The organism is Paraburkholderia dipogonis (assembly GCF_042680985.1).
GTDB classification, from domain to species: Bacteria; Pseudomonadota; Gammaproteobacteria; order Burkholderiales; family Burkholderiaceae; genus Paraburkholderia; species Paraburkholderia phytofirmans.
The window spans coordinates 1-115,343 of the sequence record NZ_JBHUFR010000050.1 but is presented as its reverse complement, the minus strand read 5'-3'; the positions used below and the strand labels follow the sequence as shown (position 1 = coordinate 115,343).

At 63.0% G+C, this 115,343-nt stretch carries 97 protein-coding genes and 2 pseudogenes (1 of these 99 running past the window's edge); 71 read left to right on the top strand and 28 right to left on the bottom strand.

Annotated features, from left to right (window positions below; genetic code table 11):
* The 12 genes from ACFSNN_RS41000 to ACFSNN_RS40945 form a co-directional block, all read left to right on the top strand.
* Window positions 1–1,893, top strand: partial view of a tetratricopeptide repeat protein gene (locus ACFSNN_RS41000; protein WP_134456509.1) — the final stretch only. 2,103 nt of this gene lie to the left of the window's left edge; the window shows 1,893 of its 3,996 coding nt (coding positions 2,104–3,996); the start codon falls outside the window, past its left edge; its stop codon occupies window positions 1,891–1,893.
* A 37-nt stretch (window positions 1,894–1,930) separates the two neighbouring features.
* Window positions 1,931–2,482, top strand: coding sequence for a hypothetical protein (locus tag ACFSNN_RS40995; protein ID WP_012432521.1), 552 nt, complete (start codon window positions 1,931–1,933; stop codon window positions 2,480–2,482).
* 90 nt (window positions 2,483–2,572) lie between these two features.
* On the top strand, window positions 2,573–4,000 hold the full coding sequence (locus tag ACFSNN_RS40990) for a PelD GGDEF domain-containing protein (protein WP_134456508.1): 1,428 nt from the start codon (window positions 2,573–2,575) through the stop codon (window positions 3,998–4,000).
* Window positions 3,993–5,003, top strand: coding sequence for a tetratricopeptide repeat protein (locus tag ACFSNN_RS40985; RefSeq protein WP_134456507.1), 1,011 nt, complete (start codon window positions 3,993–3,995; stop codon window positions 5,001–5,003). The genes ACFSNN_RS40990 and ACFSNN_RS40985 overlap by 8 nt, the downstream gene beginning before the upstream one ends.
* Window positions 5,000–6,652: a GT4 family glycosyltransferase PelF gene (gene pelF / locus ACFSNN_RS40980; protein ID WP_134456506.1), complete on the top strand. Its 1,653-nt coding sequence runs from the start codon at window positions 5,000–5,002 to the stop codon at window positions 6,650–6,652. Before ACFSNN_RS40985 ends, pelF begins: the two co-directional genes overlap by 4 nt.
* Entirely contained in the window at window positions 6,652–8,025 is a 1,374-nt protein-coding gene (gene pelG, locus ACFSNN_RS40975) for an exopolysaccharide Pel transporter PelG (protein ID WP_134456505.1), read from the top strand. Before pelF ends, pelG begins: the two co-directional genes overlap by 1 nt.
* Before the next feature lie 136 nt (window positions 8,026–8,161).
* Window positions 8,162–9,337 (top strand): endo alpha-1,4 polygalactosaminidase, encoded by a 1,176-nt coding sequence (locus ACFSNN_RS40970; protein WP_134456504.1) that lies wholly within the window; start codon window positions 8,162–8,164, stop codon window positions 9,335–9,337.
* Between the two features lie 56 nt (window positions 9,338–9,393).
* Complete coding sequence (locus ACFSNN_RS40965; RefSeq protein WP_341868429.1) at window positions 9,394–10,314, top strand: endo alpha-1,4 polygalactosaminidase; 921 nt, start codon at window positions 9,394–9,396, stop codon at window positions 10,312–10,314.
* 34 nt (window positions 10,315–10,348) lie between these two features.
* A complete protein-coding gene (gene galE / locus ACFSNN_RS40960) occupies window positions 10,349–11,371 on the top strand; it encodes a UDP-glucose 4-epimerase GalE (RefSeq protein WP_134456502.1) in 1,023 nt (340 codons plus the stop codon).
* 73 nt (window positions 11,372–11,444) lie between these two features.
* Window positions 11,445–13,262 carry a glutamine--fructose-6-phosphate transaminase (isomerizing) gene (gene glmS / locus ACFSNN_RS40955; RefSeq protein WP_134456501.1) on the top strand — a complete coding sequence of 606 codons (1,818 nt, stop codon included), beginning with the start codon at window positions 11,445–11,447 and terminating at the stop codon, window positions 13,260–13,262.
* Between the two features lie 381 nt (window positions 13,263–13,643).
* Window positions 13,644–13,994, top strand: a complete 351-nt coding sequence (locus ACFSNN_RS40950) for a hypothetical protein (RefSeq protein ID WP_244322753.1) — start codon at window positions 13,644–13,646, stop codon at window positions 13,992–13,994.
* Window positions 13,994–14,212 (top strand): hypothetical protein, encoded by a 219-nt coding sequence (locus tag ACFSNN_RS40945; protein WP_012432531.1) that lies wholly within the window; start codon window positions 13,994–13,996, stop codon window positions 14,210–14,212. Before ACFSNN_RS40950 ends, ACFSNN_RS40945 begins: the two co-directional genes overlap by 1 nt.
* A 294-nt stretch (window positions 14,213–14,506) precedes the next feature.
* Here the strand turns inward: ACFSNN_RS40945 and ACFSNN_RS40940 are convergent, their stop codons facing one another.
* Window positions 14,507–15,298 (bottom strand): alpha/beta fold hydrolase, encoded by a 792-nt coding sequence (locus tag ACFSNN_RS40940; RefSeq protein ID WP_134456500.1) that lies wholly within the window; start codon window positions 15,296–15,298, stop codon window positions 14,507–14,509.
* Between the two features lie 149 nt (window positions 15,299–15,447).
* Between ACFSNN_RS40940 and ACFSNN_RS40935 the strand changes: the two genes are divergently transcribed.
* The gene (locus ACFSNN_RS40935; RefSeq protein ID WP_166799236.1) at window positions 15,448–16,923 is read left to right on the top strand and encodes an HD domain-containing phosphohydrolase; all 1,476 of its coding nucleotides are present in this window, start codon (window positions 15,448–15,450) and stop codon (window positions 16,921–16,923) included.
* A 105-nt stretch (window positions 16,924–17,028) separates the two neighbouring features.
* Here the strand turns inward: ACFSNN_RS40935 and ACFSNN_RS40930 are convergent, their stop codons facing one another.
* Entirely contained in the window at window positions 17,029–17,646 is a 618-nt protein-coding gene (locus ACFSNN_RS40930) for a LysE/ArgO family amino acid transporter (RefSeq protein WP_134456498.1), read from the bottom strand.
* Window positions 17,647–17,743: 97 nt separating this feature from the next.
* Between ACFSNN_RS40930 and ACFSNN_RS40925 the strand changes: the two genes are divergently transcribed.
* Entirely contained in the window at window positions 17,744–18,637 is an 894-nt protein-coding gene (locus ACFSNN_RS40925; RefSeq protein ID WP_134456497.1) for a LysR family transcriptional regulator ArgP, read from the top strand.
* Window positions 18,638–18,774: 137 nt separating this feature from the next.
* Here ACFSNN_RS40925 and ACFSNN_RS40920 read toward each other — a convergent pair whose 3' ends face one another.
* From ACFSNN_RS40920 to ACFSNN_RS40900, 5 genes are all read right to left on the bottom strand, one after another.
* Window positions 18,775–19,401 (bottom strand): carbonic anhydrase, encoded by a 627-nt coding sequence (locus tag ACFSNN_RS40920; protein ID WP_134456496.1) that lies wholly within the window; start codon window positions 19,399–19,401, stop codon window positions 18,775–18,777.
* A gap of 282 nt (window positions 19,402–19,683) precedes the next feature.
* Complete coding sequence (locus ACFSNN_RS40915; RefSeq protein ID WP_134456495.1) at window positions 19,684–21,099, bottom strand: heavy metal sensor histidine kinase; 1,416 nt, start codon at window positions 21,097–21,099, stop codon at window positions 19,684–19,686.
* The gene (gene irlR / locus ACFSNN_RS40910; RefSeq protein WP_134456494.1) at window positions 21,096–21,779 is read right to left on the bottom strand and encodes a heavy metal response regulator transcription factor IrlR; all 684 of its coding nucleotides are present in this window, start codon (window positions 21,777–21,779) and stop codon (window positions 21,096–21,098) included. The genes ACFSNN_RS40915 and irlR overlap by 4 nt, the downstream gene beginning before the upstream one ends.
* Before the next feature lie 23 nt (window positions 21,780–21,802).
* Window positions 21,803–22,156, bottom strand: coding sequence for a hypothetical protein (locus tag ACFSNN_RS40905; RefSeq protein ID WP_244322752.1), 354 nt, complete (start codon window positions 22,154–22,156; stop codon window positions 21,803–21,805).
* Between the two features lie 451 nt (window positions 22,157–22,607).
* Window positions 22,608–23,936 (bottom strand): NAD(P)/FAD-dependent oxidoreductase, encoded by a 1,329-nt coding sequence (locus ACFSNN_RS40900; RefSeq protein WP_377689093.1) that lies wholly within the window; start codon window positions 23,934–23,936, stop codon window positions 22,608–22,610.
* 226 nt (window positions 23,937–24,162) lie between these two features.
* Here ACFSNN_RS40900 and ACFSNN_RS40895 point away from each other — a divergent pair, with 226 nt between their 5' ends.
* From ACFSNN_RS40895 to ACFSNN_RS40885, 3 genes are all read left to right on the top strand, one after another.
* A complete protein-coding gene (locus tag ACFSNN_RS40895; protein WP_134456492.1) occupies window positions 24,163–25,143 on the top strand; it encodes a LysR family transcriptional regulator in 981 nt (326 codons plus the stop codon).
* A 280-nt stretch (window positions 25,144–25,423) separates the two neighbouring features.
* Window positions 25,424–27,010 (top strand): purine-cytosine permease family protein, encoded by a 1,587-nt coding sequence (locus ACFSNN_RS40890; protein WP_134456491.1) that lies wholly within the window; start codon window positions 25,424–25,426, stop codon window positions 27,008–27,010.
* A gap of 68 nt (window positions 27,011–27,078) precedes the next feature.
* On the top strand, window positions 27,079–28,470 hold the full coding sequence (locus ACFSNN_RS40885) for an NAD(P)/FAD-dependent oxidoreductase (RefSeq protein ID WP_134456490.1): 1,392 nt from the start codon (window positions 27,079–27,081) through the stop codon (window positions 28,468–28,470).
* Between the two features lie 113 nt (window positions 28,471–28,583).
* On the opposite strand, the gene ACFSNN_RS40880 is transcribed toward ACFSNN_RS40885, so the two are convergent.
* A complete protein-coding gene (locus ACFSNN_RS40880) occupies window positions 28,584–28,955 on the bottom strand; it encodes a cupin domain-containing protein (RefSeq protein ID WP_012432544.1) in 372 nt (123 codons plus the stop codon).
* 213 nt (window positions 28,956–29,168) lie between these two features.
* Here ACFSNN_RS40880 and ACFSNN_RS40875 point away from each other — a divergent pair, with 213 nt between their 5' ends.
* A complete protein-coding gene (locus ACFSNN_RS40875; RefSeq protein ID WP_134456489.1) occupies window positions 29,169–30,605 on the top strand; it encodes an aldehyde dehydrogenase family protein in 1,437 nt (478 codons plus the stop codon).
* Window positions 30,606–30,628: 23 nt separating this feature from the next.
* Here ACFSNN_RS40875 and ACFSNN_RS40870 read toward each other — a convergent pair whose 3' ends face one another.
* Complete coding sequence (locus tag ACFSNN_RS40870) at window positions 30,629–31,579, bottom strand: LysR substrate-binding domain-containing protein (RefSeq protein WP_134456488.1); 951 nt, start codon at window positions 31,577–31,579, stop codon at window positions 30,629–30,631.
* A gap of 117 nt (window positions 31,580–31,696) precedes the next feature.
* Between ACFSNN_RS40870 and ACFSNN_RS40865 the strand changes: the two genes are divergently transcribed.
* On the top strand, window positions 31,697–32,869 hold the full coding sequence (locus ACFSNN_RS40865) for a M20 aminoacylase family protein (protein WP_134456487.1): 1,173 nt from the start codon (window positions 31,697–31,699) through the stop codon (window positions 32,867–32,869).
* 67 nt (window positions 32,870–32,936) lie between these two features.
* Window positions 32,937–34,298 (top strand): MFS transporter, encoded by a 1,362-nt coding sequence (locus ACFSNN_RS40860; protein WP_208949473.1) that lies wholly within the window; start codon window positions 32,937–32,939, stop codon window positions 34,296–34,298.
* Between the two features lie 848 nt (window positions 34,299–35,146).
* Here ACFSNN_RS40860 and ACFSNN_RS40855 read toward each other — a convergent pair.
* Window positions 35,147–36,400 carry an MFS transporter gene (locus ACFSNN_RS40855; protein ID WP_134456486.1) on the bottom strand — a complete coding sequence of 418 codons (1,254 nt, stop codon included), beginning with the start codon at window positions 36,398–36,400 and terminating at the stop codon, window positions 35,147–35,149.
* The gene (locus ACFSNN_RS40850) at window positions 36,397–37,359 is read right to left on the bottom strand and encodes a PRC-barrel domain-containing protein (RefSeq protein ID WP_134456485.1); all 963 of its coding nucleotides are present in this window, start codon (window positions 37,357–37,359) and stop codon (window positions 36,397–36,399) included. Before ACFSNN_RS40850 ends, ACFSNN_RS40855 begins: the two co-directional genes overlap by 4 nt.
* 454 nt (window positions 37,360–37,813) lie before the next feature.
* Between ACFSNN_RS40850 and ACFSNN_RS40845 the strand changes: the two genes are divergently transcribed.
* From ACFSNN_RS40845 to ACFSNN_RS40830, 4 genes are all read left to right on the top strand, one after another.
* The gene (locus ACFSNN_RS40845) at window positions 37,814–39,196 is read left to right on the top strand and encodes an NCS2 family permease (RefSeq protein WP_134456484.1); all 1,383 of its coding nucleotides are present in this window, start codon (window positions 37,814–37,816) and stop codon (window positions 39,194–39,196) included.
* A 278-nt stretch (window positions 39,197–39,474) separates the two neighbouring features.
* A complete protein-coding gene (locus ACFSNN_RS40840; RefSeq protein ID WP_041758365.1) occupies window positions 39,475–39,900 on the top strand; it encodes an ArsR/SmtB family transcription factor in 426 nt (141 codons plus the stop codon).
* Entirely contained in the window at window positions 39,807–40,235 is a 429-nt protein-coding gene (locus ACFSNN_RS40835) for an SRPBCC family protein (RefSeq protein WP_134456483.1), read from the top strand. The genes ACFSNN_RS40840 and ACFSNN_RS40835 overlap by 94 nt, the downstream gene beginning before the upstream one ends.
* Before the next feature lie 47 nt (window positions 40,236–40,282).
* Window positions 40,283–41,020 carry a DUF899 domain-containing protein gene (locus ACFSNN_RS40830; protein ID WP_134456482.1) on the top strand — a complete coding sequence of 246 codons (738 nt, stop codon included), beginning with the start codon at window positions 40,283–40,285 and terminating at the stop codon, window positions 41,018–41,020.
* A gap of 99 nt (window positions 41,021–41,119) precedes the next feature.
* Here the strand turns inward: ACFSNN_RS40830 and ACFSNN_RS40825 are convergent, their stop codons facing one another.
* Both ACFSNN_RS40825 and ACFSNN_RS40820 read right to left on the bottom strand, forming a co-directional pair.
* Entirely contained in the window at window positions 41,120–41,302 is a 183-nt protein-coding gene (locus ACFSNN_RS40825) for a hypothetical protein (RefSeq protein WP_012432554.1), read from the bottom strand.
* A 191-nt stretch (window positions 41,303–41,493) separates the two neighbouring features.
* Window positions 41,494–42,417: an NAD-dependent epimerase/dehydratase family protein gene (locus ACFSNN_RS40820; protein WP_134456481.1), complete on the bottom strand. Its 924-nt coding sequence runs from the start codon at window positions 42,415–42,417 to the stop codon at window positions 41,494–41,496.
* A gap of 106 nt (window positions 42,418–42,523) precedes the next feature.
* Between ACFSNN_RS40820 and ACFSNN_RS40815 the strand changes: the two genes are divergently transcribed.
* The 8 genes from ACFSNN_RS40815 to hutG all read left to right on the top strand — a co-directional run bounded on the left by ACFSNN_RS40815 (window position 42,524) and on the right by hutG (window position 52,059).
* Window positions 42,524–43,420, top strand: a complete 897-nt coding sequence (locus ACFSNN_RS40815; RefSeq protein ID WP_012432556.1) for a LysR family transcriptional regulator — start codon at window positions 42,524–42,526, stop codon at window positions 43,418–43,420.
* Between the two features lie 384 nt (window positions 43,421–43,804).
* Window positions 43,805–45,328 (top strand): histidine ammonia-lyase, encoded by a 1,524-nt coding sequence (gene hutH, locus ACFSNN_RS40810; protein ID WP_134456480.1) that lies wholly within the window; start codon window positions 43,805–43,807, stop codon window positions 45,326–45,328.
* Window positions 45,329–45,353: 25 nt separating this feature from the next.
* A complete protein-coding gene (gene hutC / locus ACFSNN_RS40805; RefSeq protein WP_012432558.1) occupies window positions 45,354–46,049 on the top strand; it encodes a histidine utilization repressor in 696 nt (231 codons plus the stop codon).
* A gap of 62 nt (window positions 46,050–46,111) precedes the next feature.
* Window positions 46,112–47,800, top strand: coding sequence for a urocanate hydratase (gene hutU, locus ACFSNN_RS40800; RefSeq protein ID WP_134456479.1), 1,689 nt, complete (start codon window positions 46,112–46,114; stop codon window positions 47,798–47,800).
* Between the two features lie 17 nt (window positions 47,801–47,817).
* On the top strand, window positions 47,818–48,444 hold the full coding sequence (locus tag ACFSNN_RS40795; protein WP_134456478.1) for a HutD/Ves family protein: 627 nt from the start codon (window positions 47,818–47,820) through the stop codon (window positions 48,442–48,444).
* An 85-nt stretch (window positions 48,445–48,529) separates the two neighbouring features.
* A complete protein-coding gene (hutI, locus tag ACFSNN_RS40790) occupies window positions 48,530–49,753 on the top strand; it encodes an imidazolonepropionase (protein WP_134456477.1) in 1,224 nt (407 codons plus the stop codon).
* A gap of 8 nt (window positions 49,754–49,761) precedes the next feature.
* Complete coding sequence (locus ACFSNN_RS40785) at window positions 49,762–51,168, top strand: formimidoylglutamate deiminase (RefSeq protein ID WP_134456476.1); 1,407 nt, start codon at window positions 49,762–49,764, stop codon at window positions 51,166–51,168.
* Between the two features lie 75 nt (window positions 51,169–51,243).
* A complete protein-coding gene (hutG, locus tag ACFSNN_RS40780) occupies window positions 51,244–52,059 on the top strand; it encodes an N-formylglutamate deformylase (RefSeq protein WP_134456475.1) in 816 nt (271 codons plus the stop codon).
* A gap of 251 nt (window positions 52,060–52,310) precedes the next feature.
* On the opposite strand, the gene ACFSNN_RS40775 is transcribed toward hutG, so the two are convergent.
* Window positions 52,311–52,448: a hypothetical protein gene (locus ACFSNN_RS40775; protein WP_166799235.1), complete on the bottom strand. Its 138-nt coding sequence runs from the start codon at window positions 52,446–52,448 to the stop codon at window positions 52,311–52,313.
* Window positions 52,449–52,781: 333 nt separating this feature from the next.
* On the opposite strand from ACFSNN_RS40775, the gene ACFSNN_RS40770 reads away from it, so the two are divergent.
* Both ACFSNN_RS40770 and ACFSNN_RS40765 read left to right on the top strand, forming a co-directional pair.
* Window positions 52,782–53,447 carry a hypothetical protein gene (locus tag ACFSNN_RS40770; protein ID WP_012432564.1) on the top strand — a complete coding sequence of 222 codons (666 nt, stop codon included), beginning with the start codon at window positions 52,782–52,784 and terminating at the stop codon, window positions 53,445–53,447.
* Window positions 53,448–53,586: 139 nt separating this feature from the next.
* Window positions 53,587–55,500, top strand: coding sequence for a DUF3857 domain-containing transglutaminase family protein (locus ACFSNN_RS40765; RefSeq protein WP_134458913.1), 1,914 nt, complete (start codon window positions 53,587–53,589; stop codon window positions 55,498–55,500).
* Window positions 55,501–55,561: 61 nt separating this feature from the next.
* Here ACFSNN_RS40765 and ACFSNN_RS40760 read toward each other — a convergent pair whose 3' ends face one another.
* The 3 genes from ACFSNN_RS40760 to ACFSNN_RS40750 all read right to left on the bottom strand — a co-directional run bounded on the left by ACFSNN_RS40760 (window position 55,562) and on the right by ACFSNN_RS40750 (window position 58,686).
* The gene (locus ACFSNN_RS40760; protein WP_134456474.1) at window positions 55,562–56,713 is read right to left on the bottom strand and encodes a branched-chain amino acid ABC transporter substrate-binding protein; all 1,152 of its coding nucleotides are present in this window, start codon (window positions 56,711–56,713) and stop codon (window positions 55,562–55,564) included.
* 1,169 nt (window positions 56,714–57,882) lie between these two features.
* Complete coding sequence (locus tag ACFSNN_RS40755; protein WP_166799234.1) at window positions 57,883–58,335, bottom strand: hypothetical protein; 453 nt, start codon at window positions 58,333–58,335, stop codon at window positions 57,883–57,885.
* A 189-nt stretch (window positions 58,336–58,524) separates the two neighbouring features.
* Window positions 58,525–58,686 carry a hypothetical protein gene (locus ACFSNN_RS40750; RefSeq protein ID WP_166799233.1) on the bottom strand — a complete coding sequence of 54 codons (162 nt, stop codon included), beginning with the start codon at window positions 58,684–58,686 and terminating at the stop codon, window positions 58,525–58,527.
* Between the two features lie 9 nt (window positions 58,687–58,695).
* Here ACFSNN_RS40750 and ACFSNN_RS40745 point away from each other — a divergent pair, with 9 nt between their 5' ends.
* The 7 genes from ACFSNN_RS40745 to ACFSNN_RS40715 all read left to right on the top strand — a co-directional run bounded on the left by ACFSNN_RS40745 (window position 58,696) and on the right by ACFSNN_RS40715 (window position 68,679).
* Window positions 58,696–60,060 carry an iron-containing redox enzyme family protein gene (locus ACFSNN_RS40745; RefSeq protein ID WP_377689389.1) on the top strand — a complete coding sequence of 455 codons (1,365 nt, stop codon included), beginning with the start codon at window positions 58,696–58,698 and terminating at the stop codon, window positions 60,058–60,060.
* A gap of 38 nt (window positions 60,061–60,098) precedes the next feature.
* Window positions 60,099–61,940: a carbamoyltransferase family protein gene (locus ACFSNN_RS40740; RefSeq protein ID WP_208949472.1), complete on the top strand. Its 1,842-nt coding sequence runs from the start codon at window positions 60,099–60,101 to the stop codon at window positions 61,938–61,940.
* Between the two features lie 289 nt (window positions 61,941–62,229).
* Entirely contained in the window at window positions 62,230–63,324 is a 1,095-nt protein-coding gene (locus ACFSNN_RS40735) for an SGNH/GDSL hydrolase family protein (RefSeq protein ID WP_134456471.1), read from the top strand.
* 266 nt (window positions 63,325–63,590) lie between these two features.
* Window positions 63,591–65,144: a carbamoyltransferase C-terminal domain-containing protein gene (locus ACFSNN_RS40730; protein WP_134458912.1), complete on the top strand. Its 1,554-nt coding sequence runs from the start codon at window positions 63,591–63,593 to the stop codon at window positions 65,142–65,144.
* Window positions 65,145–65,222: 78 nt separating this feature from the next.
* Window positions 65,223–66,599 carry an ATP-grasp domain-containing protein gene (locus ACFSNN_RS40725; RefSeq protein WP_134456470.1) on the top strand — a complete coding sequence of 459 codons (1,377 nt, stop codon included), beginning with the start codon at window positions 65,223–65,225 and terminating at the stop codon, window positions 66,597–66,599.
* A complete protein-coding gene (locus ACFSNN_RS40720; RefSeq protein WP_134456469.1) occupies window positions 66,596–67,798 on the top strand; it encodes an MFS transporter in 1,203 nt (400 codons plus the stop codon). Before ACFSNN_RS40725 ends, ACFSNN_RS40720 begins: the two co-directional genes overlap by 4 nt.
* A gap of 62 nt (window positions 67,799–67,860) precedes the next feature.
* Window positions 67,861–68,679 (top strand): alpha/beta fold hydrolase, encoded by an 819-nt coding sequence (locus ACFSNN_RS40715; RefSeq protein WP_134456468.1) that lies wholly within the window; start codon window positions 67,861–67,863, stop codon window positions 68,677–68,679.
* A gap of 84 nt (window positions 68,680–68,763) precedes the next feature.
* On the opposite strand, the gene ACFSNN_RS40710 is transcribed toward ACFSNN_RS40715, so the two are convergent.
* From ACFSNN_RS40710 to glgC, 4 genes are all read right to left on the bottom strand, one after another.
* The gene (locus ACFSNN_RS40710) at window positions 68,764–69,225 is read right to left on the bottom strand and encodes a hypothetical protein (protein ID WP_134456467.1); all 462 of its coding nucleotides are present in this window, start codon (window positions 69,223–69,225) and stop codon (window positions 68,764–68,766) included.
* 218 nt (window positions 69,226–69,443) lie between these two features.
* Window positions 69,444–70,310: a pyridoxal kinase PdxY gene (gene pdxY / locus ACFSNN_RS40705; RefSeq protein WP_134456466.1), complete on the bottom strand. Its 867-nt coding sequence runs from the start codon at window positions 70,308–70,310 to the stop codon at window positions 69,444–69,446.
* 281 nt (window positions 70,311–70,591) lie between these two features.
* Window positions 70,592–72,052, bottom strand: coding sequence for a glycogen synthase GlgA (gene glgA, locus ACFSNN_RS40700; protein WP_134456465.1), 1,461 nt, complete (start codon window positions 72,050–72,052; stop codon window positions 70,592–70,594).
* Between the two features lie 63 nt (window positions 72,053–72,115).
* On the bottom strand, window positions 72,116–73,378 hold the full coding sequence (gene glgC / locus ACFSNN_RS40695; RefSeq protein ID WP_134456464.1) for a glucose-1-phosphate adenylyltransferase: 1,263 nt from the start codon (window positions 73,376–73,378) through the stop codon (window positions 72,116–72,118).
* A gap of 405 nt (window positions 73,379–73,783) precedes the next feature.
* Between glgC and ACFSNN_RS40690 the strand changes: the two genes are divergently transcribed.
* Complete coding sequence (locus ACFSNN_RS40690) at window positions 73,784–74,917, top strand: alpha/beta fold hydrolase (protein ID WP_134456463.1); 1,134 nt, start codon at window positions 73,784–73,786, stop codon at window positions 74,915–74,917.
* 88 nt (window positions 74,918–75,005) lie between these two features.
* Here ACFSNN_RS40690 and ACFSNN_RS40685 read toward each other — a convergent pair whose 3' ends face one another.
* A complete protein-coding gene (locus ACFSNN_RS40685) occupies window positions 75,006–76,001 on the bottom strand; it encodes an LLM class flavin-dependent oxidoreductase (protein ID WP_134456462.1) in 996 nt (331 codons plus the stop codon).
* 318 nt (window positions 76,002–76,319) lie between these two features.
* On the opposite strand from ACFSNN_RS40685, the pseudogene ACFSNN_RS40680 reads away from it, so the two are divergent.
* The 4 genes and pseudogenes from ACFSNN_RS40680 (at window position 76,320) to ACFSNN_RS40665 (ending at window position 80,102) form a co-directional block, all read left to right on the top strand.
* A pseudogene (locus ACFSNN_RS40680) lies at window positions 76,320–77,399 on the top strand (LLM class flavin-dependent oxidoreductase).
* A gap of 11 nt (window positions 77,400–77,410) precedes the next feature.
* Window positions 77,411–77,753: pseudogene (locus tag ACFSNN_RS40675) on the top strand (class II aldolase/adducin family protein); the annotation flags it as partial.
* A gap of 142 nt (window positions 77,754–77,895) precedes the next feature.
* Complete coding sequence (locus ACFSNN_RS40670) at window positions 77,896–78,504, top strand: cysteine dioxygenase family protein (RefSeq protein ID WP_134456461.1); 609 nt, start codon at window positions 77,896–77,898, stop codon at window positions 78,502–78,504.
* On the top strand, window positions 78,501–80,102 hold the full coding sequence (locus tag ACFSNN_RS40665) for a rhodanese-related sulfurtransferase (protein WP_134456460.1): 1,602 nt from the start codon (window positions 78,501–78,503) through the stop codon (window positions 80,100–80,102). The genes ACFSNN_RS40670 and ACFSNN_RS40665 overlap by 4 nt, the downstream gene beginning before the upstream one ends.
* A gap of 5 nt (window positions 80,103–80,107) precedes the next feature.
* Here ACFSNN_RS40665 and ACFSNN_RS40660 read toward each other — a convergent pair whose 3' ends face one another.
* Entirely contained in the window at window positions 80,108–80,476 is a 369-nt protein-coding gene (locus tag ACFSNN_RS40660; protein ID WP_377689398.1) for a hypothetical protein, read from the bottom strand.
* Between ACFSNN_RS40660 and ACFSNN_RS40655 the strand changes: the two genes are divergently transcribed.
* The 13 genes from ACFSNN_RS40655 to astE all read left to right on the top strand — a co-directional run bounded on the left by ACFSNN_RS40655 (window position 80,421) and on the right by astE (window position 94,472).
* Window positions 80,421–81,368, top strand: coding sequence for an ABC transporter substrate-binding protein (locus ACFSNN_RS40655; RefSeq protein WP_134456459.1), 948 nt, complete (start codon window positions 80,421–80,423; stop codon window positions 81,366–81,368). The genes ACFSNN_RS40660 and ACFSNN_RS40655 overlap by 56 nt on opposite strands.
* Before the next feature lie 559 nt (window positions 81,369–81,927).
* A complete protein-coding gene (locus ACFSNN_RS40650) occupies window positions 81,928–82,479 on the top strand; it encodes a hypothetical protein (protein ID WP_106312383.1) in 552 nt (183 codons plus the stop codon).
* Window positions 82,480–82,514: 35 nt separating this feature from the next.
* Complete coding sequence (locus ACFSNN_RS40645) at window positions 82,515–83,468, top strand: patatin-like phospholipase family protein (RefSeq protein ID WP_134456458.1); 954 nt, start codon at window positions 82,515–82,517, stop codon at window positions 83,466–83,468.
* A gap of 281 nt (window positions 83,469–83,749) precedes the next feature.
* Window positions 83,750–84,439 carry an ABC transporter permease gene (locus ACFSNN_RS40640; RefSeq protein ID WP_012432581.1) on the top strand — a complete coding sequence of 230 codons (690 nt, stop codon included), beginning with the start codon at window positions 83,750–83,752 and terminating at the stop codon, window positions 84,437–84,439.
* A 4-nt stretch (window positions 84,440–84,443) separates the two neighbouring features.
* Window positions 84,444–85,157 (top strand): ABC transporter permease, encoded by a 714-nt coding sequence (locus ACFSNN_RS40635; RefSeq protein ID WP_134456457.1) that lies wholly within the window; start codon window positions 84,444–84,446, stop codon window positions 85,155–85,157.
* Window positions 85,158–85,238: 81 nt separating this feature from the next.
* Entirely contained in the window at window positions 85,239–86,030 is a 792-nt protein-coding gene (locus tag ACFSNN_RS40630) for an ABC transporter ATP-binding protein (protein ID WP_134456456.1), read from the top strand.
* 25 nt (window positions 86,031–86,055) lie between these two features.
* Window positions 86,056–87,105: a GlxA family transcriptional regulator gene (locus ACFSNN_RS40625; RefSeq protein ID WP_134456455.1), complete on the top strand. Its 1,050-nt coding sequence runs from the start codon at window positions 86,056–86,058 to the stop codon at window positions 87,103–87,105.
* 142 nt (window positions 87,106–87,247) lie between these two features.
* The gene (locus ACFSNN_RS40620) at window positions 87,248–88,483 is read left to right on the top strand and encodes an aspartate aminotransferase family protein (RefSeq protein ID WP_134456454.1); all 1,236 of its coding nucleotides are present in this window, start codon (window positions 87,248–87,250) and stop codon (window positions 88,481–88,483) included.
* Window positions 88,484–88,524: 41 nt separating this feature from the next.
* Window positions 88,525–89,583, top strand: coding sequence for an arginine/ornithine succinyltransferase subunit alpha (aruF, locus tag ACFSNN_RS40615; protein WP_134458910.1), 1,059 nt, complete (start codon window positions 88,525–88,527; stop codon window positions 89,581–89,583).
* Window positions 89,580–90,620, top strand: a complete 1,041-nt coding sequence (astA, locus tag ACFSNN_RS40610; protein WP_134456453.1) for an arginine N-succinyltransferase — start codon at window positions 89,580–89,582, stop codon at window positions 90,618–90,620. Before aruF ends, astA begins: the two co-directional genes overlap by 4 nt.
* 2 nt (window positions 90,621–90,622) lie before the next feature.
* The gene (astD, locus tag ACFSNN_RS40605) at window positions 90,623–92,086 is read left to right on the top strand and encodes a succinylglutamate-semialdehyde dehydrogenase (protein WP_134456452.1); all 1,464 of its coding nucleotides are present in this window, start codon (window positions 90,623–90,625) and stop codon (window positions 92,084–92,086) included.
* 9 nt (window positions 92,087–92,095) lie between these two features.
* Window positions 92,096–93,436, top strand: a complete 1,341-nt coding sequence (gene astB, locus ACFSNN_RS40600) for an N-succinylarginine dihydrolase (protein ID WP_134456451.1) — start codon at window positions 92,096–92,098, stop codon at window positions 93,434–93,436.
* Complete coding sequence (astE, locus tag ACFSNN_RS40595; RefSeq protein ID WP_244322750.1) at window positions 93,420–94,472, top strand: succinylglutamate desuccinylase; 1,053 nt, start codon at window positions 93,420–93,422, stop codon at window positions 94,470–94,472. Before astB ends, astE begins: the two co-directional genes overlap by 17 nt.
* A gap of 67 nt (window positions 94,473–94,539) precedes the next feature.
* Here the strand turns inward: astE and gstA are convergent, their stop codons facing one another.
* Window positions 94,540–95,160 carry a glutathione transferase GstA gene (gene gstA, locus ACFSNN_RS40590; RefSeq protein WP_134456450.1) on the bottom strand — a complete coding sequence of 207 codons (621 nt, stop codon included), beginning with the start codon at window positions 95,158–95,160 and terminating at the stop codon, window positions 94,540–94,542.
* A gap of 125 nt (window positions 95,161–95,285) precedes the next feature.
* Between gstA and ACFSNN_RS40585 the strand changes: the two genes are divergently transcribed.
* Entirely contained in the window at window positions 95,286–96,194 is a 909-nt protein-coding gene (locus ACFSNN_RS40585) for a LysR family transcriptional regulator (RefSeq protein ID WP_134456449.1), read from the top strand.
* A gap of 246 nt (window positions 96,195–96,440) precedes the next feature.
* Window positions 96,441–97,235, top strand: coding sequence for an ABC transporter substrate-binding protein (locus ACFSNN_RS40580; RefSeq protein WP_134456448.1), 795 nt, complete (start codon window positions 96,441–96,443; stop codon window positions 97,233–97,235).
* A gap of 120 nt (window positions 97,236–97,355) precedes the next feature.
* Here the strand turns inward: ACFSNN_RS40580 and ACFSNN_RS40575 are convergent, their stop codons facing one another.
* A complete protein-coding gene (locus ACFSNN_RS40575; protein WP_134456447.1) occupies window positions 97,356–98,114 on the bottom strand; it encodes an acetoacetate decarboxylase in 759 nt (252 codons plus the stop codon).
* Window positions 98,115–98,377: 263 nt separating this feature from the next.
* Between ACFSNN_RS40575 and ACFSNN_RS40570 the strand changes: the two genes are divergently transcribed.
* On the top strand, window positions 98,378–99,748 hold the full coding sequence (locus ACFSNN_RS40570; RefSeq protein ID WP_134456446.1) for an EAL and HDOD domain-containing protein: 1,371 nt from the start codon (window positions 98,378–98,380) through the stop codon (window positions 99,746–99,748).
* A gap of 136 nt (window positions 99,749–99,884) precedes the next feature.
* Here ACFSNN_RS40570 and ACFSNN_RS40565 read toward each other — a convergent pair whose 3' ends face one another.
* Window positions 99,885–101,342: an HDOD domain-containing protein gene (locus ACFSNN_RS40565; protein WP_134456445.1), complete on the bottom strand. Its 1,458-nt coding sequence runs from the start codon at window positions 101,340–101,342 to the stop codon at window positions 99,885–99,887.
* A gap of 103 nt (window positions 101,343–101,445) precedes the next feature.
* Window positions 101,446–103,260 carry a putative bifunctional diguanylate cyclase/phosphodiesterase gene (locus ACFSNN_RS40560; RefSeq protein ID WP_134456444.1) on the bottom strand — a complete coding sequence of 605 codons (1,815 nt, stop codon included), beginning with the start codon at window positions 103,258–103,260 and terminating at the stop codon, window positions 101,446–101,448.
* Here ACFSNN_RS40560 and ACFSNN_RS40555 point away from each other — a divergent pair.
* The 4 genes from ACFSNN_RS40555 to ACFSNN_RS40540 all read left to right on the top strand — a co-directional run bounded on the left by ACFSNN_RS40555 (window position 103,208) and on the right by ACFSNN_RS40540 (window position 106,247).
* Window positions 103,208–103,459, top strand: coding sequence for a hypothetical protein (locus ACFSNN_RS40555; protein WP_166799200.1), 252 nt, complete (start codon window positions 103,208–103,210; stop codon window positions 103,457–103,459). The genes ACFSNN_RS40560 and ACFSNN_RS40555 overlap by 53 nt on opposite strands.
* 101 nt (window positions 103,460–103,560) lie before the next feature.
* Complete coding sequence (locus ACFSNN_RS40550; RefSeq protein ID WP_134456443.1) at window positions 103,561–104,898, top strand: EAL and HDOD domain-containing protein; 1,338 nt, start codon at window positions 103,561–103,563, stop codon at window positions 104,896–104,898.
* 200 nt (window positions 104,899–105,098) lie between these two features.
* On the top strand, window positions 105,099–105,662 hold the full coding sequence (locus tag ACFSNN_RS40545) for a peroxiredoxin (RefSeq protein WP_134456442.1): 564 nt from the start codon (window positions 105,099–105,101) through the stop codon (window positions 105,660–105,662).
* A 120-nt stretch (window positions 105,663–105,782) separates the two neighbouring features.
* The gene (locus tag ACFSNN_RS40540; RefSeq protein WP_377689408.1) at window positions 105,783–106,247 is read left to right on the top strand and encodes a hypothetical protein; all 465 of its coding nucleotides are present in this window, start codon (window positions 105,783–105,785) and stop codon (window positions 106,245–106,247) included.
* Between the two features lie 56 nt (window positions 106,248–106,303).
* Here ACFSNN_RS40540 and ACFSNN_RS40535 read toward each other — a convergent pair whose 3' ends face one another.
* On the bottom strand, window positions 106,304–106,747 hold the full coding sequence (locus ACFSNN_RS40535) for a DUF3592 domain-containing protein (protein WP_134456441.1): 444 nt from the start codon (window positions 106,745–106,747) through the stop codon (window positions 106,304–106,306).
* 1,352 nt (window positions 106,748–108,099) lie between these two features.
* Between ACFSNN_RS40535 and ACFSNN_RS40530 the strand changes: the two genes are divergently transcribed.
* The 5 genes from ACFSNN_RS40530 (at window position 108,100) to ACFSNN_RS40510 (ending at window position 115,023) form a co-directional block, all read left to right on the top strand.
* A complete protein-coding gene (locus ACFSNN_RS40530; protein ID WP_134456440.1) occupies window positions 108,100–108,465 on the top strand; it encodes a hypothetical protein in 366 nt (121 codons plus the stop codon).
* Between the two features lie 112 nt (window positions 108,466–108,577).
* The gene (locus ACFSNN_RS40525; RefSeq protein ID WP_134456439.1) at window positions 108,578–109,879 is read left to right on the top strand and encodes a TolC family protein; all 1,302 of its coding nucleotides are present in this window, start codon (window positions 108,578–108,580) and stop codon (window positions 109,877–109,879) included.
* A gap of 10 nt (window positions 109,880–109,889) precedes the next feature.
* Complete coding sequence (locus ACFSNN_RS40520) at window positions 109,890–111,458, top strand: efflux RND transporter periplasmic adaptor subunit (protein WP_134456438.1); 1,569 nt, start codon at window positions 109,890–109,892, stop codon at window positions 111,456–111,458.
* Entirely contained in the window at window positions 111,455–114,673 is a 3,219-nt protein-coding gene (locus ACFSNN_RS40515; protein ID WP_134456437.1) for an efflux RND transporter permease subunit, read from the top strand. The genes ACFSNN_RS40520 and ACFSNN_RS40515 overlap by 4 nt, the downstream gene beginning before the upstream one ends.
* Window positions 114,674–114,747: 74 nt before the next feature.
* Entirely contained in the window at window positions 114,748–115,023 is a 276-nt protein-coding gene (locus tag ACFSNN_RS40510; RefSeq protein ID WP_341868428.1) for a copper-binding protein, read from the top strand.
* The last annotated feature ends 320 nt before the right edge of the window (window positions 115,024–115,343 follow it).

Below are 115,343 nucleotides of genomic sequence, written 5' to 3'. Positions count from 1 at the left end.
TTGCACGATTTGCGGCACGCGGTGTCGCTGCCCGGCGCGACGCTAGACTTGCGCGCCGCGCTGCTTTGGACGCTGGTGGACTACGGCAGCGAAGCGCAATTGCGCGAGGCAGTCGCCGAATGGCGCGATGCGCCTGCCCAAGCGCCGGCTTTGTGGGGGCCGCTGGCCGCCGCGCAGATGCGTTTGAACCGCCCGGAAGCGGCGCTCAGGTATCTGCGCCTGCAGTCGGCGTCGATGTCGCGCGATCCGTTATGGCAACTCGCCTACGCCGAAGCGCAGGAAATGGCGGGGCGCAGCGATCTCGCCTGGTCGATCCGCCGCAATGTCTGGCGTCAGATGCAGCAGGAAGAGGCCGAGGTTCGCGCCAACAGCGCGCAAGGCCAGATCGTGCTGCGCACGCGCGCCTCGCAGGGTGGCGAAGTGCATGAGCAGATGCTCGGCCGTCGCGTCACGCTCGCGTCGATCTTCGAAAACGCGGACGTGTCGAAGGCTTTCCTGATCGATCTGCTCGCGAGCGACGCGGGCCGCAACGACAACGCCGATGCGCGCCGCACGCTGCTCGGCGACGCGGCCGGCCTGCCGCCCGCGCAACCGGTGAAGGCACCCGCAGCGGCGAAGTCGCCGGATCAGGCGCTGTTGACTTCGTCGGTGGCGCGGGACGTGGCGCTCGCCTGGGCGATGTCGCATGAAGCGAGTCCGCTGGCGAAGCGCTGGCTGGCGCGCCAGTACGCCAACGTGCTGGTGCAGCCGTCCGAGCAGCTGATCGCAATCGCGCTCGCCGAAAACGACAAGCCCGCGATGGAGCGTCTGCTCGACCAGCAAGGTGCACGCTTGCCGCTCTACAACCGTATCGATGCTTCGATCGCGGTGGATCGTCCGGGAGCGGCGGAAAACCTCGCGTTTCAGGGCCTGGAAGGCGCGCCCTACGATTCGGAGCTGCACAGCCGGCTGGAGCAAACCGCGCTGACATGGCCGCAATCACTCGACGCGACCGTGACCAGCTTCGTCGAACATCCGCTCGACTATATTGAGCAGACGCTGGCGGGCAGCATCAAGGTCGCCGATCTCTACATGGTCGGCGTGAACGGTGTCCAACGCTTTCAGCACTCGACGGACGAGTCGCAACTGACCAACGTGCCTTCGGTGGATCGTTCGGTGGAGTTTTACGCGCGCCGTCAAACCTACGACACCGCTTTCATGGTGACCGCCGGCCGCCGCGAAGCGCTCGACAGTTTCTATAGCGTGTCGGTGGGCGCGGAGTGGGGCAGGAACTCGCCGCTGTCGATCGCGCTGAAAGCGGGCCGCAATCAGACAGCACGCGAATCGCAGGCATTGCTGGTCGGCGGCATGAAGGACAACGTGGTCGGCACGATCACGTACCGCGCGACGCAGCATCTGTATGCGACGGGCACCGTCGAAGCCGATCGTTTCTATAGCCAGGCGCGCAATTACCTCGGCAGCGGCGTGCTCTCGACGGGTGAGATCGGCTATCGGATCCGCACGAACTATCCGGACTACACGGTGCGCCTGATCGGCGCGCATGGCGACTACGGCGCGAGCGGCTCCGCGGACGGCCTGATTTCGCGGCTGATTCCGGCAAGCGCCGGGCCGGTCGCCGCATCGACCTTCGTTCCGCAAACCTATTCGCAATACGGGCTGTTCTTCGGTTTCGGCAACGATCTGATCGACCAGTACACGCGCGCATGGCGCCCGTTCCTCGACGTGGGCGTGTTGCACGACTCGTTCCAGGGCTGGGGGCCGTCGATCAGTCTGGGTCTCGCGGGCACGGTGTTCGGCGGCGATCACGCGGCACTCTTTTTCTCGCATCAGCGCGTCTCGCGTCTCGGCACGCCAGTGACCCAGATCGGCGCGCGCTATAGCTGGTTTTATTGAACCGGATTTCGCATAGTTATCCCAAGGAGAATTCTTCATGTACGGCATTAAACGATTGGCTCGTACGAGCGCCTGGTGTGTCGCGGCAGCCGCGCTGGCCCTGATGGTGAGCGCGTGCGGCACGGTGCGCCAGACCTCCGGTCCGGCGCTCGCGCGCGGCGACAAGGTGGCGGTGGTGTCGATCGCCAACTACACTGAAACGCCGGATGCCGGTCACAGCGCGGAGTCGATCGCGGCCAACACGCTGCGCGCGGGCGGGATCGCCGATGTGCGCATCGCGCCTGCCGATTCGAACCGCAACTCGCTATTCGACACGACGCAGCGCGCCGACAGCGACAAAGCGCTGGAATGGGCGCGTTCGCAGAACGCCCGCTATGTGCTGTCGGGCGCGGTTGAAGAATGGCGCTACAAAACAGGCGTGGACGGCGAGCCGGTGGTCGGCGTGACGTTCGAACTGATCGACGTGTCGAACGGCGCCGTGGTGTGGAGCGCGACGGGCACGCGTACGGGCTGGAGCCGCTCGGGTCTGTCGAGCGTGGCGACCTCGCTGATCGCCAAGGTTCTGTCGCCGTTGCAAGCGCGTCAGTAAAAGCATCGATAAGCATATCCCCAAGGTTGCGTGTTTGTGCCCGAAGTGCGGGCCGCCGGCCGCAACCCGACATGTAAAAAGGAAATGGCCGTGAATACCGCAGCCGTGGAAAACAACCCAGGCGCCTCGAAGCCGCGCCATGCGCATCCGTTCGGCAATCTCGGACGCGTGCGCCGCCTGCTGGCGCCCGCGGTGGCGCGGCCGTTCGCGATCGTGGAGACCGTCGTGCTCGTGCTGGTCGTACTGGCCGTGGCGCTCTGGCTTCATCCTGAAGACCCGTTGCTGCTGCACAATGGTTTTCCGTGGCTGTGGCTGGCGTCGCTGCTAGTGGCCTTGCGCTACGGCAGCCTGCTCGGTCTGCTGAGCGGAGCGTTGATGCTCGGGGCATGGGCGCTCTTTTATCCGAATGGCGGCCCGTTCCCCACGCTGTATTTCGCGGGCGGTCTGATCCAGACGATTCTCGCCGGGCACTTCGGCGATACGTGGGGCAGCCGCGCCGAGCGCGCGTCCTCGTTGAACGATTACCTGAACGACCGCCTCGTCGCGTTGACCAACAGTCACTATCTGATGCGGCTCTCGCACGAGCGGCTCGAAAAGGATTTGTTGTCGCGCCCGACCACGTTGCGCGATTCGATTACCGAGCTGCGCCGTCTGTCGGTCGCCACGGATACGGCGCTTGCCGTGCCGGCAACGGGCAAGGAAAACGATGCGCCGGGCGGCGATCCGCTGGGCGGCGCGAGCGGTCTGCTCGAATTTGTCGCGCAAGCCTGCCAGATTGAAGTCGCGGCGCTGTATCCGGTGCATCACGGCAAGCTCGGCACGCAGGCCATCGCGCAGATCGGCGATCCGTTCGAACTCGCCGCGCACGACGAACTCGTCACGCATGCGTTGAACACGCTGAGCGTCGCGCATCTGAAGAACGAAGACACCGTCGTGCCGGTCAGCCAATACCTGGTGTGCGCGCCGCTCGTATCGGCGGACGGCGAACTGCGCGCGCTGCTCGTCGTCAAGCGCATGCCGTTCCTGTCGCTCAACTTCGACAACCTGCAATTGCTGCTGGTGCTTCTCGGCTATTACGCGGACGGCGTCGAGCATTCCGCATTCGTACAGCGCATTCTCGACCGCGTGCCGAACTGCCCGTATGAATTCGCGCTCGACCTGAGCCGCCTCACGCGTCTTCAGCAGAAGGCGGGCGTGGCGTCGTCGCTCGTCGCGCTGGCGTTTCCGCGCGATGAAGAGGGCGACTCGCTGTTCGAGCACGTCATGCGCCGCCGCCGTTCGCTCGACGTGATGTGGCCGGTGCAGACCGCGAAGCAGTCGGTGTTGGTGAATCTGATGCCGGCCACCGACACGACCGGTATCGACGGTTATCTCGCGCGGATCGAAGCCAGCCTGACGGCCCAGTTCAACACCGACCTGGAACGCGCGCGCGTCGGCGTTCATACGCTCCACCTCGAGGGCGGCGAGCCGGGCGCGGCGCTGATGCGCCTTCTCAAACGAAGCGGCCTCGATGTCTAAGACCCTTTCTCTCATCGTCGGCGCGCTCGCGGCCGTGGTGGCCGTGATCGTGCAATATCTGGCGATCGCGAGCCTGCTGCAACCGGCCGGCGCGATCGATCCGCTGCTGCGCTTTTTCGCGTGGCAGGCGTTGGCGGGACTCGCCGAGGCGGTCGCGTTCCGCTCATGGCTGCCGCTGAATTACCGCGAGCCGCGCGCGGTTTCGCTGTTGTTCCTGTGGCTCGCCTGTACGTTCGTGCCGCTGTTCGGCGGCCTCGTCGTGCTGATCAGTTGCATCTGGGCGGCGCTCTTTCCGGGAGCCAAGGAAAGCGATCAACTTGCCGATGTGCCGCGCCCGGAATTCGTCACCTACCTGGTGTCGCGCGTGTCGCACGGCGGCGGCGCGCGTTTGCAGGCGCGCCTCGCCAACACTCAGGTGTCGCCCACCGACCGGCTGTCCGCGCTGGTGGCGATCCAGAGCATGCCGACCCGCACCACGGGCACGTTGCTGCGCGAGTTGCTTGCCGATCCGCTCGAAGACATTCGCCTGATCGCTTACGGTACGCTGGATCACGCTGAAAACGAGATCATGCAGAAGATCTTCCGCACCAGCAAAGCGCTGGAAGCGACGGACAACGACGTTGAGCGCCGCGCGCTGAACCGCCTGCTCGCCGAGTTGTACTTCGAACTCGTGTACCAGAACCTGGTGCAAGGCGCGGTTTACCGCCATACGCTGCAACAGGCCGACCGCTACGCCCAGGCGGCGCTCGAAACCGATCCGGGCGATGCCGCGCTGTGGCTGATTCGCGGCCGTCTCGCGCTGGCGAACGGCTTGCCCAATGCCGCGCATGAATACATCGGCCAGGCGCTCGCACTCGGTTTTCCGCGCGAACGGCTGGTGCCGTGGCTGGCGGAAGCCGACTTTCTGCGCGGCGACTACGCTCGCGTCAAGCAGCTTCTCGCATCGCTGGGCAATGCCGCCGCGTTGCCCACACTCAAACCGGTTGTGAAGTACTGGTCATGATGAAAGAACTCCCGATCCGCCGTGCCGCCGATGCCGATGTCTGCCTGTTGCTCGAAGGCACGTTCCCGTTCGTGCGTGGCGGCGTGTCGAGCTGGGTCAATGAAATGATCCGCTCCTACCCGGAGACCCGCTTCGCGATTGTGTTCATCGGCAGCCGGGAACAGGACTACAACGGCGCCGCGTATGCGTTGCCGGACAACGTGGTGCATATCGAAACGCACTTCCTGTACGAACAGGTCGTGGCGGATTTTCAGCCGCGCGCCGTCGCCGGCGACGCCGCGGCGTTCGCGCGCTCGCAGAAATTGCACGACGCCTTGCGCGATCCGCGCAGCGGGCTGGATGTCGGCGGTCTGATGGCGAGCATGATTCCGATGCTCGGGGCGAATGGCGCGCTGAACGAGCAACAGTTCCTGTCGAGCCGCGCGGCGTGGGACACGATCGTCGATCAGTATCAGAAGTACTGTACCGATCCGTCGTTCACGGATTATTTCTGGACCGTGCGCATCATGCACAAGCCGCTGTGGCAACTCGCGCGCGTCGCGGAGAAGCTGTTGCCGGCGAAGGTCTATCACACCGTATCGACGGGATACGGCGGCTTTCTCGGCGCGTTGATGCATTACCGCACCGGCCGCCCGCTGCTCATCTCCGAGCACGGCATCTACACGAAAGAACGCAAGATCGACCTGCTGCAAAGCCAGTGGATTCGCGACAACCGCGGCGTGTTCGAACGCGATATCTCGCGCGTCAGCTATTTCCGCGAACTGTGGGTGCGTTTCTTCGAAGCGATCGGCAAGCTCGCGTACGACGCCGCTGACGATATCGTCGCGTTGTACGAGGCGAACCGCCAGCGTCAGATCACGGACGGCGCGCGCGCCGAGCGTACGCAATGCATTCCGAACGGCATCGACGTCGACGCGCTCGGGCCGCTGGTGGCGCAACGCAAGCCGCGTTCGCACCGCGTGGTCGCGCTGATCGGCCGCGTGGTGCCGATCAAGGACATCAAGACCTTCATTCGCGCGATCTTCATTGCGTCGCGCACCATGCCGGATCTCGAAGGCTGGATCATCGGACCGGAAGAGGAAGATCCCGCTTACGCGCTCGAATGCCGCGCGCTGGTGGAGAGTCTCGGCCTGAGCCGCAATGTGAAATTCCTCGGCTTCCAGCGCATCGACGACATGATGCCGCAGATCGACGTGATCGCGCTGACCTCGATCAGCGAGGCGCTGCCGCTGGTGGTGCTGGAAGGTTTCGCCGCTGGCGTGCCGGCCATCACGACCGACGTGGGCTCGTGCCGTCAACTGATCGAAGGCGTGGATGCGGAAGATCGCGCGCTCGGCTCCGCGGGCGCGGTGGTCCAGCTCGCGGACCCGGCGGCCTTCGCCCAGGCGGTGCTGGCGCTGCTCGCCGACGAAACCCGCTGGCAGGCCGCGCAGCAGGCCGGCCTCGCGCGCGTGCGCCGCTACTACACCAAGAAGCAGATGATCGACCGCTATCGCGAGCTGTATGAGCGTCTCGCCGCGATGCCGGATCGCGAGCGCAACTATTCGGCCGCCGATGCGGCGCGCTGCCCGATGCATCACGGCACTCAATCAAAGGCGGAGCCGCACGCGAGTCCGGCGCAGCCCGTTCAATCGCAGGAGACACGCTGATGGCGGGTATCGGCTTCGAATTACGCAAGATCATGCGCCGCGACACGCTGACCGGCGTGGCGCGCGCCTATGCCTACGCGGGCCTGATCAGTTCCGGTCCGCTGATCCTGTCGATCTTCGGCATCCTGATCATTGGCCTGATCAGTCTCACTTCGGTGATTCCGACTTTCGCGATCGTGCAGTTCCAGGTGTCGGTCACCTATCTGATCGCGCTCAGTCTGATTCTGACCGGGCCGCTGCAACTGTCGTTCACGCGTTTCATCTCCGACCGGCTGTTCGAAAAGCGCGACGACCTCGTGCTGTCGAACTACAACGGCGTGGTGCTGGTGTCGTCGGTGTTGGCCAGCGTGGTCGCTGTGGTCGCGATGCTGGTGGGCTTTCGCGAGGAGCCGCTGATCTACCGCTTGCTGATGATTACGGGCTTCGTGGTGGTCAGCAACATCTGGATCGCCGTGATCTTCCTGTCGAGCGTGAAGCAGTACCGGCAGATCCTGATGGTATTCGCCGTCGGCTATGCGTGCGTGGTGTGTCTCGCGCTCGCGTTGAACGGCTATGGACTGGTCGGTCTGCTCGGCGGCTTCGTGGCGGGGCACATCGTGCTGCTCGCCGGTCTGTCGGGTCTGATTTACCGTAACTACCGCAGCGAGCGTTTCGTGTCGTTCGAAGTGTTCGAGCGACGCTTCGCCTATCCGAGCCTCGCGCTGGTCGGCCTGCTGTTCAATATCGGCGTGTGGCTCGACAAGTTCATGTTCTGGTATGCGCCGGGCACGGGCACGCGCGTGATCGGGCCGCTGCATGCATCGGTGATTTACGACATTCCGATTTTTATCGCCTACGTGTGCGTGATGCCCGGCATGGCGACGTTCCTCGTGCGCATCGAGGCGGATTTCGTCGAGTACTACGACGCCTTTTACGACGCCGTGCGCAGCGGCGCGACGCTGCGCCATATCAACGAAATGCGCGACATGATGGTGGGCAGCGTGCGGGCCGGCCTGTATGAAATCATCAAGGTGCAGGCGGTCGTGCTGCTGCTGATCGTCGCCTTCGGCGAGCGCGTGCTGGGCTCGCTCGGCATTTCGCCGCTGTATATGCCGCTGCTTGTGGTCGACGTGGTGTCGGCGAGTCTGCAGGTGTTGCTGCTGGGTCTGCTCAATGTGTTCTTCTATCTCGACGGGCGGCGTATGGTGCTGCGGCTCACTGGCGCGTTCGTCGTGCTGAATGGACTCTTCACCGGCATCACGCTCAGGCTCGGGCCGGATTTCTACGGTTATGGATTTGCGCTGGCGTTGCTGGTCGTGGTGGTGGCAGCCGTGAAGGTGCTCGATCGTAAATTCATGTCTTTGGAATACGAAACGTATATGTTGCGGGGTTGATCCAGGGCGGCGCCGTTCCGGCTCGAGATCGCGTTCATGCTGCCGTTCCAGAAGCGGTGAGGGCAGTGCGGGCTCGACGAGACGAACCGGCGCGCCGGCACCTTTGGCCTCACACCGTTCGACTTCGGATTCCACCATGCATCAAGCTGATTTTGGCCCGCTTCGGCGGGCCGCTCGCGCGCGCCTTGCCGCCGGTGTTCATCACCGTCGCGGAGCCGTCCAATGCTGGCTCAGTGCAGCCGTGATCGTCGTGGCGTGCAGTCTGTTGGCCGGCTGCGGAGGTGGTGGCAGCGGCACGGGCGGTCCGAATGGATCGACGGCGGCTGTGGCGACTCCGGCGAGCGCAAGCGCCGGTAACTCTAGTAACTCGACTGGTTCGCCGAACTCGACCGGTTCGGGCAATTCGTCGAACAACACGAATTCCGGCTCGACTACCGCGCCCACGATCTCGACGGCCCGCGCCTTGCCGGCATCGCCGGTGTGGACGGCCTATTACGGCCGGGGCAGCGCGCTCGACCTCGCTCAGGCGGCGGCCACGTTCAACGTGATCGTGATCGACGCGGATCCGGGCAACGGCACGCCTGCCTTCTCGGCCGCGCAAATCGCCGCGTTGAAGGCGAACGGCGCGAAAGTGCTCAGCTACCTGAATTTTGGCGCCTGCGAAAAATCGCGGACTTACTGGAACACGGTGCCGTCCGGCTTCGTGTCGTGCGGCGCGAATACCGCGGCGCAAATCAGCAGATATTCGGGCTTCCAGGAATACTGGATGAATCCCGCCAACGCCGACTATCAGAACCTGATTGTCAACTACATCGCACCGCGTCTCGCGGCAACCGGTGTCGACGGCTTCATGCTGGACAACTTCGAAATCGTCGGACACGGCGCCAATGCGTCGAGTGCGCCGTGCAATGCAAGCTGCGCCCAGGGCGGTCTCGATCTCGTCAAGCAACTGCGTGACCGCTTTCCAGATCTGTCGATGGTGCCAAACGCCGCGCCGGTATCGGCCATCGGCGCAACGACGGGCGGTGTATCGTTTCCGTGGCTGATCGACGGCGTGATCGCGGAGCAGGTCTTCTTGCCGTCCACTAGCATGTCGCTCGTGCAGCAGCTGAAGTCGTGGCAAAGCATAGAGCAGAATCTCGGCCGCAGCGCTTTCCTCGTCGGCTCGCTCGACTACACGTCGTCATGCACGGCGAGTTCGGCCGCGCAAACCGCATGGACGGCTGCGCAACAGGCGGGCTTCAGTCCGTCGATCTCGACGGTATCGCTCGATAGTATTTGCTGGTGGCCGTTCCTGCCTGTGGGTAGCTAGAAACGACGGCGTCAAGCGGGCGGCGTTGCCCGAACAACATGAGAGAGGAGCCGGATTTGTCCGAGCACGATCACGATCAGGACCGACGCTTCAGCTTGCGCGCGCTGCTGCGCCGTGTCAGCCGGTTCGCGCGTATGGCCGCGCTCGGCGCGCTGGCTTCGGTTGCGCACGCGCAGGGCGCGGCGAACGCGCCGGCGGGACCGTCGGTGGCGTTGTACTACGGCATGAATCCGCCTGTCGATGAACTGGCCGGATTCGATGTCGTGGTGGTCGATCCCGACGCGCACTTCGATCCGCGCGCACACCGGCAGAGCCATCCGGCGTGGTTCGCGTATGTGAGCGTGGGCGAGGTGAACCCGCATCGCGCGTATTACAGCGCGATGCCGCGCGCGTGGCTGCCGGGCGTCAACGAGGCGTGGGCCTCGCATGTGATCGATCAGACGGCCGCTGAATGGCCGGCGTTTTTCGTCGACAAGGTGATCGCGCCGTTATGGAAAAAAGGCTATCGCGGCTTCTTTCTCGACACGCTCGATTCCTACCACCTGATCGCCAAAACCGACGCCGCGCGCGCCGCGCAGGAAGCGGGGCTGGTGCGGGTCATCCGCGCGATCAAGAGGCGTTATCCGAACGCCAGGCTGATCTTCAATCGCGGTTTCGAGGTCCTGCCGCAGGTCCATGATCTCGCCTACATGGTGGCGTTCGAATCGCTGTACCGCGGTTGGGATGCCGGCAAGCAGCGTTACACCGAAGTGCCGCAAGCGGATCGCGACTGGCTGCTGATGCAGGCGGCGACGATCCGCGATCAATACAGGTTGCCGGTGCTGTCCATCGACTATTGCCCGCCCGCCGCCGACGACACATGCGCGGCCGCCACTGCGGCGCGGATCACGGAAGCCGGCTTCGTGCCCTACGTTACCGACGGCGGACTCGCGACCGTCGGCGTGGGCGCGGCTGGAACCGGCAATGCACAACCGTGACAAGCGGATTGAATCAATACCAAAGGAATTTCGCATGGACTTGAAAGGCACGATTCTGGTCACCGGCGGCGCGGGCTTTATCGGCTCGCATACCTGTGTCGAATTGCTGAACGGTGGCTACGACGTGGTCGTGGTCGATAGCCTCGTCAACAGCAACCGCGAGTCGCTCAAACGCGTCGAGCAGATCACGGGCAAGCGCGTCGCGTTCCATGAAACGGATTCACGCGATGAAGCCGCGCTGCAACGCATTTTCGACGCGCATCCGGTGAGCGGCGCGATTCACTTCGCGGCGCTCAAGGCGGTGGGCGAATCGGTCTCGAAGCCGATCGAGTACTACGACAACAACCTCGGCAGTCTGCTCACACTGCTTTCGGTGATGCGCGCGCGCAACGTGAAGCAGTTCGTGTTCAGTTCGTCGGCCACGGTGTACGGCGTGCCGAAAACTTCGCCGATCGACGAATCGTTTCCGCTCTCCGCCACCAATCCGTACGGGCAGACCAAGCTGATCGCCGAACAGATCCTGCGCGATCTGGAAGCGTCGGATCCGTCGTGGCGCATCGCCACGCTGCGTTATTTCAATCCGGTCGGCGCGCACGAAAGTGGCCTGATCGGCGAAGACCCGGGCGGTGTGCCGAACAACCTCATGCCGTATGTCGCGCAAGTCGCGGTCGGCAAGCTGGAGAAACTGCGCGTGTTCGGCGGCGATTACGACACGCCGGACGGCACCGGGGTGCGTGATTACATCCACGTGGTCGATCTGGCGCGCGGACACCTGGCCGCGCTCGACGCGCTGGTTGCGCGCGATGCGAGCTTCGTGGTGAACCTCGGCACCGGCCAGGGCTATAGCGTGCTGGACGTGGTGCGCTCGTTCGAAAAGGCTTCGGGCAAGCCGGTGCCTTATGAAATCGTGGCGCGCCGTCCGGGCGACGTGGCGTCCTGTTTCGCCGCTCCGGCCGCGGCGGAAAAGCTGCTGGGCTGGCGCGCGCAGTACGGCATCGAACGCATGTGCGCGGACCATTGGCGCTGGCAGTCGGCCAATCCGGCCGGCTACGCCTGAGGCTCGATCCGATTCGATCCGATTCGGGGCGGCTCGCCCCATCCGATACAACATCACGTGGGAAAGCAAGTTTATGTGTGGCATTGTCGGCGCGGTAGCGCAACGTAACATCGTCCCGGTTCTGATCGAAGGACTGCGGCGTCTCGAGTATCGCGGCTACGACTCGTGCGGCGTCGCCGTGCTGGCCGCCGCCGGTCCGCGCCGCGCGCGCAGCACGGCGCGCGTCGCCGACCTCGACGCGCAGGCGCGCGAGACGCATCTGGAAGGCGGCACGGGCGTCGCGCACACGCGTTGGGCGACGCATGGCGCGCCGGTCACGGACAACGCGCATCCGATTTTTTCGAAGGATGAATTGGCGCTGGTGCATAACGGCATCATCGAAAACTACGAGCCGTTGCGCGAGATGCTGCGCGCAAAGGGCTACGTGTTCGTTTCGCAAACCGACACGGAAGTGGTCGCGCACCTGGTGCACAGCCTGTATTGCGGCGATCTGTTCGAGGCGGTTCGCGAGGCGGTGAAGCAACTGGGCGGCGCATACGCGATCGCGGTCGAGCATAAGGCTCATCCGCATCTCGTGGTGGGCGCGCGGCAGGGTTCGCCGCTCGTCGTCGGTATCGGCGAAGGCGAGAATTTCCTCGCGTCCGATGCGCTCGCTTTGGCCGGCGAGACCGAACGCTTCATCTTCCTGGAAGAGGGCGACGTGTGCGAGTTGACGCTCGAGCGCGTGCGCGTGGTGAGCCGCGATGGCATCGACATAGAGCGCGAAGTGCGCACGGTGGCTGCGTATGGCGGCGGCGTGGAGCTCGGCCCGTACCGGCATTTCATGCAGAAGGAAATCTTCGAGCAACCGCGCGCGATTGCCGATACGGTACCGCAAGGCGAATCGCTCGATGCGTCGTTGTTCGGTGAGGAGGCTGCGGCCGTGTTCGCCGATATCGACAGTCTGTTGATTCTCGCGTGCGGCACCAGCTATTATTCGGGACTGACGGCCAAGTACTGGCTCGAATCGATTGCGAAGATTCCCACCCAGGTCGAAATCGCCAGTGAGTACCGTTATCGCGATTCGGTGCCGAATCCGAAAGCGCTGGTGGTCGTGATTTCCCAATCGGGCGAAACGGCCGACACGCTCGCTGCGTTGAAGCATGCGCAGTCGCTCGGACACAAGCACACGCTGTCGGTCTGCAACGTGGCGACGAGCGCGATGGTGCGCTTGACGTCACTATCGTTCCACACGCACGCGGGCCGCGAGATCGGCGTGGCGTCGACCAAGGCGTTCACCACGCAGCTGGTCGGACTGTTCGTGCTTGCGGCGACGCTCGGCAAAATTCGCGGCACGGTGAGCCCGGAACAGGAGGCCGACTATGTGCGCCAGTTGCGCCATCTGCCGGCCGCGTTAAACGCGGTGCTGGCGCTGGAGCCGCAGATCATCGCGTGGTCGGAGAAGTTTTCGGGCAAGGAAAGCGCGCTGTTTCTCGGACGCGGCTCGCACTATCCGATCGCACTCGAAGGCGCGCTCAAGCTCAAGGAGATTTCTTATATTCACGCGGAGGCGTATCCCGCCGGCGAGTTGAAGCATGGCCCGCTGGCGCTCGTCACCGATGCGATGCCGGTGGTGACGATCGCGCCGAACGACGCGCTGCTCGAGAAGCTGAAGTCGAATCTTCAGGAAGTGAAGGCGCGTGGCGGCGAGCTTTATGTGTTTGCCGATACGGATACGCGGATTGGGAGTGAGCCCGGGATTCATGTGATCAGAATGCCGGAGCACTATGGGCCGTTGTCGCCGCTTCTGCATGTGGTGCCGTTGCAGTTGCTGGCTTATCACACGGCGTGTGCGCGTGGGACCGATGTGGATAAGCCGAGGAACCTGGCGAAGTCCGTGACGGTGGAGTAAGGGGGTAGCGGCGGTTTCGCCGCACTTGATGTTGATGGGTTGCGGATTCAGGCTCTTGACCGTGCAGCGAATACCGCAACCAACCCGAAAACGCTTTCAAACCACCATGTGGTAGTTTTTTAGTTCGACTGCTGCTCCCGACAATCCGCGTCGGGCTTCTGGCCCGCCAAAGCTCATTCAGAGTTTTGACCACCGCTCGCAAACCGCGCGGCGGCTATGTTCTCATCCTCGTTACGCATTGGCGTCATGCCCGGAGCGCAAGCTGCTGCGCGACGATCATTGGATTGCGCAAAGACCTGTATGGATGTACAGTATCCTGCATGGAATCTTGCGGCGCGGCTGTAGTTGCGGCGGCGCGAGCGACGGAGCATAGGAGAGAACATGTTTCGATTGTTGGGCTTGGGCATCATGCTGTTCGCATCGGCTTCGACGGCAATGGCCGGCGGGCACTATGTCGAGGTCTGGAACCCGCCGGAAGCGCGACTCGGCAAGCCGCATTGCGCGGTCGTTGCCCGTCGGGCTGCCGGGAGCCGTCACATCGTTCCCCATGCCGTGAAAGCTCGCGCGCGGCCTGCACCGGCGCCGGTTGCACGACTCGTCGCGAAATCGGATAAGCGGGAAAGCGCGCCTGCACACGCACCGGACATGTCCGAAATTCCGCGGCAGATCACGCCCGAGGGCAACGTGTTGCGGGTGGATTTTCGCGGCGTCTCGCCCGGGGTGACACGCTGATGGAGTCCCAGACTTATCACGGCTACACCGTCTGGGGGCACGCCATCTTGCAGCAGGAGGACATCTTGCAGCCCGAGCGGTACGGCGCTAGCGGGACCATCACGCTTGCCGGCAAGCTGGTCGAAGCGTCGGGCATTCTCGCCTGCTTCGATACTGAGGACGAAGCGCAACGAGCGGGTCTCGAGTGGGCGCGTGCCTGGATCGACAGTCACGGGTGAGCGGCGCGAAACCGCTGCGTGGACGTCTGACTCATTGCGCGCGGCTCGCGATGTCAGGCTAATGGGCAAAAAGAAGCCGGCGATGGCCGGCTTGAAGGGTTCTGGTTTTCCGAGGCTTCCAGAACCTGAGAGACGATGAGCGCTGCGTCTAACGTTCACGGAAAACACATCCCGGCTGCACGACGCACGCTCAGGCCAGCATCCTACTGCTGCCGGCTTAACAGATCCTTAAGCATGCGTGCAGCGGCTGCCCGCACGTTGATTTCTCCGGAACATTCCGGCAGCCTCCAACCCTCACTTCGCCGCCCGAGCCGCCGTGATGATTGCTGCCGCGACTTCAGTCGGCTGCGACATCATCGCAACGTGGCTCGTATTGACCTTGACCACCGTCGCGCCGATCTGTTGCGCCATTGCGGCCTGCAAGGGCGGCGGGATCATGCGGTCCTTCTGCGCCAGCACGTACCACGACGGCTTGCTGTGCCACGCGGCGGTGGCGAGCTTGTCGTCCGCGCAGCCGGCGAACCACGGGCCTTGCGTCGCGGCTACGACACGGGCTTCGGCCGGCGGCAGGTCTTGCGCGAAGTCCTTCATGATCGCATCGGTCGAGAGTGTCAGATAGCCGGCGGAGTCCTTCTGCAATGCCGCCATCCAGGCAGGCGCGGGCTTGCCTTTGAAGAGGTCGTTGATCGACTGGCCGTTATCCGGTGCGAACGCCGCGACGTAGACGAGGGCCTTGACCTTGTCGCTGTTGCCTGCCTGAGAGATCACGGCGCCGCCCCACGAGTGGCCGACCAGAACGACGGGCCCGTTCTGTTGTTCGATGACGCGTTGCGTTGCCGCGGCATCGTCGTCGAGTGACTTGAGGGAATTCTGCACCGCGACCACGTGCAGGCCTTTTGCTTCCAGCAGCGGAATCACCTTGTTCCACCCCGAACCGTCGGCGAACGCGCCGTGCACCAGCACGACGTTCTTTCCCTTGAGACCGTCGTTCGGCGCGGCGGCGCTCGCCGGGGTGAAGGCGGCCTGCGACACCAGGCCGCCCAGCATCAACGTCGCAGCCAGACACTTTTTCAACAGGGTATTCATAATGTTCATCCTCTTCGTCAACTTGGTTGGGTGAGAAACAGTTCGAGGATTGGAGAATGCGCTGTCTGGCCGGTTTGCTGTATCGGTCGAATGACCGAGCCGATCCGGTTTCACTGGACAAGCGGGTGCTGACAACAAGGTCGAAAGCTATGCATGACGTTTCTGCAATCCGGGTACTGGACGCCGTCAAGGCTCTGGCGTTCATTGGCGACCTCAGCATGGGGCAGCCCACCGATCATTCGCCCCGCACAGGCCGGCTGGCGGCGCGGCTCGCGGCAGAGGCCGGTCTGGACGACGCCCAGTGCGACGTCGTCAAAGAGGTGTCCCTCCTGCGGTGGTCGGGCTGCACGGCCAACGCAACCAGTTTTTCCGACTGGTTCGGCGACGACGTCGGCGGCCGCGCGGCCATGCTCGCCATGCGGCCTGACTGGACCGGGACCGGCAAAACGCCCGCGCAAGTGGGCGCCGCGATCACCTCGCTCGCCCAGATACACTGCGAGGTCTCGGGCGAGGTGGCGCATATGCTGGGCCTCGCCCAGGCGACGCAGGAAGCGCTTCGACGCATTTTCGACAGTTGGGACGGCGCCGGTTTGCCGGACCATCGGCTGGGCCGCGATGTGCCCGCGGCGGTGTTCATCGTCGGCGTGGCCGGGGATCTCGAGATTCTGAGCCGGGTCTACGGTCTCGAGCGCGCGCAGACGCTGATCGCGCAGAAGGCCGGCCGGCAATATCCGCTGGAACTCGCGCGACTCGCCTCAGCGCGTGCTGCCGCATGGCTCGCTGAACTCGACGATCCGGCCGCGCAGCGCCATGCCGAGCCCGCCTGCACGGCCGCGATGCAGCTTGCCAGCGCGCCGGAGATTGTTGCCGACGTGATCGATCTGAAGCTGCCGTGGATGACCGGCTATTCGCGCCAGGTAGCCGAGACGGCCGGCACCTGCTGCGCGCGTCTGGGCATGAACGATGAGGCGCGGCGGCGCACCTACACGGCGGGGCTGCTCCATGGCATGGGACGCATGGCGGTCCCGAATGCCATCTGGAACACACCCGGCGAGCTTTCTCCGGCCGCATGGGAAAAAGTGCGGCTCGTGCCTTACTGGACCGCGCGTGCAGGCAAGCAGATCGAGGGCCTCGCTCGCGAGTCGGAGATCGCTTCGTTCGCGTACGAACGTCTCGACGGTTCAGGCTATTTCCGCGGCAGCGGCGGCGATGCAATGGGACGCGAAGCGCGTGTACTCGCGGTTGCCGCCGCGTGGGTGGCGTTGCGCTCGGCGCGTCCCTGGCGGGCAGCATTTTCACCGGAACAGGCCGCGGCTCTGCTCGACGAGCAGGCGCGGGCGGGGCGTTTCGATGCGGAAGTGGTCGAGGCAATCGTCTCTTCTGAACTCGGCGACTTGCCGGCCTCCGGCGAGCGTGGGCGGACGCCGAAAGCCGGCTTGCTGTCGCCGCGAGAAGCGGAGGTGCTAAAACACATCAGCCTGGGCGCCAGCAACAAGGAGGTTGCCCGCATTCTCGAACTGAGCCCGAGTACCGTGCGCACGCATGTGGAGAGCGTGTTTCGCAAGCTCGAATGTTCTACCCGTGCCGCGGCCACGTTGAAGGCGTCCGCGCTCGGGTGCATTTAGTTGGGGCGTTGCGTACGGTTTTGCCGTGGTGCGGGCGCCCGTGCTTTCTGAAAATCGCGGTTTGCTGCTGTCAACAGCGTCCAATTACAACCGCGCTGGCGGCGCTCACCGCAACTGCGTCACCGCGAGCAGCAGCACCATGCTGCCGATCGCGCCATCCAGCACACGCCACGCCGTTGCCCGCTTGAAGAGCGGCGCGAGGGCGCGCGCACCGTAACCCAGACCAATAAACCAGATCCCGCTGACCGCCATCGCGCCCAGCGCGAAGGCGACCCGCGCGCCTTCGGGTTCGCGCGCGCCGGCCGTGCCGATCAGCAGGAATGTGTCGAGGTACACGTGCGGATTGAGCCACGTGAAGGCGAGCGTCATCAGAATGATCGGCACGGCGCGCTGCACGGGCGCCGCGCTGAGTTTCTCGCCATCCATCACCGCATGCTCCGGCCGCACCGCGCGGCGCAACGCGTTGATCCCGAACCACGCCAGATAGGCGAGCCCGACGTACAGCATCGCGTGGACGAACGCGGGATAACGCTCGACCAGCACCGCTGCGCCGCCGACGCCCGCACCGATCAGAATGAAGTCCGACAACGCGCACAGCGCAACGATCTTGCCGACATGCGAGCGCATGATGCCCTGGCGCAGCACGAAGGCATTTTGCGCGCCGATCGTCACGATCAGGGATGCGCACAAGGCGGCGCCGTGGGAAAAAGATAGCCAATTCACAATCGATCCAGTAGACGGGAGCAGCGAACGAGGCTAGTCTGCGGGTTTGCCGATCATAAGAGAAGCTAATTCACTTAACGCCGATTAAGGAACGCTAATGCTCGACTATGCGTTGCTCGACGCACTCGCCGCCGTGGTGCGCCACGGCTCGTTCGACCGTGCCGCCGGCGAACTGAATGTGACGCCGTCCGCCGTGTCGCAACGGGTCAAACTGCTGGAAGAGCGCGTGGGCAGCGTGCTGGTCAAGCGCGGCCAGCCGTGCGTCGCGACCACCTCGGGCGCGCTGCTGTGCCGCCACACCGAACGCGTGCAGTTACTCGAAGCGGAGCTGACCGGCCGCCTGCCGGCGCTGCCCGGCACGCTGGTCGAACCGTGGCCGGCGCTGCGCATCGCGGTCAACGACGACAGCGTGGGCACCTGGTTCATCGACGCGGTCGCGCAGTTTTGCGTCGAGCGGGAGATGCTGCTCGATCTGGTGATCGACGATCAGGACCACACCGCGCAGCGAATTCGCGACGGCAGTGTGCAAGGCGCGGTCACCACGCAGGCTGAGCCGGTTCAGGGTTGCCGCTCCACGCGTCTCGGGCGCATGCGTTATCTGGCGGTCTGTTCACCAGCGTTTCTCGCGCGTCACTTTGCCGGCGGCGTGACACGCGAGAGTTTGCGGCGCACGCCGTGCGTCGACTTCAATCCGAAGGACCAGTTGCAAAAGCGCTTCATGCGCCGCATCACGCGCGCGGACCTCGATCCGCCGTTGCACTGGATTCCGCACGTCGCCGGGTTTTTGCGTGCCTGCGTCACGGGGCTCGGCTGGGGCATGTGCCCGGAGCGCATGATCGCGTCGCATCTGGCCAGCGGCGAACTGGTGGAGATCGCGCCCGGCAAGCATATCGACGTCGATCTCTACTGGCAGAGCTGGCGGCTGTCGATCGGCTGGCTCGACGACTTCGGCGCGATGCTGCGCAAGCGGGCAACGGAGTTTCTGGACTGACAGACAGTTTGTAACGCGTCGTCAGCTTGCCGGCCGGCGCGGGTACTCCCATTCGCACAACACCGCGGCGAGCGGCACTGTCGATCATGGCGAGTCGGTCTCCTCGCAGCGATGCCGGCGGGTTGACACAGAGGCAATCAGCCCGCTGCGGCCTCGGCGGTCACGTTGTAGTCCGCGGTCCACGGCGCGCCGGTCAATGCCTTCAAACGCCCTTCGTGCATCGAGAAAATCCAGCCGTGAATCTGCACCGGGCGCTGTGCGCGCTGAATCAACGGCATGGCTTGCAGCGCCTGCACCTGAGCCAGCACATTGAGCTCGGCGAGTCGATCCGCGCGCGCCTCGAAGCTTGGCAGCTCGCGCAGTTCGGCGCTGTGCAGCGCACTCAGCCGGCGAATTCCTCCAATGCGGCGATTGACGTTCGGCAATTCGGGCGCGGGCGGCCGCAACGCCGCCTGCACGCCGCCACAGCAGTGATGCCCGCAGACGATCACATGTTCCACCTGCAGTACCGTGACCGCGTATTCGAGCACGCTCGCCAGGCTCTCGTCGTTATCGGCGACGAGATTCGCGATATTGCGATGCACGAAAACCTCGCCGGGCATCGCCCGCGTAATGGCTTCCGGCACGCGGCTGTCGGAGCAGCCGATCCACAGCACGTTTGGTTGCTGATTGCTGGCGAGGCGCCGGAAATAGGCGGGATCGCGGTTGTTGATTTCGTCGGACCAGGCGAGGTTTTCGACGAGCATGCGTTTCGGGTATGTCATGAACGGGCTTCCCTTGATGCGATGATCGCGTTGGTAAGTGCAGCGGTGTCTGTCGCCGAACGGGCGTCAGGGGTTCTCGCTGTCGCTTGCCATGGCCGCGTTGGCGAGTGTGTCGGGAATCGGGGCGGCGAGTGCGGTTGCGTAGTGTTTCATCGAGTCCTCCGCAGGTTGATCTGGATGACTGAACAATATCGATCAGGCAGGGACATTGTGCGGGACAGGGGATGAGGCCGTGGTGATCGCCGCATGATAGTTTTGTCATCGTGCGGGCGCGTGCTGCGCCTAACTGATCGGCGGATGCTTCGGAAAGCGCAGGCTGAAGGTGGTGCGCACGTGCGGCACGCTTTCCACGCTGCATTCGCCGTGATGTTCGTCCATGATCGACTTGACGATGGCAAGTCCGAGGCCCGTGCCGCTCGCCGAGTTATGCCGCGACGGATCGACCCGGTAGAAGCGGTCGAAGATGCGCTCCAGATGCGGTCTCGCAATGCCGGCGCCCGTGTCCGACACCGATACATGCGCATGGCGCCGGTGTTCCGCGCACCGCACGTCGACCACGCTGCCGCGCGGCGCGTGGGTCAACGCGTTCGAAATCAGGTTGCTGAGCGCGCGCTGCACCATCAGCACATCGCCGTCGAAGCGCGCGCTGCCTGAGACGACGATCTCCACGCCGGCATCGGCGGCCATGATTTCGTAATAGCCGGCAATGCGCAGCGCCTCACTGCGCGCGTCGACATACTGCAGCGTCAGCCGGTGGCGAATGCTGTCCGCGCGCGCGAGAAACAGCATGCTGTCGATCAGCCGCGCGAGGCGCTGGCATTCATCCACGCTCGATTCGATCACGCTGCGATATTCATCGGCGGAACGGGGTTGTGAGAGCGCCACTTGCGCTTCCGCCAGCAGATTGGTGAGCGGAGTGCGCATGTCGTGCGCGAGGTCGGACGAAAATTGCGTGAGACGCGTGAAAGAGTCGTGCAGGCGCGCGAGCATCCGGTTGAAGGCACGGCTGAGTTCCTTCAGTTCGCCGGGCATGTCGTGCTCGGGCAACGGTTCCGCAAGATGGCGGCTGGAGATCTGCTCGGCGCGCGCCGTCAAACGGGCCAGCGGCCGCAATCCGAAACGGCCGATCGACCATGCGAGCAGCGCATTCACCAGCGTCCCCGTTACGATGACGACCAGAACATTGAGCGCATACGCGCGCAGCAGCGCGCGCTCGCCGCTCGCGTCGTATTGGACGACCACGCGCACCTGGCTGCCGGCGAGATCGCCGAGCGGCGCCATCGCCACCAGAAACCGCAACGGCAGTTTGTCGAGCGACACGCGCACCGGCGCGAGGGCGGTGCGAACGGCCATCGTCTCCGCATTCGGCCGGTAGCCGTTGGTGCGAACGAGCGGTGCGCTGTGCGCATCGAACAGCGCGATGTCGAGGTTCTGATGACCGTATAACTGGTTGTACCACGTCTCACGATCCGCGCTGATCGCCTGAATGCTGGGCATGGTGTGCAGGCGCAGTTGCAGCGCGGCGAGGGTCGTGGTCATCTCGCGGGCCGACGCCGCTTCGATACGCGTTTTCAGGCCGTGATACAGCAGCACTCCGTTGAATATGAGTAGCAGCGAGGTCGAAAGCGCGAAGAGGATCGACAGCCTCGCGCGCAAAGTGCGCGGCACGAGCAGCGCCGCGAGCAGACGTCGAATCATGACTGCGATGGGCCGCGCTCTTCCAATACGTAGCCCATGCCGCGCACGGTGTGGATCAGCTTGGGTTCGTAGTTGTCGTCGACTTTCGCGCGCAGGCGGCGGATCGCGGCGTCGACGACATTCGTGTCGCTGTCGAAGTTCATGTCCCACACCTGGGAAGCAATCGTCGAACGCGGCAGGATTTCGCCCTGGCGGCGCATCAGCAGCCATAGCAACGCGAATTCCTTGGCGGTGAGCAGGATCATGTCGCCGTGCCGCGTGGCGTTGCGGCGCGTCAGGTCGAGCACCAGATTCGCTACTTGCAGCGAGGCGGCGTCGCGGGTTTGGCCCCGTCGCAGAATCGAGCGCACACGGGCCAGCAGTTCGGCGAAGTCGAACGGCTTGACGAGATAGTCGTCGCCGCCCATGTTGAGCCCACGCACCTTGTCGTCCACTTCGTCGCGCGCGGTGAGCAGCAGGACCGACGTGGAATGGGTGCGGCGCAGGTTTTTCAGCACCGTCCAGCCATCCTGGCCGGGCAGCATGACGTCGAGCACGATCAGATCGTAGTCCTCCGTTAAGGCGCGATGCTGGCCGGTCACGCCGTCTTCCACCCAGTCGACGATAAAGCCCGCTTCGGTCAGGCCTTTGCGAAGATATGTGCCGGTTTTGATCTCGTCCTCGACGATCAGGATGCGCATGATTTTTCTCTCACTGCTGTGGGTCAGCGGCCGATGCGTGTGGGCGCGCATGACGCCGACGCATTGGATGCATCGAGGTCGTGATGGGCTGCGGACGGCGAACCGGAGGGCTGCGACATGGTGCGAGTCATCGCGGAAAACACTTCGAGCGAAAGCAGGCCTCGCTCGAAGAACGGCTCGTGCAGGACACGCGGCTTCCCATATGCGGAGGAACAGGATGGCTCTCCGCCGTTGAACAGCCCGTCAGGTTGATTCCACCAGAACGCCAGCGAACTGAGTGCGATGACGAGCAGCGCGGCCCCGAGTGAAACTGGGTGATGAATACGGAGCTGCGCCCAGCGCACTGGGACGGTTGCGCCGAAATGCGTGATTCGCATCGTCAGGCTTCGCATTCGTTGAAAGTGAAGCATACGGTTCAATGTGAGGATGGGACGCGACCATCGTACAGATACCATAGTTGCCCGATGCGGGCATGAGAGCGAGATGACAATTCCGTCATAAATCTCGTGCGCATCTTTTGTTGCGCTGCATCGTCTGGACGACGGGAACTGTCATGTCGCGCTCACGTTTAGCGAGTGTCTCCGGTCTGGCATAAGGACCCGGTCAAACGGAAACGGAGAATGGATCGTGTGGAATGCGAGGTGATTTGCGGGAGCCGTCGCAAGGAAAAACCAGCGAGGACGTGCAGCGTGAGTTGGCCGTGGCGCGCGAGTCAAGGCTGCATGCACATGATAGACGCGTTTCAAATGCGGCAGATTGAAGCAGACGGCAGGGCGCTCACTTGCCGACCCGATCGCATGGGTCGGCAAGTGAGCAGCAAGGTTTTGTCTAGTGCAAACGGATCAGCGGATGCACGCGTCTGCGCAACCAGTGGCTCGCCGAATCGAGCGCCATGCGCGCGAAGCCGGTCAGCGTCATCACGTGTCGCCGATAGATCAGCTTGTAGACCGCGGTGGCCAGCCATCCGTCGACGAACACGGGCTGCTTCAGCAAGCTATTGCTGAGGCTCCCAATGGTGCCTTCACGCCCGAAGCCGACCAGCGTGCCCGCGTCGCGATACACGAACTCGGGCAGCGCTTCGCCCGCTATGCGGCACTTCAGCGTACGCGCAAGAAACAGCGCCTGCTGATGCGCGACCTGCGCGCGCGGCGCGAGGAACGCGCCGGCGTCGTCGGCGGGACAGGCCGCGCAATCGCCGAGGCCGAATACGTTTGCGTCGTTCGTGCACTGCAAGGTGCGATTCACCTGAATCTGTGCGTTGCGATTCACCGCGATGCCGTCCAGCGTGCGCAAGACAGGCGGTCCCGAGATGCCCGCCGTCCAGATTGCGATGTCGCTGGCGAGCGGAGCGCCGCCGTCGGTCAACACGGCGTCGGCACGCACTTCGGTGACGCGTGTCGAGCTCAATACGTCCACGGCGAGACTGGCGAGCATCCGTTGCGCGCGCGCTGAAATCGTTTCGGACAAAGCGGGCAGCACACGCCCGCTGCTTTCGATCAAGCGAATGCGAAAGTCACGTACCGGATCGAGCGAGAACGGCGTGTAGCGATTCAGCAAACGTACTGTGTCGCGCACCGCGGCGGCGAGTTCGACACCCGTTGCGCCCGCACCGATGATGTTGATCGACACCGGCGTGTCCGCCTGCGCGGTCCGCGCCCGGCGTGCGTGATTCGCGCGCAGACAGGCATCGAGCAGCTTGCGGCGGAATGCTTCGGCGTGCGCGACCGATTCGAGCGGCAACGCATGTTCGGCGGCACCTGGCACGCCGAAGTATTGCGTCACGCTGCCCATGGCCAGCACCAGCGTATCGAAAGCGATCTGCCGGGACGGTAGAATTTCGCGGCCGTCGGCGTCATGCAATGCGCTCAGGGTGATATGCCGCTCCGCGCGATCGAGTGCGGTGAGTTCGCCCTGTTCGAATTCGAAGCCATGCCGTTGGGCCTGCACCGCATATTGAAGTTGATGGGTCGCGGGATCGAGTTGGCCTGAAGCGGCTTCGTGCAGCAGCGGCTTCCAGAAATGCGTGGGCCAGCGGTCGACCAGCACGATCTGCGCGAGACCCGCACGCCCGAGGGATTCGGACAGACGCGTGGCCAACCCAAGTCCACCCACGCCGCCACCGACGATCACGACCCGATGCGCCGCATTATTGTCCATGCGTTGCGCGGGTTGCGCGTGGTGCGCCCGTTGCGTTGTCGTGCCTGCCTGCTGATCGATTGCGGCCATGATCGCTATCCTCCTGAGGTTGTTCGTGCCGGGCCGGTGCCGGCGCCGCGCGAAGCGCGATTCCAGGCATTCGCCGGCTCATCTGTCAGGCCAGTATAGAATCAGCGAAAACCGCAGCACAATTTAATGTTCATACGGGACATATAGGTTTTCACTTATGTTAAAAGCCGCGACGTTTCGTCAGTTGAAGACCTTGCATACGATTGCGACGCTCGGCAGCGTGTCACGCGCGGCCGAGGAATTGCGGCTCACGCAACCCGCTGTGTCGCTACAGGTGCGTCTGCTGGAAGAGGCCGCGGGCGCACCGCTCCTGCAGCGCGTGGGCCGTGGCGTGCAGTTGACCGCGGCCGGTGAGATTCTCGCCCGCTATGCGCTGGAGATCCTCGACCTGTGGAACGGCGCGGCAGACGATCTGGCCGCGTTACACGGCGAGCAGGGCGGCACGCTGCGTATCGGCGCGATCACCACGGCCGAGTATCTGATCCCGCCGTTTCTGGTGCGTTTCACGGAATCGCGTCCGCAAGTGAAGGTGCAATTCAAGGTCGGCAATCGCGCCGACATCGTCCGTATGCTGGCAACGCATGAAATCGATCTCGCGGTGATGGGCAGCGCGCCGCGCGAATTGCGCACGGCGGCAACCGCATTCGCCAAACATCCGATGGCGTTCGTCGCCTCGCCCGCGCATGCACTGATGAAGAAAAAGCGTTTGTCACTCGACGATCTGCAAAGCGCGAATCTGTTCGTGCGGGAACGCGGTTCGGGCACGCGTTCTACTGTCGAGAATCTGTTTCGTCTGGCGGGCCTCAAGCTTCACATCGGCTCTGAACTGTCGAGCAATGAGGCGATCAAGCAGCTGGTCGAAGCGGGGTTGGGTATCGCTTTCCTGTCGCTGCACGCCTGTTCGCTCGAGTTTCAGGCGGGCCTGCTCGCGCTGTTGCCCATGCCCGCCAACCCGATCGAGCGCGACTGGTATGTCATGCATGTGTCGGATAAGCGCCTGCCGCATGTGGCCGGTTTGTTCCGCGATTTTCTGATCGAGCACGGTATGTCGGGCGCGGTGCCGGTGCCGCTGCCTGCCGTCGCTGCCGCGAAAAAACGCCGCCAGACGCGCGAGGCGGGCGGCGCGGACGCGGTGTAGGGCCAGCAAAGTGGCGTGGGGATTCTCGCGATTCGCTTCGACGTTTGTGCTTCGTGAGCGCTGCGGGAAGTCCCTATACGGCCTTTCAGTTGGCCACTGAGCCTTGCCGGACGGGACTTACGGGTTACATCGCCGGAGATCGAAGTAAAGGTTGGGCAGACGATATTTTTGCCCGCGCCGATTGTCTTTACAGTGGCGTCCAGACATCTGAGAAAAGTGGACGCCGCATCCCCGTGGCGAGCCATTGTGATTGACCTGGCCGTTACAGGAGTCGGAGACAATGAGCAGCAACAGCATCACTCAAGTCGAAACATTCGGTTTCGAACGCATTCCGGATCGCTCGCGCTATGCGCGGCCGATCGATCTGTTCCGCTTGCTGTTCGGCGGGTGCAATACCTTTTCCACTTCCGTGCTCGGCAGTTTCCCGGTGCTGCTCGGTTTGTCGTTCAAGGCGGGCGTCTGGTCGATCGTGCTCGGCGTGCTGATCGGCTCGTGCATTCTCGCGCCGATGAGCCTGTTCGGTCCGCGTAACGGCACCAGCGACCCGGTTTCGTCGGGCGCGCATTTCGGCATTCACGGGCGGATCGTCGGCTCGTTTCTCGCGGTGCTGACAGCAGTCGCGTTTTTCTCGCTGGCGGTGTGGAGTTCCGGCGACGCGCTCGTGGGCGGCGCGAATCATCTGCTCGGCTTGCCGGTCAACTGGATGACGCTGAGCTTCGCCTACGGTCTGTTCGCGGTGCTGGTGCTGACCGTGTGCGTGTACGGTTTCCGCTTCATGCTGTGGGTCAACAAGATCGCGGTGTGGGCGGCGAGCATTCTGTTCGTGGTGGGTCTGTTCGCGTTCACCAAGTCGTTCGACGGCGCATACGCCGGTAAGGTCGCTCTCGGCTCGGTGGGTTTCTGGCCCGCGTTCGTGAGTGCCGTGCTGGTCGCGATGAGCAATCCCGTCTCGTTCGCCTGCACGCTCGGCGATTGGGCCCGCTATATTCCGGAGAACACGCCGAGAAAGCGCACGATCCTCGCGGTGATGCTCGCGCAACTGGCCACGTTCGTGCCGTTCTTTTTCGGCCTCGCCACGGCGACGATCATCGCCAGCAAGGCGCCGGATTTCATCGCGTCGAACAACTACGTGGGCGGTTTGCTGGCCATCTCGCCGAACTGGTTCTTCCTGCCGGTGTGCCTGATCGCGATCATCGGCGGCATGTCCACGGGCACGACCGCGCTGTACGGCACCGGCCTCGATATGTCGAGCATGTTTCCGAAGTTCCTGAACCGCGTGCGCGCCACGTTGCTGATCGGCAGCCTCGCCATCGGCTTCATTTTCCTCGGCCGCTTCGCGTTCAACCTGGTCGAAAGCGTGTCGACGTTCTCGGTGCTGATCAACGTCTGCAGCTGTCCGTGGATGGTGATCATGATCATCGGCTTCGTCACGCGGCGCGGTTTCTATCTGTCCGACGACTTGCAGGTGTTCAATCGCGGCGGCCGCGGCGGTCACTACTGGTTCACGCACGGCTGGAACTGGCGCGCGATGGGCGCATGGATTCCGAGCGCGGCGATCAGCCTGTGCTTCGTCAATCTGCCGGATCAGTTCGTCGGCCCGCTCGGCCAGCTCGCCGGCGGTCTCGACATCAGCATGCCGGTTTCGCTGACGCTGGCGGCCGCGCTGTATATCGCTTTGCTGCAGTGCTTTCCGGAACCGGACGGCGTGTATGGAGCGCAAGGCCGGCGTTGGCTGCGTGGCGGTTCGCAACACAATGTGACCGTGCATCCCGTGGTGCCGGCGACTAAGCTTAAGGTAGCCACGCAGCCGCGAGTGCGTGCGGAACGCGAGCGTGAGGCGGAGTTGGACACGCAGGACGCGGGTTGAAGCGCACAGCAATGTGCGCGGCTTCGTGCAGTACAGGCAATGGCATTTAAATTGAGTAGGCAAACAGGATGAGCGAGTCAGTAAAGCGCGCGTTTGAAGGGGTAAAACTGTTTCCGTTCTGGCTGGACAATCCGCGCGCGCCGGTTGTCGAACGGGAATTGATCGGTCCGACCACCGCCGATCTGGTCGTGGTGGGCGGCGGCTTCACCGGCCTGTGGGCCGCGATTCAGGCGAAAGAAGCCGATCCGTCACTCGACGTCGTGCTGGTAGAAGCAGGCAAGGTCGCGTACGGCGCTTCGGGCCGTCCTGGCGGCATCATCTCGACTTCGGTCATGCACGGTCTGCCGAATGCGACGCGCGTCTTTCCGCAAGACCTCGACGTGCTCGAAAAGCTGGGGCAGGAGAATCTCGACGGCTTCAAGGAATCGTTGACGCGCTACGGCATCGAGGCGGACGTGGAATGGAACGGCGAAATGACGGTCGCAGTCGATCCGGGCCATCTCGGTCATCTGAAGGGCGATTACGAGTTGCATGTCGCGCATGGACACGACGTGGTCTTGCTCGACAGCAAGGGCGCACGCGAGCAACTCGATTCGCCGCTTTTTGCCGGGGCAATGTGGTCACGCAATCGCAGCGGCACGATTCACCCGGCGAAACTCGCGTGGGGTTTGAAGGCCGCCGCGCTGAAACTCGGCGTGCGTCTGCATGAGCATTCACCGATCACGCGTCTCGAAGATTGCGGCGCGAAGATTATCGTACACACCCAGGCGGGCCGCATCGAAACGCCGCGCGTGCTGCTCGGCACGGGCACCGCGGACGTCGGCGTGACTGACATCAAGCGCCGCGTGATGCAGGTGCGCGATCACATCATCGCGACAGCACCGTTGAGCGACGAGCAGATGGCGCGTATCGGCTGGAAGAATCGCCAGGGCATTTACGACACCCGCACGCAGCTCAATTATTTCCGGCTGACCAAGGACAACCGCATCATCTTTGGCGGACGGGTGAGCTATCACTTCGGCGGCAATCCGAATCCCGCGGAAGATCGCGACGAGAGTACCTATTACAAGCTCGCCGAAGCGTTCTATCGCACCTTCCCGCAACTCGACGACGTGCGTTTCACGCATGCATGGGGCGGCCCGATCGATTACTGCTCGCGCGGCGCGGTGTTCGCGCGCCGCTATCACGGTGGCAAGAGCGTGTTCGTCGCCGGCTATACGGGCTTCGGCGTGGCGGGCAGCCGCTTCGGCGCGAAGATGGGCCTCGACATGCTGTGGCATCGCGATACGGTGATCACGTCGCTCGATATTTCGCGCAAGGGGCCGTCGTATATTCCGCCGGAACCGGTGCGCTGGATCGCCGCGAAGATCACCTTCAACGCTTTCGACGGCGCGGATGATCGCGGCGGTTGGCGTCGTCTGTGGATCAATTCGATCAAGGCGCTGGGTTTTCCGATGTAACGCGAAGGCGTCCGCGCAAAGTGCGCGGACGCGGCTTTTTTCACCGGCATAAAAAAACCGCACCATGAAAGATGCGGTTTCCAGTGAAGCAGCAGCGCAATGCAGTACTTGAATCAACCGCAGTACACGATGCTGTACTTCTTGGTCGCCACCGGCATATGCCACGTGCCCGAGAAGCCTTTGTGCAGGATGAAGGCGTCGCCGGCGGCATAGCGTTCGCTGCGGCCGTCGTCGCTGGTGATCACGACTTCGCCTTCGATCAGCACGCACACTTCGTGAATCGGCAGGTCGGCCAGCTTCAGTGTGCCCGCATCGCATTGCCACACGCCGGCTGAGAGCATGTTGGTGGCGTCGGAGTAAGCGTTGAGGGCGTGCGGTGCCTTGGCGCCGTCGAGAATGACGTCGGCCGGATCGTGCAGGGCCGGGTTCAGACCGGAAGCGCCAGGGCCTTTAGCGTCGATGCGGGTGAAAGTGATGTTGCTCATGTGTCTCTCCTGGTTGATTGGATCGAAATCGCACTCGTTGAGTCGAGGCGAAAAATGGATTCGAAGCCGGAGTCTGAGCCAAAGCTGCGTAGCGATGAATTTCGATTTGAAGACATTCAGATCGAACGGCGTCGATGTAAAGCAGGCGATGCCGCCGCGGGTGCGATTTGCCCCGCGTCTGACCTGACAACTTTCATATAGAGGACAAGCCTCATGCAACACGCCAAACAGTTTTATATCGACGGTCAGTGGGTCGACCCGGCCGAGCAGACCAACGCGGCCACACTCGATGTAATCGACCCGTCCACCGCCACCGCGTTCGCGCAGATTTCGCTCGGCAGCGCGGCGGATGTCGATCGCGCGGTCGCCGCCGCGAAGCGCGCGTTTCCTGCCTACAGCGAGACGACGATCGCGCAACGCATCGACTTGCTGCAAGCGATCCTCGACGTCTATCGCAAGCGCTATGACGACATGGTGCATGCAATCAGCCGCGAGATGGGCGCGCCGCTGCAGTACGCGAACGATGCGCAGGCATGGACCGGTGTCGCACATCTGGAGACCATGATCCGCACGCTCGACACCTTCGAGTTCGAGTACGTGAAGAGCGGCATTCTGATCCGCAAGGAAGCGGTCGGCGTGTGCGGGCTGATTACGCCGTGGAACTGGCCGGCCTTGCAGATCACCACCAAGGTCGCGCCCGCGCTCGCGGCCGGTTGCACGATGGTGCTCAAGCCTTCGGAACTGGCGCCGTTGTCCGCCATCGTCTTCGCCGAGATTCTCGACGAAGCGGGCGTGCCGGCCGGCGTGTTCAACCTCGTGAACGGCGAAGGCCGCACCGTGGGCGAAGCGATGTCGTCGCATCCGGACATCGACATGATGTCGTTTACCGGTTCGACGCGAGCGGGCGTGCAGGTCGCGAAGGCCGCGGCGGATACGGTCAAGCGCGTGCATCAGGAACTCGGCGGCAAATCGGCCAACCTGATTCTCGAAGACGCCGATCTGAAAGAAGCCGTGATGCGCGGCGCGCGTGCCTGTTTCGACAACAGCGGCCAGTCGTGCGATGCGCCCACGCGCATGTTCGTGCCGCGTGCGCGCGAAGCCGAAGCGCTGGCGTATGCGAAGGAAGCCGCGCAAGCATTGAACGTCGGTCCCGCGAATGCGAAGGGCACGGACCTTGGCCCCGTGATCAGCGAACAGCAGTTCGACAAGATCCAGCGGCTGATCGGCGTGGGCATCGAAGAGGGCGCGACGCTGGTGGCCGGCGGCGCGGGCCGCCCCGAAGGATTGAAGGACGGCTACTTCGTGCGGCCGACGGTATTCGGCAAGGTCACGCCGGACATGACGATCGCGCGCGAGGAAATCTTCGGCCCGGTCCTGTCGATCCTCGCCTACGACTCCGAAGACGAAGCGATCGCGATGGCCAACGACAGTCTCTACGGTCTCGCGGGCTACATTCAGTCCGGCTCGATCGAACACGCGCGTGCGGTGGCGAAGCACCTGCGCACCGGCACCATCTATCTGAACTACGCGGACTACAACCCCGAGGCGCCGTTCGGCGGTTTCAAGCAATCGGGCAATGGACGCGAGTACGGTGAGTTCGGTCTGGAGGACTTTCTGGAGATCAAGGGCGTGGTCGGTTACGAGGGTTGAATCTCTACCACGCGGCGAAATAACTAAAGCAGCAACTCGATCGAATGAAACAGCCGGCGCTGCTCGGGATCTTGCGAGCGCGCCCCTTCGTCGATCACTTCACGCAGGCATTCTAGAAAGCACGCGGCTGCCGGACTCGTCGGCGCGCCGCGGCGTGAAGTGATGCTGACGATGGTTTCATCCACCGTCTCGCGCAGCGGCAACGCCCACAACTGCTCCTTCGCGAGCGTCACTTCCACGAGCGGCCACGGAAAAATGCTGAGCATGTCCGTGTGTGCAAGCAAACCCAGCACGACCGCCAGCGAGTGCGCGAGCAGAATAGTGTGCGGCACCTGCATGCCGCGCTTGCGGAACACATTGTCCGAGATCGACTCGCGACTCGCCGGGTCCCAGTTCAAGATCCACTCCGCGTCTTCCAGTTCGAGCAGCGTGCGGCAGCCGGCCTTAGGATGATCGCGCCGCGCGACCACGGCCGAATGCGTGGAAAACAGCGGCACGTTGTGAAACTCCGATTGCGGCGAAGCGGGCGGCGGACGACCGATCGAGAAATCGAGGCTGCCGTCGCGCAAACGCGGCTGCACGACCGCGAGCAAGCCCTCGAAGAACTCCAGTTGCACTTCAGGCATGCGCTGCCGGAAGCGCTGCACTGCGGGCGGCAGAAACGTCAACGCGACCCACGGCGTGACGCCGATCGACAGCTTGCCGGCCGCCGCGCCGCGAAGCGCTTCGATCTCGGCTTGCGCCCGATGCAGTTGCCCCAACACCAGACGCGCATGCACGACCAGCGCGCGGCCGAACTCCGTAAACGCGACGCCGCTCGCGCTGCGCACCACCAGCGGCGCTTGCAGATCGGCTTCCAGTTCGCGCATCGCCTTGGTCACGGCGGCCGGCGACAAGTCCAGCGTACGGGCCGCGGCCCGGATACTTCCAGTATCGGCGATGGCCGCTAAGGTGCTGAGCTGATGAAGTTTCATCTGACAGGATGGCAAGAGGGTGGCAACCACGGGTTGCTGCCGCAACGATTTTACGCCTGCCGCTGGAAAATCGGCGTCGTTATGCTGGGTTCACGCTTTCAATGACGGAGACACGACGTGAACACCATGGCCATTCCGGCGGGCATCGCCGAACTCGAAGACGAAATGATCGCGCTGCGCCGCCAGATCCACGCGCATCCCGAACTGGCTTACGAAGAGTTCGCCACCGGCGACCTGGTCACCGAGCGCCTGCAGGAGTGGGGCTACACCGTGCATCGCGGGCTGGGTCAGACGGGCGTCGTCGGTCAATTGAAAGTCGGCAATGGCACACGCAAGCTCGGGCTGCGCGCGGACATGGACGCGCTGCCGATTCATGAAACCACCGGCCTGCCGTACGCGAGCAAGCTGCCCGGCAAGATGCACGCATGCGGTCACGACGGCCACACGGCCATGCTGCTCGCCGCCGCCAAACATCTGGCGCAGGAAAAATGCTTCGACGGCACGTTGAATCTGATTTTCCAGCCCGCCGAAGAGGGCCTGGCCGGCGCGAAAAAAATGCTCGAAGACGGCCTGTTCGACAAGTTTCCATGCGACGCGGCGTTCGCGATGCACAACATGCCGGGCTATCCGGCCGGCAAGTTCGGTTTCCTGCCGGGCTCGTTCATGGCTTCGTCGGATACGGTGATCATCAAGGTGACCGGGCGCGGCGGTCATGGCGCGGTGCCGCATAAGGCCGTCGATCCGGTGGTGGTGTGCGCGCAGATCGTGCTCGCGTTGCAGTCCATCGTGTCGCGCAATATCGCGCCGCTCGACATGGCGATCATCACCGTGGGCGCCATTCACGCGGGCGAAGCGCCGAACGTGATTCCCGAGACCGCCGAGATGCGCCTCTCGGTGCGCGCATTGAAACCTGAGGTTCGCGATTATCTGCAGGAGCGCATCACGGCGGTGGCGTGCGGGCAGGCGGCCGTGTTCGGCGCGCGTGCGGACGTGGACTATCAGCGTCGCTATCCGGTGCTCGTCAACGATGCGGCCATGACCGGGCTCGCGCGGCAAGTCGCGCTCGACTGGCTCGGCGATGACGGCCTGATTGCCGACATGCAACCGCTCACCGGCAGCGAAGACTTCGCGTTCCTGCTCGAGCGTTGCGCCGGCAGCTACCTGATCATCGGCAATGGCGACGGCGAGGGCGGTTGCATGGTCCACAACCCGGGCTACGATTTCAACGACGATTGCCTTGCCACCGGCGCCGCCTACTGGGTGAGACTTGCGCAGACGTTTCTGGCCTGACGCCACAGCGTTTGCATAAGCGGGCAAAACCGCCGCGCATCAGCAGGAAGACATCACGGAGACACAGATGGACTATTCCGCCACACCGCAACCCGCAGGCACCGACGCGTTGAGCATGCAGAGCACGCCGGCCGCGCAGCCTGCCGAACGCACGAGCCACGCCAAGGCGATTGCCGCGATCACGCTGGGCAACGGCCTTGAGTTTTTCGACTTCACGATCTACAGCTTCTTTGCGACGATCATCGGCAAGCTGTATTTCCCGGTGGAGGGGCAACTCGCACAATTGATGCTGGCGGTCGGCACGTTCGGCGTCGGTTTCATCATGCGGCCGGTGGGCGGCATCGTGCTTGGCGCGTATGCGGACCGCGCGGGTCGCAAGGCCGCGATGAGCCTCACGCTGTGGCTGATGACGCTGGGCTCCGCGATCATCGCGTTTGCGCCGACGTATGCGGCGATCGGGGTTGCCGCGCCGTTGCTCGTGATTCTCGCGCGCTTGATTCAGGGTTTTGCTTTGGGCGGTGAGGTCGGCGCGTCGACGTCGTTGTTGCTGGAGTATGGAAGCAATAAGACGCGTGGGTTCTACGGCAGTTGGCAGTTCGTGAGCCAGGGGTTGAATACGGTGTGCGGGTCATTGCTGGGCGTCGCGCTGGCGGCGGCGCTCTCGACTGCGGCGCTGGAGAGTTGGGGGTGGCGCGTGCCGTTTGTGATCGGCATGGCGATGGGGCCGATTGGGATTTATATTCGGCGGCATTTGAATGAGACGCTGCCTGGTGTGGAAGATGGCGCGGCGGGTTTGCAGGCGGGGTTGCAGCCTGTCTCGCAGCCGGTGCGTAAGTTGTTTCGCGAGCATTCGCGCGTGATCACGACGGGTGTGTTGACGACGATCGGTGGGACGGCGGCTAACTACATCGTGCTGTTTTATCTGTCCACTTACGCGATCAGGATCTTGCATTTGCCGATGTCGTCGGCGCTCTGGGCTGCGTGGACTGCTGCCGTGGTGACGGTGATCTGTTCGCCGTTTGCCGGCGCGTTGTCCGATCGCGTCGGGCGTAAGCATGTGTTGTGGGTTTCGCGCGTGTTGCTGATTGCGGCCGTGTATCCGGCGTTCATGGTGATCAATGCTTCGCCGACGGTGCCGGTTTTGCTGGCGGTGGTCGCTGGTTTGGCCGTGCTTGTTGCGTTTACCGCTGTGCCTAATATCGTCATGTTGCCGGAGATGTTTCCTCGCGAGATTCGTGCTACTGGGATGTCGATTGTTTATTGTCTCGGGGTTTCTATCTTTGGCGGGTTTGCGCAGTTTTTCGCTACTTGGTTGATTCAGGTTTCTGGTAGCAACCTCGCGCCGGCCTGGTATCTGATTGGGTGCGGGGTCGTTTCTTTGTTGCCGTTGCCGTTTATGCGGGAGACTGCGGGGCGGGATATTGGGTAGGTTTTTTGCCGGCGTGGCGGGTTGGGGTGTGTGCTCGCGGGTGTTGGCCTTTCCTTGTTTTGTTAGCGGTCTATTAGCGTTGCCCCTGTGCGGGGCGGCACTTACTTCTCTTTGCCGCCGCAAAGAGAAGTAAGCAAGAGAAAGCGGCTCAAACCGCTAATTCTTAAGCGGGTTCCTCGCGCAGCCGCGGTAGTGGTGCATCTGGAATCTGTGATCTCGCACACTCCGCGTGAATGACACAGCAGTCATTCTTCCGGCGGCGCTGCGCGCGCCGTCGCGGTCGTTCAGCTGCGCAGCGCTCGAGGTTGGTCGACTGTTGTCCGGTCGGCGCGGTGTTTGCATCCGATGACGCGTGATCGGTTTGTATGGATTCCTGCATTGTCCGCGCACGGCTGCCGGTGCCACGTTGGAAGAGTAGATGACGTGGCAAGAACGGCAGTTTGAAGGATCACCCACAAAAATGCGGACAGGTTCCCGCGCGCCTACGAGCCGCCCGCGAGAAAACTGCCAACGTCTCGACGAGACGCTCAAGCGCAAAGCCGTCAACGGTACTGAACGACCGCAACGGCGCGCGCAGCGCCGCCGGAAGAATGACTGCTGTGTCATTCACGCGGAGTGTGCGAGAACACAGATTCCAGATGCACCACTACCGCGACTGCGCGGGGGACCCGCTTATGAGCTAGCGGTGTGAGCCGCTTTCTCTTGCTTACTTCTCTTTGCGGCGGCAAAGAGAAGTAAGTGCCGCCCCGCACAGGGGCAACACTAATAGACCACTAACAAATCAAGGAAAGGCCAACACCCACGAGAACACCAGCACCCCGCCACGCCGTCAAAACCCCCACTCCAAATCACCGCACCGCCGACTCCCCCCCATCCGCCACCGGCGCCTCATCCTCAGCCGCCGCATCGCGCGTTTCGGGCATCGCCGCCCACACCAGCAAAACAGCCAACGCCCCAGCCGCAGCCAATCCAAAAAAGCTAACCGCATTGCCAAACCGATCGGCAACAAATCCAGCAGCGGTAGTACTCAACGTAGCCCCAACCCCAGCCGCCAAGCCAAACAACCCAATACAGAGGTTATAACGCCCCTTACCGCCGGCCACATCGGCGGCAATCAACGGCAGCATCACCCCGAACACAGCGGCACTCAACCCGTCGAGCATCTGCACCGGCACCAGCAAATAAGGGCTGCTGATTCCAGCAAACAACAACGCCCGTATCGGCAAAGCCGAAAACCCGAGCAGCAAAATAGGCCGACGCCCCCATCGCTCGGCCGAGCGCCCGACCCACGGCGACATCATCGCCACGATCGCCTGCGGCACGATGATGCACGCCGCAATCACGAGCTGCACGTTGTCGCCCATGCCGGCCGTCACTTCGCCGGCGGCGAGATTCAGCATCGCCGCATTCGACAAATGGAACAGCACGATGCACGCCGCGAACAACAGCATCCGCTTGTCGCGCAGCAACTCGCGCAGGCTCTCGCGACGCTCGATCTGCTGCGGCGTCGGTCCGGCTTTAGGAAGCTCGACGGTGTCGGTGCGCTGGATTATCGTCAACGCGAACAGCGCGGGCACGGCGAGCGCGGCGGTCAGCCAGAACACCGCGCGCGGCGAATAGTACTCGCCGAACACGCCCATCAGCCCAGCCGCGACCGCGCTGCCGATCGACGCCCAGCGCGCGTTGCGCCCCAGCCGGTCACCGAGATTCGCGCGTCCCACCAGCGCGAACGAGATCGCGGCGAGCGCCGGTGTCAGCATGCAGCTCGCGAAGCCGTGAAAGACCTCGGCGGCGATCACCGGCAGCACCGTCGGACTCACGGCCAGCAGCACCGCGCTCAGGATGATCGCGAAGATCGCCCAGGCCGCGGCGCCTTTCTTGTTGCGCAGGGCATCGACAGCGGCGCCGCCGGGCACCTGGCTCACCATCGCGCTGATGGTGCCCACGGAGAGCGCCATGCCGATCTCGCCCTGCGTCCATTTATGCGAGGCCAGATAGGACGCGATGAACGGTCCAAAACCCGTTTGCACGTTGGCGACGAAAAAATTCAGCCAATCGAGCGCGCGCAGGCTGCGCGCCGTTACCAGAGTGCGGCCTGTCATCGGGCCGCCCGTGCGTTGGATACCGCCGTGGACGTGGCCGCGGCGGCGGGCGCGGAAGCAGGAGCGGGCGCCGCTGGCGGCGCCGGCGACACCGCGCGTATCGGTTTGTCGCTTGCGTAAGGCGGCGTCGCGTTGATCTGCGCATCGCTCAGATCGATGAGCGGATGCAACTCCTTATCTTTCGTGACGAAACGCAGCGCCGACCAGTTGGCGGCAATCGTGCGCCGTTCCGTGCTGACCATGCCGTTAACGTCGAGTACGACCGCCTGCGGCTGCGCATTGGCATCGATCAACACGTCGATCACGCGGCCGACCTTGGCGCCGTTCGAACGCTCGACGGTGGCGTCGATCAGCGGCAATTGCACGGCAGCCGCGGCGGCCTTGGCCGCGTTCGCCGGAATCGCCGCGGCATTGAGCGTGATGGGCGCAGCCTTCGCGGCCGGCGTGAAGCGGAACGCGCTCCACGGGAAGTTCACCTTGCGGTCGCCCACGCCCAGGAAGCCTTGCAAATTCACGACCATCTCACGCGGCTTGCCGCCAGCGTCGGCGATCAGATCGACCGCACGTCCGACCACCTTGCCGTCGGGCTTCTGCACTTCGCTATCGAGCAGCGCGTGCGCCTCCTTGCGCTCGATGGTGCGCAGCACGATCAGCGGCGGAGGCGGCGGCGGAGGCGGCGGAGGCGCCGTGACAACAGGCGGCGGAGGCTCGACCTTGTGCGGCTTGACGACCGGCTTCCTCGGCTTTTTCGATTGCTCGGGTTCGGCCGCTTCGGTCTCGACCGGTTCGGGCGCGGAGGCGGCCACGGGCGCGCTGGCCGGCTCGACGGGCATCACCGTGGCGTCGACGATCGGCGCCTGCTGCGGGCCCCACAGCAGACTGCAACCGGACAGCGCGAACAGCGCGAACACAGCAAGAAGCAAGAGACGCCAGGCAGGACGCGAAAAACCGCCGCTCATCAAGAAGGACTCCATGGGCCGGTGCGGACGGGCGCAGTGGGCCGCCGCAGTTAAGACATGTACGGGCCAGAGTGTAACCCGCGAGGTCGGGCGGCCCCGGTTTTGCAGGCGATCTGACAGGCTGGCGATAGCACGGTTCATGCCGCGCCCGGCCGATTCAGCAGATCGTCGAACTCCGTTTTCAACCGTGAAAGCCCTCAAAACCCTTTCATATCCATGTGACAAACCGTAGGTGTAAACGCGCGGGCGGCGCAGCTACTTTGGCTTCCCCTAAAGGATATAAGCATCGCGACATGTCAGGCATGCCATCCATGCGATGGGAGATATATTTGTGTTGCCCTACATTTCGAGACAGCAAAAAGACCCCACCCACATTAAACCAACGCAACGAGACGACCCTGATGGCGACCGCACCGGCGGCCGCTTCAGCACGCTGATAAAGGAGGCACTCATCATGATGGAACCCCACGCCCAACCGATTTCTGAAGTCGGCGCCGAATCATTCGACGGAAAGGGCTTTTTCGACCGCTATTTCGAAATCTCCTCGCGCGGCAGTTCGCAGCGTCAGGAAATCGTCGCGGGTATCACGACCTTCCTCGCGATGGTCTATTCCGTGTTCGTCGTGCCAGGCATGTTCGGCAAGGCGGGCTTCGACACCAGCGCGGTGTTCGTCGCCGTGTGTCTGACCACGGCGTTCGGCTCGCTGCTGATGGGCGTGTGGGCACGCCTGCCGATCGCGATCGGCTGCGCGATTTCGCTGACGGCGTTCACCGCGTTCGGCCTCGTGCTCGGCAAAGGTCTGCATCCGAACGTCGCGCTCGGCGCGGTGTTTCTGATGGGCGTGGTGTTCACCGCGATTTCGGTGACGGGCGTGCGTTCGTGGATTCTGCGCAATCTGCCGACGGGCATCGCGCACGGCACGGGCATCGGCATCGGCCTGTTCCTGCTGCTGATCGCCGCCAACGACGTGGGCCTCGTCGTCAAGAATCCGGGCGCGGGTCTGCCGGTCGCGCTCGGCAACATCACGGCGTTGCCGGCCATCATGTCGGTGGCGGGTCTCGCGGCCATCTTCGGTCTGGTGCGCCGCCGCGTGCCGGGCTCGATCCTGCTCGTGATCGTGACGATTTCGGCGATTGCGTTCGTGATCGATCCGGCCATGTCGTTCCACGGCGTGTTCGCGGTGCCGTCGCTCAGCGCGCCGGGTCACGCTTCGCTGATCGGTGCGATGGACATCAAGGGCGCGTTGTCGATGGCGGTGCTGCCTAGCGTGCTGGCTCTGGTGATGACCGCGGTGTTCGACGCCACCGGCACGATCCGCGCCGTCGCGGGACAAGCGGGGCAACTCGATGAAAACGGCCGCATCATCAACGGTGGCCGCGCCTTGACGGCCGACTCGCTGAGCTCGATTTTCTCGGGCCTGCTCGGCGGCGCGCCGGCTGCTGCGTATATCGAATCGACGGTCGGCGTGGCGGCAGGCGCGAAGACCGGCATGGCCGCGGCGGTGGTCGGTCTGCTGTTCCTCGTGGTGATGTTCTTCTCGCCGCTTGCGGCCCTCGTGCCTTCGTATGCAACGGCGCCCGCGCTGATGTACGTGGGTCTGCTGATGCTCTCGAACGTCAGCAAGCTGCATATGGACGACATGGTCGACTCGATGTCGGGCCTGATGTGCGCGGTGTTCATCGTGCTGACCGCCAACATCGTGACGGGCATCATGCTCGGCTTCGCGACGCTGGTGATCGGCCGCGTGGTCAGCGGCGAATATCGCAAGCTGAACGTGGGCACGGTTGTCATCGCGGTCGTGCTGGTCGGTTTCTATCTCGGCGGCTGGGCGATCTGATCGTTAGGTCATGACCTCGGGCGCTGCCCGGGTCTTGCCGGGTTGCAGTATCGATCTGTTGAATCTGTGCTGGAAAGCGAGAGCAGGGCGGTGCGTTTCTGGCTGCTTTGCTTGAGCCTGTAGTCGTTTGTTCTCCACCTTTGACGCGGCGCGTTGCAGGCTCGATCTGCAGCACGCCGCGTATCTTTTTGCCGTGCTTCCCACTTTACGTTCCGCGCGTTTTACGAAAACGCGTACCTGTCCTTGACTTTAGCTGCTTCGTTTCTATACTTAACCTCATGGTTAAGTTTAACGAAGCACTACTCGATCGCACTTTTGCGGCGCTCTCCGACCCGACGCGCCGTGCGTTGCTCGCGCGTCTATCGTCGAAAGATCTGTCGGTCAGCGAACTCGCCGAGCCGTTTGCGATGTCTTTGCCCGCTGTGATGAAACACCTCGACGTGTTGAGCGAGGCGGGTCTCATCACGCGCAGCAAAACCGGCCGCACGGTGGCGTGCCGCCTGTCCGCCGGGCCGATGGAAGAAGCCATGGAATGGCTTGGCCGCTATCAGCGCTTCTGGTCCGAATCACTCGATCGTCTTGCCGCTTTCGTCGAAGAGGAACAAGCGCCATGTCCACCCAGCCCAGCCTCACCCTCCAGCGGCGTCTCAACGCCGCGCCCGCCAAAGTCTTCCGCGCCTGGACGGAACCGGCGCAATTCATGACGTGGATGCATCCGGGCGGCGCGGACGTGGTGCGCGTGGAAATGGATGTGCGCGTCGACGGACGTTACGCGATCGTTTATCGCAAGCCGGACGGCAACGAGGTCGAGGTCGGCGGTCAGTATCTGGAGGTGGTCCCCGACCGCAAGCTCGTCTTCACATGGGTGTGGCGCTACAGCCCCGAACATGAATCGCAGGTCACGCTGCTGCTGGAACCGGACGGCGACGCCACATGGCTCACGCTCACGCACGAACGTCTCGCCGACGAAGCGCAGTGCGAGGATCATCGCCGCGGCTGGACCGATGGGATCGATTCGCTGGAACGCTACGTGGCGTGAGTTCGTTTGTTTTCGTTAGTCTGCTCGATGCAGGGAAGGAGACGCATATGGAACCGCAACACCGTACGGGATCGAGAGAGGAGTGGCTGGCCGCCAGCAAGGCATTGTTAGCCGAAGAAAAAGCGCACATGCGCGCCGGCGACGAACTCGCGCGCAAACGTCGCGAGCTGCCTTGGGTCAGGGTGGATAAGACTTATACCTTCGATACACCGCAGGGCCGCAAGACGCTGGCCGATCTGTTCGATGGACGCAGCCAGTTGATCGTCTATCACTTCATGCTCGGCGCGGATTGGGAAGAAGGCTGCGTCGGCTGCTCGTTCCTGTCGGATCATATGACGGGGATCGTCACGCATCTCGAGCATCACGACGTATCGTACGTGACGGTGTCACATGCGCCGCTCGCGAAGATCGAGGGTTTCAAAAAGCGCATGGGCTGGACGTTTCCGTGGGTGTCATCGGCCGGCAGCGATTTCAATTTCGACTACCACGTGTCGTTCACGCCCGAACAGTTGGAGAGCAAGAAGGCGTTCTACAACTTCACCGAGCAGGACGTCGGCATCGACGAGCAACACGGCCATAGCGTGTTCTACAAGGACGAGAAGGGCGACGTGTATCACACGTATTCCGTCTACGGACGCGGCGACGAGCGCTTCATCAACACCTACGCGCATCTGGACGTCACGCCGAAGGGCCGCAATGAAGACCGCAGTCTGACCGATTGGGTCAGACATCACGACCGCTATGAAGAGAACCCGCAAGGTGGTTGCGCCGCTTGTGGTTCCTGATGGTGGCAGCGCTAACCCGGATCTGCGCGGCTAGATGGGGACGTCATGCACTTTGGCGTCCCGCTTCGTAAAACAGCGCGAAGATCAACGCGCTCGTGTTCAGAGCGACATGTCGAAGGCGGGCCTGAGGAACAGTTCGATCGCCATCACGACGAGTCCCATCGCGGCCGCTGACAACGTCAGCGTGCCGTATTCGTCGTAGCGTGCATCGTAAAGACACGCCACGACGAAGAGAATCGCCAGCAGATTAGTCAGCCAATCGAAATTCAGCGCCAAAGTCATCGATCAAATCCGGGCTCATGTGCGGCTCGGATTGTCGAATCGCACGGTCAGGTGAGCGCGATTCTATCGAGTCGAGCTTACGGATTCGCAACGACAACGCTTACACTAATTACGCTTTGGGATGCGCCATCAGCGCCCGGAAGAGCCTCTTGCGGGGCACTTCCGGACGCCTGAATGGAAATCCCCTTGGCTTAAGCCACGGACGGCGTCTGCTGCGCAGACATCATGTCGTGCTCGATCCAGTCGATCACCGACGTGCGGCTCGGTTGCCATCCAAGCAGCTTGCGGGCGCGGTCACCGCGCACGCGGCTGTTCGAGCCGAGCCCGTACGAGGCCATTTCGTAGCCCCATTCCTTTTGCGCGTCTTCGAGCGGCCAGTCTTGCGGCTCGCCGAGCTTCATCGCGCGCGCAATCGCGGCGCTCATGTCGCGGAACGACGCCTCGCCGCTTTCGACGAAGTAGAAGGTGCCCGCCGGCGTCTTGTCCAACGCGAGGCGATACAGTTCGGCGACGTCGTCGATAAACACGTTCGACCAGATGTTGCCGCCGCTGCCCACATGACGCACCACGCCGTTCTTCTGCGCCTGACGCACGAGGCGCGGCAATTGCACGCTCGCGCTGCCCGGCACCGCACCGTGGCCGTAGATCAGCGTGTTGCACAGCACGGCCGAGCGGATATTCAGCTTGGCCGAATTGAGCACCAGCAGGTCGATCGCGACGCGCGCCACTTTGTCGGGAGTCGGCTCGGGCAGCGCGTCCTCGTGATAGATGCGCGCCTGACCCGCTTCGCCGCCCGACGCATCGCCGACGATGCTTGAACCGCTCGTATGCAGAAACGTTTTGCCGGAGCCGGCGAGTCCGTCGATCAGCGCTTTCACCGCGCCTTCATGATCGCTGCTCGCGGCGTTGATGACGGCGTCGGCGGCTTGCGCTTCGGCGATCAGCAACGCGCGGTCGTCGAGCGTGCCGATTACGGGTTCGATGCCGAGGCGTTGCAGTTCGGCGCTCTGTTCGGGGTTGCGGATCAAACCGCGCACGGTGTGGCCGGCGCGCGCCAGATGTGCTGCGATCGAGCCGCCGATGAAACCGCTTGCACCTGTGATGAAAATCTCCAAGACGTTCTCCTTGATGAGAAACACGATGACATGCACGCAGTATCCGCCGACTTGATTCTCGCAAAAACCGTGTTAGTCTCAAATCAATCTTGATTTGAAATCAACAATGAAAACTTCCACCGACGAGTTGCTGGTGTTCGTCACGGTGATCGACAGCGGTTCGATTACCGCGGCCGCGGAGAAACTGAATCAGACCGTCTCCGGCGTGAGCCGCGCGCTCACGCGCCTCGAAAAGAAACTCGATACCGCGTTGGTGAGGCGCACGACGCGCCGTCTGCAACTCACCGAAGAGGGCGAAACCTTCCTGCAGCGCGCGCGAGCGATTCTGGACGCGATGGAAGAGGCCGAGGAATCCGTCACGCGCGGACGCGAGCGGCCATCGGGGCGCCTGCGGGTCGATGCCGCGTCGCCCTTCATGCTGCATTGCGTGGCCCCGCATATGACGGCGTTTTCGGCGCTGTATCCGGAGATCAGGCTGGAGCTGACCAGCAATGAACGGATCGTGGATCTGCTGGAGCAGAAGGTGGACATCGCGATCCGCATCGGCGAATTGCAGGATTCGACTTTGCATGCGCGCGCCCTCGGCACCAGCAAGCTGCGTGTGCTCGCGAGTCCGGCGTATCTGGCCGAATATGGCGAGCCGAAATCGGTGGAAGCGTTGCGCGAGCATCGGCTGATCGGCTTTACGGCGCCGGAGCATCTGAACCGCTGGCCGTTGCGGGAAGGGCGCAAGGGCGGCGCGGAATCGCTGAAGATCGAACCGGCGATCACCGCATCGAGCGGCGAGACATTGCGGCAACTGGTGCTGTCGGGATGGGGCATCGCCTGTCTCGCCGATTTCATGAGCGCGGCCGACGTGCGCGAAAAGCGTCTCGTGCCGATTCTCGGCAACGTGCTGGCGGACGAGCGGCAGCGGGTGAGCGCGGTGTATTACCAGAGCGCGTCGCTGGCGGGGCGCGTGCAGTGTTTTCTGGATTTCATCGCAGCGCGCGTGAAGCTTTAGCGGCGCTATTTCATCCGTGGTCGAATCAGCTGAAGCCCGCGGCTCGCCTGAGCGCGCGGGCTTTTTTGCGTCGTATCGAGTCGTCTCTTCTATAACGCTTTTAAAGGCCGCAAAGCAGGCCGCAAAGCGCGCCGATTCACGGACCACATATTTTTTACGCCTCGCACTTGCGATTTTGAACGTGTATATACAAGTTGAGATCCGAGGCGCTCATAAGGCAACCCGCAGCGCGGAGCCGCAGGAAATTCCGGCAGACGCAAGATCCAAGCCAAGCTTACGTTTCACCCTAATGGAAACCCCTGGGCCGAAACCTCAAAAAACAAGTTGTATATACAAGCCGACGCCGCTAGACTTCTCTCAAATTGTATAGACAGGACGACAACCATGATCACTCTGAAGCCCGGCTACCTGACCCTCCCGCAACTGCGCCAGATCGCACGCGAGCACGTCGCGTTGCAACTCGATCCCGCCAGCCACGCCGCGATCGACGCCTGCGCGCAAGCCGTGGCCGATATCGCCGCGAAGGGCGAACCGGCCTACGGCATCAACACGGGCTTCGGGCGCCTTGCCAGCACGCATATTCCGCACGACCAGCTCGAACTGCTGCAACGCAATCTGGTGCTCTCGCATGCAGTCGGTGTGGGTGAGCCGATGTCGCGTCCGGTGGTGCGCCTGTTGATCGCGCTGAAGCTATCGAGCCTCGGCCGTGGTCACTCGGGCATCCGCCGCGAAGTGATGGAAGCGCTGATCACGCTGTACAACGCCGACGTGCTGCCGGTCATTCCGGTAAAGGGTTCGGTCGGCGCATCGGGCGACCTCGCGCCGCTCGCGCATATGTCGGCCACGCTGCTCGGCGTCGGCGAAGTGTTCGCCAAGGGCGAGCGCATGCCGGCCACCGAAGGCCTCGCGCTCGTCGGCCTCAAGCCGCTCACGCTGCAAGCCAAGGAAGGTCTGGCGCTGCTGAACGGCACGCAGGCTTCGACCGCGCTCGCGCTCTACAACATGTTCGCCATCGAAGACCTGTACCGCACCGCGCTGGTGTCGGGCGCGTTGTCGGTGGACGCGGCCATGGGTTCGGTCAAGCCGTTCGACGCGCGCATTCACGAACTGCGCGGCCACCAAGGCCAGATCGATGCGGCCGGGGCGTACCGCTCGCTGCTGCAAGGCTCGGGCATCAACGTCTCGCACGCCGATTGCGACAAGGTGCAGGATCCGTACAGCTTGCGCTGCCAGCCGCAAGTGATGGGCGCGTGTCTGGATCAGATGCGCCACGCCGCCAACGTGCTGCTGCTCGAAGCGAACGCGGTCTCCGACAATCCGCTGATTTTCCCGGACACGGGCGAAGTGCTGTCGGGCGGTAATTTCCACGCGGAGCCGGTCGCCTTCGCCGCCGACAACCTCGCGCTCGCCGCCGCCGAAATCGGCGCACTGGCCGAACGCCGCATCGCGCTGCTGATCGACGCGACGCTGTCGGGTCTGCCGCCGTTCCTCGTTCGCGACGGTGGCGTGAATTCGGGCTTCATGATCGCTCACGTCACGGCCGCCGCGCTCGCTTCGGAAAACAAGACGCTCGCGCATCCGGCTTCGGTCGATTCGCTGCCCACGTCGGCGAATCAGGAAGACCACGTGTCGATGGCGACGTTCGCTGCGCGCAAGCTCGGCGACATTGCTGAAAACACCGCGAACATCCTGTCGATCGAATTGCTCGCCGCCGCGCAAGGCGTCGATCTGCGCGCGCCGCACAAGACCAGCCCGAGCCTGCAGAAAGTGATGGACGCAGTGCGCAAGGACGTCGCGCATTACGAGCTCGACCATTACTTCGCACCGGATATCGCGGCGGTCACGCGTCTCGTGCAGGACGGCACGATCGCGAAGCTGAGCCCGCTTTCCTTCGCGTCCGAACAGTAAGCAGTCAGCGAGGCACAGCAAGCCCATGAACGCACCGGCCTATCAGGGCATCAAGGACTTCATCCTCGCGCGCATTCATGCGGGCGAATGGGGCGAAGGCGACCAGGTGCCCTCCGAAAACGAGCTTGCGCGCGAATTCAACGTGGCGCGCATGACCGTCAACCGCGCGTTGCGCGAGCTGACCTCGGAGCAGGTGCTCACGCGTGTGCAAGGGTCGGGCACCTTCGTGGCCCGTCCCAAGTACGAGTCCACGCTGGTGGCGATCCGCAGCATCTCCGACGAAATCGTCGCGCGCGGTCATCGCTATCAGGCCAACGTGCTGCACATCGGCGCGAGCATCGCCGACGAAGCGCTCGCCGAGGAAATGCAGGTGAGCGCGGGCAGTCCGGTGTTTCATTCGCGTGTGCTGCACTTCGAAAACGACGAGCCGGTGCAGCTCGAAGAGCGCTGGGTCAATCCGGCAGTCGCGCCCGAATACGCGCTGCAGGACTTCACGAACACCACGCCGAATCAGTATCTCGTGCGTGTCGCGCCGTTGCAGCGGGTCGAATACCGCATCGAGGCATTGGCTGCCGACGGCGATACACGCGAGTTGCTGACCATGGACGAACTCGAACCGTGCCTCGTGCTGCATCGGCGCACGTGGTCGCAAAGCCAGGTGGCATCGATCGCCAATCTGTGGCACCCCGGCAGCCGTTATCGCTTCACCGGACATTTCTGACTCAGCCGTTTTTGCCGTACCCGAATCTTTTTCGACCATCTTCAAGCTTTCCGAGGGCCATCATGAACAACCCGAAACACATCGACCCGCGTCTCGATCCTACCCGCACGATCCGCGCACCGCGCGGCGCGGAAAAGACCTGCAAGACCTGGATTGCGGAAGCCGCGTACCGGATGATCCAGAACAATCTGGACCCGGAAGTCGCCGAGCATCCGCATGCGCTGGTCGTGTACGGCGGCATCGGCCGAGCCGCGCGTAACTGGGATTGCTACGATCAGATTCTCAAGTCGCTGAAAGATCTCGAAGAAAACGAAACGCTGCTGATTCAATCGGGCAAGCCGGTCGGCGTGTTCCGCACGCATGCCGACGCGCCGCGCGTGCTGCTGGCGAATTCGAATCTGGTGCCGCATTGGGCGACCTGGGAACACTTCCACGAACTCGATCGCAAGGGTTTGATGATGTACGGCCAGATGACGGCGGGCAGCTGGATCTACATCGGCAGCCAGGGGATCGTGCAGGGCACCTACGAGACGTTCTTCTCGGTGGCGAACCAGCATTTCAACGGCGATCCTTCGGGCCGCTGGATTCTGACGGGCGGCCTCGGCGGCATGGGCGGCGCGCAACCGCTGGCGGCGACCATGGCCGGCTTCTCGATGATCGCGGTGGAATGCGACGAGACGCGTATCGACTTCCGTCTGAAGACGCGTTACGTCGACAAGAAAGCAGCGACCCTCGACGAAGCCCTCGCCATGCTCGAGGAAGCGAAGAAAGCCGGCAAGCCGGTGTCGATCGGCCTGCTCGGCAACGCAGCCGATGTGTTCGCTGAATGCGTGACGCGCGGCATCACGCCGGATTGCGTGACCGACCAGACCAGCGCGCACGATCCGATTCACGGCTACCTGCCGCAAGGCTGGAATGTCGAAGACTGGCGCGAGCGCCAGAAGACCGTGCCGGACAGCATCGTGCTGCCTGCCAAGCAATCGATGGCCAAGCAGGTCCAGGCCATGCTGACGCTGCAGGAACGCGGCGCGGCCACGCTCGACTACGGCAACAACATCCGCCAGATGGCGCTGGAAATGGGCGTGGAAAACGCGTTCGATTTCCCGGGTTTCGTGCCGGCGTATATCCGTCCGCTGTTCTGCGAAGGCAAGGGCCCGTTCCGCTGGGTCGCGCTGTCAGGCGATCCTGAGGATATCTACAAGACCGATGCGAAGGTCAAGGAACTGATCCCCGACGATCCGCATCTGCACAACTGGCTCGACATGGCGCGCGAACGTATCGCGTTCCAGGGCTTGCCGGCGCGGATCTGCTGGGTCGGCGTGAAGGATCGCTATCGTCTGGGCCAGGCGTTCAACGAAATGGTGAAGAACGGCGAGCTGAAGGCGCCGATCGTCATTGGCCGCGATCACCTCGACACCGGTTCGGTGGCGAGCCCGAATCGCGAAACCGAATCGATGAAGGACGGCTCGGACGCGGTCAGCGACTGGCCGCTGCTCAACGCACTGCTGAACACGGCAGGCGGCGCTTCGTGGGTGTCGCTGCATCATGGCGGCGGTGTCGGCATGGGCTTTAGCCAGCACTCGGGTGTCGTGATCGTCGCGGACGGTACGGATGCGGCGAAGGAGCGTCTCGGCCGCGTGCTGTTCAACGATCCGGCAACCGGCGTGATGCGTCACGCGGATGCGGGCTATGAACTCGCGCAGGAAACGGCGCGCGAGGCGGGTCTCAATCTGCCGATGCTGGGCCGTTGAACGTGGCGTTTCAAGGCATGCCTCGCAGCGCGCCTGTGGGCAACGGCGCAAGCCTCACGCTGATTCGCGGCGCCGATCTCGTGGCGGCGCCGTGGAAGAACGGCGGCGGCGTCACGCGTGAAGTGGCGGCGTTTCCCGAAGGCGCGGGGCTCGACGCCTTCGTGTGGCGGGTGAGCGTGGCCGATGTCGCGCAAGCCGGGCCGTTCTCGCGATTTGCCGGCATCGATCGCACGCTTGTGCTGTTGTCCGGCGCGGGCATGTTGCTCGATGAAGCGGATAGCGCGCACGGCGCAAAGACGCATGCATTGACGCAAGCGCTTGACATGGCCCGCTTCGCCGGCGAGGCGCAAATCGACGCGCGTCTGGTCGACGGCGCTACTCGCGACTTCAACCTGATGGTGCGGCGTGACGCGGCACAGGGCGAAGTGGAAGTATGGCGCGGCGCAACGCAACGCACGCTTTCCGCCGACGCGCTCCTGCTGTATTGCGCGGAAGGTTCGGTGTCGGTAACACCGGGCGACGCGCAAGCATTGTCGCTTGCCACCGGCGACACCCTGCGCATCGACACGCCGAACGCGCTGTCATGCACGGTCGAAGGCGCGGGCGCCTTGCTCGCAATAAGCATCCGTTACAAGCAACGATGACGACGATTCGCGTGCACGTCTGCTTCCTTTATGGCGTTTGCACGCGAACCACCACAGACACGCAACAAGCTGCAAAGAGCACGCGATGAAGCAAACCGTCTGGCATCACCTTAAACTTTGCCCGCAGGGCGATCCCCAACACACGCTGCCCGATGCCGCGATCGCCGTTGAAAACGGCACGATCGTATGGCTCGGCGCGGCTTCGTCATTACCCGCCGAATACGCCGCATGGCCGCGCGAAGATTTGCACGGCGCGTGGGTGACGCCGGGTCTCGTCGATTGCCATACGCATCTCGTGTACGGCGGGCAGCGCGCGGACGAATTCGCGCAGCGCCTCGCGGGCGTGAGCTACGAAGAGATCGCGCGGCAGGGCGGCGGCATCGTCTCCACGGTGCGCGCCACGCGTGCCGCGGACGAAGCCTCGTTGTTCCGCCAATCGGCCGCGCGTCTCGAACCCTTGCTCGCCGAAGGCGTGACCACGGTCGAGATCAAATCCGGCTACGGCCTCGACCTCGCGAGCGAACGCAAGATGCTGCGCGTCGCGCGTCAATTGGGCGAGCGTTATCCCGTGACCGTCTATACGACGTTTCTCGGCGCGCACGCGCTGCCGCCCGAGTTCGCCGGCCGTGCCGACGCGTACATCGACGAAGTCTGCAACACCATGCTGCCCGCGCTCGCCGACGAAGGTCTCGTCGATGCCGTCGACGTGTTCTGCGAGCGCATCGGTTTTTCGCTGGAACAAAGCGAGCGCGTTTTCAGGGCGGCGGAACGTTACAAACTCCCGGTGAAAATGCATGCCGAGCAGTTGTCGAACGGCGGCGGCACGGCACTCGCCGCGCGTCATCATGCGCTGTCCGCCGACCACCTCGAATTTCTCGACGAAGCCGGCGTTGCCGCGATGAAGGAAGCGGGCACGGTGGCCGTGCTGCTGCCGGGCGCGTACTACTTCATCCGCGAGACGCAGTTGCCGCCTTTGGAATTGCTGCGGCGCTATGACGTGCCGATCGCGATTTCGACCGACAGCAACCCCGGCACATCACCCGCCACCTCGCTGCTGCTGATGATGAACATGGCCACCACGTTGTTCCGCATGACCGTGCCCGAAGTGCTGCAAGGCGTGACGTCGCACGCGGCACGCGCGCTCGGCAAGGCGGATCGCCACGGCTCGCTGGAAGCGGGACGTGTGGCCGATTTCGCCGTGTGGTCGGTCGACTCGCTGGCCGAGCTGGCTTACTGGATTGGACGTCCGCTGTGCGCGCGAGTCGTGCGCGCGGGCGAGACCGTTTATACGCGGCGTGAATTGAGCTAAGGCCTGAGATGACTGAACCGCACAAGCAATCGAATCAATCGCTATTCGCCGAGTACGCGTACCTGCCGGATGGCTGGCGCCGCAACGTGCTGCTGGAGTGGGGCACGAACGGCACGCTCACCGCCGTCACGCCCGATACGTCGACGCCGCCTGCGGGCGTGCAGAAGGCCGCGGGTCCGGTACTGCCTGGCATGCCGAATCTTCATTCGCACGCTTTTCAGCGCGCGATGGCCGGCCTCACCGAATATCGCGCATCCGGCGCGGGCGCCACGGATAATTTCTGGAGCTGGCGCGACCTGATGTATCGCTTCGCCGCGCGCATCACGCCGGAAGGGCTGGCGAGCGTCGCGCAATGGCTGTACATCGAAATGCTGAAAGCGGGCTATACGTCGGTGTGCGAGTTCCATTACGTGCATCACACGCCGGACGGCAGCCGCTATGCGAATCAGGCGGAACTCGCGCAACGCGTGGTGGATGCGGCCTCGGCGAGCGGCATCGGCATGACGATGCTGCCGGTGCTGTATCAGTACAGCGGCTTTGGTTCGCGCGCGCCACGTGAAGATCAGCAGCGTTTCATCAACACGCCGGAAAGTCTGCTCGATCTGCTCGGCACGTTGCGCGCGGCGCGCCCTGAAACTGCCGCGTTGCGTTATGGCGTGGCGCCGCATTCGCTGCGTGCCGTATCCGCGGAGTCGTTGCGTACGCTGCTCGGCGGCATCGAGAACACGGCGCCCGTTCATATCCATATCGCCGAGCAGACCGCCGAAGTCGATGCGTGTGTCGAAACCGAAGGCGCGCGCCCGGTGCAATGGCTGCTGGATCGTTTCGATGTCGATAGCCGCTGGTGCCTCGTGCACGCCACGCACGTCGATGCGAACGAAACGCTGGCGCTCGCGAAAAGCGGCGCGGTAGCCGGTTTGTGTCTGACCACCGAAGCCAATCTCGGCGACGGCATTTTCCCGGCGCAGGAATATCTCGACGCGCAAGGGCGCATCGGCGTGGGCTCGGATAGCCATATCGGCGTCGACTGGCGCGCGGAGTTGCGTTTGCTCGAATACGGCCAGCGTCTCACGCGCCGGCAGCGCAACGTGCTGGCGTCGGCGCAGGCCACGCATGTCGCCGATCGTCTGTTCGACGCCTCGCTCGAAGGCGGCGCGCACGCCACGGGTCGCGCGGTCGGTGCTCTGCAGGCGGGCCGCCGCGCCGATTGGCTCGTGCTCGACGCGAATCATTCGAGCATTGCCGAGCATGCACCGAACGCCTGGCTCTCGGGCGTTGTATTCTGCGAGCATGGCGAAACGCCGATTCGCGACGTCTACACGGGCGGCGACAAGGTCGTCGAGAACCGCCGGCATCGCGATGAAGAGGGCGCATATGCGCGCTATCGCGTGGCGCTGGCGGACCTGCTCAAATGAACGACGCGCCAACTTGCCGGCGCGTGTCACATAAGTGCTGAACTGATCCTTCGATCCTATCGATTCCGGACTGACATGACTGCTTCGAATACTCCGCCGGTTTTCTCGCTGCATCGGGGAAGCCTGCCGCTGCTCATTTCGATTCCGCATCTGGGTACGCAAATCCCGGCCGACATCGCCACGACGATGACGCCCGCCGCGCAGCGCACCGACGATTGCGACTGGCATCTGGACCGTCTCTATGCGTTCGCAAAACGCATGGGCGCGTCGATTCTCGCGCCCACCTACGCGCGTTATGTGATCGACCTCAACCGTCCGCCCGATGGCGCGAATCTGTACCCGGGCCAGGACACGACCGGTCTGCTGCCGGTGGACACGTTCGACAAGGAGCCACTGTATCTGGACGGCCAACTGCCGGACGAGGCCGAAACCGCGCGCCGTCGCGACGCTTACTGGAAGCCTTACCACGAGGCGCTGCAAGGCGAACTCGCGGCGCTGAAGGCGAAACACGGCAAGGTGCTGCTCTGGGAAGCGCATTCGATCCGCTCGCACGTGCCGCGTTTTTTCGAGGGACGTCTGCCCGATTTCAACTTCGGCACGTCGAACGGCGCGAGCGCGGTGGCGGGATTGGCCGAGGAGATGGCCGCTACGGTCGAGCGATACGATGGAGGCTATACGGCTGTCGCCAACGGACGCTTCAAGGGCGGCTATATCACGCGCGAGTATGGCCAGCCGTCGCAAGGCGTGCATGCGTTGCAACTCGAACTCTCGCAGATCACGTATATGGAAGAGCACATGCCGTATGCGTATGACGAAACGTTGGCCGCGAAAGTCGAGCCTCTGCTGGAGGCGCTCGTCGTGAGAGCATTGGAGCGCGTCGAGACGGCGTGACATGCCGCTCGTCTTCATTTCTTTTCCACGCGCTTCACGATAGCCGCGCAAGTTGCGCGGCATGTGAAGCGCGTCGGCTGGCACCGCAAAGGTGTAACAGCATGTGTCCGTGATTGCATGCTGCCGTTTTCGCGCAGAACGTATAGAGCGCGTTGAAGAAATCAGCTTGCTCTGCTTCGACCTGATGCCGAAAAAAAAGCCCCGCGTTTAGCGAGGCTTTATGACGTGCCGGTCAGGGCGTGGCACCGCCATTAGTGGCAGCGTTTTTCCCAGTGATGATGAACACGCACCTTGTGGCAAACAGGGTGATGATGTTCATAAGCTTGCGCGGGAGCGATGGCGCTCAGGGCTGCGGCGGCTGCGGCGATGGCGAGGACGATCTTCTTCATTACAAAATCCTTAAATCAGTGTTGGGGTACTAACGGCGCAGCACGGGGCGTGCCGCGACCGCCTGCAAGCATGCCACATCGCGCGCATTGAGCGGAGGAACGCTGAGCAAACCCAGGTGTCAATTCACAACGACGCTCGTGATAAGCCGCCACCGGCAATGGATAGCGGGCAATGGTGCGTAGTCGCGCAGTGGCGTGTATTTACGACAGTTCGACGCTCACACAGTGGCATTCCGGGATTGCGCGCCATGTGGTGAAGCGTCTACCCTTTCAAAACGATAACGTGCGACGCGCGTGATCTCTACATCGGGCAAAAAGATGGAAGACCCAGCGATGGAAGATTCCGACGAATTGCTGCTCCCGGTCTGGCGAGCAAACCTGGTGCTGTTGACCCGCGAGGTCGGCGCGGCCACACGACTCGCGCGGATGATGACCTTCTCCGCGAGCTATCTGAAACTGATGTTGTCCGGCCAGCGCGAATTCAGCGAGGAATTCGTGCGCGGCATCGAAGCGGTGACGGGTTTGCCGGGCGGCTGGATGAACGCGCCGCACACCGAGCAGGACATCCCGCCCAACGCGCGTGAAGCGATCGACAACGAACAGCCGCTCGCGCGGTTTCGCGGCACGGCGCATCCGGTGCGAAAGAAGTCGGTGCTGCGGCCGCCCGAACCGATTTTTGGCCAGCCGGGGCCGGCTAAGCGCGTCGAGGAAGAAATCCTCGACGCGGAAGCGCATCGGCGTCAGGCGCACTTTCGCAAGGTCCGCGATGTGGCGATCCAGGACGTGCGGCGTTTCGAGCGGCACTTGACTCACGCGCCGGTCGAACTGGCGACGATGCGTGCCAAGGTGGAGGACGTGATCGCCGCCGCCGATCTCGACGACCCGATCCAGGCCGATCTCGCGGGACGGCTGGAGCAGATCGAAAAGCATCGGCACCTGCTGCTCAGGCACGTCGAGCGATTGCAGGCGTTGCTCGGGCAACTCGGCGAGACGGAGTGAGGCAGTGAGCGGCCGGTTAGCGTGCTAAAACCACGATAAGAACTCAGCCGAGGTGCATCTTGGGGAAAATTGCCGTCACGCTGCAGCAGGCGCTTGCCCGTTGTCGACAGGATGGCGCGCGAGGCAGGGCGCGGCGCACATGACGCGGGGCGTGGCGTTTTTTCTCAGGCTGGCCTGCGGGTCGGCGCTGGGCGCGTGCGTCGCGCTTGGCGCGTTCGCCGACGACAATACGTCCACCGCGTCCGGTGAGGACCGCGCGCCTTCCACGATCGAGCGCGACGTCCATCTCTTCACGATCCAGAAAGACGGCTCCGTCGAGGAATACGACGACACCGTCCTGCGCGCCGACACGACGAGCGGCGTCGACGATATCGCGCAACGCTACGTGTGGTTCAACAAGGACATCGAGCAGGTGCAACTGCTGGCCGCCGAAACGATCGACGTGGACGGCGTTGCGCATCCGGTCGGTCCCGAGGCGATCCGCGACGTGCAGGAGCCGCGCTCGGCAGGTGCGCCGAGTTTCGAGGACGGCGTGTTGCGCACGGTGATCTTCCCCGGCGTGGAGGCGGGCTCGCGCGTGCATCTGGCGTTTCGCAAGGCGCGCACGAAGCCCTTGCAGGCGGGCACTTTCGCGTACCTCGTCGAGCCGACGCGCGACCCGGTCGAACTGCAACGCCTGATCTTCGATCTGCCCGCCGACGTGCCGCTCTATGCCGACGCGCACGGCTACGTCGCCGTGCCGCCGGTCACGGCAAACGGCCGTACCCGCTACGAGTTCGACTACCAGCACGGCCCGTATGCGCCGCTCGAAGCGGGCTCGGTTGGCTACGCGAACTGGGGCGATCGCCTGATGGTATCGACAGTGCGGGACTTCGCGAATTTTGCCGCTCGCTATCGGGGCCCCGCAACCGACGCGACGACTGGCGATCCGGCGATTGTCGGCCTCGCGCAAGCGCTCGCCGCCGGCACCGACGATCCGCGCGCGAAGGCGCAACGGCTCTACGACTGGATGCGTCTGAATATCCGCTACGTCGCGCTGTTTCTCGGCGAAACGGCGGCGATTCCGCACAAGGCGGCCGACATCCTGCGCAACCGTTACGGCGACTGCAAGGACCACGTCGCGCTCTACGGCGCGCTGCTGGCCGCGGTTGGTATCCGCAGCGAGGCGGTGCTGCTCAATCTCGGGCCGTACTACAGTTTGCCGGACGTGCCCGGCTACGGATCGAGCGCGATCAATCACGCGATTATCTGGATTCCTGACTTGTCGTTGTATGCGGATACGACGGCGGGCGGCACGGCGTTCGGTTATCTGCCGCCGAGCGTGATGGACCGGCCGGTCTTGCTGGTCGGCGAGGGCGTCCTGTCGCGCACGCCGGCCACGCAGTTGCGCGAACGCAGCGCGCGCGTGCAGATCGACATCGATGAAAGCGGGGCGGCGAATTACGCTTACCGCGCGGAGGACGCGGGTTTTACTGCCGAGATCGAGCGCAATACCTTCAGGCGCTCGACGCGGCAGCGCACGCAGCAGATCGCCGCGAATCGTCTGCTGCAGACGGGCTTGCACGGCACGACGCAATTGCGCACGGCGGATCTCAGCGCCACGACCGGACCGTTTGCCACGTCGATGCAAGGGAAGGTGGAGCACTTCGTCTGGACCGACGGCACTACGGCGGTGCCGGCCTTGACGAGTTTCTCCGGCGGCATGGGCTCACAGGTGCAGGCGTGGCTCGCGGAGCCATCGAGGACTCAGCCCTGGACGTGCATCGGCGGAGAGTTCGACGAGACTCTGGAAATGACGCTGCCGCGCTTCGTGCGAGTGACGGATTTGCCGTCTGACACGGCGGTGCAAAACCGCTTTCTGACCTTTTCATCCCGCTACGTCTACGATCCTGCCGCGCGAGTCTTGCAGGTCAGGCGGCACTTGCGTGCCGCCTTTGGCCATCAGATGTGCTCCGCGAGTGAGTTCGCCGAAATGCACGACGATCTCGTTCGAATCGAGCGCGACCTCGATGCCGAACTGGTGGTCAAGGCCGCCAGGTCGAAGAGCCCATAGCGATAGCCGATACCGCCGGCACGGGCGCAACATCGAAACCCGTGCCGGGGTCACACGCGGCTTAACTCCCGCTCTTGGTCACGATGGGCACCCACGCGCCATTCTTGACCTGATAAAGCGTCGATGCGCCGCTCTTCAACGCGCCGGTGTTGTCGAAGGAAATCTTGCCGGTCACGCCTTCGAAATCGATGGCCTTGAGCGCGGACCGGTAGTCGTTCGGCGAGCTGGACTTGGCCTTCTGCATGGCCTTGATCGCGGCCCAGGCGCCGTCATAACCGAACGGCGCATAGGACAGGATATCCACCCCGAAGCGCTTCTTGAACTTCGCGGAGAAATCCTTGCCGCCCGGCAACTGCGCGAGTGGCCGTCCATATTCCCAGGCCATCACGCCTTCGGCCGAATCGCCCGCGAGCTTGATGAAGTCCTGATCCATCACGCCGCCGCCGCCCACCAGTTGCGCGTTCATGCCCAGTTGCTTCATGCGCTTGGCGAAGCCCGCCGCCTGCGTGTCCAGTCCGCCGAAGAAGATCAGATCGGCATTGGTCGATTTGATCTTGGTGATCTGCGTGCTGAAGTCGACCGCTTTGTTGTCGGTGTACTCACGGGCCACGAGGTTGCCGCCGTGCGCTTTCACCGCTTTCTCGAACTCATCCGCTTCGCCCTGGCCGAACGCGGTGCGGTCGTCAATGATCGCGATGCGCTTGGCCTTGGTCACTTCCACGGCATAGACGCCTGCATTGCCGGCGTTCTGCGCGTCGGTGGAAATTACCATGAAGGTGTTCGCAAAGCCGCGTCCGGTGATGGTCGGGTTGGTGGCGGCCGGGTCGATCACCGGAATGCCGGCCTGCTCGTAGATCTGCGAGGCGGGGATCGTCGTGCCCGAGTTGAAGTGGCCCACCACGGCGGACACGCCCGCGTCGACCAGCTTCTGCGCGGCTTGCACGCCGATGCGCGGGTCGGCCTGGTCGTCTTCGGAGACGATCTGGAATTGGGCCACCTTGTCGCCGATCTTGATCTTTTGCGCGTTGGCTTCTTCCAGCGCGAGCCGGACGCCATTCTCCAGATCCTTGCCGTAGCCGGCGTTGGCGCCGGTCAGCGGGGCAGCGAAGCCGATCTTCACCGGCAGGTCGTCGGCGAAGCTGGCCGGCGGCGCGATGGCGAAGATAGCGCCAACGAACAGGGCAAGCGGTTTCAGCGTGTAGCGAAGACTCATGGTCTCTCCTTCCATCGACAGTTTCAGGTTGTGAAAGCGGCAAGGCGGTAACGCTGGATCGACGCGCGCGCATGGGCTTCGCATGGCGCGCATCGAGAGACTACGAATGATCGGTCGCTTTGAACAATGCGGGAATGCGCGCACTTGCGCGGATTTGCGTTCAGGCGGTGATCAATCTGGCGCGAATATAGAAAGCCAAATTGGCACCGTCTTGGCAGTTCGAGGCGCTTTGAATGAGCATTTCGGCATAGTCCGCGCAGGGCGTTCGCTGGCGGCGTCCCAGCGCGGGTGCGAGGGTGCCGATTGCGGCATATGCTTAAGAGGGCGGAGCGAGCGGCGCTTTCGGCAATTCTTATTGTGATTTCTCGACTTGACGGGCAACCGAGGCGGCCCGCAAACGTCGGAGTATTGGCGCAAACCCGTTTAGACAAGCGGAACATCAAGGGTATGCAAAATGGATATTTTCGCTGATTGAGCTTGTTAAAGATATTCGCTTCACATAATCGCCGGGGGTCGCCAAGTTCCGAAAAATGGTGCATATGTTTTTCAGTTTGGCGGAGTTTGTAAAATTTCGTTGATAATTGGCGGGATACTTGACACGCACCCGCAATACTACGAAAGTATGCGAATAAATCGATGTTGAACGGTAAGGTGGCTTTTTAAAAAACTTGGCTCGCCATTTATTTGTGAAACGTTTTTCTCGATTCCGCAAATCATTTTTCCATTCGTGAGCTTAGGGTTTCGGACGGATGGTGCAAAGAGAATGGGCGTCTCGCAAAACGATGAAGAAAATATATGAATGCTCCAGACCCACTCGCAACTTATCATGAGCACGCTGTGGATAGCGAATCTTCGCGATCTGATAGCCAGTTGAACTGTCCGCACCTTGTTCAAGCGCGGCAGCGGGCGCATTTAAAGCTTCCTATCGGTGCAGACAGTTTCCCTTTTTCTGAGGGCGAGGAATCAATCGTTACACATCCTTTTAGTGGCTTTGCCGCATTTATGGGCTGACTGAATGGTGCAAAGCGAGGTTCGCCAGGTCGATGAGGCGCACGTTTCTCGTTTTTAGATAATGGATTTCGGTGTGTTGGAGTGTTCGAAGGGATGTCGGCAAAATCGCGCTAGGTTTTGCGGTTCTGTAAAAATACGGTAATAACAAATTCCGTCATTCAATGACTATAAAAATAACGAGTGCGCACCTCTACTACCAGATTATGAATCTGGAAGACGCCCACATTGAGGTGCGCAGCACGGCAAAGGCGTATATTGCATCGCTTCTTGATGATGACGACGCGGCGCTCCAATCTGATTCTCTTGCTGCCGCGACGCCCTGCGTGGATGCGAGCAAGTTGGTCGCATGGCTCGACACGCTTGCTGGCCAGTGGCGTTCCGATCAGCTGATTCGTCATCCGGCGGCGTGCACGTCCGCTGCCATGCGTTTCGTCGCGGCGCAATATGCACCGGTCGGGCTCGCGCCGGGTTGCATGTTGCAGAACATGACGCAGGCGGCAAACAGTCACGAGCCATTCCCCGCACATGTGCATGCGGCACACCTGTGGCACACCGGCGGCTTTGCTTTCGCACGCAATCATGCTTGCCTGTATCGTCAATTGCTCGAACATACCGGCCAGTATTTGCCGACTATCGATTCGCCTATGTTCGCAAAGCAGGCGAGACTGCTGCCGGAGTCGTCGAATCTCGGGGCTTACTGGCTAGCGTTATCGCTGAGTCCCGGCGTGTATGGTCCGGAAATCCTCGGCGCGGCGCTTTTTGAGTTGCAGGTCCCGATCGCGCCGGCAGTCGAAGCATTGCTATGCGCCGACGCTGCCATGCGTGGACACCCGTACATGGCGGCGCGCCATGACGCATCGAGGCAGGCCGCGCAGCGGCACATCGAGCAGGCGATCGGCGAACTGTTCGGCGAGCCGGCCAGCGACCCGTTGGTCATGGCGGCGCGCATCGAACGCGGACATCGGTTGTCAATGCATCTGCAGGACGCGTGGCACGCCGCGATCACTCGTCACGCACGCGACTACTTGCTAAATCCGACGGTCGCGATGGTCGAAATGATCCGCGGAAAGTCCCGCTTTGCGGTGGGTTACCACACACGCCTCAAGCTCTCCGGCCATTCATTTGACGAATATGTCGTGCAGGATGCTGACCAGTTTGTACGTGATCTCGCGCACTCGCGCTGGATCGTGCGAGGCCAGCCAGAGCAAAGCGCATTGCTTAACCGGCTGGTCGCATTCGGGGGCCCGATGTTCCGGGTATTTTCCCCCGGGGAACTCGATGTGATACACGCCTGGATAGCATCCCTGCCTGCCGACACACCGCAGGGATCCTCTACCAACAGCTCGCGGGTCACGACATCGGCTACCGCCGCACCATGTGTTCCGGGTGACCATGGTGTTGCCGAAGCGACCGCATGTGCTGATGCCGACAGGACTCGTATGCGCGCGGCGAGCAAGTTGGGGGCGCGCGAACTGTATCACCGCTTGCTTAACCACGAGAGCAACCCGTCCGTTTTCGACGCGGCCGGCGCGTTCGCGCAAACATGGCTGGCGCGCGTCGCCCGGCTCGTTGATTACGGTCCGGACATGTTGCCGTTCGTAGACTACACGCATCAACGCTTGCGACACTGGTTCGAGGATCGGGCGTTGCGGCAGGCACAGTCGTATGCAGGTCCAGGCCAGGACATCGACAAGCCGCGCGAACAGGTGATCGAGGAGGCCGTGCAGTTGTGCCCGATGATTTTCGTCGATGGCGGCTGGGTGCAACGGTGGACCAACGCCGGTTACGTGGAAACAGGCATCGGCTCATTGCTATTCGAGATCTTTTCTGACGAGATCGGCAATGGCGACCCGCAACTGAATCATCCGAATATCTATCGCGATCTCATGCAGCAGATGGGTATCGATCTGCCGGATTTCAGAAGTCGTGCATTCGCAATGAGCAAACTGTTCAGCGACGCCGCTTTTGAAGTGCCCGCATTCTGGCTGTCGATCTCTCAGTTTCCGCGCCGTTTTCTGCCGGAAACGCTCGGATTGAATCTGGCGATGGAGCTGTCAGGTGTCGGAGGCGCATACCGCACGGCGCGCGACGAACTGCGCCACTACCGGTTCGATACCCGTTTCGTTGACCTGCACAACACGATCGATAACGTCTCGACCGGGCACTCTGCCATGGCGCTACGCGCTATCGAACTTTACATGGACGCGGCGCTGGCCATGGCCAGCCCGGCGGCATCGCGCACGCAGTGGCGCCGTGTATGGACCGGTTTTCGCGCACTCGCGATTCCAAGGCGCAGTTGGAAGGAAATGTTCTCAAAACCGGAATATATGGTTTGACGATTCACGCGCCATACGCTGAAGAAAGGAATGTGAGAGTGAATTCATATGTCATTGGTGTCTCGTTCGGTTATCACGATAGCGCAGCCGCGATCATTCGCGACGGCGAGATCGTCGCCGCAGCGCAGGAGGAACGCTTCACGCGGATCCGGCACGATCCGGGTTTCCCATTGAACGCGCTGCGCTACTGCCTGCGCGAGGCCGGCGTCACACTTGCGGACGTCTCCGCGATTTTCTATTACGAGAATCCAGTCAAAAAGCTTGGCCGGATAGTATCGACCTACTTCGCTTTTGGCGCCCGAGGCTTCCGCTCCTTCATTTCGGACGTGCCAGGCTGGCTCACGGACAAGGTGTTCGTCAAGCAACTGATTCGAGGGGAGCTGGAGAACGGCTTCGGGGTATCGGCGCGACATACCGAGATCCATTACGTCGATCACCATGTGTCGCATGCTTCGGCAGCCTTCTTCCCCGGGCCGTTCGCGGAAGCGGCCGTGTTGTGCGTTGACGGCGTGGGCGAATGGGCGACCACTAGCGCATGGGTCGGCGAGCAAAACGCATTGCATCCGGTCTGGGACATTCGCTTTCCTCACTCGCTCGGTCTCTTGTACTCGGCAATGACGTACTTCTGTGGCTTTAAGGTCGATTCGGGCGAATACAAGTTGATGGGACTCGCGCCGTATGGCGTGCCGGTCTACTACAACACGATTCTCGACAACCTGATCGATCTGAAGCCCGACGGAAGCTTCTGGTTGAACATGAAGTACTTTGACTATGCAGTCGGCAACAGCATGGTCACCGAACATTTCGCGGCGCTGTTCGGCGGCCCGCGCCGCGAACCCGAGAGCCGTATCACGAGGCGCGAGTTTGACCTCGCCGCATCAGTGCAGCGCGTGCTCGAGGAAGCGATGCTGCGCATCGGTCGAACGTTACGCGCGCAGACAGGCCAATCCAATCTGTGTCTTGCGGGAGGTGTCGCGCTGAATTGCGTTGCGAACGGCAAGTTGCTCGAGGCGCGGGTCTTCGACCAGATCTGGGTGCAACCTGCTGCCGGCGATGCGGGCGGCGCGGTGGGCGCGGCGCTCGCTGGCTGGCACATGCAGATGGGGCGCACTCGCACGGTTGGAGCAATGGACAGGATGAAGGCAACCCTGCTCGGCACCTCGTATAGCAATGCCGAAATCGAGGTCATGCTCAACGGACATGGTGCGGTGTTCGAGCGCCTTTCCGATGAATCTCTGGCCACGCACGTCGCGGAGCTACTTGCGAGAGGCAACGTGGTGGGCTGGTTTCAAGGCCGCATGGAATTCGGACCACGCGCTCTAGGTGCGCGCTCCATTCTCGGAGACCCGCGTAACCAGACGATGCAAAGCGTGATGAATCTGAAGATCAAGAACCGGGAGTCGTTCCGGCCTTTTGCGCCCGCCGTGCTTGAGGAACACGCGCAGGAATGGTTTGGACTGGGTAGCGCGAGCCCTTACATGCTGTTCGTCGTCGATGTTCAACCCATGCATCGCAAACAGCTCAGTGCGCCGCAGCAAACGCTGACTGGCATCGATTTGCTCAATTGCGTCCGCTCGTCGATTCCTGCCGTCACGCACGTCGATTTCTCGGCGCGCGTGCAGACGGTCGGGAATGACGCAAATCCCCGTTTCCGACAGCTTCTCGAAGCGTTTCATCAGCTGACGGGTTGTCCGGTTCTCGTTAACACGTCATTCAATGTGCGCGGCGAGCCCATCGTCGAGACGCCGTCGAATGCGTATCTTTGCTTTATGCGCACGCAGATGGATTACCTGGTAATCGGGAACTATGTGCTGCGTAAAACCGATCAGCCGGAACTGGTGGAAGAGGGTGACTGGCGTACCGAATTCGCACTCGACTGAACCGGCGGCGAAACCGCTGTATCCATACATTTCCTTATGAGACATCCATGAAAATGGTCTTGAGGTTTGCATTGCTCGCGATTCTCACGTTGTCGTTTTTTATCTTCGTTGTCCCGCTAGGCGTATGTGCACGACTCATCTCGGACAAGCTCCGTTTGCGCAGGAATGTTCGGCTATCAACCTACTTTCACCTTTATCCAGTTGTTCGGACCAACGACGCTGGCCTTCACCAGGACAGCGTGCGGCAGTTCACGCATGGCAATTCCTGATATCGGCACTAGGAGGCTGAATGGACAGACAAGCATTGACACACGATGAGGCGGTTCGCGAGGTGTACCGGTTGACACCGCAGATCCGTGAGTATGACGAGTTCATGTACCTCGGCGTACGCTGGTTGCCGTACACGATGTTTTTTCATCAAAAGAACTATCGATCCGACGTGATCAACACGGACGACTTGGGCTTTCGGCTCAGCACATTCGGTGACATTCGAGATGTAAGCGTGGCCAACTTGCCGAAGGGGCGACCAGTCAACTTGCTCGTTGGCGGTTCGACCGCTTTGGGGACCGGCGCTACGGCAGACTCGCATACGGTTGCTTCACGGCTTGCCGCCAGGACTGGCGAGCCATGGTTGAATTTCAGCGGACGCGGCTATAACGCGGTTCAAGAGGTGCTGATGTACATGATGCATCAGCACCGTTTCGAGCGGATCAATCATGTAGTGATACTGAGCGGCATCAACACGCTTGCGCTCGAAGGGCAGCCGGATGAACTCGCCACCGACCACGGGCGTTATTACTATTCATTCGAGTACCAGCACTACATGAATCGCTACAACGACGATCTGAAACGACGCGCGCGAACTTACGCGTCGGCGCTGGACGGTCGCGAGAAGAATTTCATCTCCCGCTACATTAATCGGTTGCTGTCTGAGGACAACCCTGCGGACGTGGTGATCACCGACGAAGGTATCCACACAGGTGCGCGGGTCAGACGTGCCGCATGGGTCGTGTCGAATGCGATGAAGCAGTGGCAGCAATTGCTGGCCGGAACGGGCGCGAAGCTGAGTTTCGTCTTGCAACCAATGTCGTCGTGGACCCGGAATCATCTGACGGTGGAAGAAGGCTCGATCTTTCACGCCATAGACAGTTGTCCGAACAACTTCTGGCGACTCTTTTCGGGGATCCTCGGCAAGGAGATTCATGGCCCGTTTGCCGACGGAATACGAGAGGCCTGCGAGAGGCAGGAGATCGGTTTCGCGGATATGAACACGCTCCTGCGCGATTCGCCAGTCATCGACAACTACCTGTTTGTAGACCGTGTGCATTTCAACGACAAGGGCTATGACGAAGTGGCAGGCTTGATTGCCGACAAAGTGCTTTGACGATTTGCCCGAAGGGGCATTGGGAGACATTCATGAAAACGCAGACGAAGAAGTCTGGTCCATTTGCGGCTCTCGCCGCGCTGTTTCGCAAGCTGTTCCGGAAGAAAAAGAAGAACCGGGAGAACTCGATCTATCCGCTTCGCTGAGGGCATGGAACAGGCTGACGAGGTGCCTTCAACCAGCAGGGCGCCACGAAGTTCATCTCTATTCGGGGGCAGTGAGCGCCCCCTGTACACAAGGACAGGAGTCTCGTGAAGATTTTTTCTATGAAGCCGGGGCATGATGGCGCCGTCGCGCTGGTCGATGCGGCAGCCGGTAGGTTGGAATGGTCATTCGAACCGGAAAAAGACAGTTTTCCACGCTACGAAGTGTTCAATCCGTCGCAGTTTGTGTTTGCCGCCGAGCAACTCGGGGCAATGCCGGACGTGTTTGCCGTAAGCGGGTGGGGCAAAGGCTCGATGGCTGCTAACGCACCCATTGGCGCCGGCTACTACGGGCACGGCAACGAGGCGGTCCAGCATCACCATACGACAATGTTCGGCGCAAACGTCAACTATTTCTCCAGCAGCCATGAACGCTCTCACATCTGGTGCACTTATGGTCTGTCGCCTTTCGAGCAAGGAAGGCCGTGCTATGTGCTGACATGGGAAGGCGCGCTCGGTGACTTCTATCGGGTCGACGAGAAACTGGACGTGCAACACGTCGGTCGCGTGATGATGACGCCAGGCAACAAGTATGCATTCCTGTACGCACTCGCGGACCCCACGTTCACGCTGCCGAAGGGCAAGCTGCGTAATGAAGATCCAGGCAAGCTGATGGCACTGTGCGCGTATGGGAAGTCCGGCGAAATGACGCCCGACGAGCGCGAGATCACCGATTTTCTGCTGAAGCGCGACAGTATTCTGGCAACGCTGGCGAAGGACGATCTACGTGGTTCGAAATATCACAACCTTGGCTTGCAGCATCCCGATTTCACCCGGCTGGCGAAGCGATACTCCGATGAGATATTCAACCGTTTTTATCTGTACGCGAAAGAGCATCTGACTAACGGATATCCGCTGTTGATTGCCGGAGGATGTGGCCTGAACTGCGACTGGAACACGATGTGGCGCAATAGTGGGTTATTCGAGGACGTATTCGTCCCTCCCTGCACGAACGATACGGGCTCCGCGATCGGCACCGCTGTCGACGCGATGCGGGAATTCACAGGCCGCGCGAAGCTCGAATGGACCGTCTACAGCGACCGTGCGTTTATTGACGATCAGCCGGATATGCCGGACGTAGTGACTTATCCGCTCGATCTAGCGCACGTCGCCGGCTTTCTCGCAGAGAACAAGATTGTTGCGTGGACTCAGGGACGGTGCGAGATGGGTCCGCGCGCACTCGGCAACCGGTCGATACTCGCCGCACCGTTCGCTCGCGCTATGTGTGATCGGCTGAACCGCGTCAAGAAGCGCGAAGAATTTCGTCCAGTAGCGCCGATCTGCATGGAGGAAGAAATGTCTCGCCACTTCGACTGGGTCGGACCTTCGCCGCACATGTTGTATTTCCAGAAAGTGCGGAATCCGGAGCTGGCTGCAATCACACACGTCGACAGAACTGCGCGCGTGCAGACCGTTAACGCGCAGCAGAATCCACGCATGCACGCGCTGCTCGAACAGTTTCGTAGTCAGACCGGTTCAGGCGTGCTGTGCAACACATCTCTGAACTTCAACGGGACCGGATTTATCAACCGCACGAGCGATCTCTACCAGTACTGCAAAACCACCGGAATTGACGCCTTCGTTTATGACGATCGGTTCTGCGTGATCCGCAAGTAATTTCACATCGGGCGGCCAGACGGTCGCCCGGTCGGGTTTTTCGAATCGCATGCGCTTTGCCCTGAAAATTCCTCAACCATGACCGCCAAAATTCTCTACGTTTACGCTCCAGCGGGACCTCCGCTCGATTACCTCTTTCCGAAAGTCGCGAGCCGCGGCGATGTGCACACCTGCATCGTTAGCAAGCCGTCCGCCCGCAACCTCGAAACACTGTCCCGGTACAGCGCAGCGCTGCACGATTTTAGCGGCCTGCACCCGGACGACGGTTTCGCGCGCATTACTGAAATCGCGCATGCACTGAAACCGGATGCCGTGTTCACATTTTCTGAGTTCCTTCTGAAATCTGTGTCGGAGTTAGCTGCGCAACTCGGCCTGCGTGGCGTGGGCCCAAATGTCGACCTGGCACGCAACAAGACGTTGATGCGCCAGCGCTGGCAGGAAGCTGGCTTGCCGCAACCAGCGTTTTGCGCGATCCGGCGGCCCGAAGATCTGCATCGGATCGCGGAGTTGCGTTTTCCGGTGCTCCTCAAACTGGCATATGGCGCAGGTTCGATCGGCCAGCAGATAGTGCGTGGCATGCATGAGCTCGACGGTGCCGTTGCTCGTCTTCTTGATGCCACCGAGGCGGCGCGTCGTGCGGGAAAGCATGAGTTCTCCGAACGGTCTGGCTTTCCACAACTGGTCGCCGAGGAAATCATCGAGTCGACGACCGAGTCGTGGTACGCCGAAGACGGATACGGCGACTATCTTAGCGTCGAGGGGCTCGTGCGGGACGGCGAGTATTTTCCGCTTGCCATGACGGGCCGTCTGCGAACCATTGAGCCGTTCACTGAGTTGGGTAACGTGGCGCCATGCGTGTTGAGCCGCGACAGGAAGGAGCAGATCGTCGCCATGACCCGGATCGCGATCGACGCCCTCGGTTTCGAAAACTGCGCGACCCACACCGAAATGAAGCTAATGGCGAATGGTGCGGTGTCGTTTCTCGAAACCGCCGCCCGGATGGGCGGAGTCGCCATCGCCAAGGAAGTGGATGAGGTGTTCGACATCGACTATATCGATTTGTTTCTTGACGTGATGCTCGGTGTGGAGGCGCCGATTCCCTTATTCGAGCAGCATCCGCCGCGTTGTGCAACTGCGTCTGTCGCCCTGATTGGCTGCGACAGCAATGGCACGCCGTGGCGCGGCGCCAAGACCTTCAGGCCGGAGTTGGTCGACTGGCATACGCTGGTCGGCGAGCGCGCCAAGGTCGGAATAGAAGCTGCCCAGTCGGCGGAGGCGGGCAGTTGCATGACGCCATACGACGGTGCAGGCGGATTGCTGAACTATGCGGGACAAGCGTTCCTCTTTAGCGCTAACCCGGCCGATTTGAAATCTGCGGCCTATAGCCTGATCGACGGGCTCGAGTCGCGTTTGCCCGATCACGCATGGAGCTCCAACGGAAACTGCGCACAATGAATCAGACCCCCTTCCGAGTGAGCGTGCTGCTCTGGATTGTCAATCTTTCGTCCATCGCGGCGAGCGTGTTTAGTTATGTCTACCTATCCTACGTGGCGTATCAGAAGACCAGTTCAATGCTGCTGTCCGAAGCGGTCTTGCTCGCGCCCATGGTCATTCCGGTCCTGCTGTGTCTGGTCATCAACGCGGCGGCTAGCAGGCATTCACCGAAGACGATCCTCGTCGGGTTCAACCTCGCCGGTGCGTTGGTCGCGGTGGCGACCTACGCGCTGGTCGACCGCTTTGTGGCGGCGGCGATCGTCGGTACGCTGGTGATTGGTTTTCTCGACGCGACACAACGGATCGCCCGAACCGTCGCGATCAAGCGCTATTTTTCGACGAGCGACATTCGGTACGCGTTGCCAATCACGCTGACTGCACAGTTCATCGCCGGTGCGATTGCGGGTGTCGTGCTGTCGCTATACAAGAGCGAGATTACGTCAGCGATGGCAGGAGCGGTCACGATCGCAGCGTACAGCCTGGCCACGCTGGCGGCGGTGCTGTTGCCCGCCGCGCCCGCCCAGCCCGCGCCCGGTGTGTCGGCAGGTGCTTTTCGTGCGCTCACGAAGGTGCTGCGGACATCGCCGGCGTTGCAGCGCCAATTTTTCGCTTTCGTCCTGCTGGTCTCGGTGTACCAGGGGTTCTTCAACGTGTCGCGGGTGACTTTGCCAACCTCGGTGCTCGGCCTGTCGCAGACCTATGTCGGCTATCTGCAGATCATCAGCGCAACATCGGCCCTGGTCGCGGCATTGCTGTTTGCGTTCGCTAGCCGGCGTGGCGTCACGCCCGGCAAGGCGGCGATGTTCGCGATGAACGCGATCTGCCTCGGTGCGATGGTGGGATCGACGGCGTCAAGGAGCGTAACGGTCAGCTACGCGCTCTATTTCGTCTATATGTTTTTCTGGGAGGTGCTGTTTTTCAAACATCAGGGCGACGTCGTCGCGGCGACGCCACCCGAGCATATCGCGCTCGTCGCCACTTTCCAGTATGCGAGCGTCTATCTCGGGATGATCGTCACGGGCCTTGCTGGTAGCTGGATCGCAGAGGAGTATGGCCTGTTCGTCGCGGCACTGGTGTTCATTGTGCTCTACGTCGCAAGCATGACGTGGAACGCCGTGCGGGAGATCGGTGCGTTGAGCGAGTCGGCCTACAGCCGCTAAGTGGACAGGCTTTACTCAGAGCTGCGGGACACGTTGCAGTACTCCATTGACAAGTAAACGCGATGAATAAAACTATGCCGCTCGTCATGATTCATGGCCTGTTCGGGTCACAAAGCTTCTATGCGCCGAACCGGCGCATAGCCGACGTCGATGTTCATACGCCCGATCTGCTTGGCTACGGCATGCTTGGAAGCACCGCGGTCGAGCCGATCACGCTGACTAGACAGGCGGAGCATGTAATCCGCTATGTGCGGGAGCGGGCCGGTGCGCCGTGTGTCCTGCTGGGACACAGCGTCGGCGGCGCGATCGCGATGCTCGCTGCCGCGTCTGCGCCCGAGCTCGTGTGCGGGGTGATCAATGTCGAAGGCAACTTTACGCTCGAGGATGCGTTCTGGTGCCGCAAGATTGCCAACCTCGACGCCGCTGCGTGGCGGGCGGAGCACGCGCGCCTTGTCGCTGACCCGCAAGGCTGGCTAACGAACGGGGGCATTGCCGTGACGCCGCAGCGTCTCGAATGGGCGCGCGCCGTACTCGAGAATCAACCGCATCAAACGATTCAGGCCATGGCGCTCGCGGTGGTAAGGGAAACAGGCGCACCCGGTTTCCGTTCGAGCGTGCGCACGGTCGTCGAGCACGGCACGCCTTTGTTCATGCTCGCCGGCGAACGGTCCGCCTCCGGATGGCATGCGCCAGACTGGGCGTACGCCGCGGCGCGCTCGTATGTGATCCAACCGGAGGTCGGCCACATGATGATGCTTGAGGAGCCCGACGAGTTCTGCCGGATCATCGCCGCGATGGTGGCCCAGATCGCGGCCTGTCCACATGGTGGTTCTGTCAGTTCGACTGCGGCGAAGTCCGGTTTCATGGAAATGAAAGTGTAAGCTTGCTCCGGGTCGTTTGTTGACTCGCAAGGCGACGGTCTATCGGGGGCTGGGTGGTGCGACAGGCATGCAAACTCCAACCGCTCAATGCTCGCCTTGCTGCCGCAACAACTCTTCACGCAGACGCAGAAGCGGCGCCTTGGTGTCCTTGTCGGCCCACGTGTCGAGATCGTCCAAGGCACGCTGGCAGCCGTCGAGCACGAGGTCGAGGTCTACCGGCACGCCGTTGTTCAGCGCGAACTCGATGGTCTCGGCGAACTGCTGGCACTCGTCCTCGCCGTACGAGATGTCGAGGTTGTCGGCGATCACTTCGGCGATATTGCTGCGCGCCTTGTCGTCCGGCGTCACCATGTCGACGATGCCGCGCGCCACCGCCGGCGAGTAGTACAAAGCGATGTCGAGCCACTGCGCCGGATCGAAATCGGCCTGGTCGAACTGGCTCTCGAAGAACTCGATCGCTTCCTGTTCGTGCGCCTCGTCGGCGTCGACGCTGATGCACAACTGCTCAAAAAATTCTTCCCGCTCGCTGCGGATATAACCGTCCATCGATGCCTCGTTTGCTGAATGCCGGATGCCTGAAAAAGGCGGCGTGGGCGGGCAGGTGCCTTGTCCACGCGGCACGCATTATAGGACGGCCGGCTGACAGTCGAGCGACGCCGCGCGGATCGGCGCACACATGGCGCACATTACGATTTGCTTGAGTTGCCCGGATCGGCGCCTGGCCAGCGCTGAGTATTGGCTGAAGCGTCTCGTGCAGCCACCGCTTACGCCGTGTCCGCCACCCACGCATCGAACCACTCGCGCGGCTGCGCGATTTCATTCTGGGCGGCCACCAGTTCGAGCTCATAGCGCCCAGCCTGCCAGGTCGTCTTGACCACCGCATTCACGGCGGCCAGCGTGTGCTCGAAGGCCGCGCGAATCGAATCGCCGAGCAGCGTACGCGCGACGAACACCGCGCTCGTCAGATCGCCCACGCCCACCGGTTGCCGCGCGAACGGATAGAGTGGGCGTTGCCCCATCCACGATTCGCGTTCGGTGACGACCAGCATGTTGAAGCGGTCGGCGGGACTGTTGCGATCGAGCAGATGCTTGACCAGCACCAGCTTCGGCCCACGCGCGATGAGTTCGCGGCATGCAGTCACGGCTTCTTCCAGCGTATCGATCTCGCGGCCCACCAGACGCTGCAATTCGGTGTGGTTCGGCGCCATGGCGTCGGCCATCTCGGGCATGGTGCGCACGAGAAACTCCTGAATGCCCGGCTCGACCTTGCAGCCGCTTGCCGCGCCCATCACCGGATCGCAGAAGTACCAGGCGCGCGGATTGGCGGCCTTCACGGCCTTGACGATCTCCAGCACCGACTCCGCCTGTTCGGGCGTGCCCAGATAGCCGGACAACACCGCATCGCAGCGCGGCAGCATGCCGATCGCGCCGATGCCGTCGACCAGATCTTCCATTTGCGCGCCGTCGATCGCGCTGCCGGTCCAATGGCCGTATTGCGTGTGGTTCGAGAACTGCACAGTATTGAGCGGCCAGACATTGACGCCGAGCCGACGCATCGGAAACACCGCCGCGCTGTTGCCGGCGTGACCGAAGACGACATGTGACTGGATGCTCAGAACGTTTTTCGTCATGGTGTGGCCCGCGCAACGGGTCTGCGCGATCAATGAAAACGGCAAGGGTGCACCGCGGCGGCGATCCGGCAAGCACCGGACGCCTCATGCGGCAGGATTGCTTCAGATGGTGCGGGAAATCGGCACGCGCTGCATCGTCAGGCAACAATACATGAGTTTGCCGCGCGCGAGTCGATCCGTCCCCGAGTTGTTGCGCCGAACCATCAGACGCGCACGCGGCGGAGGACGGCTGCGGAGCCGCCCGCCGCTTGCAAAATGCTGCGGGCCACAGCCGTTCGAACTTAGGTGAGCTCGCGATACAACGCCAGATAACGCTTCGCCGAGGCGCCCCAGCCGAAGTCCTGGCGCATCGCGCGCCGTTGCGTCGCTTTCCATTCGGTGCGGCGCCCATAGAGCGCGAACGCGCGGCGGATGGCCGCGCCGATCCCTTTCGGCTCGAATCGTTCGAACACGAAACCGGTGGCGAGGTCGTCGGCGAGATTTTCGAGCGACGCGTCCACTACCGTATCCGCGAGACCGCCCACGCAATGCACGAGCGGCAGCGACCCGTAGGCCAGCGCATACAGTTGCGTGAGACCGCATGGTTCGAAACGCGAGGGCACCGCGATCACGTCGCTGCCCGCGACGATCGTATGCGCGAGCGTTTCATCGAATCCCAGCTCCACCGCCACGGACTCAGGATGCGTATGCGCGACGCGTTTCAAACCGTTCTCCAGCGCCGGGTCGCCGGTGCCGAACACGACCAGCTGCCCGCCGTGTTTGATGATTTCCGGCACGGCTTCGAGCAGCAGGTCGAGGCCTTTCTGCTCGGTCAGCCGGCTCACCACGCCGAACAGCAGCGCATCGCTTTTCTGCGCGAGGCCGAAGCGTTTTTGCAGTGCTTCCTTGCACGCAAGCTTGCCGGCGAGCCGCGTCGCGGTGTAGTGATTTTCGAGCAACGTATCGGTACCGGGACACCAGACCGTGTAGTCGACGCCGTTCAGAATGCCGCTCAGATCGTGCGCGCGATGGCGCAGCAAACCGTCAAGGCCGCCACCCTGGGCGAGCGTCTGGATTTCGCGTGCATAGGTCGGGCTGACCGTGGTGATGCGGTCGCTGTAGTAGAGCCCCGCCTTGAGAAACGACATCTGTCCGTAGAACTCGACGCCGTGCACGCTGAAAAAATCGTCCGGCAGGCCGAGCTGACCGAACTGGTGCGCGGGAAATACGCCTTGATACGCGAGGTTGTGCACAGTGAAGACGCTGCGCGCGAAGCGCTTGCCATGCTGGCGCTCGGCCGCCTTCAGATAGGCCGGAGCGAGCCCCGCATGCCAGTCGTGCGCGTGAACGATCTGCGGCGACCAGGCCGGGTCCAGTTGCTGTGCGAGTTGCGCGGCGACCCAGCCGAGCAGCGCGAAACGCTGCGCATTGTCGCCGTAAGGCACGTGTTCGTCGTTCAGATACGGATTGCCGGGCCGGTCGTACAGCGTGGCCGAGCGGATCACATAGACGACGAGGCCGTTCGATGCCAGCGCGCCCCGTTCAAGCGTGACGCCCGGCGCGTCGAAGCGGCGGCCCAGTTGCGCGACCGGCGTCAGGTCGGTCAGACCGGCGACCACCGCCGGAAAGCCGGGCAGTAGCACCCGCACATCGGCGCCGCGCTCGATCAGCGCGGGCGGCAATGCGCCCGCGACGTCGGCGAGACCGCCCGTTTTGAGGAGGGGATACAGCTCGCTTGCGACGTGCAGGGCGCGAATCGTCATAGGCTCAGTCTCTGTCCTGTTGGTTCGGGTTGGGCGCGGCTCAGCCGGCGGCAGCCGGTTTGACTAGACCTTCTGCTGCAGCGCTTCCGGTGTGACCAGCACGACACCGTCGTCGGTACGGTAGAAGCGCTCGGCGTCGCTCACCGGATCTTCGCCGATCACCGTGCCCTCCGGTATCGTGCAGCCGCGGTCTATCACCACTTTCTGCAACCGGCAGCTCGCGCCGACGGTGACCTGCGGCAACAAGACTGCCTCATTGATGTTACAGAACGAACTCACTTTTACATTCGACGAGAGCACAGAGCGCGAAATCTGCGAGCCCGAGATCACGCAGCCGCCGCACACGATCAGATTATTGCCCGAGCCTTGCAAGCCCTTCATGTCGCGCACGAACTTGGCGGGCGGCAACTGCTCCTGGTATGTCCAGATCGGCCAGTTGCGGTCGTAGAGATCGAGCGTCGGGATGGTGGAGGCGAGGTCGAGATTGGCGGCCCAGTAGGCGTCGATCGTGCCGACGTCGCGCCAGTACGGCTCGACGTTCGGATCCGACGACACGCACGACATGCTGAACGGATGCGCGATCGCCGTGCCTTGTGTGACCACGCGCGGCAGGATGTCCTTGCCGAAGTCGTGATCGGTGTCGATGCTGGAAATGTTCTCTTCGAGCAGCGAATACAGGTAATCCGCGCTGAACACGTAGATGCCCATGCTGGCCAGCGCCGTATCCGGGCGGCCCGGAATGCAGGGCGGATCGGCGGGCTTTTCCAGGAAGTCGGTTACGCGGCGGTTTCCATCCACGTGCATCACGCCGAAGGCCACCGCCTCCATGCGCGGCACCTCGATACAGCCGACCGTGCAATCCGCGCCGCTTTCGGCGTGGTCGGCGATCATGCGCGTGTAGTCCATCTTATAGATGTGGTCGCCCGCCAGCACCACCACGTATTTCGGCCGGATCGAACGGATGATGTCGAGGTTCTGAAAAACGGCGTCCGCCGTGCCGCGATACCAGTGCGCGCCTTCCACGCGTTGCTGCGCGGGCCACAAGTCGATGAATTCCCCCATCTCGCCGCGCAGGAAACTCCAGCCGCGCTGCAGGTGGCGCAAGAGCGAGTGCGCCTTGTATTGCGTGACGACCGCGATGCGGCGGATGCCGGAGTTCAGACAGTTGGAGAGCGCGAAATCGATGATCCGGTATTTGCCGCCGAAGTGCACGGCCGGCTTGACGCGTTTGTTGGTAAGCGGCCCGAGCCGCGTGCCCCGTCCGCCCGCAAGGACGATGGCGAGGGTAGTGCGTTGCAGATCGTTCAGCCGTGCCGGAGTGTCCATGTCTGTCTCCTGATTAGTATGCCCCGGATGGGTGGGTCGCTTGCTCTCCACTGATGAATCGTGCTGCGCGGCGGCGCCGTCTTCGCGGGCCCGTCTGCTAGTTCTAGCACTGATTTGCCGCGCACGCGTAGTCAGAATTGCGCGGATGCCGCTCGTGCGCCCCCTTGCGCACGATCAACCCTTGCACCGTGGCGATCCGTGCGCCACGACACACATAGAGCGTGAGGTGAGGCACCGCAATATGCGTGCCACACCTGTCGTGGCGCTGTCGGCATGCGCTGGCGGGAGCAGAGGCGGGCCACGCGTCGTAGAATCGTGCGCTTGCGGCCGGAGGTTTTGGGCGCTGGTCTCACCGTGCGTTTGCCGCGCATGCCTCCCCGTGTTTTCTTTTTAGAAAAAACCTCGATGAGTTTTTGCCGCCTGTCTTTGCTCGCCACGTTGAGCGTTTGCGCGCTAGCCGCCACCTCCACGCCCGCCGTTTTCGCGGCGTCCGCCGCCACGCCTGCGAGCGCCGCCGCGCCCGCGGGCGTCGACGCGCGGAGCCCGGCCAGCCAGCCCGCTTCCGCCAGCTCGAGCGTTGCGGGCGATACCGGCCCGGCGTACGGACCCGAGTTGCAGGGCTTCAACTACCCGGCGCCGGTCGATCAGTACGACTTCACCTCGCAAGGGGTGGCGATGCATATGGCGTACATGGATATCAAACCGGCCAAGGCGAACGGCCGCACGGTGGTACTGCTGCACGGCAAGAACTTCTGCGCGGCGACGTGGGACGCAACCATTCATCGGCTGAGCGATGCCGGTTATCGCGTGATCGCGCCGGACCAGATCGGCTTTTGCAAGTCGAGCAAGCCTGAGCACTATCAGTACAGTTTTCAACAGCTCGCGCGCAATACGCATGCGTTGCTGGAATCGCTCGGCGTGACCGACGCGACGGTGATCGGGCATTCCACCGGCGGCATGCTGGCGATCCGCTACGCGCTGATGTATCCGCGCGAGACGCAGCAACTGGTGCTGGTCAACCCGATCGGTCTGGAGGACTGGAAGGCGAAGGGCGTGCCCTCGCTGTCCGTGGACCAGTGGTATGAGCGCGAACTGAAGACGACCGCCGAAAGCATTCGCCGCTACGAGAAATCCACCTACTACGCGGGACAATGGCGCGCGAGCTACGAATCGTGGGTGCAGATGCTGGCGGGCATGTATCGCGGTCCGGGCAAGCAGATCGTCGCGTGGAATTCCGCGTTGCTTTACGACATGATTTACACGCAGCCGGTGGTGTATGAGTTAAGCCAATTGAGCATGCCGACGCTGCTGCTGATCGGCCAGAAGGACACCACCGCGATCGGCAAGGACGCCGCGCCCGCCGAAGTGCGCGCGAAAATCGGCCATTACCCGGAACTCGGCAAGGCCGCCGCAAAGGCGATCCCGCACGCGACGCTCGTCGAATTCGCGGAGTTGGGGCACGCACCGCAGATGCAGGATCCGCAGGCGTTTCATAAAGCGTTGCTGGACGGTCTCGCGGCGGTGCCGGCGAACCATTGAATCGATGGCGCGACCAAATCGCGCCGATCGACAAAAAAAGAGCAGCCACGGGCTGCCTTTTTTACATTCTCCGACGGCGTTACCTGTCTTATTTGCCGCCCGCCAACTCCTCACGCACTTGCGCGCCGATCTCGAATGAGCGCAGCCGCGCCTTGTGGTCGTAGATCTGCGCGGTCAGCATCAATTCATCGGCACCGGTTTGCTCGATGACGGACTTCAAGCCTTCGCGCACGGTATCGCGATCGCCCAGCACAGTGCATGCGAGCGAGTGCGCCACGCCATTCAATTCCATCTCCGAAGCCTCGAGCCGTTCGACCGGCGGTTGCAGCTGACCCGGCGTGCCGCGTCGCAGATTGATGAACTGCTGCTGCAACGAGGTGAAAAGACGTTTTGCTTCTTCATTCGTATCCGCGGCGAACAGATTCACGCCGACCATCGCATGCGGTTTATCGAGTGCGGCCGACGGACGGAATTGCGAGCGATACACCTGCAACGCCGTGAGCATATAGTCCGGTGCGAAATGCGATGCGAAGGCGAACGGCAGGCCGAGTGCCGCCGCGAGTTGCGCGCTGAAGAGCGACGAGCCGAGCAGCCACAGAGGCACGTTCAGCCCCGCGCCCGGAACCGCGCGAATGCGCTGGCCCGGCACGGGGTCGGCGAAATAACGCTGCAATTCGACGACGTCGTCAGGGAACGAGTCCGCGCTATTTTGCAGGTCGCGGCGCAACGCGCGCGCGGTGCTCTGATCGGTGCCGGGCGCGCGGCCGAGGCCCAGGTCGATACGGTCGGGATAAAGCGACGCGAGCGTGCCAAACTGTTCGGCGATGACGAGCGGTGCATGGTTCGGCAGCATGATGCCGCCCGAGCCGACGCGGATCGTTTTCGTGCCGCCCGCGACATAGCCGATCACCACCGAAGTCGCGGCGCTGGCAATGCCCGTCATGTTGTGATGTTCCGCGAGCCAGAAGCGGCGGTAGTTCCATTTTTCCGCGTGCTGCGCGAGGTCGAGCGTGTTCCTGAACGCGTCGGCCGGCGTGGCGCCCACGGTGACCGGCGAGAGGTCGAGGACCGAGAAGGGGATCATTGTCTGTTCACTTGTTGTTTCCGGCGCTGTCGCGCGATGGGGCATTCTCGCAAAGGTTGTGCTTTTCTGCTGACGGTGCCGCGATGTCCACGTTCGCGAAAGGGGGTTTGGCTCGCGCGCGGCGTTGTAAAGGCAAAACAGTCAAAACGCCGAGCTGGAAACGCTAAAGCGTTACATGCAAATCCGATATAGATATGGCCGATCAATATTTAACAAGCGCATGTCGCGCTGCTAACTTAACCCATCGCACGAAAGCCATGCATCCAGCCAGTCACGTCACCGCCCCGCCGGGCAGAAACCATTCAGGGAGACACGAACGTGTCCATCGAATTCATCGGCATGATCCAAACCCGCAAGGTGTCCGAAATCCACGCGGCGCACGGTCCCGTCATCGACATCGATTACGTCGGGCAGTTTGCGCGCGCGCATGAAGAAGCGGGCTTCGACCGCATTCTCGTGCCGCATCATGCCACCAGCCCCGATGCGCTGTTGACCGTCGCGCACGCGGCGAGTGTGACCAGCAAGGTGCACTTCATGCTCGCGCATCGACCGGGTTTTGTCGCGCCGACGCTCGCCGCCCGTCAACTGGCAACGCTCGATCATTATTCGGGCGGCCGCCTCGCGGTGCACATCATCTCCGGCGGCGACGACACCGATCAGCGCCGCGACGGCGACTTCCTTTCGCACGACGAACGCTACGCCCGCACCGACGAGTACCTGCACATCCTGCGGCGCATCTGGACCGAGACCAAACCGTTCGATCACAACGGCCAGTAGTACCGCTTCGAACAGGGCTTCTCGGAAGTGAAGCCCGTGCAGCAGCCGCATATTCCGGTGTATTTCGGTGGGGCGTCGGCGCCCGCGCTCGAAATCGCCGGCCGTCATGCAGACGTGTACGCGCTATGGGGCGAGTCGAAGGCGCAGGTGCGTGAGCAGGTCGCCCGCGTGCGCGCGGAGGCCGCGAAGCACGGCCGCAGCGTGCGCTTTTCGGTGTCGTTCCGGCCGATTCTAGCCACTACCGAAGCGGCGGCGTGGGAGCGCGCGGAGCACATTCTCGAAGAGACGAAGCGGCTGCGCGCGGCGCAAGGCATCGGCGCGGGCGATCCGGCGCAGAGCGAAGGCGCGCGACGCCTGCTCGCGGCATCGGGCGAATCGGATCGCGCGGACGAGCGTTTGTGGACCGGCATTGCGAAGGAAATTGGTGGACGCTCGAATTCGACCGCGCTGGTCGGCACGCCGGAACAGGTGGCCGATACGCTCGCCGAGTATTACGCGCTCGGCGTCTCGACCTTCCTCATCCGCGGTTTCGACCCGCTGGAAGACGCCATCGACTACGGCCGCGAACTGATTCCCGCCACGCGCGAACGCATCGCGCGCGTCGAGCGCGTGGCGGCGTGAATGGAGGCGCGATGACCGATCCTTCTCTCACTGCATTCGCGAAGGAACCGTCGGCGATCCGGTGTCACGCGCCGCTGCGCAGATTCTGGTTCGACGAGGTTCCGCCGCGCGAGAGCCTCGCGGCGGAGCGCCGTTACTGGCAGGAGCGGCTCGCGGTGGTGTTTCGTCTGGTCGCGCGCGCAGGCGCTGGTGAATGCCGAGGCCGAGAGCGTGGTCGGCGAGGGGCCGGTCAATCAGGCGGCCTTCGCGATTCACGCGGCGATTCACGAAGCGCGCCCTGATGTAATCGCGGCGGCGCATACGCATTCGCTGTATTGCAAGGCGTGGTCGACGCTGCGCCGCACGCTCGACCCGTCGAATCCTTCGCGCGTGCCGCCGTGATCGAACGGCACGTCGGTGTCGCGCCGCTGTGGACCGACGCCTTCTGGACTGCACTCGCCCCTGGTGCGTGAGTGCCGTCAATCAGCGCCACCCAAACCTATCTTTCGAACTATCGATGACCCAAGCCCCGAGGCCGGAGCGCCTGCGCGCGTTCGCCGGCCGGATTGCGTCGCTCGTCGACGAAGCTGCGCCCGAAGCGCATCTGCTGGAACACGGCGGCGCCGCGCTGCGCGAACTGATCGCGCATGACGACTGGCTGCCCGACGCCTTCGCGCAAGCCGATCCCGAGCGGTATCAGCAATACTTGCTGTACGCGGATGCGCGGCAGCGTTTTTCAATCGTCAGTTTTGTGTGGGGACCTGGGCAGGCGACGCCGGTGCACGATCACACCGTGTGGGGTTTGATCGGCGTGCTGCGTGGCGCGGAAATTGCACTGGGTTACCGTGTCGCCGAAGACGGCACGCTGCAAAAAAACGGCGCGGTCAGGCGGCTCGACGCCGGCGCCGTGGATGCGGTGTCGCCGCGCATCGGCGATATTCATCGTGTGAGTAACGCTTTTAGTGACCGTACGTCGATCAGCATTCACGTGTACGGTGCAAATATCGGTGCGGTGAAGCGGTCCGTCTATCCGGACGGCGCCACCCGCAAGCCGTTTATCTCCGGCTACGCGAACGACGTGTTGCCGAATATCTGGAATGTTGCGAAGGAGTCCCCGATCTCATGAGTTTCGTTCAGGCATTTCGTACCCGATCGTTCGAAGACGTGCGCCGCGCACTGCTCGAGCGCGACGAAATCGCGCTCGTCGATGTGCGCGAGGAAGATCCGCATGCCCGCAGTCATCCGCTGTTCGCCGCCAATTTGCCGCTGTCGCGGCTCGAACTCGACGCGCCCGTGCGCTTGCCGCGCCAGGCGGTGCCGATCGTAGTGTTCGATTCCGGCGAAGGACTCGCCGAACGTGCCGCACACCGTCTCGCCGAGTTGGGCTATACCGACGTCGCCTTGCTCGAAGGCGCCCTGCAAGGTTGGCGCGAGGCTGGCGGCGAACTGTTCCAGGACGTCAACGTGCCGAGCAAGGCGTTCGGCGAACTGGTGGAAAGCGTGCGTCATACGCCGTCGCTGGCCGCGCCGCAAGTGCAGGCGCTGCTCGATCATGAAGCCGACGCGGTGGTGCTCGACGCACGCCGCTTCGACGAATATCAAACCATGAACATTCCCGGCAGCATCAGCGTGCCGGGCGCGGAACTGGTGCTGCGCGCGCGTCAGCTTGCGCCGAATCCGGCGACGCGGATCATCGTCAATTGCGCGGGGCGCACGCGCAGCATCATCGGCGCGCAGTCGCTGATCAATGCGGGCGTGCCGAATCCGGTCGCGGCGCTGCGCAATGGCACGATCGGCTGGACGCTGGCCGGTCAGGCGCTCGCGCACGGCAGTTCGCGCCGCTTCGAGCCGATCGCCGACGATCAGTTGCGCCTTGCCGCCGCCGATTCGGCGCGCGCCGTGGCGGATCGCGCGCGGGTGGGCCGCACGTCACGCGACGAAGCACGCCGCTGGGCCGGCGAAGCGGTACGCACGGTGTATCGCTTCGACGTGCGCACGCCGGAAGAATACGAAGCGGGCCACGTGCCCGGGTTTCGCAGCGCGCCGGGCGGCCAGCTCGTGCAGGAGACCGACATGTTCGCGCCGGTGCGCGGCGCGCGCGTGATCCTCGCGGACAACGACGGCGTCCGCGCGAACATGACCGCGTCGTGGCTCGCGCAGATGAACGTCGAGGTGTATGTCGTCGATGGTTTGATGGCGGCCGACTTCGGGGAGAAGGGCGCGGCGCCCGCGGTCCGTCATGCGCCCACGCCGCCCGACGCCGATGAGATCACGCCGGCCGGACTGGTCACGCTGCTGCAATCGCGCGGCACCGCCGTGCTCGATTTAACCGGCAGCGCGAACTATGTGAAGCGCCACATTCCCGGCGCGTGGTTCGTGATTCGCGGCGAACTCGAAAAGGCGCTGCGCGAGCTGCCGGATGCGCAGCGTTATGTGGTGACCTGCGGCAGCAGCCAACTGGCGCGCTTCGCCGCGCCCGACGTCGCGGCGCTGACTGGCAAACCGGTGCAGGTGTTGAGCGGCGGCACGGCGGCGTGGATCGAAGCGGGCTTGCCGGTCGAGAGCGGCGAGACGCGCATGGCGTCGGCGCGTATCGATCGTTACCGCCGTCCTTATGAGGGCACCGACAATGCGCGCGAAGCGATGAACGCGTATCTGGAATGGGAGTATGGTCTTGTCGCGCAACTCGGGCGCGATGGCACGCATGGGTTTCGCGTGATCTGAGCGCCTCAGGCCGCGCGCTGCGCACGTGCTTCCTTGAACTGCCGCTCGACAGCCGCGCCGAAGCGCTCGACCGGCTGTTGCAGTTTGCCGAGCACGCGCGGCTGCACGAGCCAGATATCGATGAGCGGCTTGAAGTCGCTGATTGGAATGATATCGAGCGTGTCCGCGTGAGCGCTCGCCTGGAGTGTTTGCTTAGCAGAATAATGCGTTTGTCTTATACAAAGGCCTGCCTTATCGTCGATGGCAAATCCACTCGTTGCCACGACATACGCGCTGCCCATGACCACCTCCCGGTTTTCTTTCGCAATCCGATCTTTTATGAAACGTGCCTTGTCCACAATGCCTGGCGTCGCCGCGCTCGCCGCGTCGGCCATGCTATGCGCCGCGCCTTCATACGGAGCCGATCTGCCGGTGCTTAAGGTCGGCGACCAATCCTTGCAAACGCGCGGCATTCTCGAAGCGTCCGGCCAGTTGAAAGACCTGCCGTACAAGATCGAATGGTTCAACTTCCCGGCGGCGCAACCGCTCGGCGAAGCATTGAATGCGGGCGCGGTCGACGTCGGCGGTCTCGGCGATGCGCCGCTCGTCTTCGCGCTGGCCGCTGGCGCGCGGGTGAGGGCAGTCGCGGCGACGCGCTCGAATCCGCTGGATCTGGCGATCGTCGTCGGCGCGCAGTCGCCGCTCAACGACGCGGCGAGTCTGAAGGGCAAACGCATTGCCACGACGCGCGGCTCGATCGGCCACTACCTCGCGCTTGCCGCGTTGAGAAAGGCCAACGTACCGCTCGCTGACGTCACCTTCGTATTCCTCGCGCCCGCCGATGCAAAAGCCGCGCTCGCCTCGGGCAGCGTCGATGCCTGGTCGGTCTGGGATCCGTACACCGCGCTCGGCGAAGCGCGCGACCACGACCGCATCATCGCCAACGGTGTTGGCCTCTCGGAAGGCCTCAGCTATCAGGTCGCGACTGAACGCGCGATCACGGGCAAGCGCGCGCAACTCGCCGACTTCCTGCGGCGCGTGGCGATCGGCCAGCGTTGGGCGCTCTCGCATCCCGACGAAGTCGCGACGATGCAGTCGCGCGTCACGGGCCTGCCGACCGATGTGCTGAAGACCGTCTATCAGCGCGGCCAGGTGCATCCGGTGGCGATCGACGACAGCGTCGTGGCCGCCCAGCAGCGCACGGCGGATACCTACGAAGCCGCCAACGTGATCCGCGCGCATCTGGACGTGCGCCCGAGCTTCGACCGCAGCTTCCCTTTGCCTTGACACGGCCGCGCCTCGACGCGTCTGCAGCCTCTCGTCGCAAGGCGCTGGCAACCTCGCCGCGCAACGCAAATCATCTGCCGATTCGGTGTAAACGCGCTCTCGTCTAAAGCCGCCAATCCGTTTAGATTAGCTGCACTTGGAAGGCTTATCGAGGGACCAGGGCGGCCAATCCAGCAGCGGTTTGCCATTCCGGCGATGGCGCAAGGTGAGCAGCCAAGGTTGCTCACCGCTTCGTCCGGAACCAGACCGCTGCGCGTCGTCCGCGGTGCCTCGTTTTCAGGTGGCCCAAAGGGCCGCTTCCATTTTCCGGTTGACCGTATCGACCGACCCGGCGACGCTTTGCACAGCGTCGCCTTTTTGCTTGTGGCGACGGTTTTCAACGTGCTTCGCCACGCGAGCTCCCGCCATCGCCGCCGCTTGCCTGCGCCATCGTGTACGACGGCGCACACCGCCTTGCCGCGCCCGCTCGCGGTTTTGCCCGTGCGCGGTTATCCTGTAGCAGACACTACACAACGGGATGCGGCCTTCGCGGCCTGCGTCCGTACAGGAAAAACTCGCTGTGAGCCTCAAACTGCTGACTGTCGCCATGCTGGCCGCGTGCGTCGCGCTGGCCGGTTGCGACGACCAATCGAGCGACCGCGCCGTGCAAAAACTCAAGGAATTCTTCAACGCCGTCAAACCGGATGCGTTGCTGCTCAAGGACATGACGCCGGGCGTCACGACCGAAGCGCAAATCCGCGACCAGTGGGGCAAGCCGGAAACCGAGCGCACCTTCACCGACGGTTCCAAACGCTTCGAATATCCGCGCGGCCCACAAGGCCTGAATACGTACATGGTCGACATCGATCGCGACGGCAAATTGCAGGCGATCACCCAGGTGCTCACGGCGGCCAACTTCGCGAAGATCCGCATCGGCATGAGCGAGGACGAAGTGCGCCGACTGCTCGGCAAGCCCGGTCAGGTTGCGGTGTTTCCGCTCAAACCGGAAACCGTGTGGAGCTGGAAGTGGCGCGAAGGCGGCGTGACCGAAGAAGGGATTTTCAACGTGCATTTCGACCAGTTTCAGAAGGTGTACACGACATCGCGCTCGGACGTGATCCGTGGGCGATAGAAAGTAGAAGGTAGAAGACAGAAGCGGGGAAGAAGATGATTCGTCGACGTCGATACAGCCGGATCGGGCTGGTGTTAGGGGGCGGCGCCGCGCGCGGCTGGGCGCATATCGGTGCGATTCGCGCGCTGCACGATGCGGGCATCAAGCCCGATGTGGTGTGCGGCTCGTCGATCGGCGCGCTGGTGGGCGCGGTGTATGCGAACGGCGATCTCGACTGGCTCGAGGAGTGGGTCTCGCGTCTCACGTGGCAGACGGTGGTGCGCCTGCTCGATCTGCGTCTGTCGGGCGGGCTGCTCGGCGGGCGCAAAGTGATCCAGCTCTTCGCCGACAAATTCAACGGCCGCTCGATCGCGCAGTTGAACATGCCGTTCGCGGCTGTCGCCACCGAACTCGATTCGGGCCGCGAGAGCTGGTTGCAGGACGGCAGCGTGGTCGACGCGGTGCGCGCCTCGATTGCGATCCCCGGGATTTTCACGCCGGTGTGGCACAACGGTGTCTGGCTGGTGGACGGCGGATTGAGCAACCCGGTGCCCGTTTCGGTGGCGCGCGGCATGCGCGCGGACTGCGTGATCGCCGTCGATCTGAACAACGACATTCTGAATGGCCGTGATTTCGGCGGCGCGGTGGTCGACACGCCCGCCATCGATCCGACGGCGCCGCCGCCGCTCGCGCTGCGCCGCAACGGCAAGCCTTGGCCGAAGTGGCTCGCGCCCGCCGACGCGCGCGTCACCGACGACGTGCGCGTGCCGCCCGCGCCGAGCGCACGCGTGCCGTCCATGCTGAGTTCGATCGCGCAAAGCATCGACATCATGCAGGTGCGGATTACGCGCAGCCGCCTCGCGGGCGAGCCGGCGGATATCCTGATTCAGCCGCGCCTGGGCGGCATGGGGATTTTCGACTTTCATCGTGCGGCGCCGGCCATCGAGGAAGGGCGCGCGGCGGTGGAATACATGCTGCCGGCGATCCGCGCAAGGCTTGGGATCGATTAGCGTCTATCGAAAAAGCGACCCGAAACTTGCTAAATCGCGGCGGCGCCTCGCCGCGCGCTTCCTGCCCGCTTCCCGCCCAGTAAACGCCAATGCCCTGCAAAACCAAGCCCTGCAAGCCGCGCGGCGCGGCAAAGCACGTCTTGTTGCATTGCAACAAAGCCTGCGTGCGCCTTTGAGAAATTAATTTTCGCTTGCGAGACTGCGCGCCATGCTGGACGAGTGGGGCAGACACAAGCCGACACCGTCCGGTACATCCTCAAACAACCTGGATGGAGACACGCGTGTTCCTATACGGCTTTGGTCCGGTGTTGCTGGCCGGCACGATCCAGACGATCGAGCTGTCCGTCCTGTCGCTGGCGGCCGCCGTGCTGCTCGGTCTCGCGGGCGCGGCGGCGAAACTCTCGTTCAACCGCCCGCTGCGGGCAATCGCGACCGGCTACACGACGCTGATCCGCTCGGTGCCCGACCTCGTGCTGATGCTGCTGCTGTTCTACAGCATCCAGATCGCGGTCAACAATCTCACCGACGCGCTGAACCTCCCGCAGTTCGATATCGATCCGTTCGTGGCCGGCGTCCTGACGCTCGGCTTCATCTACGGCGCGTACTTCACCGAGACCTTTCGCGGCGCGTTTCTGGCGGTGCCGCGCGGCCAGCTCGAAGCGGGCAGCGCGTACGGCATGAGCGGCGCGCGCGTGTTCACGCGCATCCTGTTCCCGCAGATGATGCGTTTCGCGCTGCCGGGCATCGGCAACAACTGGCAGGTGCTGGTGAAAGCGACGGCGCTGGTGTCGATCATCGGTCTCGCCGACGTGGTCAAAGCCGCGCAGGACGCCGGCAAGAGCACCTTCAACATGTTCTTCTTCATCCTGGTCGCCGCGCTGATCTATCTGGCGATCACCACCGCGTCGAATCTCGTGCTGATCTGGCTGGAAAAGCGCTATTCGATCGGCGTACGGCACGCGGAGCTCTGAGACCATGATCGACATCCTCAATCAATTCTGGCGCGCGTTCCTGTACTGGGACGGCCAGCGCATATCCGGCCTCGCGGTCACGCTGTGGCTGCTGGTGGCATCGGTCGGGATCGGCTTTTGTGCGGCGATTCCGCTGGCGGTGGCGCGCGTGTCGAAGAAGCGCTGGCTCTCCACGCCGGTGCGTCTTTACACTTACGTGTTTCGCGGCACGCCGCTGTACGTGCAGCTGTTGCTGATCTATACCGGCATGTACAGCCTCGAATTCGTGCGCTCGCATCAACTGCTGGACGCATTTTTCCGCAGCGGTTTTCACTGCGCGATTCTCGCCTTCGCACTGAACACCTGCGCGTACACCACCGAGATTTTCGCCGGCGCGATCCGCTCGACCTCGCACGGCGAAGTGGAAGCGGCGCGCGCCTACGGCATGAGCTGGTTCACGATGTACCGGCGCATTGTGATACCGTCCGCGCTGCGCCGGGCCTTGCCGTTGTACAGTAACGAAGTGATCCTGATGCTGCACGCCACCACGGTCGCCTTTACGGCCACGGTGCCGGACATCCTGAAGGTGGCGCGCGACGCGAACTCGGCTACTTACCAGTCGTTCGATGCGTTCGGCCTCGCGGCGCTGATGTACCTCGTGGTGTCGTTCGCGCTGGTGGCTTTGTTCCGTCGCGCCGAGCGTCATTGGCTGGGTTACCTGGCGGTGCGCACGCATTGAATCGCGCCGTGTTTGCAATGGGCGGCGCGGCATTCTCGCGCCGTCACGCAGATTGATCCGTATTTTCAAAGGGAGAGCATCTTGCTCCACACGACTCAAACCGAAGCTTGCAAGCTCGCCGTACAGGACATCCATAAGCGCTACGGCGACAACGAAGTGCTCAAGGGCGTGTCGCTCAACGCGAACAAGGGCGACGTGATCAGCATCATCGGCGCGAGCGGGTCGGGCAAGAGCACCTTCTTGCGCTGCATCAATTTCCTCGAGCGGCCGAATGCCGGGCAGATCGTCGTCGACGGCGAGATGGTGAAGACGAAAACCGATCGCGCCGGCAATCTCGAAGTCGCCGATCACAAGCAATTGCAGCGCATCCGCACCAAGCTCGCCATGGTGTTTCAGCACTTCAACTTGTGGGCGCACATGAATGTGATTGAGAACATCGTCGAGGCGCCGATTCATGTGCTGGGTCTGAAGCGCAAGGAAGCCGAAGACCGCGCGCGCGAATATCTGGAGAAGGTCGGTCTCGCGCCGCGCCTCGAAAAGCAGTATCCGTCGCATCTGTCGGGCGGGCAGCAGCAGCGTGTGGCGATTGCCCGCGCGCTCGCCATGAACCCCGACGTGATGCTGTTCGACGAGCCGACTTCCGCGCTCGATCCCGAACTGGTCGGTGAGGTGCTGAAGGTCATGCAGAAGCTCGCCGAAGAAGGCCGCACGATGATCGTCGTCACGCACGAAATGGGTTTCGCGCGCAACGTGTCGAACCATGTGATGTTCCTGCATCAAGGACGCACCGAAGAAGAAGGCCTGCCCGCCGAAGTGCTGAGCGCGCCGCGCAGCGAACGGCTCAAGCAGTTCCTCTCCGGCAGCCTGAAGTAACGCGCGGCTCGCGCGGATTCACTCGATGGCTCGCACGTCCAGCCCGGCTCGCACCACTCAGGTTGCCATCGTCGCCTTGCCGCCCGTGTCGATGTCGGGCGTGGGGCCGATTGTCGACGCGCTCAATCTCGCCAATGAAATCGACGGCCGCGCGCTGTACCGCGTGCAGGTGTGCTCGTGGGACGGCCGCGCGGTGCCGCTCGCGGGCGGCGCGAATTGGCCCGCCGACGCCGCGTTCGGCGATGCGATTGCATGCGACTGGCTGATCATCGTCAGCGAACGCTTTCAGCAATTCGCCGACTATCGCCTCTTTCTCGCCAGCCTCGCGCGCGTCGGGCAGCGCACGCCGCTCGTCACCGGCATTCATCACGGCGTCTGGTGGCTCGCCATGGCGGGGCAGTTGTCCGGCTATCGCGTGAGCGTCAACTGGGAAACCTATCAGCAGTTCTCCGAGCAGTTCGAACGCTCCATCGTCACGCAACAGATCTTCGAAATCGACCGCGATCGCGCAACCTGCGCGGGCGGCCAGGCGACCGTCGACTTCATGCTGGCGATGATCGGCCGCGAGCACGGCCCCGAACTCGCGGATCGGATTGCGGACACGCTCGGCGTCGGCGTGTTGCGCGCGGGCGAGGAGCGTCAGCGCATTCCGTTCGTGACCGCGCCGGGCGAGCGTCATCCGCGCCTGAACGACGCGTTGCTGCTGATGGAAGCGAATATCGAAGACCCGCTCACCACCGACGAGATCGCCGGTCTGATCGGCGTGTCGCGGCGGCAATTGGAACGCCTGTTTCGCCAGTATCTCGGCTCGATGCCGTCCAAATACTATCTGGGGCTGCGGCTTTCGAAAGCGCGCACGCAATTGCAGCGCACCAGCAAGTCGGTGGTGCAGATCAGCCTGGCTTGCGGGTTTTCGTCGGCGGCGCACTTTTCGAATGCGTACCGTGAACGCTTTGGTGTCACACCGCGCGAGGATCGTCGTAACTGGATCGACAAGCAGACCGGCGCAAGCGGCGCGGCGGCCAGCGAGCCGCGGCCCGGCGCGCTGATCGAGCGGCCGGATCAGGCGGATTGACGCGAGCGGGCGCGCGGCCCAAGCCAAACTCCGGCGCGATTCGCGTTGGAACCTCATAGAAAGCGTCGCGTATGCGCAAGACGTATCGCGTGCGGTTTCCTACACTACCTGTATTACCTCTCACCTGTAACGAGGATTTGCCATGAACGACCTGACAGTGACACGCCAGACCTTCGACGAAGTCATGGTGCCGGTGTTTTCGCCCGCCGCCTTCGTGCCGGATCGCGGTCTCGGCTCACGCGTCTGGGATACGCAAGGCCACGACTATATCGACTTCGCCGGCGGCATCGCCGTCACCGCTCTGGGCCATGCGCATCCCGAACTGCTGAACGTGCTGCACGAACAGGGCGGCAAGTTGTGGCATATCGGCAATGGTTACACCAACGAGCCGGTGCTGCGCCTCGCCAAACGCCTCGAAGACCTGACGTTCGCCGACCGCGCGTTCTTCGCCAACTCGGGCGCGGAAGCGAACGAGGCCGCGTTGAAGCTGGCGCGCCGCGTCGCATTCGACCGCCACGGCGCGGATAAATACGAAATCATCTCGTTCACGCAGTCGTTCCATGGCCGCACGTTCTTCACGGTCAGCGTAGGCGGCCAGCCGAAGTATTCGGAAGGCTTCGGCCCGGTGCCGGCCGGCATCACGCATCTGCCGTACAACGACATCGAAGCCGCGAAGAAAGCCATCGGCGCACAAACCTGCGCGGTGATCGTCGAGCCGATTCAGGGCGAAGGCGGCGTGATCCCGGCGGATCCGGCGTTCCTGAAGGCGCTGCGCGAAGCGTGCGATCAGCATGGCGCACTGCTGATTTTTGACGAGGTACAAACGGGCGTGGGCCGCAGCGGCTATTTCTACGCGTACCAGGAAACCGGCGTGACGCCGGACATTCTCACCACGGCGAAAGCGCTCGGCAACGGTTTCCCGATCGGCGCGATGCTGACCACCAACGAGCTGGCCGCATATTTCAAGGTCGGCGTGCATGGCACGACGTACGGCGGCAATCCGCTTGGCGCGGCGATCGCTGAAAAGGTGGTCGAGCTGGTCAGCGATCCGAAGCTGCTCGAAGGCGTGCGCTCGCGCAGTGAAGCGCTGAAAGGCCACCTCGCGAAGCTCAACGAACGCTTCGGCCTGTTCACGGAAGTGCGCGGCCGCGGTCTTCTGATCGGCGCGGAACTGACCGACGCATTCAAGGGCCGCGCGAAAGATTTCGTCACGGCCGCAGGCCAGCACGGCGTGATCATGCTGATGGCCGGTCCTGACGTGCTGCGTTTCGTGCCGTCGCTGATCATGCCGCTCGACGACATGAACGAAGGCTTCGAGCGACTCGCCAAGGCCGTCGAAAGCATTGTCGGCGCGAAGGCCGAAGCGGCGTCGAACTGAGCCACGGCATTGATCATGCGTCACATTCAACAGGAACGATGATGCTCTTCGTACGCCCAGGCCGCCTCGCCGATCTCGACGCGCTCGAACATATGGCGCGCACCGCGCAACCGGTGCTGCATTCCCTGCCGCACGACCGGCGTGCGCTCGAAGCGCGCGTCGCGTTATCGGAAGACTCGTTTCGCGCGGAAGTCGATTTTCCGGGCGAGGAGTTCTATCTGTTCGTGCTCGAAGACTCGGAGAGCGGCAAGCTGATGGGCACGGCGAGCATTGTCGCCGCGGCCGGTTATTCGGACCCGTTCTACGCGTTTCGCAACGACGCGCTGATTCATGCGTCGCGAGAACTGCATGTGAACCGCAAGATTCACGCGCTGACCATGTCGCATGAGTTGACCGGCAAGAGCCGCCTCGCGGGCTATTACATCGATCCGTCGCTACGTGGCGACGCCGCCGCGCATCTGATGTCGCGCGCGCGGATGATGTATATCGCCGCCAATCGCAAGCGCTTCACGCCCGAGGTGTTTTCGCTGCTGCTCGGCGTCACTGACGAGAACGGCGTATCGCCGTTCTGGGAAGCGGTGGGGCGCAAGTTTTTCGGCCGCAATTTTGCCGACATCGAGATCGAATCGGGTGGCCGCAGCCGCACGTTCATCGCCGAAGTGATGCCCACGTATCCCATCTACGTGCCGTTGCTGCCGGAGGCGGCGCAGCGCGTGCTCGGCGAGCCGGATTCGAAGGCTTTGCTTGCGTATGAGATACACCTCGAAGAAGGCTTCGAGACGGACCGTTATATCGACATTTTCGACGCGGGGCCGGTGTTGACCGCGCAGGTGGATCGCAGCGCTTGCGTGACGCGCAACGAGACGCGTGCGGTGCATGAGAACCATGCGTCTGCTGACGGTTCGACGTATCTGATCGCACATAACGGCGCCGACGGCGAGTTCCGCTGCGTGCTCGGCGAATTGACAGCGGGTAAAGAAGCCGGCGCGTCGTTGCCGCACGCGGCGCGCGCGGCGCTCGGCGTTGAACAAGGCGATACGGTGCGCTGCGTGCGGCTGCACCAGCCGCATCAGGATGAACAATCGGGAGAGGCACGATGATCGTCGTTCGCGTTGTGCAACGAGGCGATGTGGACGCGCTCATGCGGCTCGCGCAGGAAACCGGCCCGGGTCTGACCACCTTCAAGCCGGATCGCGACGCACTCGCGGCACGCGTGGAACGCGCGCGCCGCACGATGGAAGATAAGGCCGAGCCGCATGAAGCCGGCTACTTCTTCGTGATGGAAGACACGGACACGGGTGACGTCGCCGGCGTGTGCGGCATCGAAACCGCGGTCGGGCTGCAACAGCCGTTCTACAACTATCGCGTGAGCACGGTGGTGCACGCGAGCCAGGACCTCGGCATCTGGACGCGCATGCGCGCGCTGAATATCTCGCACGACCTGACGGGTTATGCCGAAGTGTGCTCGCTGTTCCTCAGCCCGCGTTATCGCACGAGCGGCGTGGGCGGCTTGCTGTCGCGTTCGCGCTTCATGTTTCTCGCGCAGTTTCGCGAGCGCTTTCCGCAGCGTCTGTGCGCGGAATTGCGCGGCCATTTCGATGCCGAAGGCACCTCGCCGTTCTGGCGCGCGGTCGGCTCGCATTTCTACCAGATCGATTTCAACGCAGCGGACTATCTGAGTTCGCATGGCCGCAAGGCGTTTCTCGCCGAGCTGATGCCGCGCTATCCGGTGTATGTCGAGTTGTTGCCGGAAGAGGCGCAGCAATGCGTCGGCCTCACGCACAACGACACGATTCCGGCGCGCCGCATGCTCGAATCGGAAGGGCTGCGCTACGAGAATCACGTCGATATCTTCGATGCCGGTCCGGTGCTCGAATGCCATATCGCCGACTTGCGCACGGTGCGCGAGAGCGTGGTGGTGCCGGTTGAAATCGCGGCGTCGAGCGCCTCGGGCGCGCAGCAGGATACGCAGAAATCGATGGTGTCGAATACGTCATTGGGCGATTTTCGGGTCGGCGTGGTGGCGGGCGTGCCGCAGGACGGCGTGTTCCGTCTGAGCGCGACCGAAGCCGCGGCACTCGACGTCAAGGCAGGCGACCTCGTGCGCGTGCTGCCGCAGAAACACAAACAGGGATGATCATGAGCGAGCTTTTCATCGACGGCGAATGGGCCGCCGGCACAGGACCCGCATTCGCGTCGCACAACCCGGGCACGGGCGCGGCGGTATGGGAAGGCAACAGCGCCTCGGCGGACGACGTCGACCGTGCGGTGCGCAGCGCGCGCCGCGCCTTCGCCGCGTGGTCGGCGTTGAGCCTCGACGAGCGTTGCGGCGTGTTGCGCCGCTTCGCCGCGCTCGTGACGGAGCGCAAGGAAGCGCTGGCTGAAGCGATTGGCCGCGAAACCGGCAAGCCGTTGTGGGAAGCGCGCACCGAAGCGGCTTCGATGGCGGCCAAGGTCGAGATCTCGATTCAGGCTTATAACGAGCGCACCGGTGAAAAGAGATCGGCGATGGCGGATGGCACAGCCGTGCTCCGGCATCGTCCGCATGGCGTGGTGGCGGTGTTCGGTCCGTACAATTTCCCTGGTCACTTGCCGAACGGACATATCGTGCCGGCGCTGATCGCGGGCAATGCGGTCGTATTCAAACCGTCGGAACTCGCGCCCGGCGTGGCCGCGCTCACCGTGCAGATCTGGCGCGATGCCGGTTTGCCTTCGGGTGTGCTGAACCTCGTGCAAGGCGAGAAGGACACCGGCATTGCGCTGGCGAATCACCGGCAGATCGACGGGCTGTTCTTCACGGGTAGTTCGGATACCGGAACATTGCTGCACAAGCAATTCGGCGGCCGCCCGGAAATCGTACTGGCGCTCGAAATGGGCGGCAACAATCCGCTCGTGATCGGACCGGTGACCGATGTCGATGCCGCCGTGCATCACACGATTCAGTCGGCGTTTCTCTCGGCGGGGCAGCGCTGCACGTGCGCGCGGCGTATTTTCGTACCGAACGACGCGGGCGGTGATCGCTTCATGGAGCGCTTCACCGAAGTCACGTCGCGCATCACAGTCGGTGAATACAACGCGGATCCGCAGCCGTTCATGGGCGCGGTGATTTCGGCGCGTGCCGCGTCGCGACTTGTCGCCGCGCAAGAACGCCTGCTGGCCGACGGCGCCAAGGCAGTGCTCAAGATGGAGCAGCGCGATCCGAAACTCGGCTTCGTCACACCCGCGATTCTCGACGTGACGAATGTCAAGAATCTGCCGGACGAAGAACACTTCGGTCCTTTGGCGCAAATCATCCGCTACGGCAGCTTCAACGAAGCGCTGGAGCAAGCCAACGACACCGAATTCGGCCTCTCCGCCGGCCTGCTTGCCGACGACGAAGCGCTCTGGACGCACTTCCAGCGCACCATCCGCGCCGGCATCGTCAACTGGAACCGGCCGACCAACGGCGCATCGTCGGGCGCGCCTTTCGGCGGCCCGGGCCGCTCGGGCAATCACCGGCCGAGCGCATATTACGCCGCCGACTACTGCGCGTTCCCGATGGCGTCCGTCGAAAGCGCGCAACTGCACATGCCCGCGAGCGTCTCGCCGGGCCTTCAATTCTAAGGATCGACGATGCAAGCCACTGAAGCCAATTTCGACGGCCTGGTCGGCCCGACCCACAACTACGCGGGGCTCTCGTTCGGCAACGTCGCGTCGCAGAACAACGAGAAGTCGATTGCGAATCCCAAGGCAGCGGCGCGCCAGGGCCTGCGCAAGATGAAGCAATTGGCCGATCTCGGCTTTCACCAGGGCGTGTTGCCGCCGCAGGAGCGTCCGTCGATGCGTCTGTTGCGCGAGCTGGGTTTCTCCGGCGACGACGCGACCGTAATCGCGCGGGTGGCGAGAGACGCGCCCGAGTTGCTGGCCGCCGCGAGTTCGGCGTCGGCGATGTGGACCGCGAATGCGGCGACCGTGAGCCCATCCGCCGACACGCATGACGGCCGCGTGCATTTTACGCCGGCCAATCTGTGCAGCAAGCTGCATCGCGCGATCGAACACGAGTCGACGCGCCGCACGTTGCGCGCGATTTTCAACGACGCCGACCGCTTCGTGGTGCACGAGGCGCTGCCCGGCACGCCCGCGCTCGGCGACGAAGGCGCGGCGAATCACACGCGCTTCTGCGCGGAATATGCGGCACGTGGCGTCGAATTCTTCGTGTATGGCCGCAGCGAGTATCGTCGCGGACCGGAGCCGAAGCGCTTCCCGGCGCGTCAAACCTTCGAGGCGAGCCGCGCGGTCGCGCATCGTCATGGCCTCGCCGAAGCGGCGACGGTGTACGCGCAGCAGAATCCCGACGTGATCGACGCGGGCGTGTTCCATAACGACGTGATCGCGGTCGGCAATCGCAATACGCTGTTCTGTCATCAACTGGCGTTCGTCGAACAGAACGCGGTGTACGACGAATTGCGCTCGAAGCTCACCGGGCTGAAAGCGGACTTCAACGTGATCGAGGTGCCGGACGCGCAGGTGAGCGTGGCCGACGCCGTCACCTCGTATCTGTTCAACAGCCAGTTGCTGACGCGCCCGGACGGCAAGCAGGTGCTGGTGGTGCCGCAGGAATGCCGCGAGAATCCGCGCGTGGCCGCGTATCTGGACGATCTGGCATCGCACGCAGGTCCGATCGACGACGTGCTGGTGTTCGATCTGCGCGAAAGCATGAAGAACGGCGGCGGCCCGGCGTGTCTGCGTCTGCGTGTCGTCCTCGACGACGCGGAGCGCGCGGCGGTGACGCAAGGCGTGTGGATCAACGACACGTTGTTCGGCCGACTGGATACGTGGATCGAAAAACATTATCGTGACCGCCTCGCGCCGGCCGATCTGACCGACCCGCAATTGCTCGCCGAATCGCGCACCGCGCTCGACGAACTTACGCAGATTCTCGGTTTGGGTTCGCTGTATGACTTCCAGCGCTGAGCGCGACATGCCGGTGCCGCTGCTCGACGATTTCCTCGCCTACACGCTGGCGGGCACGCGACCGGCCGCGACTGAAGCGCGGGGTACGTGTACCGGCGGCGTGCGCTGGTCGTGGCTGGACGACGGCGTACTGTTGATGGAGCCCGCGGCGCAGGACGAGAGCGTGCGCAGCGTGCTCGTCTCCGCCGGCGTGCATGGCGACGAGACCGCGCCGATCGAACTGCTGGGTTTCCTTGTGCGTGACATCGCACAAGGCACCGCCGCGCTGACCTGCCGCCTGCTGGTGATTCTCGGCAACGTCGACGCCATGCGCGACGCGTGCCGTTATCGCGACGACGATCTGAACCGCCTCTTCAGCGGCCGTCATCTGCAAGTGCCGCAGAGTTACGAAGCACCGCGTGCCGCCGCGCTCGAACAGGCGGCGACGCAGTTCTTCGCGGCAGCATCGAGTGAGCCGGGCGCGCGCTGGCATATCGACATGCACACGGCGATCCGCGCGTCCGCCTTCGAACAGTTCGCGTTGCTGCCGCATACCGGCAAGCCGTTTTCGCGCGCCATGTTCGAATGGCTCGGCGAAGCGCGTATCAGCGCGGTGCTGTTGCACACCACGAAGGGCAATACGTATTCGCATTTCACCGCGCAGGCATGCGGCGCCGAAGCGTGCACGCTGGAGCTCGGCAAGGTGCGTCCGTTCGGTCAGAACGATCTGACGCGTTTCGCCGGCGCCGACCACGCGGTGCGTCATCTGCTGGCCGGCATGCGCGGCGAGGTTCGTGCGGACCTGCCGCGCGCTTTCACGGTGATCGATCAGATCACCAAGCAAAGCGACGCGTTCGAAATGCTGGTCGCCGCCGATGTCGCGAATTTCACGCCGTTCGCGAAAGGCACCGTGCTTGCCCGCGACGGCGATTACCGCTATGTCGTGCAGCACGACGAGGAACGGCTCGTGTTTCCGAACGCGACGGTTAAGCCCGGTTTGCGCGCCGGTTTGATGGTCGTCGAGACGACAGAGGACACGCTCTCGAAGCTCGTGTAGTTCACGACTATGCAAGACCCGAACGTTGCGCGGCAGCGCGCGCAACGTTTCTCACTCGCGTGGCCGGTTAAGCCGCGTTCGCGCGGATCAAACCTTCCGCCACCATCGCTTGCCGCACCTTCGGCCGTGCCGCAACGCGCTCCAGATACGCCTCCAGCTTCGGATAAGCGCCGAGCTCGATCGACAGCATGCGCGCCCAGCTCAGCACGGTGAACGCATACGCATCGGCGGCGGAGAACTGTCCCGTCAGATAGTCGCGTGCCGCGAGCACCTTTTCGAGTTCGCTAAAACGGGTGGCGAGTTTGGCGCGGCATTCGGCCTTCGTCGATTCGGCCGTCTCCTGATGCCAGAGCCACGGGCTGAACGTCTTGTGCAATTCCGTGCTGATATACGTGAGCCAGCCGAGTGCTTCGAGCCGCTGTGGGGAACCCGCACGCGGCAGCAAATCCGACTCGGGCGCAAGATCCGCGACGTATTGCAATAGGGCGGCGCCTTCGGTGTGGCGCGAACCGTCGGCGAATTCGAGCAGGGGCACATAGCCGCGCGGCGAAATCGCGTAATAGTCGTCGCCGTTGGCGAGCTTGTGCGTTTGCAGATTGACCTTGATGCCTTCGAAGTCGAGGTCCGCTTCGCGCAGTGCAATGTGAACCGCCAACGAACAGGCGCCCGGCGAGTAATAGAGTTTCATGTTTTCACCACCATAGATGAGGTTCAAGTCCGGCAGGTGCCGGTGGCGAAGCTCGTCGGCCGACAAGTCCATGTGGTAAAAGTAGCCCGAATCGCATTCCGGATAAACAGGCGGCTTGCCAAACCATGCGTGCAAAAACGCAATACGAACTGACTTCGGCGGATACGCAGACCATTCTCGCGCTGGTGCGCGCCGGCACGCTGGCGGAAGCCGCGCAGCGTCTGGGTATCGACGCCTCGACCATCTTTCGCTCGGTGCAGCGGATCGAACGCGGGCTGGGGCAGCGTCTGTTCGAGCGCTCGCGCAGCGGTTATCGCGCCACGCCGCTCGGCGCGCAATTGGCGCGTCACGCCGAGCGCATCGAAAGCGAACTTGCGGCGGCGCGCTCTACGGTGCAGGCCAGCAGCGACCGCGTGTCCGGCAGCGTTCATGTGACGACCACCGATACCGTGCTCTACGGTCTGCTGTTGCCCGCGCTGCATGATTTCGTGGCGCTGCATCCGGCGTTGTCGTTCGAGCTGACGGCGACCAACAGTCTCGCGAGTCTCACCAAGCGCGACGCCGATATCGCCGTGCGTGCGACGCGCCGCGCGCCCGATCATCTGGTCGGCAAGCACGTGGGTCCGCTGCGTATCGCGGTATTCGCCGCGAAAAGCAGCGGCATTCATGCGAGCGACGTCGATGCGCTGGCGCGTTGCGACTGGGCGGCCCCGGACGCCTCGCTCGGCGATCACCCTTCGGTGCTATGGCGCAAGCGTCATTGCCCGGCAGTCGAGCCGCGCTACAAGACCAACAGCGTGATGGCGGTGTTCGAACTCGTGGTGCGCGGTTTTGGCGTCGGCATCTTTCCGACCTTTCTCGCGCGCGGCCGCGACGATCTCGCGCAATTGACGCCGCCGCTCGACGAAGCCGAGTCGCAGGTGTGGGTGCTCGCGCATCCGGAGTCGCGTCATTTGCCGCATGTGGCTGCCGTCTATACGCATCTGTCGCAGCAGCTTAGCGGCGACTTTGCAGCGGGCGACGGCGCACGCTAAGGCGTTCCGCTTTGCCTGAACGCGACAGCTATTTACACCTTTACACGTGAGCCCGAAGCGCGTGCCCACCGGCGAGCCACGCGGCGCGCCCGCAGGCGCGGCAAACACAGCCTGTACAATCGCGGCCTCGCGGCTGTTGCGCTGCACCACACCGGCCGCATGAGTTTGAATCGCAATTTTGGCGCGGCAATCATGCTTGCCCGGATTCGGCTCCGTCTTATTCAATACCGTAGAGGAACACCCGTAATGAAGATGAATTGGCGAAACATGGCTGCGCTCGCGCTGTTCGCAGCGGCGTCGGCCACGGCCGGCACCGCGGCGGCGGCGGATATCAAGGAAGTGCATTTCGGCGTCGAGGCGTCGTATGCGCCGTTCGAATCGAAGTCGCCTTCGGGCGAGTTGCAGGGTTTCGACATCGACGTCGGCAATGCCGTGTGCGCGAAGCTGAAGGCCAAATGCGTGTGGGTCGAGAACTCGTTCGACGGTCTGATCCCTGCCTTGCAGGCGCGCAAGTTCAACGCCATCAACTCGGACATGACGATCACGGATCAGCGCCGTCAGGCGGTCGATTTCACGGATCCGATCTACACCATCCCGAATCAGATGATCGCGAAGAAGGGCAGCGGTCTGCTGCCGACGCCGGCGTCGCTCAAGGGTAAGCATGTCGGCGTGCTGCAAGGCACGATTCAGGAAACTTACGCAAAAGCGCGTTGGGCGCCGGCTGGCGTCGACGTCGTGCCGTATCAGACGCAGGATCAGATTTACGCCGACCTCGCTTCGGGGCGTCTGGACGCTGCCTTCCAGGACGCGGAAGCCGCGTCGAAGGGCTTCCTGAAGAAGCCGCAAGGCGCGGGCTTCGAGTTCGCCGGTCCGGCCGTCAGCGATGAGAAGCTGCTCGGCGCGGGCGTAGGCTTCGGCGTTCGCAAGGGCGACAAGGCCTTGAAGGACGCGCTGAACCAGGCGCTCAAGGAACTGAAGGCGGACGGCACGATCGACCGTTTCGCAGCGAAGTACTTCGACGTGAAGGTGGTGTTGAAGTAACGCGCGGAAGTGACGCGCGTCTTACGTCTTACGCCTTACGCGATTCGTCGTAGCTGATGCAAACGGCCGCTGATAGCGGCCGTTTGCATTCGAGCGGCGCGCGAGGCGAGTGCTATCCGGTCAACGCACGTTCGCTTCCGGCTGATCGAGATAATCGAATACTACTTCGCCGAGACCGAGCGTCAGATCGGCAAGCAGATGGCGCGCCTCGACAATCTCCAGCACCGGCAACTCCGCGACCGGCGCGAGCGCGTGATGCGCCAGTTCGAGCGCGGCCGGGCCGGTCCACGCGCCTTTCAGATCGATGTCCTGCAGGTAGTAGCGCACCAGTTCGCAGATGCGCGGCGTGCCGTCCACATGCGGAATCACCTTGAGCAAAAAGTTCGGCGTTTCGAGGCGCTTTTTCTGCTGCGCCAGATCGAGCTGCCGATGCTTGTAGCCCATCGTACCGGTGGCGATGCGTACCGGACCGTAGTCGAGCGTGCCGACGAGCGTGTCGGTATGAACCGCGAGCACCGGGTTCGCGAGCTTCTTCGGAAAGCCCCACAGCTCGCGGCCGCCGGCGATGGGCGGATGGTCGTCCAGATACATGGCCAGCGTGTAGCCACCCGCCACGCCCTTGTACGACACCGGGATCACCTGGCCGCTTTCCGTGTAGTCGCCGAAACCCGTCGAGTCCGGCATGCGGATGAACTCGTAGTGCACTAGCGGCTCGCCGATCTCGAGCGGCTCGGGCACCACGGCGCGCAGTTTGTCCGGATCGGTGCGGTAGGTGATGATCAGAAATTCGCGATCGATGAACCGGTACGGGCCCATGGGGAATGCCGGGTTCGTGATCGGCATGGCGAAGGCATTTGACAGCACGCTTTTGACGTCCATGTTTTTCCTTGGTGGTTAAACGCGATTGGACCGCTTTTGCACTGCACAAGAGTATCGTCGATTCCGCGTTGCCTTGCGCTCAGACTGCTCTCCAATTATTTCCAGATATTGCTTCACGGACGTGTCCGCGCATGGCGGCCTGCGCTAAAATCGGCGAGCGCACCGCAGACGTTACGGCTTCACGCGAAGGCCGGGCGCTGACGGCGCAGCGAAAACCAAAATACAGCAGTAGGCGCCGGGGCGGCGCTTAGCGGGGGAGTGCAATGACCACCATCGCAATCGAGAATCCGGGCCACACGGGTGCAGCGGACGATGCGCAATTGAATGCCAGCTTCGCGCGGCAGCCTATTCTGAACCGCGACGGCATGCTCTGCGGCTACGAGATCAAGGTGCGCGCACCGGAATGTGCCGCGGAGACTGCGGACGCCGCGCATGCCGCCGGCCATGAGAACAGCGAGGCAGACGCGTCGTCGCAGCGCGCGCCCGATCCGGCGCAACGCGTGGCGCGAGCCATCCTTCACGGCCTGCTTCAGGGCAATGTGCGCGGCGCGCTGACCGGGCATCCGGCCTATGTCGACGTCAGCCGCCAAATGCTTTTCGACGACGCGATCCTGCGGCTGCCCGCCGAGCGCTTCATGCTCGAATTGGCGCCCACCATCGAGATCGACGATGCGCTGGTGGCGCGCATCGTCCAGTTGCATGGGCGGCGCTATCGCTTTGTGCTCGACGAGGTGAGCCAGCCCAACGAAGCCTTCGCCAAACTGTTGCCCTACGCCGAAGTCGTCAAGATCGATTTCATGCACGCGCCGCGCGCGCTGCTGCCGAAACTGGCGAGCGTGCTCAAGTCGGCGGGCAAGCTGCTGGTCGCCTCGGGCATCGACGCCCAGGCCGATTTCGAAACGGCGCATGGACTCGGCTTCGATCGCTTTCAGGGTTATTTCTTCGCGCGAGCGCAGACCTCGGCGACGCGCCGTGTCAGCGCGCCCCGCCATGCATTGCTGAACCTGCTGCAACTCCTTTCGGGCGATCCGACCGTCGCGCAACTCGAAGCCGAACTCAAGCTGAACCCGGTGCTGGTGATGCACCTGATGAAGCTCGCCAATTCGAGCGGCCTCGCGGTCGGCCACAAGGTCACGACGCTGCGCGAAGCGATCAACGCGACCGGCACCAACCGCATCGCGCGCTGGACGCAGCTGCTGCTCTACGCCGACGGCCGCAAGGTCGCCCTCGAAGACGATCCCTTGCTGCAACTTGCCGCGACCCGCGCGCGCTTCATGGAACTGGCGATCGAGCGCCTGCCCGAAGCCGGCCGCGACGAAGCCGATGCGGCGTTCCTGACCGGCGTATTTTCATTCGTCGACGCGGTGTTCGGCGGCTCGCTCGAAAGCACCTTGAACCTGCTGACGTTGTCGCGTCCGATCCAGGCGGGCATCCTGAGTCGGCAGGGCGTGCTGGGCTTGCTGCTGAGCGCGGTCGAAGCGCTCGAACGTGGCGCGTGGGATGAGATCGGCACGCTGTGCGAACGCCTGCAGCCGTTGACGGTGGAGGAGGTCGCGGAACTGGGTCTGGCGGCCGGCGCGTGGGCCGGTGTCGCGGACCGCAGCGCGGAAGGGCTGGAAAGAATCGAGGATTGAGATCAGCGCTTCAGCCGGAGACCGCGGCATGCGAGGCATGGCGGTTCCGGCGGAACTGAATCAGGTGCAACCTGGCGTCGGGCAAACACAGAACAGGGGAGAGTGAAGCGGAGTGATCAACGATCACGCCAGGTCTTCACATCGTCTCCATTTCCCGCATCTGCCCCAGGCCGAAAAAACGGCCTAACTCCTTGGCCAGCTCATTCAACACGCTCATCTCTTTCTGTGAGATGCGCCTTGGCTCCTGACTATGCGACCAGTCGCCGTAGAGGAGCGCCACGGTCGTGTCGCTTTCATCGACGACTGGCAGCAGCACGAAGGCGCGGGCGTCGTCGAAGGAGCGGCGAAACCATTCGGGCAGCCGCGCGACCATCTTCGGATCGCGCGCATTCTCGATGAAGATGCCCACCGAGTTCGCGATCGCCAGATGAAACACGTCGGGCTCGAAAGCGGTGTTGAAGGTCAGCTTTGGCAACGCCGCGTCGATCTTCGGTCCGAGACCGAGGCGCGCCTTGAAGGTGCCGTTGCTGTGCTTGACGAACACCACCGTGCGCGCGAAGCCCAGGCCGGCGAGCAGTGTTTCCGCGGCCAGCGCCAGTGCCGGCGCTAACGGGCTGCCTTCCGGCAGGCCGCGCAGATCTTGCACGCCCACCGCGATGCGCGCCTCGGGGCTGAGCGCCTCGCGCGCGATCGCGTCCGCGTTGGCGCGCAGCTCGACGATTTCGCGCATCACGCCGTCGCCGCCTTCTTCGCGGGCAAGCGCCACGCTCATCTGGAGCAGCACTTCGGGATCGGTGTTCAGCGCGCCGCTATATTCCTGCGCCAGTTCGGCGATGCGTTCCTCGCGCTCCCAGTCCGGCATGTTCTGCTGGGTAAGCACATCGGCGACCGCCGTGGAGTAATTGGTGATGGCGCGCAGCCATTGCACCTGGCGCGGCTGCGTGACGTCTTGCGGATCGAACTCGCCCATGCCGGAGCGGATCATGTCGGGCAGGCGCCAGCGCACGGCGGCTTCGGCGCCGATTTCGTCGAAGGTGACGCCGAGCACCAGCACGCAGGCATCGGCTTCGAGCGCGCCGTCGTCGATATGGCGGCGAATCTGATCCCATTCGGCGTCGAGATAGAACACCACCAGCAGCTTGCCGATCTGCCGCATCAGCGTGCAGACCACGGCTTCCTCGCCGGCGCGCAGATCGCCGCGCTCGGTCAGCTTGCGCGCGACGCAGCCCGACAGCAGCGTGCGGTTCAGTTCGAGTTTCGCGTCGATGCGGCGCGGTGCGCTGTGATGGAAGTGATCGACTATTTTCAGACCGACCACCAGATGGCCGACCGCGTCCATGCCGAGCACCATCAGCGCGCGCGACACGGTGGTGATGTTGCCGCCGAACGCCATGTACATGGCCGAGTTGGCAAGCCGCAACACCTTTTGCGTGAGCGCGAAGTCGGACAGCACCACCTGCACGAGGCCGGTGAAGTCGAGATCGTCATTGTTCATCGCCGCCATGGTGGAGCGCAGCGACTGCGACAGCATGGGGAAATCGCCGCGCTCGCTCATTCGCGTCCAGAGCCGGTCGAGCACCGCCGCCTTTACCATGTGAGTCCCGCCAAAGCCATACATGTTCCAATGAGTGCCACGCCGGCCAGAGGCCGGCTTGTTCCGCTGCATGATTCACGACATGAGCGCCTTGCCTGCATGGCTAGGCGCTGTGCAAATGAAGCGTGCGCGTTTCGAAACGCTGCGCGAGTTCGTCGGAGGGCAGCGCCTTGCAGACGAGCCACCCCTGGATATGATCGCATCCCATCTCGGTGAGCAGGGCGCGCTGCGCTTCCGTTTCGACGCCCTCGGCCACCAGCTCGAGATCCAGTGTCTGGGCGAGGCCCACGACGGCGCTCACGATTGCCTGATCGTTCCGGGAGGTTAGCAGATTCTCGACAAAACTCCTGTCGATCTTGAGCTTGGCCAGCGGGAAGCGTTGCAGGTAAGCCAGGCTCGAATAACCGGTGCCGAAGTCGTCGACCGCGAAGCGGATGCCCATGGCGGTCAGGTCTTCAAGCAGGCCCTTGGCGTGCGCCGGGTCGTGCATCAGCAGGCTTTCGGTGATCTCGAACACGAGCCGGCGCGGATCGATGCCGGTCAACTCGATCGCCTCGCGCACGGAATCCTTGAAGCGCGGATCGCGGAACTGCTGCGGCGACACGTTCACGGCCACGTATTGCAGGGAGATGCCTTTCGCATCCCACTGGATCAACTGCATGCAGGCCACCTTCAACACCCAGTTGCCGAGGAAGTTGATCAGGCCGATCGACTCGGCAAGTGGGATGAACATGGACGGCGGCACCAGTCCGTGCACCGGATGCAACCAGCGGATCAGCGCTTCCACGCCGACCACGCCGTGCGTGCGGCTGCTCGTGATCGGCTGGAAGTGTAGCGAGAACTCGCCGTTGCGCACACCGTCGTAGAGGTCGGCCTCCAGCTTCAGGCGCTCGGCGTCGGCGGGGTTGTCGTCGGGGACGTAGAAGGCGAGCGTGTTGCCGCCGGCCGCCTTGGCCTGCAGGAGGGCGTGATCGGCCCAGCGCAGCAGATGGGTGTCGTGGCCGGCGGTGTCGTTGGCGTGGCGCACGTCCGGATAGAGCGCGATGCCGATGCTCGCCGACAGATGCACCTGCTGGCCGTTGAACACATACGGCTGCTGGATCGCGGTCAGGAGGCGCCGCGCCAGCGTTTCGGCGGCGGCCGCCGCGTCGGTGCGGCTGGCGGCGGGCTTCACGAGAATCGCGAACTCGTCGCTGGCCACGCGCGCCACGGTCTCGTTCGGGCTCGTCATGTTCAGGATGCGGCGCGAGGTGTCGCGCAGCATGTCGTCGCCGGCATCGTAGCCGAGCGCGCGGTTCACGCGCTGATAGTCGTCGAGGTCGAGCAGCAGCAGCGCGGCCGGTGTGCCGTGCGCGTCGGCTTGCTGCTGGGCGTCGAGGAGCGCGGGAATCAGCGCCGACTGGTTGGCCAGATTGGTCAGGCGGTCCAGATGCAGCGCCTGGGTCAAACGTTCCTCTGTGGCGCGCCACGCCGATACGTCGAAGCCGGCGATCGCATAGCCCGCGGTGCCGTCGTGGCTGCTGCGCACCACGCGCAGTTCGACCGTGATCGGATAAGTCAGCGACTTGATGAGGCTCAGCGTGGCCTTCTCGACGTTGCCCGAGACGGCGGCGCGCGTCAGCAGCGTGTCGAGGCGCGGCACGTCGGCCGGCGCCACGAGGTCGTGCAGCGTGATGGTCTCGAGATACTCGCGGTGATAGCCGATGAAGCGCAGGCTGGCTTCGGACACATAGATGAAGCGCAGTTCGTCGTCGACGTGCGCCAGCAGGTCGACGGCGCCGACCACCTGTTCCAGTTGCGCAGCGCGGCTTGCGGCCGCCTGCGGTTTGCCGTCCACGCGCCGGCCGAACGCACGAAGCCGGTCCATGACCGTGCGCAAGGAGCCCCGGCGGGGCGCGGTGATCCTGTTCGCTTCCATGTTTATCGCTGGCAACCTGTATTCGTCTGCAGGCGGGGCGGCTTGCTTGCCCGCCAATCAGGGCGGCAGGATGTATCAGGCCGCCCCATCAGAACGAGATAACGACCCTTGCGGCGAAATCTTTAGCGCCCGCGGCAAAAAACATCCGGTAAGGAAACGCTTGCACGGCTTGGCCGCGACCGGAGAACGATTCGGTTAAAGTGCGGCTGTGCGACGTCCGTTAATAGGACAAACGTGTTGTGCAGTACCGGCCGAGACGCCGTTGCTGCGTAGCTTACCGAATACTTCCCCCGATGCTCCATGTCTGAACGCCATCACGCCAAGGCCGCTGCCCGGCATAACGAGGTGCTCGACGCAGCCGCCGACGGCGCCGAATCGTGGCGCGCCTCGCAGTTCGTGTATCTGGGCCGTCAACCGATCCTGGATCGCGACGGCGCGCTCAACGCTTACGAATTGTTGTTTCGAGCCGGCGCGCATAACTACGCCGAAGTCACCGACGACGCTCAGGCGACCGCGCAGGTGGTGGCGCGCGCGATCGGCGGGATCGGCGTGCCGACCGTGCTGGGCCAGCATCGCGGGTTCGTCAATATCGACCGCGCGCTGCTCTTTAACGACATCGTCCATCTGATGCCGCCCGAGCGTTTCGTGCTCGAGATCCTCGAGACCGTGAAGTTCGACGCGCAGCTGGTGCGCCGTCTGGGCGAGTTGCGCCGCGCGGGTTTTCAGGTGGCGCTCGACGACGTCAGCGAACTGTCCGACGAGCTGAGCGGCGCGCTGCCGCATGCCGACATCGTCAAGATCGACTTTCTGCAGACCGACCGCGCCGTGCTGCCGAAGCTGGCGTCGCTGGTGCGTGGGCAGGGCAAGACGCTGATCGCCGAGAAGGTCGAAACGCGCGAGGATTTCGCGCTCGCGCGCGACCTCGGCTTCGATCTGTTCCAGGGCTACTTTTTCGCGCGGCCGCAGGTGCTGGCCGCGCCGCGCAACCGCTCGCCGCGGCCGGGGCTGCTGCGCCTCCTGGCGTTGCTGTCGCGCGATGCCGGCATCGTCGAACTCGAAGCGGAGCTCAAGCTGAACCCGAGCGTGGTGGTGCAGCTGCTGCGCCTCGTCAATTCGAGCGCGTTCGGGCTGGGGCGCAATATCGCGTCGTTGCGCGAGGCGATCATCGCCACCGGCACCCGGCAGATCGCGCGCTGGGCGCAACTGCTGCTCTACGCCGACAGCGGCGAGCTGCCGTGGCGCGCCGATCCGCTGGTGCAACTGGCGGGCACGCGTTCGCGATTCATGGAGCTGGCGGCCGCCTGGCTGCGTCCCGCCGACGACGATTTCGCCGATGCGGCCTTCATGACCGGGATTTTTTCGCTGATCCACGTGGTGCTCGGCAGCTCGCCGGGCGCGGCGCTGGAGAAACTCGGCCTCGCGCCGCAGATTCGAGAAGCGATCGTGTCGCGGCGCGGCGAGCTCGGCACCTTGCTGCGCCTCGCCGAGGCGGCGGGCGAAGGCCTCGACGCGGCATCGATCGCGCTGGGCCCCGATGCGCCGGCCGGCTTCGTGGCCTTTACGCCCGAGGTGCTGGCCGAGCTGAACCTGTCGGCCGCGGCCTGGTTCGGCGCGCATATCGAGGAAGCGATCGCCTGATGGGCGGCCGGCGCCGTCGCACGCTTTCGGTGTGCTTGCCGTGGCGGCGTTCACGGTAACGACTTCTGCATCCTTCAGGCTGGTTCTTACGTACCTTGTGAGTACGTGGTCCAATACCGAAGTTGGCCGGCGTTCTCCCGAACGCGGCGGCCTGGGCTTCATGGGACGAACCGCGTGCATCCACGCCTGGAGAAAAGCAGATGAAGAAGAAATTCATATCGGCCGCACTGGCCGCCGCCGTGTCGGTGGGATTCGCCATGCATTCGCTGACGGCCTCGGCCACCCTCAAGCCGGGCGATGCCGCGCCGGACTTCACCGCGCAAGCTTCGCTGGGCGGCAAGACTTATACGTATTCGCTGGCCGACGAGCTGAAGAAAGGTCCGGTGGTGGTGTATTTCTACCCGGCGGCCTTCACCAAGGGCTGCACGATCGAAGCCCATGAGTTCGCTGAAGCGGTCGACGAATACAAGAAGTATGGCGCGACGGTGATCGGCGTGTCGCACGACAACATCGACACGCTGACGAAGTTTTCGGTGAGCGAGTGCCGCAGCAAGTTCCCGGTCGCGGCCGATGCCGATTCGAAGGTGATCGGCGAGTACGACGCGGGCTTGCCGATGCATGCGTCGATGGCCAATCGCGTGTCCTATGTGATCGCGCCGGATGGCAAGATCATTTACGAGTACACGAGCCTCTCGCCGGAGAAGCATGTCGAGAATACGCTGAAGGCGGTGAAGGATTGGGCGGCGGCGCATAAGCAGCCGTAACGGCCGGGCTGGATGCCTGTGCATCTATCGCAATGGTTTTCTGGTCGTGCCTTGCGGTGCTCTTGCGGTGAGGCGGGGGCATCGCTCGTGCCAGGCTGACTATTTTCTTGTGAGCTCGCGATGCCGATTCTCGTTGCGTTGATTGCGCTGATCGCGCTGGGGTATGGCGCCGTGCAGGCATTTGATGCCTTGCAGGCGGCCTGGGGTCTGGCCGTGGCGGTGGGCGTTGCTGTGGCTGCGGGGTTGCTGGTGATCGGCGCGCTGGTTTATTGGCGGCGGCGCCGTAAGGAAGTCGCTGCCAATGTTCGTGATGGCGACTGGACTCACGAAGTCAAAGGGAGTTGGGGCGCGGTGCGGCTGGCCGCCGATAAACGGCTTTGTGAGATTCGGCTGGGTCAGCAGGAGGGGGCGTATATTTTCGCCGACCTGCTCGGGGCGGAGGTGCAGCGGCCCGGCGCGCAGTGGCAGGTGGTTTTGAAGGTCAAGGATCCCAGGCATAAGGTTTGGGTCTTGCCTATGCAGGATGAGCGGCAGGCCCGGCAGTGGGGGAGGGTTTTGGTGCTTGCTGTGGAGCAGAGGCTTTAGGGGTTTGGGGGCTTTGGGTTTTTGCGTACCCGCGCTCGTGTCGAATGTCCATTTGCTTATTCTGTAATCTTCCATTGCTCTGATTTGCCTCTTTCGTCGAGTTTCTTGATTCTTCTGCTCGTCAATTCAATCGAGGGAATCGGAATCGCCATGAATGCAAAGTAGAAGGGTAGTTCCCAGATCGCGCCTGGTTTGTCTATGGTTGCCTGCGGGTTCGGCGAATCCGCCAGATAAAGTACTGTCACCTTATCGCCGATCTTGTAGCCAGAAATCAGACCTTCTTGCGGGTATGAAACACGTCTGCCATTGCTGTTGATGAATTCGATCTGAGGGTGACTTCCACCCGCATTTAATGCCACTACGACACCGGGCGCTTTATTGGCGAGATCAAGAAAGTGCAGTGTTGAGTGTGTCGACACGATGAAACCAGAGATGCAGCCCAGCCATACGGCGGCGAAAAGAATGGCTTTCAATCGCCGCATTAGCTCTTTGTCAGCCATTTCGTAAATGTCCCTGGATTTTAGATTGCGCGCCGCGAGCAACGGTCAATACGCTCTGCGTCCAGAGAATCCCGCCGAAGTGGTGACGTAGCTGGACTGCGCGGCTATTCAGTGCGATCCGTGGATCGTCGCAAAGCCGTTCGCAACCGTCTTGCACGACAATCCATTCGATCATGCCCGGATTGACGCACCAGCGTTGTGACGAAATTTGACAGGTGCGCTTGTCGATTGGGTGAGCGTGATCCGCATTGAAAAAGATAACTCTCGCGCGTCCGCCTTAGTCGCGATTTGTGGTTCCGTTGAACGCAACGATCTGGCCGGGACGCGCGATATGTGAACGGCGTCCAGCGTAGGCTGGTCTGAAAAATCAAACTAATGGTGCGGAGGGCATATAAGAGAAGCAAGAGAAAGCGGCTCACACCGCTAATTCTTAAGCGGGTGCGCCGCGCAGTCGCGGTAGCGGTACATCTGGAATCCGTGCTCTCGCGCATTTGGCGTCAGTGATAAGGCAGTCATGCTTCCGGCGTCGCTGCGCGCGCCGTCGTGATTGTTCGAAAAAGCGGTGGTCCTTTTAGTGGGCTTCGGAGCCGATCTTGTGCATCTGCTCATTCACTTTTAATGGCGTTTGGCTGTAGACATCTTCCGTACCGCTGGTATTCCGATAGACCGTTGCGGCGAGCGCGGGGCGCGAGATGGGAGGTATGCCGGTCTGGTCGCGAATGCCGAAAGTGCCAGGGCATGGATTCCAGATGCGCCGCTACCGCAACTGCGCGGGGGGGCCGCTTAATGGTTAGCGGCGTGAGCCGTTGCCCATAATCGGCTTCCCGGCGCAGGCGCCGCTTTGCTTCGGGATGTCGACAGAGGGTTCGTCATCGCATGGATGCCAGTCGGTGACGGCCCGTTCGCACGACCTCAAACGCAACACCAGATCGCCGTGCGTCAAGCACGGGATCGTCTGCCAAGCCGCCATGCATAGCCTCTGCTGCGACGCGCCGGGCGTTCTCACCCCGTCGCATCAAGCTATCACGTCAATCATCTCGTTACCGCAATATCGGCTTGTGAGCCGGGCCCTCGACGCGCAGTTCGTTCCCGAACCGCCGCAGCGTCCGCCACAACGCGTGTAATTCTCCGTCGCAAGCGACCCACAGTCATATCGTCGGACGGCACTCGCACTGGTCCAGACGAGCTATGGGTCGGAACAGCGCATGAAGCTCCAATTGGACGATCAACATCATGGGCTAGCTCGCCCGCTTCCTGGTCTACGTCGCTGCGGCTGACGCACGCGCGGTTGACTCACCCGTCAGGTCACAAACCGGCAACCAGATTGAAATGGCTAGGCTATACTTGGTGCGATGAAAATCCTGCGGACACTATCCGTCTTGGTGCTGTGTGTCGTGCTTCCCCTGAGTGGTCTGGCAGCCAGCGGCGCGACTGGCGCGTGCCCGATGGAATCCGCCATGGCCGGCGACACCGCCGCCATGTCGGCTGATATGCCCGGCTGTGATTCGATGAGCGCTACGTCCAACGAACACGGCAAGTCGAAGGTATCGCTGTGCAAGGTGAGTGCTCAGTGTCAGATGGGTAGCCTCTATCACCCCGTTTCTTCGCCCTCCGTGACTCGACCCGCCGGGTCGTTTCTCCCCGTCCGCTTCCACTACACACAGTCGCTCTCCATCCGCGAGCCGGATGGTCTCTGGCGTCCGCCGCAGTCCCTCTAACTCCATCGTTCTGGTTCACCGCTTTTGCGCGGTGATGTCGTCCTGTTTCGGGACATGAGTTCGTGTGTCCGCTCGCGCGGCTATTCGCGGCTCGACCATTCGAGGTTAGAACATGCTTTCCATCATTGGCACGCCGGCATCCCGGCGCGCCTGGGCTCGCTCATGTGCCGTCCTTTTTGCATTCGGCCTGTTGGGTGGCCGCGCGGCGTACGCCCACGACACGGGCTTGACGCTCGACGATGCGCTGCAAATTGCAACCAGCCGCTCGTCCTCGATCCAGGCTGCGCAAGCCTCGATCCGGGGAAGTTCGGACGTGGTCATAAAAGCCGGGCAACTGCCCAATCCCACGCTGAATCTCAGTGTGCAGGACCTGCCCATCAATGGATCCAATGCCTTCACCATCGGGCAGGACAACTTCACGATGCGCGGCATCGGCATCCAGCAGGAATGGGTGTCCCCGGAAAAGCGCCGTCTGCAGACAACGCTGGCCGATCGTACTGTAGAGCGCGACAAATCGACGTACCTTGAAAAGGTGGTCGAGGTCCGTCAGCAAGCGGCCATGGCCTGGCTGAACGCCAGCTATGCAAAGAAGGCGGTCGCCTTGAGTCAGGCGCTGGTGGATCATCTGAGCCAGGAACTTGCGGCAAGGCAGGCGTCCTACCGTGGCGCAAAAGGCACGGCGGTCGATGTCGCGCAAGCCAACCTGACGCTCTGGAATGCGCGTGACGAACTGATCATTGCCCAGCAGGACGAGAAGACCGCGTTGATTACGCTATCGCGCTGGACAGGAGCAGGCTATGTGCAGGAAGTCGCCGGCACCCCGCCGGAACCTGAGTCACGAGTTTCCAGTTTAAGCCCCGAGCAACTTGCTCAGGTTCAGCCTTCATTGATCGCAGCCCGCGCCGCCGTCTCCCTCGCGGACGCCGACACAGAGGTTACCCGAAGCAACAGGAGTCCGAACTGGACTTGGGGGCTGACCTACTTCAAGAGCGGCGGAAGGTTCCCGGACTACCTATCGGTAGGGGTATCCATCCCCTTGCCGATCCACCAAGGGAACGTCGAAGACCGCGACGTCGAGCAAAAGTCCGAGATGGGTACGCATGCGCGGCTCACATACGAGGACACCGCACGGCAGGTCGTCGCGGATATCCAGAGTCTGACGGCAAGGCTCGCCGGTGGCCGGGAACGGCTGGCCAATGCAAGGCAAGCCGTTCTTCCCGCTGCTGAACAGAAAGTGCGACTGGCCAATGCCGCATACCAGGCGGGTGCCGGCACGCTCTCCGACGCGTTGGATGCGAGACATACACTGCTCGAGGCGGAACTTCAGGTGTTGAACCTTGAACGCGAAGTTTCCCTCGTCTGGGCGCAACTGGAATACCAGATTCTGCCGCCCGACATGACCTCCGGCCAGTAAAGAGAAAAACATGAATCAGAAACTGATCGTACGTGCCGTTGCGGCGGCATTCACTGCAGCCGTGCTGTTAGGTGTCGGCTATGTGACTGGAACCCGTCGTGCCGCAACAGATGCACCCATGACATCAGCCGCGACCGAGACCCCACCCGTAGCCGGAGTAGCTGGAGATAAGGTCGATCCTAAGACAGGTCGCAAAGTGCTCTATTGGCACGATCCGATGGTGCCGAAACAGCACTTCGACAAGCCCGGCAAATCGCCCTTCATGAACATGGAGCTTCAACCCGTATTCGCGGACGAAGGAGGTGCAGGCGGTATCAAGGTCGACGCGACGCTGCAACAGAATCTCGGCATCCGATACGCGACCGTGGTCCGGCGGGACGCGTCTGACAGTTTCGACGCGATCGGAACCACCCAGTTCGACGAGTCGATGGCCGATGTCGTCCAGTCGCGGGTGACGGGTTATATCGATCGACTGTACGCAAGCGCGCCGATGCAACGCGTCGCGAAGGGGGCGCCAATTGCGTCGTTCTTCGTGCCCGACTGGTTGGCGCCTCAGGAAGAGTACCTGGCGCTCAAACGCGCGGGTATGGATGCCGGCCTGCTTGCCGCCGCACATGCGCGCATGAAGGCGCTGTCGATTCCGGACGGGCTGATTGCCAGCCTCGAGCGGACTGGAAAAGCGCAGACCCATGTCACGCTATTCGCCCGGCAAGCCGGCGTGCTGACGGAACTCAATGTTCGCGATGGTGCGATGGTGTCGCCAGGACAAACGCTCGCCAAGGTCGCGGGTCTGTCGAAGCTGTGGCTGATCGTCGAGATACCCGAGTCGCTCGCGTTGCAGGCGCAGCCCGGCATGCTGGTCGATGCGACGTTCGCTGGCGACGCTTCGCACCACTTTAGCGGTCACATCCGCGAAATCCTGCCGGGCATCCGCCCGGACAGCCGGACGCTGCAGGCGCGCCTCGAAATCGACAACGCAGGCCTGAGGCTGACCCCCGGGATGCTGATGCGCGCACGCGTCAGTGGAGCGAAACCGGTCTCGCGGCTGCTTGTGCCGTCCGAAGCGGTCATCACGACCGGCAAGCGCTCGATCGTCATCGTCAGGAATAGCGACGGCCGGTTGCAGCCTGTCGAGGTCGCGCTCGGTCACGATAGCGGCGACAGCACCGAGGTGACGAACGGGTTGAACGAAGGCCAGCAGGTCGTCGCATCGGGCCAGTTCCTGATCGACTCGGAAGCAAGCCTGAAGTCCGCGCTGCCGAAACTCGAAGGCGGCGCGGCACCCGCGGCACCCGCGGCGCCGGCGCCGGCCTCGGCGGCTGCTTCGGCCTCCACGCCCGCTACCGCGCAAACCTGCGAAACGACAGGCAAGGTCGAAAAAATCACCAGCAGCGACATCACGTTCTCACATCAACCCGTACCGACGCTAGGCTGGGGGGCGATGACCATGACCTTCGGCAAGCCGTCTCCGACGGCCTTTCCGGACGTCAAGGCCGGCGAGTCCGTGCATTTCGTCTTCAGGCAGTCCAACGACGGCTACCAGTTGACGCAGGTCGAACCGGCCGGAGGCGCGAAATGATTGCACGCGTCATTCGCTGGTCGATTTACAACCGGTTCCTCGTGCTGCTTGCGACCGTGCTCGTCACCACATGGGGCGTTTATTCGCTGACCCAAACGCCGGTCGACGCACTGCCAGATCTGTCCGACACGCAGGTCATCATCAAGGCATCGTATCCCGGCAAGGCGCCGCAAGTCGTCGAAGACCAGGTGACGTATCCGCTCACGACGACACTGCTTGGAGTGCCGGGCGCCACCACCATCCGTGCCTATTCGTCGTTCGGGGACGCGTTCGTCTACGTGCTATTCGATGACAGGACGGACCCGTATTGGGCCCGCTCGCGTGTGCTCGAATACCTCAACCAGGCGCAGAGCCGGTTGCCGCAGGGCGCGACTGTCTCGCTCGGGCCCGATGCTACGGGCGTCGGCTGGGTCTACGAATATGCACTGGTCGACCGCACGGGCAAACATGACCTTGGCCAGCTGCGCGCCTTGAACGACTGGTTTCTGAAGTTCGAGCTGAAATCGGTACCGAACGTTTCGGAGGTCGCCAGCATCGGCGGCATGGTGCGGCAATACCAGGTCGTTCCGGATCCGGACAAGCTGCGCGCCTACGGCATCACCCAAGGTAGCGTCGCGGATGCCATCGGCAAGGCGAATCAGGAATCGAGTGGTTCCGTGGTCGAGCTGGCCGAGTCCGAGTACATGGTCCGGTCGTCGGGATATCTGCGCTCGCTCGACGATTTCCGCCACATCGTGCTGCGCACGAACGGCACTGGAACTCCCGTCTTGCTTGGCGATGTCGCGCGCGTTCAGATCGGACCTGAAATGCGCCGCGGCATCGCCGAACTGAACGGTGAAGGCGAAGTGACCGGCGGTGTGATCGTGATGCGCTCGGGAAAGAATGCGCTGACGACCATCGAAGCGGTCAAGGCCAAGCTCGCCGACCTGAAGCAGTCTCTGCCGCCGGGCGTCGAGATCGTGACCGCCTACGACCGCTCGCAGCTCATCGAGCATGCAGTCGACAACCTCACGGACAAGCTCGTCGAGGAGTTCATCGTCGTCCTCCTGGTTTGCGCGGTGTTCCTGTTCCACCTGCGTAGCGCGTTCGTTGCGATCCTGTCGCTGCCGCTTGGCGTGTTGACCGCATTTATCGTGATGCGTTATCAGGGCGTCAGCGCAAACCTGATGTCATTGGGCGGCATTGCGATCTCGATCGGCGCGATGATCGATGCAGCGATCGTGATGATCGAGAACGCCCACAAACATCTGGAGGCGTACGACCACAAGCGCCCCGATACGCCGATCACGACCGCCCAGCGATGGGAACTGATTGCGCAATCTGCGGCAGAGGTCGGTCCAGCACTGTTCTTTTCGCTGCTGATCATCACCTTGTCGTTCATTCCGGTGTTCTCGCTCGAAGGTCAGGAAGGGAAGCTGTTTGCGCCACTAACTTTCACCAAGACCTACACGATCGCCGCTGCCGCCGGGTTGTCTGTCACGCTCGTGCCGGTACTGATGGGCTACCTGATCCGCGGGCGGATTCCGCATGAGAATGCCAATCCGATCAACCGTGTGCTGATCAGACTGTACCGCCCGTTGCTCGCGGCAACGCTGCGCCGGCCGTGGGTGGCAATCGGGCTGGCAGTGCTGGCGCTCGCTGTCACGATGATTCCCGTGTCGCGGCTCGGGGGCGAATTCATGCCGCCGCTCGACGAAGGCGATCTGCTTTACATGCCGACCGCGTTGCCGGGTATCTCGGCAGATAAAGCCGCGGAACTGCTGCAGCAGACGGATCGCCTCATCAAGACGGTTCCGGAAGTGAAGACGGTGTTCGGCAAGTCGGGACGTGCCGACACCGCGACAGATCCCGCGCCATTCGAAATGTTCGAGACCACCGTCCAGCTCAAGCCGCGCAGCGAATGGCGGCCGGGCATGACGCCGGAGAAGCTGGTGGATGAACTGGACGCCAGGGTGAAGATTCCGGGGCTATCGAATGTCTGGGTGCCGCCAGTTCGCAATCGTCTGGACATGCTGTCGACCGGCATCAAGACGCCCGTTGGCGTGAAAATCTCCGGCGCGGACTTGGGGCAGATCGACCAGATCGCCACGCAGGTCGAGTTCGTCCTGAAGAACGTGCCGGGCGTCACATCGGCATTCGCGGAACGTCTGAATGGTGGTCACTATATCGACATCGACATCGACCGCCTTGCGGCTGCCCGCTTTGGCCTGTCGGTGACCGACATCCAGTCGGTCGTATCGACTGCCGTAGGTGGCGATAACGTCGGCGAGGTTATCGCGGGCCGCGAACGCTTTCCGATCAATAGTCGCTACCCACGGGAGATCCGGGACTCGGTCGACGACATACGGCAGTTGCCCCTTGTAACGGACCGTGGCGGGCAGATCACGCTTGGAGACGTCGCCACGATCAGGATCACCGACGGACCGCCGATGATCCGTAGCGAGAATGCACGCTTGTCGGGGTATGTCTACGTCGACATTCGCGATACCGACTTGCAATCGGCCGTGAAGGCCATGCAGATGGCTGTGGCGCGGCACATTGTATTGCCACCGGGATATTCGATCGCGTGGTCGGGTCAGTTCGAATATCTGGAGCGGGCGGTCGCGAAGCTGCGAACCGTGATTCCGGTCACGCTCATCGTCATTTTTGTGCTGCTGTTTCTGACATTTAACTCGGCGGCCGACGCGCTGCTGCTAATGTCGACTGTGCCCTTCGCGCTGGTTGGCGGCTTCTGGTTGATCTGGATCCTTGGGCACGCAGTGTCCGTTGCCACCGCGGTGGGATTCATCGCGTTGTCGGGGGTGGCGGCAGAGTTCGGGGTCGTGATGCTTTTGTACCTCAAAGGGGCGCTCAATCAGCGTCTCGCCAGAGGAGAGCCCTTTACTGAAGCGACCTTGGTCGACGCCATCCGCGAAGGCGCGGTTCTGCGGGTGAGACCCAAGGCGATGACGGTCGCGGTCGTCCTGGCGGGCCTCATTCCGATCATGCTGGGCCACGGCTCCGGCTCCGAAGTCATGCAGCGCATCGCTGCGCCGATGGTCGGCGGCATGGTGACCGCGCCGCTTCTGTCGATGCTCATCATTCCGGCCGCCTGGCTGTTGCTGCAACGCCGCCGCATCGCGCGCACGAAAGCAGATGCGCACGAATCGCTTCAACCTCACGTAGTACCCAATGGCACGCGTGTGCCGCAAACTCACTCAGGAGAAAACCCATGAAGAGATTGCTTACCCTGATAACTGTTTTCTGTGCCGGACTTACGCCTGCCGCTGCGTCGCTAGCGGCGGACAATATGGCCGGCGTGAAAATGAACGGCGGTGCCATGGATGCGGGGGCGCCGAGTAACACCGCGCTCACCGATGCGGTCGTCAAGAAGGTGGATCCGTCCACCGGCATGGTGACGCTGCAGCACGGCGAACTGAAGAACATCGGTATGTCGGCGATGACAATGGTCTATAAAGCCAAGGACGCGTCGATGGTCAAGCAGGCGAAGGAGGGCGAAAAGGTCAAGGTTCGCGTTGAAAATGTGGATGGCACGCTGACCATCGTGAAGCTCCTGAAACAGTAACGGCTCGCAGTTGCGCAGCGATGCGTCGGCACCTTGCCCTGCCGCCGACGCATTGCTGTGTCAGCGTTGACGCTAATCCGCTGCGTGATTGCGTCCGCTATGCGTCAACGGCCGCCAGAGCGTCGCTGATTGATGGTATCCGTCAGCCTGCAATGCGAGATGCCTATCTATTTTTTCTGTTTGACCAATTTTTACAGGCGTCTCATGTACGCCTACGAGGTGCCAATCTGATAATGAACGGGAGAATCTGGAGGCACAAAGGCAAATAACGGCGTCGCTAACGGTTCGACACGAGCGTCGTGCTGCATCTCAGGCTGCCG

Coding starts and splice junctions, on each gene's coding strand:
- ACFSNN_RS40995 (WP_012432521.1), top strand. CDS start 1,931: ATGTACGGCATTAAACGATTGGCTCGTACGAGCGCCTGGTGTGTCGCG.
- ACFSNN_RS40985 (WP_134456507.1), top strand. CDS start 3,993: ATGTCTAAGACCCTTTCTCTCATCGTCGGCGCGCTCGCGGCCGTGGTG.
- pelF (WP_134456506.1), top strand. CDS start 5,000: ATGATGAAAGAACTCCCGATCCGCCGTGCCGCCGATGCCGATGTCTGC.
- pelG (WP_134456505.1), top strand. CDS start 6,652: ATGGCGGGTATCGGCTTCGAATTACGCAAGATCATGCGCCGCGACACG.
- ACFSNN_RS40970 (WP_134456504.1), top strand. CDS start 8,162: ATGCATCAAGCTGATTTTGGCCCGCTTCGGCGGGCCGCTCGCGCGCGC.
- galE (WP_134456502.1), top strand. CDS start 10,349: ATGGACTTGAAAGGCACGATTCTGGTCACCGGCGGCGCGGGCTTTATC.
- glmS (WP_134456501.1), top strand. CDS start 11,445: ATGTGTGGCATTGTCGGCGCGGTAGCGCAACGTAACATCGTCCCGGTT.
- ACFSNN_RS40950 (WP_244322753.1), top strand. CDS start 13,644: ATGTTTCGATTGTTGGGCTTGGGCATCATGCTGTTCGCATCGGCTTCG.
- ACFSNN_RS40945 (WP_012432531.1), top strand. CDS start 13,994: ATGGAGTCCCAGACTTATCACGGCTACACCGTCTGGGGGCACGCCATC.
- ACFSNN_RS40940 (WP_134456500.1), bottom strand. CDS start 15,298: ATGAATACCCTGTTGAAAAAGTGTCTGGCTGCGACGTTGATGCTGGGC.
- ACFSNN_RS40935 (WP_166799236.1), top strand. CDS start 15,448: ATGCATGACGTTTCTGCAATCCGGGTACTGGACGCCGTCAAGGCTCTG.
- ACFSNN_RS40925 (WP_134456497.1), top strand. CDS start 17,744: ATGCTCGACTATGCGTTGCTCGACGCACTCGCCGCCGTGGTGCGCCAC.
- ACFSNN_RS40920 (WP_134456496.1), bottom strand. CDS start 19,401: ATGACATACCCGAAACGCATGCTCGTCGAAAACCTCGCCTGGTCCGAC.
- ACFSNN_RS40915 (WP_134456495.1), bottom strand. CDS start 21,099: ATGATTCGACGTCTGCTCGCGGCGCTGCTCGTGCCGCGCACTTTGCGC.
- irlR (WP_134456494.1), bottom strand. CDS start 21,779: ATGCGCATCCTGATCGTCGAGGACGAGATCAAAACCGGCACATATCTT.
- ACFSNN_RS40905 (WP_244322752.1), bottom strand. CDS start 22,156: ATGCGAATCACGCATTTCGGCGCAACCGTCCCAGTGCGCTGGGCGCAG.
- ACFSNN_RS40900 (WP_377689093.1), bottom strand. CDS start 23,936: ATGGACAATAATGCGGCGCATCGGGTCGTGATCGTCGGTGGCGGCGTG.
- ACFSNN_RS40895 (WP_134456492.1), top strand. CDS start 24,163: ATGTTAAAAGCCGCGACGTTTCGTCAGTTGAAGACCTTGCATACGATT.
- ACFSNN_RS40890 (WP_134456491.1), top strand. CDS start 25,424: ATGAGCAGCAACAGCATCACTCAAGTCGAAACATTCGGTTTCGAACGC.
- ACFSNN_RS40885 (WP_134456490.1), top strand. CDS start 27,079: ATGAGCGAGTCAGTAAAGCGCGCGTTTGAAGGGGTAAAACTGTTTCCG.
- ACFSNN_RS40880 (WP_012432544.1), bottom strand. CDS start 28,955: ATGAGCAACATCACTTTCACCCGCATCGACGCTAAAGGCCCTGGCGCT.
- ACFSNN_RS40875 (WP_134456489.1), top strand. CDS start 29,169: ATGCAACACGCCAAACAGTTTTATATCGACGGTCAGTGGGTCGACCCG.
- ACFSNN_RS40870 (WP_134456488.1), bottom strand. CDS start 31,579: ATGAAACTTCATCAGCTCAGCACCTTAGCGGCCATCGCCGATACTGGA.
- ACFSNN_RS40860 (WP_208949473.1), top strand. CDS start 32,937: ATGGACTATTCCGCCACACCGCAACCCGCAGGCACCGACGCGTTGAGC.
- ACFSNN_RS40855 (WP_134456486.1), bottom strand. CDS start 36,400: ATGACAGGCCGCACTCTGGTAACGGCGCGCAGCCTGCGCGCGCTCGAT.
- ACFSNN_RS40850 (WP_134456485.1), bottom strand. CDS start 37,359: ATGAGCGGCGGTTTTTCGCGTCCTGCCTGGCGTCTCTTGCTTCTTGCT.
- ACFSNN_RS40845 (WP_134456484.1), top strand. CDS start 37,814: ATGATGGAACCCCACGCCCAACCGATTTCTGAAGTCGGCGCCGAATCA.
- ACFSNN_RS40840 (WP_041758365.1), top strand. CDS start 39,475: ATGGTTAAGTTTAACGAAGCACTACTCGATCGCACTTTTGCGGCGCTC.
- ACFSNN_RS40835 (WP_134456483.1), top strand. CDS start 39,807: ATGTCCACCCAGCCCAGCCTCACCCTCCAGCGGCGTCTCAACGCCGCG.
- ACFSNN_RS40830 (WP_134456482.1), top strand. CDS start 40,283: ATGGAACCGCAACACCGTACGGGATCGAGAGAGGAGTGGCTGGCCGCC.
- ACFSNN_RS40825 (WP_012432554.1), bottom strand. CDS start 41,302: ATGACTTTGGCGCTGAATTTCGATTGGCTGACTAATCTGCTGGCGATT.
- ACFSNN_RS40815 (WP_012432556.1), top strand. CDS start 42,524: ATGAAAACTTCCACCGACGAGTTGCTGGTGTTCGTCACGGTGATCGAC.
- hutH (WP_134456480.1), top strand. CDS start 43,805: ATGATCACTCTGAAGCCCGGCTACCTGACCCTCCCGCAACTGCGCCAG.
- hutC (WP_012432558.1), top strand. CDS start 45,354: ATGAACGCACCGGCCTATCAGGGCATCAAGGACTTCATCCTCGCGCGC.
- hutU (WP_134456479.1), top strand. CDS start 46,112: ATGAACAACCCGAAACACATCGACCCGCGTCTCGATCCTACCCGCACG.
- ACFSNN_RS40795 (WP_134456478.1), top strand. CDS start 47,818: ATGCCTCGCAGCGCGCCTGTGGGCAACGGCGCAAGCCTCACGCTGATT.
- hutI (WP_134456477.1), top strand. CDS start 48,530: ATGAAGCAAACCGTCTGGCATCACCTTAAACTTTGCCCGCAGGGCGAT.
- ACFSNN_RS40785 (WP_134456476.1), top strand. CDS start 49,762: ATGACTGAACCGCACAAGCAATCGAATCAATCGCTATTCGCCGAGTAC.
- hutG (WP_134456475.1), top strand. CDS start 51,244: ATGACTGCTTCGAATACTCCGCCGGTTTTCTCGCTGCATCGGGGAAGC.
- ACFSNN_RS40775 (WP_166799235.1), bottom strand. CDS start 52,448: ATGAAGAAGATCGTCCTCGCCATCGCCGCAGCCGCCGCAGCCCTGAGC.
- ACFSNN_RS40770 (WP_012432564.1), top strand. CDS start 52,782: ATGGAAGATTCCGACGAATTGCTGCTCCCGGTCTGGCGAGCAAACCTG.
- ACFSNN_RS40765 (WP_134458913.1), top strand. CDS start 53,587: ATGACGCGGGGCGTGGCGTTTTTTCTCAGGCTGGCCTGCGGGTCGGCG.
- ACFSNN_RS40760 (WP_134456474.1), bottom strand. CDS start 56,713: ATGAGTCTTCGCTACACGCTGAAACCGCTTGCCCTGTTCGTTGGCGCT.
- ACFSNN_RS40755 (WP_166799234.1), bottom strand. CDS start 58,335: ATGTTCGAGCAATTGACGATACAGGCAAGCATGATTGCGTGCGAAAGC.
- ACFSNN_RS40750 (WP_166799233.1), bottom strand. CDS start 58,686: ATGTCCGCGTTCGATGCGCGCCGCCATGACCAACGGGTCGCTGGCCGG.
- ACFSNN_RS40745 (WP_377689389.1), top strand. CDS start 58,696: ATGCATCTGCAGGACGCGTGGCACGCCGCGATCACTCGTCACGCACGC.
- ACFSNN_RS40735 (WP_134456471.1), top strand. CDS start 62,230: ATGGACAGACAAGCATTGACACACGATGAGGCGGTTCGCGAGGTGTAC.
- ACFSNN_RS40730 (WP_134458912.1), top strand. CDS start 63,591: ATGAAGCCGGGGCATGATGGCGCCGTCGCGCTGGTCGATGCGGCAGCC.
- ACFSNN_RS40725 (WP_134456470.1), top strand. CDS start 65,223: ATGACCGCCAAAATTCTCTACGTTTACGCTCCAGCGGGACCTCCGCTC.
- ACFSNN_RS40720 (WP_134456469.1), top strand. CDS start 66,596: ATGAATCAGACCCCCTTCCGAGTGAGCGTGCTGCTCTGGATTGTCAAT.
- ACFSNN_RS40715 (WP_134456468.1), top strand. CDS start 67,861: ATGAATAAAACTATGCCGCTCGTCATGATTCATGGCCTGTTCGGGTCA.
- ACFSNN_RS40710 (WP_134456467.1), bottom strand. CDS start 69,225: ATGGACGGTTATATCCGCAGCGAGCGGGAAGAATTTTTTGAGCAGTTG.
- pdxY (WP_134456466.1), bottom strand. CDS start 70,310: ATGACGAAAAACGTTCTGAGCATCCAGTCACATGTCGTCTTCGGTCAC.
- glgA (WP_134456465.1), bottom strand. CDS start 72,052: ATGACGATTCGCGCCCTGCACGTCGCAAGCGAGCTGTATCCCCTCCTC.
- glgC (WP_134456464.1), bottom strand. CDS start 73,378: ATGGACACTCCGGCACGGCTGAACGATCTGCAACGCACTACCCTCGCC.
- ACFSNN_RS40690 (WP_134456463.1), top strand. CDS start 73,784: ATGAGTTTTTGCCGCCTGTCTTTGCTCGCCACGTTGAGCGTTTGCGCG.
- ACFSNN_RS40685 (WP_134456462.1), bottom strand. CDS start 76,001: ATGATCCCCTTCTCGGTCCTCGACCTCTCGCCGGTCACCGTGGGCGCC.
- ACFSNN_RS40670 (WP_134456461.1), top strand. CDS start 77,896: ATGACCCAAGCCCCGAGGCCGGAGCGCCTGCGCGCGTTCGCCGGCCGG.
- ACFSNN_RS40665 (WP_134456460.1), top strand. CDS start 78,501: ATGAGTTTCGTTCAGGCATTTCGTACCCGATCGTTCGAAGACGTGCGC.
- ACFSNN_RS40655 (WP_134456459.1), top strand. CDS start 80,421: ATGAAACGTGCCTTGTCCACAATGCCTGGCGTCGCCGCGCTCGCCGCG.
- ACFSNN_RS40660 (WP_377689398.1), bottom strand. CDS start 80,476: ATGGCCGACGCGGCGAGCGCGGCGACGCCAGGCATTGTGGACAAGGCA.
- ACFSNN_RS40645 (WP_134456458.1), top strand. CDS start 82,515: ATGATTCGTCGACGTCGATACAGCCGGATCGGGCTGGTGTTAGGGGGC.
- ACFSNN_RS40635 (WP_134456457.1), top strand. CDS start 84,444: ATGATCGACATCCTCAATCAATTCTGGCGCGCGTTCCTGTACTGGGAC.
- ACFSNN_RS40625 (WP_134456455.1), top strand. CDS start 86,056: ATGGCTCGCACGTCCAGCCCGGCTCGCACCACTCAGGTTGCCATCGTC.
- ACFSNN_RS40620 (WP_134456454.1), top strand. CDS start 87,248: ATGAACGACCTGACAGTGACACGCCAGACCTTCGACGAAGTCATGGTG.
- aruF (WP_134458910.1), top strand. CDS start 88,525: ATGCTCTTCGTACGCCCAGGCCGCCTCGCCGATCTCGACGCGCTCGAA.
- astA (WP_134456453.1), top strand. CDS start 89,580: ATGATCGTCGTTCGCGTTGTGCAACGAGGCGATGTGGACGCGCTCATG.
- astD (WP_134456452.1), top strand. CDS start 90,623: ATGAGCGAGCTTTTCATCGACGGCGAATGGGCCGCCGGCACAGGACCC.
- astB (WP_134456451.1), top strand. CDS start 92,096: ATGCAAGCCACTGAAGCCAATTTCGACGGCCTGGTCGGCCCGACCCAC.
- astE (WP_244322750.1), top strand. CDS start 93,420: ATGACTTCCAGCGCTGAGCGCGACATGCCGGTGCCGCTGCTCGACGAT.
- gstA (WP_134456450.1), bottom strand. CDS start 95,160: ATGAAACTCTATTACTCGCCGGGCGCCTGTTCGTTGGCGGTTCACATT.
- ACFSNN_RS40585 (WP_134456449.1), top strand. CDS start 95,286: ATGCGTGCAAAAACGCAATACGAACTGACTTCGGCGGATACGCAGACC.
- ACFSNN_RS40580 (WP_134456448.1), top strand. CDS start 96,441: ATGAAGATGAATTGGCGAAACATGGCTGCGCTCGCGCTGTTCGCAGCG.
- ACFSNN_RS40575 (WP_134456447.1), bottom strand. CDS start 98,114: ATGGACGTCAAAAGCGTGCTGTCAAATGCCTTCGCCATGCCGATCACG.
- ACFSNN_RS40570 (WP_134456446.1), top strand. CDS start 98,378: ATGACCACCATCGCAATCGAGAATCCGGGCCACACGGGTGCAGCGGAC.
- ACFSNN_RS40565 (WP_134456445.1), bottom strand. CDS start 101,342: ATGGTAAAGGCGGCGGTGCTCGACCGGCTCTGGACGCGAATGAGCGAG.
- ACFSNN_RS40555 (WP_166799200.1), top strand. CDS start 103,208: ATGACCGTGCGCAAGGAGCCCCGGCGGGGCGCGGTGATCCTGTTCGCT.
- ACFSNN_RS40560 (WP_134456444.1), bottom strand. CDS start 103,260: ATGGAAGCGAACAGGATCACCGCGCCCCGCCGGGGCTCCTTGCGCACG.
- ACFSNN_RS40550 (WP_134456443.1), top strand. CDS start 103,561: ATGTCTGAACGCCATCACGCCAAGGCCGCTGCCCGGCATAACGAGGTG.
- ACFSNN_RS40545 (WP_134456442.1), top strand. CDS start 105,099: ATGAAGAAGAAATTCATATCGGCCGCACTGGCCGCCGCCGTGTCGGTG.
- ACFSNN_RS40540 (WP_377689408.1), top strand. CDS start 105,783: ATGCCGATTCTCGTTGCGTTGATTGCGCTGATCGCGCTGGGGTATGGC.
- ACFSNN_RS40535 (WP_134456441.1), bottom strand. CDS start 106,747: ATGGCTGACAAAGAGCTAATGCGGCGATTGAAAGCCATTCTTTTCGCC.
- ACFSNN_RS40530 (WP_134456440.1), top strand. CDS start 108,100: ATGAAAATCCTGCGGACACTATCCGTCTTGGTGCTGTGTGTCGTGCTT.
- ACFSNN_RS40525 (WP_134456439.1), top strand. CDS start 108,578: ATGCTTTCCATCATTGGCACGCCGGCATCCCGGCGCGCCTGGGCTCGC.
- ACFSNN_RS40520 (WP_134456438.1), top strand. CDS start 109,890: ATGAATCAGAAACTGATCGTACGTGCCGTTGCGGCGGCATTCACTGCA.
- ACFSNN_RS40515 (WP_134456437.1), top strand. CDS start 111,455: ATGATTGCACGCGTCATTCGCTGGTCGATTTACAACCGGTTCCTCGTG.
- ACFSNN_RS40510 (WP_341868428.1), top strand. CDS start 114,748: ATGGCCGGCGTGAAAATGAACGGCGGTGCCATGGATGCGGGGGCGCCG.